Source organism: Microbacterium aurugineum, from assembly GCF_023101205.1.
Classification (GTDB): domain Bacteria; phylum Actinomycetota; class Actinomycetes; order Actinomycetales; family Microbacteriaceae; genus Microbacterium; species Microbacterium aurugineum.
Window position 1 is genome coordinate 3,434,098 of sequence record NZ_CP078078.1, and the last position, 113,827, is coordinate 3,547,924.

Genomic DNA, 113,827 nt, shown 5'->3' on the forward strand with positions numbered 1-113,827 from the left:
CAGCGATCGGACCGGTCGACCTTCTGGTGCGGGATGCCGACGGGGCTGCGATCGCCGTCGAGATCAAGCGACGCGGCGACATCGACGGCGTGGAGCAGCTGACCCGTTACCTCGAGCTGCTGGGCCGCGACCCCCACCTCTCCCCCGTCCAGGGTGTCTTCGCCGCGCAGGAGATCAAACCCCAAGCCCGTGTTCTCGCCGAAGACCGGGGCATCCGCTGCCTGGTGCTCGACTACGACGACATGAAGGGCATCGAGTCGGGCATCCCCCGCCTGTTCTGAGTCGTTCCCTTTCAGCGCGCGGCGATGAGCCGCGGCGTCGGTCCTTCCAGCCGCGCGATGGCGATCTTCACCTCGAAGACCTCCTGCTCGATGCGTGTGAACCGCGCGTCGAACTTCGCCTCTTGCGCGTCGAACCTCGCGTCCACTGCCGCGAACCGCGCGTCCATGCGACTGATCATCCAGCCGAATCCGCTGACGGTGGCCACCAAAGTCGTCGCCCCGGTCGCCAAGATCGTGATGATTTCCATCGACACGTACATGCCCCCCCATTCTCACCCGTGAAACCGCCGTTGTCACGACCTTATATGGAGACATTTCGTGTTCACATGAGGTGTGCATAAGGTCCTTAGGTGCACACCTGTGCAGGAAGCACGGTCATCCTCTCGCGGCACCCTAGGCTGGGAACATGTCCCACTCCCCCTACTCCTGCGTACTGTGGGACGTCGACGGCACCATCGTCGATGCCTCCGTCGGCATCCTCCGTCGGCTGAACACCGCGCTCACGCACTTCGGCCACCCCGCGCCGACACGCGAGGAGCTGGTGCACTGGATCGGGCCTCCGATGTTCCAGTCGTTCCAGGACCAGGCCGGGATGACCCCGGAGCAGTCCGCCGAAGCAGTCGCCTTCTACCGCACACTCGGCAAGGCAGACGGGTACACGACCGACGTCGCGACCTACCCGGGAGTGACCGAGCTCATCAACGAGCTCCATGCCGCGGGTGTCCCCCAGGCGACGGCGAGCTCCAAACCCGAGAACCAGGTGGACGCACTCGTCGACCATTTCGGCCTCCGCCCGGCATTCCTCACCACCGTCGGCGCGACGCCGGATGAGGCGACCCTCGCATCGAAGACCGACATCGTCGCCGAGGCCCTGCGTCGCCTGCGCGACCTGGGCGCGGACACCTCGAATCCGGTGCTCGTCGGCGACCGGCACCACGACGTCGAGGGAGGCGCTGCCAACGGCGTGCCGGTGATCTTCGTCGAGTGGGGCTTCAGCGACCCCCATGAAGGAGACGACGCCGCATTCCGCGTCGGCTCCGTCCCCGAACTGCGCACGCTGCTGATCGGCAGCTGACCGCGAGCCGGCGGTCAGCGGGCACGTCGCTCATCGTGCCCGTGCGACCTCATCGCCCGGCAGAAGCACAGAACTCCCGACGGAGTGCGCTCGTGACGCGCTCCGTTCGGGGAGTTCTGTGTCTCGCCCGTCTCAGACGGGGCGAATGTTCTCTGCCTGCAGGCCCTTGGGGCCCTGCGCCACATCGAACTCGACTCGCTGGTTCTCTTCGAGAGACCGGTAGCCGGATGACTGGATGGCGGAGTAGTGCGCGAAGACGTCAGCGCCTCCGTCGTCGGGGGAGATGAAGCCGAAGCCCTTCTCCGAGTTGAACCACTTGACCGTGCCCTGGGTGCTCATGTACTGCCTGTTCTGCTGGGTAAAAAGCCGACGCAGGGATGCCCCGACACCGCTAACGCTAGTGGAGGAGGCCCGGAGAGGAATAGCCGCGGCAAGAAGGTAATCCAAATGTTGCATGAGCGGCACACGGCCGTGATCCGGCAGGCGGGCGCGTGGGAGGGGGCATGGACGCCGCCCGGAAAATGGTGTGGCCCTCACCGCGGGGGGAGCGATGAGGGCCGAAGACGACCGGAGGGTGCGTCAGAAACAGCCTAGCTCCTTTTCGGAGGCCTTGTCCCCCTTTTGGGGGACAAATCCGAAAATCGGTGAGGACGACGATAGCGGCCCCCTCGAGTAGCCCATTGGGGACTGAACTACTCGAGAGGGCCCAATCGCATGCACGGATCGTCTTGGCCCTGGGGTGGCTCTTCCGTCTCCTGGGGAGAGACGGGGACGATCAATCCCCGTGTGCATGCACCTTCACCATAGGGGAGGAGGCCCGATCCCGCCACGGACGCCACCCCGGTGAGCTCGAACACGGCCGGAGTGCGGATCCCGCGCGGATCCTGGGTTCCGGGCGGAGATGGAGCGAACAGCACGCGAGTAGCCTGAAGCGGTGACGCTGCTCAACAAGGACATGACACTGTGCATCTCGCTGTCGGCGCGGCCGAGCAACAACGGGACACGGTTCCACAACCACCTCTATGAAGCGCTCGGGCTGAACTGGATCTATAAGGCCTTCGCGCCGACCGACCTCGCGCAGGCCATCGCCGGGGTGCGGGGACTCGGCATCCGCGGCTGCGCGATCTCGATGCCCTATAAAGAGGACGTCATCGCGCTGGTCGACCGGATGGACCCCTCCGCCACGGCGATCGACTCCGTCAACACCATCGTCAACGACGAGGGCGTGCTCACGGCGCACAACACCGACTACACGGCGATCGCGCAGTTGATCGCCCGCAACGAGCTCGATCCCGCCGCGTCGGTCCTGCTCCGCGGTTCGGGAGGCATGGCCAAAGCGACCGCGGCGGCTTTCCGCGACGCCGGGTTCGGCGAGGTCACAATCGTCGCCAGGAACGAGACGAACGGACGCGGACTCGCGGCGTCGTACGGCTTCGACTGGCGTGCGGACGTCGCGGACGCGACCGCCGACATCCTGGTCAACGTCACGCCGATCGGGATGACCGGCGGACCGGACGAGCACGCGCCGGCGTTCTCCGACACTGCCGTCTCGACGGCTTCCGTCGTGTTCGACGTCGTCGCACTCCCGGCGGAGACGCCCCTGATCAGGGCGGGACGAGCAGCGGGAGCGACGGTGATCACGGGTGCGGAAGTGGCTACCCTGCAGGCGCTCGAGCAGTTCGTCCTGTACACCGGCATCCGCCCGACCGCGGCGCAGGTGCAGGCCGCGGAGGAGTTCATGCGCGCGGGGACGCCGTGATCGCCGCGACGATACCTGGGTAGCCTAGGCGCATGAGCGCGCCTCGCACCGTACGAAGAGACATCCCCCGACGGACGACCGCCGCCCTGGCCACGGCAGCGGTCATCACCCTGACGCTGGCAGCCTGCACGGGCGGGGAAGCGACGCCGACGCCCGACGGGAGTCAAGGATTCCCCGATGACGGGTGCACGCACATCGCCATCGCGACGTCGTCGGAGAAGGTCAACATGCTCGACGAGCTCGCGACCGCCTTCAAGGACTCACCGGAGCACGAGGCGCTCGACACGTGCGCCACGGTGCGCCCGACGAACGTGTCGTCCGGAAACGCCGCGCGCTACCTCACCTCGGGCGAGGACTGGCCGAGCGACGACCGCGCCCTGTGGCCGACGCTGTGGTCGCCGGCGTCGACCGTCTGGACCGATCGCGTGAGCGCAGCCGCCTCGGCGAACCTCGTCGGCTCGCCGGCATCGTTCACGCGCACGCCGGTCGTGTTCGGGATGCCCGAGCCGATGGCCAAGGCCCTCGGCTGGCCGGACGAGCCGATCAGCATCACCGACCTCGAAGGCCTGTGCCAGGACCCCGACGGGTGGGGGAGCGTCGGAAAGGACATCTGGGGCGCGTTCAAGATCTCGAAGACGAACCCGAACACCTCGACCACCGGACTCTCGACCATCCTGATGCAGTCCTATGAGGCATCGGGCAAGGCGGAGGGACTCACGTCCGCAGACGTCGACGCCGCTGCCGACTTCTCGCGCGTCTTCGAGGAGTGCGTGATCCACTACGGCGACACCACGGGAAACGTGCTCTCGACCCTGTACGACGAAACGCAGAACGGCGCCAACGGCTCCGCGTACGTGTCGGCCGTGGCGCTGGAGGAGACGTCCCTGCTCAACTACAACAAGGGCAACCCCGACTCCCACACCGTCCAGCCGGGCGAGACGCTGACTCCGCCGAAGACGAAGCTCGTCGCCGTCTACCCGTCCGGGGGCTCGATGTGGTCCGACAATCCCGTCACCGTGCTCGGTGCCGACTGGGTGACAGCGGAGCAGCGCACCGCGGGTGAGGCCTTCGCAGCCTTCCTGCAGACCACGGCGGCTCAGGAGATCCTGCCCGAGTACGGCTTCCGCCCGCTCGACGAGTCGGTCCCGCTGGGCGACCTGTTCACCGCCAACTTCGGGGTCGACCCGGCACAGCCCCGCGTGACGCTGCCCAAGCCCGAGGTCGACGTGATCTCGACCGCGATCGACCAGTGGACACAGGTGCGAAAGCCTTCGTCGGTGCTGGAGCTCATCGACATCTCGGGCTCGATGGACGAGCCGATCGGCGACGGACGCTCGCGCCTCGACGGTGCGATCCAGGGCGCGCAGACGACCCTCGACCACTTCCGCTCGACCGATGAGGTCGGGGTCTGGGCCTTCACGACGGATGTCGACTCCCCAGAGGGCGAGGGCATCCAGGTGCTGCGCCGTGTCACGCCGCTGGGCGCCGACGGCGAGAAGCTCGACTCCTCGCTCGATGATCTCCGGTACGCGCAGCGCAACGGCACGCCCCTGTACGACGCGGTCCTCACGGCCTACGAGGCCATGAGCGAGCGGGCAGAGCCCGGACGCATCAATGCGATCGTCGTCCTGTCCGACGGCGAGGACACCGACTCCTCCACGTCACTCGACTCGCTGATCGCGAAGATCGGCAAGAGCACGAAGGAGGGCGGCACCGACGCACCGGTGCGCATCTTCCCGATCGCCTACGGCTCCGGTGCCGACACCTCGGCCCTGCAGCGTATCGCCGACGCCACCGGAGGGCAGATGTTCGACGCCTCCGACGCCGAACGCATCGACCTCGTCTTCGCTTCCGTGATCAACAACTTCTGAGGTGGGCATGATCAGCACCACGACATCCGGTTCCGGCTGGATCGATGACGCGATCGCTGGTCTCGGCGCGGGTGACGTGTACGTGTCGCCCGATGTCTCCGACAGCTCCGGGCTGACCGAAGCGCTGACGGGAGTCGTGCCCTCCGACGGATCGGTCGCGGTCGTGGTGCTGCCGAAAGACGCCGGCATCGACAGCCCGTACAGCACCTACATCCTCGAGAAGCTCGTCGGTGCGACCGATCAGCCGACCGTGGTGCTCGCCATCGGAGACGACCTCCAGGCCGCCTCGACGGCGATCGAGAGCGAGCAGGCCCTGTTCATCGCGAACACGAACGAGACGGCCGCAGACGGCGACACGCAGACCGCGCTGGTCGAGACCGTGCAGCAGATCGTCGACGAGACGCCGTCCGCGCCGGGAGCGGGTGCCGGTGGGGGAGGAGCGGACTGGCTGCTCCCCGTGATCATCGGCGGCGCCGTGCTGGTGGCCGCCGCGGGGACGGCGATCGGCGTGCTCGCCCGGCGACGTCGCAAGCCCGAATCCCCTGCGACGGCGGATCCCGTGCCTCCCGGCATCCGACTTCGGGTGAATCGTCTGCGCGAACTCCGCAGCGACTACGCGAATCTGCCGAACTCCCCGACCTCTGCGGAGACGGCACACGGCATCGATACCCTCGCCTCGCACGTCGAGCAACTCTTCGTCCGCCTCGACGCCAAGGCGGAGGCCGACCAGATCGTGCTCGCGGAAGCCGAGTACTCCGACAAGCTCGCACGCCTCGTCGCGGCGCTGGAGCCCGACTACCTGCTCGATCTGCTGACGCGACCCGACCTGTGGGACGCCCCGGACGAGCGCATCGGCGAAGTGCGCGAGGCATTGACAGGCGTGACGACGCAGATCGTCGACAACATCAAGCAGGTCAACGCCCGCACGGGTCTGCGCTTCCAAGTGTCGTTGGATTCCCTCATCGGCCGCTCGGAGTTGCGCGACTGGGAACGGCGGTTCCGGCAGAGCTCGGGGGAGTGAGGGTGAGATGAAGACCATCGGAGTGCTCGGAGGAATGAGCTGGGAGTCGTCGCTCGAGTGGTATCGGCTCGCGAACGAGCGCGTGCACGGGCGGCTCGGCGGTCACCACTCGGCGCGCATCCTGCTGGACTCGCTCGACTTCGCCGTGATCGAGGAGATGCAGGCGCGGGACGACTGGGACGCGGCGGGTGCTCTGCTCGCCGATCGTGCACGAGCGCTCGAGGGCGCCGGCGCCGAAGTGCTGGTGCTGTGCACGAACACGATGCACCTCGTCGCGGATCGGATTCAGAACGCGGTGACCATCCCCTTCCTCCACATCGCCGATGTCACCGCCGAGGCGATCGCCGCCTCCGGGATGCAGACGGTCGGGCTGCTCGGTACAGCGTTCACGATGGAGCGTCCGTTCTACGCCGAGCGCCTCGCGACCCACGGCATCCGCACCATCGTGCCGGAGGAGGACGACCGGGCGGCCGTGCACTCCGTCATCTATGACGAGCTCGTGCACGGCGTGATCCGCGAAGAATCACGCCGACGCTACGTCGAGGTGATCGAGCGTCTGGTGTCGCGGGGAGCCGAGGGCATCATCCTGGGTTGCACCGAGATCGAACTCCTCATCTCGGCCGCGGACGCCCCTGTTCCGGTGTTCCCGACGACGGCGCTGCACGTCGACGCCGCGGTCGATCTCGCCCTCGGGAACTCGTCCACGCCGTGAGTGCCCGGCGGAGGCGACGCGACTCGGCCCCGTCACCCCCGCCGAACGGGAGTTCACTCAGCCCTTCGCGCCTTTGCGGGGCTTCAGGAACTCGTCTGGTGCATTCTTCTCGCGCTTGGCCGCACGCTTCTCCTTGAGCGTGAGCTGCGGCGCCTTCTTGCTTCCTCGACCCTGGATGGACTTGCCTGACATGGTTGCTCGCTTCCCCTTCTGTGGCTGGCGTAACCTCTGACCATAGCCCGTTGCCTGCGGAAGTCAAATTACTTTCTGACCGGGTTGTTTTTGCTACACTGGACACCGCTGAGCACGACGTGGACACAGCGCTGCGACGGGGACGACCCCGGCCGCGGTCACCAGTCGGGGACGACCCCACCTCGAAGGAGTCCAGCGATGTCACGCACAGCGCTCAGACAGTTGATCAGCGGCACGGACATCGTCCGCATCGTCCTCGGATGGGGTGCCTTCGCGGCTCTCCTCCTGCTGCACCCGGTGTTGGCCGCCCCCGTGGCCGCCCCGGTCCTCGTGATCGCCCTCGGCGCGATCATCGCCGTGATCCTCGTGTGCGCGTTCGGTGTGGTGAAGCAGGCCGAGGCCCTCGCCCATCGACTCGGCGACCCCTACGGCTCGCTCGTCCTGACGCTGTCGATCGTCCTCATCGAAGTCATCCTGATCTCGGCGGTCATGCTCGGCCCGGGAGAGCACGCCACCATCGCGCGCGACTCCGTCATGGCCGTCGCGATGATCATCCTGAACCTCGTGATCGGGCTCGCCCTCCTGCTCGGCGGTCTCCGCCACCGCGGCATGGCGCACAACCGCACCGGCACGTCGGCGTACCTGTCGATGCTCATCGTCCTCCTCGCGCTGGCCTTCGGCCTCCCGGCCCTCATCGGCACGGACGGGTCGTTCACGACCGCGCAGGAGATCCCGATCATCATCCTCACCGTCCTGCTGTACGCGTTCTTCCTGTACCGGCAGATGGGTGCGCAGGCGAGCGACTTCACCGAGGTCGACCCACGCCTGCTGCAGAGCCCGCAGCACCAGGAAGAGTCCGAAGCCGGCAGAGGCATCCGTCAGGTCGTGGCCGAGCACCGCACCGAGGTCCTCGTCCGCCTCGCGCTGCTGGTGGTCACCGTCATCCCGATCGTGCTGCTGTCGCACGACATGGCGGCACTCCTCGATGACGGTCTGGGTCGCCTGGGCGCCCCGGTCGCCCTCGCCGGAGTGCTCATCGCGGGCATCGTCTTCCTCCCCGAGTCCATCACCGCCGTGCGAGCGGCCCTCGGCGGCGAAGCCCAGCGGGTGAACAACCTCTGCCACGGCGCCCTGGTGTCCACGGTGGGACTCACCATCCCCGCGGTGCTGATCATCGGCATGTTCACCGGCCAGACCGTGGTCCTCGCTGAGTCGCCGGCGAACCTGCTGATGCTCGCCGTCACGCTGCTGCTCTCGGTGACGACCTTCGCTGCCCGGCGCGTGACCGCGATGCACGGTGCCGCACACGTGGTGACGTTCGCCGTCTACCTCGTCGTGCTGTTCAGCTGAGGCGTCGACCACCGATCGAACGGAACGTCCACCTAGACTGGCCGCTGTGAGGGCGACCCAACGACCATCGGCGTCTGCCACGAACGACGCCGTGACGTGGGGACGCCTCTACTTCGCCGTCCAAGCCGCCGCCGGCACCGCCTGGTGGGTCGCGGTGTTCGCCCTTCCGGCCGTCCGCACCGCGACGCTGGGCGCGCTCGACTTCCGGATCGTCGCCGCACTGGACATCCCGTTCTTCGTGATCGCGTCGGCCCTGGTCGCGTGCGGTGTGCGGAAGGCCGTCTGGATCGCGGCACCGTGGACCGTGCTGGTCGCGATCGGAATGGTCGTGTATGCCACGGTGACGGCGACCGCGGGCTGGGGTGCCCTCCTGATGGTGGCGGCCGCGGCGGGATCGTCAGCGGCCGCGGTCATCCTCCTCCTGGGGCGCGTGCCCTCGGAATGGCTGCTCATCGGGCCGTTCCGGTTCCGTCCGGCGGCGGAGGCCAGTGCCAGGACGCTCGTGTCGAAGACCACGCTCCAGACCCTGGTCTTCTCGGGGACGTTCCTCGTGGCTCTGCCCGCGATCATCGCCGGTTTGGAGTGGCGCTGGGGACTGCATCTCGCCTTCCCCCCTGCCGCCCGCGTCGGCGGAGCCGTCCTGTTCGTCGCGGCGTTCGCGCTCTCGACCTGGTCCTCCACTGCGATGGCCGTGCAAGGGGCCGGCACGCCGTTGCCGTCGTCGACGCCGCGCCGGCTCGTGATCACGGGCCCCTACCGCTTCGTCCGCAATCCGATGGCGATCGGCGGGATCGCACAGGGCGTGGCCATCGGTCTGATGGTCGGCTCCTGGCTGGTGATCGTCTATGCGCTCAGCGGCTCCCTCGTGTGGAACGCGCTGGTCCGCCCGCTCGAGGAGGCCGACCTCGAGGAACGTTTCGGATCGGCGTTCCGCACCTACCGCGACCGGGTCTCCTGTTGGATCCCGCGACGACCGCTCATCGCGTCCGCGGGCTGAGCGGTACCGAAGCGCCGCCGACCGATCAGAAGTCCGCCCGCGAGGAGGAGCAACAGCCCGATCCCGGCGAACAGAGACGCGGAAGGCCCATCGAGACCCGTCGACGGCAAGCCACCGCCACCTCCCTGATCCGGATCCGGATCCGGAGGCAGGACCGGATACACGTTCGTGATCGCGGCGATCTGCGAGAACGGCGGTTCCGCTCCCTCCGTGGCGGGCGTGGTGATCGTCACGGTCTGTCCGTCGTTGATCCGGGAATCCTCTCCGAACGCGCCGACAGCTCCGGTCTCGGAGACCTGACACACCGACCCGAGAGGAAGTCCGTCCAGACGCGTGCGCAGGTCGCTCGCGCTCGAGACGCTGAGGATGCCGTCGTCCGGCAGCACCAGCGGGACCCCGGCGACCGTGCACTCGACCAGGAACTCGAAGACATCCGGCGCGCGGTCGGCGTCACCGGCCACGACCTTCTGCACCGCGAGGTCGCCGTCCAACAGCGTCACCCCGGCCTGCACAGGGGCCACGGAGTACTCCCGCCCGCCCGCATCCGTCCCCACGGCGCCCATCTGGTTCCACGCGAAGCCGCCGGCGTCGGGAACGGTGATCGGAGCGAGGTCCGGGTACGCGGTCGACTCCGGGACGTTCTGCGTCTCGTAGTGCAGCGCGAGCACCTGACCCGGCGCGAACGCCCCCTGGGCGGTGCCCGTGAAGTCGATCGTGACCCGGATACCGGTGACTTCCTCCCACGCTCCCGTGTACGAGAGCACCGGCACCCAGGTGGCGGTGGTCTCACAGAGCAGATCACCGAACCACGCAGAGTTCGAGCCGGTCCCCACGCACGGCGACGCGGACGTCGTGACATCCAGCGTCAGGGTCGCTCCGCTGGGGAGGACGTTCGCGGCGAGCGACTCCGGAAGGAGCACCGGGTCGAACGTGCTGTTGCGTGCGCCACCCGTCGCGAGCAACCGGTCGCCGATGCGCGGCAGGGGATCCACGATCGACACGGTCTCGAAGCCGACGGTCCCGCTGTTTACGACGGACAGCCGCCAGTCGTCGGTCGCGCCGACCGCCGTGTAGGCAGCGCACGGCGTGCGGGTGTATCCGTCGGGGTCCAGCGGGCAGGCCGCGTCGGGGTTGTTCAGGTTGACCTGACCGTCGACCAGATCACCGTAGATCTCACCCTTGACGTACTTGTACGCGGCGAGGGATCCGCCCGGCGACGGCTGCACGTAGTTGGTCGTGCCGCACTGATCGGGGTCCAGGTCGGGCACCGTGCCCTCGCCGTTCCCGGACGTGTTGGTGCACGCGGTGAGCTCTTCCTCGGTGGTGACGACGAACGTGTTGGTCGTGAAACCGTCGAGAGCGAGTCCCGGAGCGAGCACGAGGTTCACGGTTATCGTGAAGACCTCACCGGGCGACATCCGGTTCCCGCCGTCCGGCCAGGTGAACGTCACGTTCTTCCCGGTGTCGTCGATCAACGCGGACACGTCGGTCGACAGCGTTCCACCTGCCGAGGTCTGGTAGATCGGAGGGGAGAAGTCCCAATCGAGGTACTCGGGGAGCGTGTCCTCGAGCTGGTCGATCGTGAGGAACCCGGTCCCGGTGTTCGTGAACTGCAGCGTCCACGGGAGGCTCGCGCCGATGGAGACGACGTGACTCGATCCGGGCTGCGACTTGACGACGTCGATCTGGTGCGTCCCGGGGTCGATCGCCAGTTCGGCGTCGGCGTCGGCATCTGCGTCGGCGAACAGCCCATCGAGCCTCTCGCTCACGACCGTCGCCGCGTTCGGCAATGCGGACGGAAGAACGAGCGCGGATCCGTCGCGCTGGGTCGCCAGCACGACGACGTCGAAGGCGAGCTGCGCGGTCCAGTCCTCCGGAGGGGCCGTTCGTGAGAAGACCTCGCCGGCGGCGTTGCGGAACACCGCCCGGAGACCGAGGATCTGCGCCGGGTCCGTGCCCGCGGGGAGTGCCGCGGTCGCCGCGAACGCCCCTTCCACCCAGGTGGCGCCCACGAGTGCATCGACCCGCACCTGATCGGCGCCGGCGGGCAGCACGGTGCTCAGCGCCGGGTCGGGCGCGAGCTGCACGCCGTTCCAGAAGTCCGCGTCGGCGTCCGTGATGGTCACCTGCTGGGTGGCCGCGGTCGACGCGCCATCCGTCGCCTCCAGCGTCACGGTGACGGGGTCGTCGAGCTCGGTCTCGAGGATCGCATCCGGATCGATGCTCTTCGCGAGGGTCGCGTCGAGCAGAGCGCTGACGAGGACCACCGTGTCGTTCGCTGTGTCGCTCGGAGTCGAGGCGTTGCCGGAAGGCGTCAGCACGGGGTCGTAGGACTGGGCGATGACGTCGTTGGCGACGGTGCCGGGCTCGACGAGCTGATCCGCATCCGAGCGCTCGAACTGTCGCACCTTGGTGACGATCTCGATACCCAGATCCTCGCCGGCACGGATGCTGCCGCCCTCGGTCGCCGGATCGATGCCGTGGAAGACGACGCTGACCCCGACCACCGTCGCGAGCGCATCCGTGGCGAGCGCTCCCGCGTCGGTGAGGGAGAGCGTGCGGGTGCTGAGCGTCCCGTCCGCCGCGCGGTCCCACAGGGTGACGGTCGAGGCGTCCGGGTCGACCTGGTCCGCCGGGTAGGTGAAGGAGAGCGACTGCACGTCGACCCGCTCGTACGGGTTGGTGTCCGGGTCGTAGTCCGCACCGTCGAACGGATCGTCCGCCCAGGCATCCGGTGCGCTCACACACTGGTCCGCCGCACCGGCGACACAGGGGATCGGGTCGGTCACCCGCACGTAGGAGGCGCGCGCCGTGCTGTCGTTCCTCGCCTCGATGTCGAAGGTCACGTTCGGATAGTTCGCGGGATCCACGTCGGCGGACTCCGGAATCGTCACCGTCGCGGGGGTGACCGTCTTGTCCACCGAGACGAGGGGAGGCTGGTCGATGAGGGTGATGTTGTCCTGCTCGATGTCGCTCCCGTTCCCCGCCGCCGACGTCCAGTCGCCGCGCAGGCTGTTCCAGACGATGCCGGGGTCGGGGTCGTTGAACGTCTCATCGGCGCTGACCCACCGGTCCGCTGTCGCGGTCTCGTCGCGGACGACGTTGCGCAGCTCCCAGGTGAGGAAGGTCGGCCGGTACTGCCCGACCGCCGACGTCGCCAGTCCGGAGCCGGGTTCGGGTCTCGTCGGATCCGTGCTCGCGGTCCGTGCGGCATCGTCCGGCTCATAGATCATCAGGACACCCGTGGTGCCGGCGGTCTGTTCCGGCGTGAGGGTGTAGCCGACGAAACCGTCCGCCCCCATCCAGGAGCCCCCGGGGGCGGCGATCGGGGTCCATGCACCGTCCACGAACAGCCAGACCTCGGTGATGTCATCCCACGCGAGCAGCGGGTCGTCCTCGAGGGTGACCGGATCGACGCTCAGCAGATCGAAGGCCTGGAAGACGGTGCTCGCCGGCCCGGGCGGATCCGAGTCCGGGGTGGTGGCGGGATCGGTGAGCACGAGGGTGTCGATGCCCCTGGTCCCGGTCCGCCACTCGTTGCGCGTCGAGACGATCGCGCCGGACTGCGCATCGAGGAAGTCGACATCCGTGGTCTTGTCGCTCGTCTGGACCCACCGCTTGTTCGCGTCGATGCCCACGCCCTCGTCCGTGGCGGGGGTCTGGACGCCGATCGTGTCCTGATCGGTGACGACATCGCTGTCGATCCCGTCCGGAAGACCGTCGACCTCACCGTGGCTCTGCGCGCTGGCCTCGTTCTCGTAGACGGTGGGCACCTGTGCCGACTGTTCGTCCTCCGGGTCGTCCCGGGGGTCGGTGGGGCCGGATCCGTCGCGCAGATCGGTCCGCGCATCGAACACCAGGTTCGGCACGACGCTGAACCCCTGCGCGAACCCGTCGGGGTTGTCGAACGTGAAGCGGATGCCCGTGACATCCGAGGGCACGTCGGGTGGGGTGAGTGCGGCGGCGAACTCCGCGCGGCTCATCTGGAACGTCTCCGCAGTCGCGCCCGTGCTGACCGTGGCGAGAGTGACCCAGGAACCGTCCGGACGCTGGTACTCGACGGTGGCCGTGGTGTTCGGCGGAACCTGGGTCGGCGCGATCGCCACGATGTCGAAGGCGTTCCAGAAGTCGTCGGTCTGGTCGTCGCGCCAGGAGTCCTCGACGACGATCTGGGTCGAATCGACCTGTGCGACGCCGGTCTGGGTGGTCGCGGTCAAGCTGGCGACGACGCTGTTGCCCGGCTCGACCGCGCCTCCCGGTGTGATCTGCTTGTCGAGCGCGACGCCGATCTGCGGGTAGTAGACCCCGATGTCATCGGACGCCTCGCTGTCGGCGGTTCCCACGTCGTTCGTCGCCGTGACGTCGATCGTGTTCGTGCGCTGATGCGTCGGTGCCGCCTCACTGACGAGTGACAGCCCGGGCTCGATGGCGACATCGACGGTCGCGACGGTGGTCGCCGGGATCTGCCCCGTGAACTCGATCACGAAGCCGGTGACCGTGCCCGCGGGCGGTACCGGGGAGGAGCCGTCCGCGAAGGCGACCGGCGACTGCGGAACTCCGTCGATGTACCAGGTGATCGTGCCTCCGGTGGCGCCTGCCGGGTAATCGATCCCGGACGGGAATCCACCGAAGACCATGTCGGCGTCGAAGAAGCCCACGTCGGAGATCGTCAGGCTCTGCACGGGGCCGTTCGACGTGTTCGTCGCCGTCAGCTCGGCCGAGGCCTCTCCGCCCGCAGCGAGTTCGGCGGGGGTGATCGTCTTGCCCGCGAGAACATCGACGGTCAGCGGTCCGATCTCGTAGGGAGCCGTTGCGACATCGCTCTCCGTCGCGCCGCCGGGAGCGTTCACGGTGGAGGTGATGCTGTTGGTGACCGTGTCGCCGCCCGCCAGCGAACTGTCGTCGTTGCGATCCGTCTCGCGCTGTTCCACGACGAAGGCCGTCGAGGCGGCGGCGTCGGACTCGACCGTTCCCCCGGCGTACGTCAGCCGGATACCACCGACATCCGCCGGATCCGTCCCTGCCGGAAGAGCCGGGGTGGCGGCGGGCGTGCCCGGCTGCCAGCTCCAGGTCCCCGCGACCTCGTCGTACGTGTAGACGTCGACCTGCACCGTGGTGGCCGCAGGAGGCAGACTCGTCGCGCCGAATCCCTGGAAGTCGACGATGCGGAAGGGGTTGTCCGCGCCGAGCGTCGTCGCCCCGTCCACCGCGCTCGTGGGCTCCTGGATCACGAGCGAATCGGCCCCGACGTTCGACTGGTTCTGCGCACCCATCGTGATGGTCGAGGTCACGCCCGGGTCGAACTGCTGGGATTCGGGCAACCAGCTCTTGCTGGCTTCGACGCCGATGACCGTCTCGACCGTGACGACGGCGTCCGCACTGTCCTGGATGGTCGCCGGAACGTCTCCGGGACCGTTGTCCCAGTCCGCGGTCGCGGTATTGGTGACGGTGTCGCCGTTGTACGCCCAGTCGGCCGGAAGATCCAGGGGCGCGCGCAGCACGACGCTCAGCTTCAACGTCCCGCCTGCTTCGAGTCCGATCCCGCCGTCCACCGGCTGCTGGAAGACGACCTGGACCGTGCAGTCGTCGCTGACCTCGACCGGCACGCCGCCTTCTTCGACGCACCCGGTCGTCGTCGCGGTCAACGGGAGCGTGGAGGGCGTGTACGAGGAGCCGACGAACTGGAAGCCCGCGAACTCGGCGGGCAGCGTGTCCGTGAGAACGACGTTGAGGCAGTCCACGTCGTCACAGACCAGGTCGACCGTGTAGGTGAACTCGTCGCCGGGTTGGAGACTGTCCTGCGTTTCCAGATCGTCGACGCGCTTGTCGATCCGCAGCGACGACTCCACGGCCTGCGCGGCGAGGGGAACGGCGAACCCGGCCCCGACGAGTCCGAAGATCGCGACGAGAGCGAGCAGGAGGCGGCGCAGTCGGTGTTCAACGGGTCGAGACGTCGTGGACATGGTGCTCGTTTCGTGGGGAAGCCGCAGGGCAACGAAGGCGTGCGTGTCGTCTGGAGTTTAGGAGCCGAGATGGTTCTCTACCAGGGGTTGTGGACGCTCTCTCACCCGCGCGGGGTGAGGACGACCACGACCTCTGGGATAGTGGCCTCACACGTGACGTTCCGCACTCCAGGAGGACCCATGACCCGCACATACGTCATCACCGGCGCGGCATCCGGCATCGGCGCCGCGACCGCAGAGTTGCTCCGCGCACAGGGACACACCGTGATCGGCGTCGATCTCGCGGGCGTCGAGGTGTCCGGCGACCTGTCGACCGCCGAGGGTCGCGCCACCGCGGCGGAGCATGTGATCTCTCTTGCAGGCGGCAGCATCGACGCGGTCATCGCCTGCGCCGGCATCTCCGCACCGATCGCGAAGACGGTGGCGATCAACTACTTCGGCGTCACCGAGTTCCTCACCGCACTCCTGCCGAAGCTGAGCCTCGCGGATCAGCCGCGCGCCGCGGTGGTGTCATCGATGGCATCGCTGCACCCGGTGTCGGCCGAACTCGTCGATGCGGCTCTGGCCGGCGACGAGTCCCTGACGCTGACGATCGGCGACCGACTCGCAGCCACCCCCGAGACCGGCTACCTCAACTACTCCTCGAGCAAGCGCGCCCTCTCACGCTGGGTGCGCCGCGAATCCGTCTCGGCGGCCTGGGCCGGAGCCGGCATCCCGCTCAACGCCGTCGCGCCCGGCACGGTCACGACGCCCATGACCTCAGGCCTGCTCGCGAGCCCCGAGGGTCTCGCCCAGGTCGACGCCGCGGTGCCGATGCCGCTCAACTACCACCAGCCGGCGTCGTCGATCGCCGAGCTCCTGGTGTGGCTGACGAGCCCGGTCAACACGCACATGGCCGGACAGACGATCTACTGCGACGGCGGGGCTGATGCCGTCCTGCGTGGAGACGACATCTGGTCCTGGAACGACGCCCCGCGCGGGTGATGCGGCGGGCCGAGGCCGGCGAGCCCGGGACGGTCAGCGCCCGAGGTGAGTCCAGACGGTGCGGGTCTCCAGGTAGGACTCGAGATTGGCGTGACCCATGTCGCGGCCGTAGCCGGACATCTTGAATCCTCCGAAGGGCGCGGCAGCATCGGTGGCGCCGTACATGTTGATGTACACCGTGCCCGCCTGAAGGAGACCGGCGAGCCTGTTCGCCTTGGTGATGTCGCGCGTCCAGATACCCGCCGCTAGACCGTAGGGGGAGTCGTTCGCACGACGCGCGATCTCGTCGATGTCATCGAAGGGCTGTGCCACGACGACGGGACCGAAGATCTCTTCGCGCACGGCGGTGAAGGAGTCGTTCACATCGGTCAGCACCGTCGGGCGGATGTAGTACCCGCCGGGGATCGCCGCCTCCGGGAAAGCCGACCCTCCCGCCGCGACAGTCGCACCCTGCTCCAGAGCGCCGTCGATGAACCCGAGCACCCGTTCGTGCTGACGAGTGGAGATGACCGGCCCGATCTGCGCGGACGAGTCGAACCCGTGTCCGACGTTCATCGAGGAGGCGATGTCGGCGAGCCGTCCCACCACCTCGTCATAGGAGCGCTTCTGCACGTAGAGGCGGGAACCCGCGGCACAGGCCTGCCCGGCATTGAAGAAGATGGCGCTGGCCGCGGCCGCTGCCGCCTCGTCGACGGGGCTGTCGTCGAAGACGATGTTCGGACTCTTGCCTCCGAGCTCGAGGGTGACCCGCTTCACCATCGGCGCCGCACGCTGTGCGATGCGGGTGCCGACCGCGGTGGAGCCGGTGAAGGCCACCTTGTCGACATCGGGGTGGTCCACGAGCGCCTCGCCGGCCTCGGCGCCGTATCCGGTGAGGATGTTCAGCACGCCCTTCGGCATGCCTGCTTCGAGGGCGAGCTGGCCGAGCCGGAGAAGAGACAGCGGCGTGTTCTCCGCGGGCTTCATGACGATGGTGCATCCTGCGGCGAGCGCGGGCGCGATCTTCCAGACCCCCATCAGCAACGGGTAGTTCCATGGCACGATCTGCGCGACCACCCCGACCGGGACGCGCTCGGTGCGCACCATCGAATCCGGTACGGACACCGGGATCGTGTTGCCCTCGATCTTCGAGGGCCATCCGCCGAAGTACTCGAAGTGGTTGATCGCGAGCGGCAGGTCGACGGATGCAGCGGCGCTTTTGAGCTTTCCGCCGTCGAGCACCTCGAGCTCGACGAACTCGTCAGCGTGTTCCTCCAGCAACCGGGCGAGACGGAGGATGATCCGCCCGCGGTCGAGCGCGCTCATGCTCCGCCAGGGAGCATCGGGAGCGAACGCGCGGCGAGCGGCGCGGACCGCGCGGTCGGCATCCACCGCATCCGCCGCGGCCGAACGGGCGATGATCGCGCCGGTGCCCGGGTCGACGATGTCGATCGTACGACCGGAATGCGCCTCGACGAGTTCTCCGTCGATGAGCAGTCGTGGCGGCTGCGCCAAGAAGCGCTTGGTCGCCTCGCTGATGTCGGGGTCGATGCTGATGTGCGTGGGGACGGTCGTCATCGCGGTTCCTGTTCAGGCGTGGTGCAGGGCGGCGAGCGCCTCGGCGGGGAAGGCGGTCTTGGTATCGCCGAGGAGGAGGGCTCGGTAGGTCGCGGTGGCTGCCTCCTCGAGGTTGAGCGCGCGGCGGAAGGCCATGCTCACCGAGTCGCCGAGAGCGGAGCACCCGTGATGGCCCATGATGATGCAGTCATGATGGGCGGCCTGCTCCGCCGCCGAGTCGGCGAGCTCATCCGAACCGTTCGGGTAGTACGGCGTGGTTCCCACCGAGCGCACGTAGTACGCGTGGTCGAGGGTGATGAGGCGCACATCGTGCCCGAGAGCATCCAGGAGCACGGCGTGCTGCGGGTGCACATGCACGACGGCGTTGACGTCGGCTCGCGCTGCGTAGCTGCGCTGGTGCAGCTTCCATTCGCTCGACGGGCTCGCGGAGCCGCTGATCACACGACCCGACAGGCTCATGACCGAGAAGTCCTCGGGCGTGAGCCTGTCGAGCCAGGTGCCGGAGCCGGTGACCACGAACGTGTCCTCATCGATACGCGCCGAGATGTTGCCCCCCGAGGCGAGGGCGAGCCCCCGAGCGACGATGTCGACGCCGACGGCCGAGAGTTCTTCGATGAGTGATTCCACACGCGTGGTCATGGGTGACTCCTTGTCAGGGTGGGGGATTCAGGCGGTGACGGCGCTCGGGGCGGGGTTCGCCGCGACGACGTCATCCGCTTCCTTGGGCGCCTTCAGCAGGAACGTCAGACCGAAGCCGACCAGGTAGAGCGCCGCGATGATCCACACCGTGCCCTCGATGCCGATCGGAGCGGCGAGGCCGGCGATGACCGGGCCGATGAACTGGCTGAGGCCAGCGCCCAGGTTCAGGATCGCGACGGCAGCTGCCTTGTTCTTCGGTGCGAGCAGCGGAACGATCGCCGACAGCGGCACGAACATGCCGAGCGCAAGGCCGTAGACGATGGCGATCGCGATCGTGACCCAGAAGTTGGGTCCGATCAGGGTGGGCACGTAGAACAGCGCGAGCACCGTGACGAAACACCCGATGCCGCCGGCCCACGCCACGACGTTGACGCGGCCGATCCAGTCGGCGAGGTATCCGGAAAGCAGGTTCGCGGCGACGTTCGCGGCGAGCATGGTGCCCCAGATCATCTGCCACTGGGCGAGGTCGAACCCGACATCGCGGACCATGTAGGTCGTGAGGAACACGACGAATGCGTAGAACGAGAGCGTATTGATGATGCGGACCACTCCGCCGACACCCACCTTGGGGTTCGTGGCGACGATCGTCAGAGAACTGACGACGCCCTTCACACTGTTCGCGACGGTGACCTTCTTGGTGACGGGGTTGCGCAGCAGCACGAGCACCATCAGGCCGCCGACCGCAACGAACGCGAGTGCCATCCACAGCGTCGCGAGTTCGCCGATGAGCGGGATGACAGCTCCGGCGAAGTACGAGCTCAGTACGCCGAGCCCGAGCGTGGAGAAGAACCAGTACCAGCCGACCGCTCGGCCCATCACGTGCTCATCGGTGTCGATCGTGACCCAGACCAGGAACCCGTAGGCGAACATCGGATAGCCGAGGCCGCGGATTCCGAAGGCCAGCAGCATGATCTCGAAGTTGCCGCCCATCACGCCGAAGACGAGGAAGAGCACCTCGAAGACGACCCAGATGCCGAAACCGAGCATCATGACGCGCTTGGGCCCCCATGCTTCGGCGAGAGCACCGCTGAGCCAGGCCGCCACCGCCACGACGATTCCGTAGACAGACCACAGCAGAGCGATCTGACTGCCGTCGAAGCCGCGCTCGTCGAGGTACGGCGAGAGGAAGCCCGCCTCGATGCCGTCGCCGATCATGAAGATCGTCAGCGCGACGAAGCCCCAGGCGATCGGCCGCGAGATGCCCTGAGAGCTGAGGAGGCGCGCGAAGCGTCCTTCAGCGGGCGAGGTGGAGGTGGTCATGGGTGTCTCCTCGTTGAGCGCGTAGAGATTTCGGGTCATGGGTGTACATTTGTTCATAGTCATGAACGATTGCCCATGGACATCTTGGGCATGAGTCGCAAGATTGTCAAGCAGAGTCGGACGGCCGCCGTCCCGAGCGCCATGGGAGGATGTTCAGCATGCTGATGGGTCGCGTGGCGCGGATGTACTACGAACTGGGGCTCACGCACCAGGAGATCGCCGACGCCCTCGGGCTATCGCGCGTCCGAGTGACGAGGCTGCTCGCCGAAGCCCGCGAGTCGGGCATGGTCGAGATCATCGTCCACGTCGAGGAGTCCCTCTTCGCCGCCGAGGAGCAGGCTCTGCTAAACCGCTTCGGGCTGCGGCAGGCCTGGATCGCCCCGAGTGTGGATGATCCCGCGAAGGCCTCTCGCGCAATGGCGACGGTCGGCGCCGAGGCCCTCGCGAGCGTCATCGAGAAGGACACCACGGTTGCCATGGGACTCTCCACGGCGGTCGCCGCGGTCGTCGATGCCTTCCCCGCCCGCCCGCTCGGAGCGCGCTTCGTGCCACTCACCGGTTCCAGCAGCGGCCTCGCGAACGGCGCCAACCCCCACGAGCTCACTTTGGAGCTGGCACGTCGAACCGACGGCTCCGCCTTCCACCTCCCGGCCCCACTCGTCGCCGCGACACCGCAGGCCGCGGAGAGCGCCTATGCCGACCCCGGAGTGCGTGACGTGCTCGCTCGAGCGGCTAAAGCGAGCACTCTGATCGTGGGCATCGGGAGCACGCAGGACAGCCGCGGCCTGCTCTACGGCTCATTGAGCGATGAAGAGCGCGCCGAACTTCACGTCGCCGGCGCAATCGGCGACATCGGCGGACGCTTCTTCGATGCCACCGGAGCAGCCGTCCGCGGCGAGCTCGACTCGCGCGTCGTCGGACTCGACCTCGATCACCTTCGTGCAATCCCGCACCGACTCGCGATCGCGTCGGGCGCGGCGAAGCTGGATGCCGTCCGGACCGCCCTCGCCAGCGGCATGGTGAACATGCTGGTGACCGACTCGAACACTGTCACGGCGCTCCTGGGCTGAGCGCCGAGGGGCGGACCGTGCATCGCGCTATCCGCCCTACCGCCCGGGCGCCTCAGCCGACGGCGGCGAGCGCTTTCTCGTTCGCCGTACCGGGCACGCGCTGGCCGTTGAGCCAACCCCGCAGAGCTGCCGCAGCGATGCGCGAATGCTCGACGATGACGTCGTCCGAGGCACCCGCGATGTGCGGCGTCATCGTGACGTTGCTCAAGGTGAACAGCTCATGGTCGCGCGGGAGCGGCTCCTGGTAGAAGACGTCGAAGCCGGCACCCGCGATGCGACCCTCACGGAGGACGGTCATCAGCGCCTGCTCGTCGATGATCGCGGCGCGACCGGCGTTGATCAGGTAGGCGTCAGGTCGGAGGAGGGCGAGCTCGCGCTCGCCGAGCAAACCCTCAGTCTCGGGCATCAGCGGCACGTGCACCGTCACGATGTCCGACGTCGAGAGCACTTCATCCAGAGGCACCACACTGGCTTCGTCCCCGAACGCGTCCGGCGCGAGGAAGGGATCGTAGACCTTGACCGTCATGCCGAAGCCGCGAGCGCGGGCGACCATGCGGCGACCGACGGCCCCACCGCCGAGCACGCCCAGAGTGCGCCCATCGAGTCCGATCGAGCGGAAGATCTCGTAAGGTTCGAAGACGTCGGCCTCGGTCCAGTTTCCGGCACGCAACCAGCGCTCCGACTCGCTCACCTTGCGGACGGTGGCGAGCAGCAGCGCGAAACTCAGATCCGCTGTGACGCCGGCGTTGCGCCCGGGGGTGGTGAAGACGGGGATGCCGCGGGCGGTGCACGCGTCGAGGTCGACGTTCGCCGGTTTGGCGCGGCACGAGACCACGGCCTTGAGCTCGGGAGCCTTCACGAGGGCGGCCTCGTCGACGACATCGAGCTCGGCGATCACGACATCCGCCTCGGCGAGTGCGTCATCGACGCCGCGGGCGGCGAGCGATCCACCGTCCATCGTGGGGTCGATCAACGTGACGTCGAAGGCGACAGCGAGGGATTCGGCGACGGCGGCGTCGAACGGAGCGGTGATGAGCACCTTCGGGCGGGGCTGTTCAGTCATGTGTCTTCTTTCAGGGGGTGATCAGTGGATCGGGGATCCCGACGAGGCTGCCGACCCGGCATGTTCGCGCAGTTGACGCAGGCCCGGCCAGTGCGGACGCAGAGCGTCTCGAGTCGTGATGAACAGCGTGTAGGCCTCTTCGTAGAGCGCCACTCGCAAGGGATCGGGCCGGAAGGTCGTGGTCGATGGCCGCAGATGCTGCGCCGCATCGCGAAGGTCATCGGCGAGGGCGACCGCGGCCATCGCGATCATGGCGACCCCACGCGCTCCGACCTCGGGCTCGTCCTGGCGCACGATGTCGCGAGCGGTCACATCCGCGAGGATGGCGCAGAGCAGATCGGATTCGGAGCCTCCGCCGCAGACGAGCAGAGGTCCTTCGATACCCAGGGCTTCCGTGGACTCGCGCAGGCTGAAGGCGAGCCCTTCATACACACTGCGAAGCAGCTGCGCAGCCGTCGTGGTCACGCTCATCCCGAGCCACGACGCGGAGGCGTCGGGGGCGAAGAATGGAGCGCGTTCCCCGCTCGGAGCGCCGTATGGGAGGTAGAGCACGCCACCGCTGCCCGGCGGGACCGCGACAGCCTGCTTCTCCACGACGACCCAGTCCTCGTCGCCGAGGCCGAGTGTCGCGCGCACCCAGTCGAGATTGGGCGTGCCGGTCATCGGCGCCATCGACTCCAGCACCTGGGCTCCGCGACCGGTGGCGAGCACGATGCTCGAATCGCTGCGCACCTCCGCGCGCGAGGCGTGATTGATCCCCACGAGACCTGTCGTGCCGAGGATGGCGTAGCCACGGCCGTCATCGAGCACGCCCAGCCCCACGCCGGCGGCGGCCGTGTCGACCATTCCGACCACGACCGGAAGACCTTCGGGCAATCCAAGCGCAGCGGCGACGCGTGGTTCGACCGTGCCGGCGATGCTCTGAGGGTCGAGCACCTCCGGCAGGTGGTCGCGAATGCACTCGTGCCCCAGGGCGACGAAGAGCTCGTCGGAGTACGCTCCCGTAGCGGTGTCGAGGTAGGTGCGCGATGCCTCGCTGGGATCAGTCGCACGACGCCCGGTGAGCTTGAAGCGCAGCCAATCTTTGCAGTTCAGCTGGGTGGCGATCCGGTCGCGAAGGGCCGGATCGGCGGACAGGAGTTCGTCCAAGAGTATCGGCAGCGCTCCGGCGAAGAGGGGAGATCCGGTCGCGGCGTGCACGGCCGCCGCGCGACCGTCGTCCAGCCAGTCGTCGAGTCGGGCGTGGGCGCGTCCGTCGAGCCAGAGCGCGGCGGGAGCAGCTGGACGCCCATCAGCCTCGACGAGCCAGGCGCCGTCTCCCTGTCCGGTGACGCCGAGCGCGACGATCTCCGCGTCGCCGATCTCATCGACGACCGCGGCGATGGTGCTGGTGGCCGCATTCCAGATCGCGGCCATGTCTGCTTCCGCACTTCCGTCGTCGGCACGGTGGACGTGAACGCTCGAACGCGAGACGCTCGCTATACGGCCGTCGAGATCGAACGCGACGGTCTTCACGGATGTCGTTCCAGCATCGACGCCGAGGATGATGCGAGTGCGGCTCTGCACACTGAGCTCCGAACAATGGTGCGGACAGATGATCGAATGTTCAGTATAGCTCGAGGCCCCTCGAGTGCAATATCGACTTCGGGACTTCCCGATCGACGTGAGGATGAGAGGCTCGAACGGGGCGACCCCGACCAGGAGGATGACCATGACCCGCGAACTCGTCGACACCGGATTCATCACCGCCGACCGCGTCCTCGTCGATCCTGGGTCAGCGACACGAGGTGACTGTGGGTGAAGTGAAGATCGAAGTGGTCGATCCGCAGGACGACGCTCGACTCCTCCGATGGAACGCTGTCCTGCGCGAAAGCTACGCGAGCGGCCGTCGGCACGTGTGGTCCCGCAGCGACGATGCGACGCGACTGCAGTTCCAGAACCCGCATCCGACCCGCCGATCGGTGCTGTTGCTCGCAGACATCGACGGGGTCGCGGTCGGCGCGGCCGAAGCGCACGTGCACCCCGGCGATCCCGCCGAGGTCGAGATCGCTGTCCGCGATGATCACCGGCGGCGCGGGATCGGCGGGGCACTGCTCCGCGCCGTGAGGGAAGCACTGCGACCCTCGGCCACGGTGATCCGCGCCGAGACGTATTCCGATGACGGAGTCTCGTTCGCCTTGTCCGCTGGACTGAGGGTCGGCAGCCGCGAGAGCCGGCAGATCGTCGGCCTTCCGATATCCGAGGGAACACTTGCCGACCAGGACGAACATCCTGACGACATCGACATCCACTCGTGGTCCGGGCCCTGTCCCGATGAGTTGCTCGAAGGGTGGGCGCGACTTCGATCACGCGTGTCGGACGAGGTGCCGATGGGCACTCTCACCCGCGCGACGATGCGCCCTGATGTCCAAGCCGTCCGCCGCAACGAGCAACGTATGTCCGAACAGGGATACATCCTGGTGCGGAGTCTGGCGCGTGCGGGCGAGGAATCCGTCGCGTACACGGAGATCCTGCTCTCCCGCTCTGATACCGAGATCGTGCATCAGGACGACACCTTCGTCGAAGAGCGGGTGCGCGGTCGCGGCGTCGGACGCGCGCTGAAAGTCGCCAACGCCCGTCTGCTCATGGGCCTTCCGGAAAGCGCCGGATCACGGATCCTGCAGACCTACCCCGAGCCGACGAACACACCGATGCTCACGCTCAATCGCTCCTTCGGCTTCGAGGAGGCGGATGTGCTGACCGTGCTCGAGGGCCCGCTCGCCTGAGCGTGATGTCGATTCCGGGACCTCTGCAACCTGCTGACGTTCCGTGGGCTGCGGGGATCTGGAACGCGTACGCCAGACCGCGGTGACCTCTAGCGCCAGAACGAAGCACCGTACCCCGTCAAGGCGACGAGGAAGAGCAATGCCGCCAGCGTGAACAGAACACGGCGAGCAGCTGCGTTCCGGGCCAGAAGCGTCGCGAGCGGCGACAGAACGACGACGGCCGGCAGGAGGAACCCGAGTGTCGTGACGACCGTGAGCAGCCCGGATCCCGACGAATCGTGGATGGCCCCCACCGCCAGCACGACCGCTGCGCCGATGAGGATCGCCCCCACGTCACCGAGCAGAATGACCCCGACGCGACGCGAAAATCGCGTGATCAGCCCACCCAATGCTCGTATGCCTGCTCCGGCAGCGAACGCGGACATAGCCGCAGTCGCTGCCGACGAGTAGGCGGTCAACGGGGCCCCGGCCGCCGCCCAGCTGACGAGGCTGATCACGCCCGCAAAGACGGCGACGGTCGCCCCCGCGGTGAGAACATGCTCCGCATTCGAGAGCTGTGGATGTGGCCGGGGTTCACTCACGCTCATCAAACACGGCCCTCATTCCCCTCTGCCACCATCAACTTGCTCCGGAGCCAGAGACCAAGACTCGCGCCAAGACGATGCACCCGATACTGACCGCGACCGCGACGAGAACGAGCACCATCGTCAGCCGTAGTACGGTCCGACGCGTCCATTCTGCGTTCCGCCACGAGACGAGGCCGACGACGAAAACCATCACGAGCGGAACCACAGCGGCGATGAACGCTGCCAGGAGCCCTGCCACTTGTGCGTCCGTCTCCACCCCGATTCCTGCGAAACCGAAGTACAACCATGCGATGGGCAACGTCAACACGCCCAGCGCACCCGCGCTAACGGTGATAACGGCATGGCTTTTCGACGTGCGAGGCTGCGACGCGCTGAGCAAGGTACCTGCCGCCGCGAGCGCGAACCCGACAATGTATGGCCACGCCGCCAACGGGTTGATCCCGGAAAGCGCAAGAGGAGCTGTTCCGCCGAGCACGAGGTGCACGGAGACAAGGATGCACCCGAGGAGCGCCGCGGTGGGGGCGGCCTCCGAGACCATGGTCCCGCTTCCGCGGAGGTGTTCAGGTGAGGAGTCCATCATCGGCGTCCTCTCTGTCACGGGTCCGCCAATCGTCTCAGCGCATCCGAGAAGCCTACCGGCGGTAGCGCCACAGTGAACTGGTGGGACTTCCCCAACACCCTTCCGCTGCTTTCTCAACTTTCGGCGCAACCATTCCCAGTTGGTGATGCACGGGCAAGTTCTCCTGCCACTCAGAGCCATCGTTCCAGGTACCCAATGCTCCTCCCGCAGGCACTCAACGGGTCGAGATTCATCCGTGGACGGCACTACTGCGCCATAGCGTGTGGCCACCGGGCCACTGCGCCAGCAACGATTGTGCTCGGGGACGTGTGGGGGATCGAGTGGGACATCGCCACGTCTTGCGTCCTCTATGGGATCGTCGTCGCGCTCGCGTACGTCGGCCCCATGCGAGTTCACACGAAAGCGTCTGAGAGGGTTGGGGCATCATGAGTGACGTTCGCGCAATGCTGGCCTGCCTGGCTAACGAGGAAGTTGCCCGCTTGTTCGCCTCGCTCGTGCTCGCCAATGGACCAGAGCAAAGCCTCTCTCCCGCTCGCAAGGAGAAGGCCATGAAATCGCTCGTACAGAGCGGTCTCATCACTACTGATGATTCCGCTGCAGGCCGACTGAACGTCGTCGAGATCCGGGCGGCACTAGCAGCGCTACGAAGCGCAACGTCAGACGGCGCCTCGCCGTGGCTCGATGAGAACGGGCGCATCAAGCGGTTTCCTCGTCGCCCCGCCGAGCGAGCAGAGTTCCTCGAGGAAATCGGAGTACAGGCGGTCCGAGCTCACGAGCGAATCTCGGAATCCGAGCTGAACGACCGGCTTGCCTCGCTCACCGACGACATCCCGACATTGCGGCGATACCTCGTCGTGCACGGTGTTCTGGATCGCAGCGTTGATGGCTCAAGCTATTGGCGGGCAGCCACGGCCGAGCGCGGTGAGTCTGGCTCGTCCGACCGCCGCGGCGTTTGAGGTGGGCGTGGGGGGAGACTTCATCCAACTAACTGTGCCGAGGACGGCAACGAGCTCGCCAGAGGAGCCGAAACGCCCGCTCAACCGGCACAAAACAAAACCGGCCCTGTTCCCTAAATGGAACCGGGCCGGTTTCGCAATCGGATCCGTCTAGTTTCCTAAACACACCCACTGTGCGCGAGGGGGGACTTGAACCCCCACGTCCTTACGGACACTGGCACCTGAAGCCAGCGCGTCTACCATTCCGCCACTCGCGCGAGTGTCTCGTTCCGAAGAACTCAACTTCCCGAGGATATCACGCGATTTCACCCCCTGTTGCACACCCCGGAAGGCGGATCGGCGGCGTTCCCCCAGGACACCTGGCTACGATGTCCCTACCGGTCGGCATGCCAGAGGAGCCCAGTGGGACTACTTGACAGCTTTGAGAAGGGTCTCGAGCGCGCAGTGAACAGCGCGTTCGCGAAGACCTTCCGCAGCGGCATTCAGCCCGTGGAGATCGCTTCTGCGCTGCGGCGCGAAGCCGATACGAAGGCGGCTGTCGTGAGCCGCGATCGCATCATCGCGCCCAACAGCTACGTCGTGCGCCTGAGCGCGGACGATGCGGAGCGGATGCGCGGGCTCGGCGGCGCCCTGACCGATGAGCTGCTCGCGCTGCTGACCAAGCACGCCACCTCGCAGGGATACAGCTTCGCCGGGCCGCTCGCGATCAACCTCGAAGCCGACGAGAAGGTCGCCACCGGCACCGTGCGCGTGAACTCGGGTTCGGTCGAGGGACGCGTCAGCTGGCAGGCCGTGATCGACGTCGATGGTCGCCGCCACGCGATCACCCGCGCCCGGACGGTCATCGGTCGCGGCTCGGATGCCGACATCACCATCGCGGATGCCGGGTCGAGCCGTAAGCACGTCGAGATCCTTTGGGACGGCGAGCGCGCCATGATGCGCGACCTCGGGTCCACCAACGGCACGAAGGTCAACGGCCAGAAGCTGCGCGAGGCCGCCCTCCCCACCGACACCACCATCACGATCGGACGCACCGACCTGGTGTTCCGCATCGTCCCCGTGGCCGCCCCGTCGCGCCCTGCGCCTCGCGGTGACGACGCCACCCGAGCGTTCGGAGCCCTCGGTTGAGTGAACTGATCCTCCTTCTCCTCCGCATCGGGTTCCTGGTCCTGATGTGGTTCTTCGTGTTCGGGGTCGTGTACTCGCTCCGGGCCGACCTGTTCGGGGTGCGCGTGCGCAAGCTCCCGGCCGAGGCGACCACGGGAGCATCCGCCCCCGCACCGACACCGGCGCCCACGTCGAAGCCGGCATCGTCGCGGCCCTCGACCGGTCCGGCCACGGTCGCGACGGCCAAGCGCCTCGTGATCACGTCTGGCCCGAAGGCGGGGCTCGAGCTTCCGCTGAGCGCCGACTCCCTCACGATCGGTCGTTCCAGCGAGTCCGCCCTGGTGATCCGCGACGACTACACGTCCAGCCACCACGCCCGGCTCATGCTCCGCGGCGACGCCTGGGCGATCCAGGACCTCGACTCCACCAACGGCACCTACGTCGCGGGCCAGCGCGTGAGCGGATCGCCCGTCGCCCTCTCGCTCGGCACACCCATCAAGGTGGGCGCCACGACCTTCGAGCTGCGAGCCTGACGCCGGCATGGTCTTCGAAGGCTCGAGCGTCGCGATCTCCCACACCGGGAAGGTCCGCTCCAACAACCAGGACTCCGGATACTCCGGGGCGAACCTGTTCGTCGTCGCCGACGGCATGGGCGGCCACGCGGGCGGAGACGTCGCCTCGAGCATCGCGATCCAACGCCTGGAGCCCCTCGACCAGCCGTACGCGTCGACCGAGGACGCCCAGGCCTCGCTGCAGGCCGCTGCGACCACCGCGGCGGGCGACCTGATCCGCGCCACGAAGGATCGCCCGGAACTGGCCGGCCTCGGCACCACCCTCAGCGCGATCATCATGGTCGACGAGTACGCGGTCATCGGCCACATCGGCGACTCCCGCATCTATCTGTACCGCGACGACGCACTCACGCAGATCACCGCAGACCACACGTTCGTGCAGCGCCTCGTCGACTCGGGCCGTATCACCCCGGAGGAGGCGCGCTACCACCCGCGTCGCTCGGTCCTCATGCGGGTGCTCAGCGACATGGACTCCGATCCCGAGCTCGACATGTTCGTCATGCACACGCAGCCCGGTGACCGCTGGCTGCTCTGCTCCGACGGACTCTCCGGCGTGGTCGACGAACCCCACATCCTCAAGGCGATGCAGCTCGGCCTCGCGCCCGGTCGCACCGCAGACAACCTCCTCAAGCAGGCCCTCGACGGAGGCGCGCCCGACAACGTCACGATCGTGCTGGTCGACGTGGGCGGACAGCATCCGATCCACTCGGGCACGCCCACGATCGTCGGCTCGGCGTCGAACCCCGACGGCGTCTATGTGCCCCCGGTTCGCCCTCCGCGCAGCAACTGGCTGCACCCGGTGCGCCAGGCCGCGAACGAGCCCAGCCACTTCGAACCGGCCCCGGAATACCTCGAGGAACTCATCGAAGAAGACCGTCGGCGCGCGAAACGTCGACGTGTCGGATGGATCGCGGCCGCGCTGCTGGTCGTCGCGATGCTCGCCTTCGCTGCGTTCGCGGCCTACAGCTGGACGCAGACGCGCTACTTCATCGGCGCCGACGAAGACAGCGTCGTGATCTTCCAGGGCGTGCAGCAGAACATCGGCCCGATCACCCTGTCGACACCGATCGAAGACACGGACATCCTCCTCGCCGACCTCCCGCCCTACCAGCGCGCCTCGGTCGAGCGCACCATCACCGCCCGCTCCCTGTCCGACGCCATGGCGATCGTCGACCGCCTCCGCACGGGCGCCGAAGCGAACGTCATCCCGCAGACCCCTCTGCCCACACCGATGCCCACACCGAGCGAGACGCCCGCCGGAGGTGAGGGATGAGCACCGACGTCCAGGCGGACACCACCGTCATCAAGGCCCTCAAGCGCCTCCGCATGCCCCAGACGCAACGCAATCGCGAGTTCTGGCTGCTGCTCTTCGCCTGCGCGATCAGCGGCGGCGCCCTGACGCTCGTGCAACTGGGCGCCCTGGGTGTGATCGACCCGATGATCCTCGCGATCGGCGGTGGCCTCGCCGCCCTCGCCTTCGCGCTCCACATCGTGCTGCGCTTCGTGGCCTCGGACGCCGACCCGTTCGTGGTCCCGATCGCCACGCTCCTCACCGGCCTCGGCATCGCGATGATCTACCGGATCGACATCGCGTTCAAGAACACCGGCTGGGACGCCTACTCCACCAAACAGCTCGCGTGGACGGCGATCTCACTCGCCGGCGCGATCGCGGTCGTGATCCTGCTGCGCAACTACCGGATCCTGTTCCGGTACACGTACATCTTCGGTCTGGCCGGAATCCTCCTCCTGCTGCTGCCGTTCGTCCCGGGGCTGCGGATCGCCGATGCCAACGCGGCCGTGTGGGTCTCGCTCGGCGGCATCTTCGCCTTCCAACCCGGAGAGCTCGCCAAGATCTGCCTGGCGATCTTCTTCGCCGGGTACCTGGTGCGCACTCGCGAGAGTCTGACCTCGGTCGGCAAGCGGGTCCTCGGCATCACCTGGCCCCGCATGCGCGAGCTCGGGCCGGTCCTGGTGGTCTGGCTCATCTCACTCGGCATCATCGTCTTCCAGCGTGACCTCGGCACCGGAACCCTGATCTTCGGGATGTTCGTCGCGATGCTCTACGTCGCGACCGGCAAGACGAGCTGGGTGCTCATCGGCCTCGGCCTGGTGGTCGCGGGCGTCGCACTCGCGACGCAGATCCTCAGCTACGTCCAGGGCCGCTTCACCAACTGGCTGTACCTCTTCGATGCCGGCCGCGTCGACCCGGACGGCGCCGGCTACCAGCCGATGCAGGGCCTGTTCGGGCTCGCGCGCGGTGGACTCATCGGCACCGGATGGGGGCAGGGACGCCCCGAGGTCACCCCGCTCGCCCACAGCGACTACATCATCACCAGCCTGGGTGAAGAGCTCGGCCTGATCGGGCTGTTCGCGATCCTCTGCCTGTACATGGTGTTCGTCAGTCGGGGCATGCGCATCGGCCTCGCCGGCCAGGACGACTTCGGCAAGCTGCTCGCCACCGGGTTGTCGTTCACGATCGCGCTGCAGGTGTTCATCATGGTCGGCGGCGTCACGCGGCTCATCCCGCTGACCGGCCTCACCACGCCGTTCCTCGCCGCGGGCGGATCCTCGCTCGTGGCCAACTGGCTCATCGTCGCGCTGTTGCTGCGCATCTCCGACGGCGTCCGCCGCCAGCCGAGGGTGGTGATCGGATGACCAAGGAATTGCGCCGACTCAGCATCCTGATGCTGTTCATGTTCGTCGCGCTGTTCGCCGCGACGAGTTGGATCCAGGTCGTCGAGGCCGACAGCCTCGCCCAGAACAGCCACAACAAGCGCACCCGGCTCGACAGCTACGAGATCCAGCGGGGCGCGATCATCGTCGACGGCGCCACCATCGCCAACTCTGTGCCCAGCGACGACCAGTACCAATTCCAGCGGGTCTACACGGATGCGCCGATGTGGGAGCCGGTGACCGGCTACTTCAATGCGGCACTCGATTCACGCACGGGCATCGAGCAGGCGATGAACGCCGACCTCTCCGGCACCGGGGCGAACGCATTCCTCGGTGAGGTCGAGCGCATCCTCTCGGGCCAGCCGCAGCGCGGCTACAGCGTGGAACTGTCGCTGAACACGGCGGCGCAGAAGGCCGCTTTCGACGCACTGGGCGATCTCCAGGGTGCCGTCGTCGCGATCGAGCCGAAGACCGGCCGGATCCTCGCGATGGTCTCGAGCCCGGGGTTCGACACCAACCTGATGGCGACCCATGATGCGGACGCGGCGAACGCCACGTACGAGCAGCTCAAGGCGGACCCGTCGAAGCCGTTGTCGAACCGGGCCATCGCGGGCGACCTCAACCCTCCCGGCTCGACGTTCAAGGTCGTCGTCGCCGCGGCGGCCTACGCCAGCGGGGACTGGACCCCGACCTCGACCCTCCCCAACCCCGTGTCCTACACGCTCCCCGGATCCTCGAACCGGGTGTCCAACGCGTGGGGCGGAAAGTGCGGTCCGGGGACGACGGTCACGATCGCAGAGGCGATCCGACTCAGCTGCAACATCCCGATGGCGGAACTCGCGGTCGAGCTCGGCGACGACACGATCCGCGAGATGGCGGAGAAGCTCGGGTTCAACAAGTCCTTCGAGACACCGCTCGAGTCGACGCCGTCGAGCTACCCGCGGGCGCTCGACGACGCGCAGACCGCACTGACCGGATTCGGCCAGGGCCAGGTCACCGCGACGCCGCTCCAGATGGCGATGGTCTCGGCCGGCCTCGCCAACGATGGTGTCGTGATGAACCCGCGGATGGTGGATGCCGTCATCGGCAACGACCTGTCGGTCATCAAGGCTTTCGAGAACAGCGAGTTCGGCCAGGCGATGGATGCCGACGTGGCGAACGACGTCACCGCAGCGATGGTCGCGAGCGTCGCTACGGGCGCGGCCCAGGGTGCAAGAATAGACGGGATCGACGTGGCCGGTAAGACGGGCACCGCAGAGAACGGAAACAGGCCGCACACGTTGTGGTTCACCGGTTTCGCACCGGCGAACGACCCCGCGGTCGCAGTAGCGGTCGTCGTCGAAGACGGCGGCGGACAGGGACAATCAGGAAGTGGCGACACCATCGCCGCTCCGATTGCGAAGAAGGTCATAGAGGCGGTGCTGGGCAGATGAGGCCGACGCAGGGTGTGTCGTTCGGTGGTCGTTACGAGCTGCAGTCGCGTATCGCGATCGGTGGCATGGGCGAGGTGTGGGAAGCGACGGATCACGTCATCGGACGTACCGTCGCCATCAAGATCCTCAAGGACGAGTACATGGGGGACCCCGGGTTCCTCGAGCGCTTCCGCGCTGAGGCCCGGCATGCCGCCCTCGTCAACCACGAGGGCATCGCGAGCGTCTTCGACTACGGCGAGGAGAACGGCAGCGCCTACCTCGTCATGGAGCTCGTGCCCGGCGAGGCGCTCTCGACCGTGCTCGAACGCGACGGCGCGCTGAGCGCCGACAAGACGCTCGACATCGTCGCCCAGACGGCATCCGCTCTGCAGGCGGCCCACGCGGCCGGCCTCGTGCACCGTGACATCAAGCCGGGAAACCTGCTCATCACGCCCGACGGCCGCGTCAAGATCACCGACTTCGGCATCGCGCGCATCGCCGACCAGGTCCCGCTCACCGCGACGGGCCAGGTCATGGGCACCGTGCAGTACCTGTCGCCCGAGCAGGCGTCGGGTCACCCGGCCTCTCCGGCGACCGACACCTATTCACTGGGCATCGTCGCCTACGAGTGCCTGGCGGGCAAGCGTCCGTTCACGGGTGAGTCGCAGGTGGCGATCGCCATGGCGCAGATCAACGAGCAGCCTCCGCCGCTGCCGCCGACCGTTCCGATCCCGGTGCAGAACCTGGTCATGGCGATGATCGCCAAGAAGCCCAGCGACCGTCCGTCCTCTTCCGCGACGGTGGCGCGTGCCGCCCAGGCGCTGCGTCGCGGTGACCTGAACTCCGCCGCGATCGCCGTCCCGGCCATCGCGACCGGTGGCATCGCCGGTGACGATGACGCGACCCGGATGCTGACGGCTTCCGGCGACGACGGCACCACCCGCATCCTTCCCACCACCGCTCAGCTCCCCACCGAGGAAGCCGCGGAGGAGGAGAAGAAGAAGAAGCGCAGCCCCTGGACATGGCCGCTGATCGCGCTGATCGCGTTGCTGGTGATCGTCCTCGGCGGCACGGTGTGGGCGATGCTGGCGAATCAGCAGGGCGAGGCGGATCCCACCGGATCGCCGTCGCAGAGCTCCACCCCGCCGAACACGCCGTCGGAGTCTCCGACGCCTGAGGTGACGCGCGTCAACGTGACCGCACTGAACCTCGTCGGCATGGACTGCGCGACCGCGACGTCCACGCTCACCGACGCCGGTTTCGACAGCGAGATCACCTGCCCGGAAGGCGACGCGGCTCCCACCGACGCCGAGGTCGGCAAGGTCTACGACGTCTCCCCCCGGGGGAACGTCGAGACCACGCAGCCGATCACGCTCACGATCTACGCCGGTCGCGCCGCCCTGCCGACCCCGACCGACGCTCCCACCATCACCGGTGACCCGATCGCCGGCAGCACCGTGACGATCGCCTGGGGCACCGGGTTCACCTGCCCCAGCGGCACGACGCTCTCGGGCTACGTGGTCTCCCTGCAGAACGGCACCTTCGTGTCGGGCGGGCCGAACTTCCAGCCCACGCAGCGCAACACCCAGGTGAAGGTCGCGGACGCCGTGGGCCAGCAGCTCATCGTCACGTACCAGGGGTTGTGCTCCGGCGGCGACCAGCGCACGTCGGCCGCATCGCCCCCGCTCTCGGTCCCGATCGTCGCGGCACCCGATCCGGGCGACGGTGATGAGGGCGGCGATTCCGCCGAGTAACCTGTAGTTCAGCGCAGTAGCAGTCGTTTCCAGGGGGGTAGTACGTGTCCACAGAGCCACGAGTCATCGCGGGACGTTACCGCGTCGACGAGCTCATCGGGCATGGCGGTATGGCCAAGGTCTACCGCGGCTATGACCTCACCCTCGGGCGCGAGGTCGCGATCAAGATCCTCGACGCCGAGCTGGCCCGCGACACCACGTTCCGCACACGGTTCCGCCTGGAAGCGCAGGCGGCATCGCGGATGTCCCACCCCTCCATCGTGCGCGTGTACGACGCCGGGGATCCGTCCGCGACAGACTCCTCCTCCGACGAGCCGCCGTACATCGTGATGGAACTCGTCAAGGGCACCCTCCTCAAGGACATCATCTCCGCAGGCCCCGTGCCGGTGGAGGACGCGGTCCGCTACGTCGACGGCATCCTCGAAGCTCTGGACTATTCGCACCGAGCAGGAGTCGTCCACCGCGACATCAAGCCGGGCAACGTGATGGTGACCGACAAGGGTCAGGTCAAGGTGATGGACTTCGGTATCGCCCGAGCCGTCTCCGACTCGTCGTCCACCGTGGCCGAGACCACCCAGATCATCGGGACCGCCGCCTACTTCTCGCCGGAGCAGGCCAAGGGCGAGCCCGTCGACGCGCGTGCCGACCTCTACTCGACCGGCGTCGTCCTGTACGAGTTGCTCACGGGACGCCAGCCGTTCCGCGGAGAGTCGCCGGTGGCGGTCGCCTACCAGCACGTCAGCGAGACACCGGTCCCGCCGACCGAGGTGAACGAAGACGCCCCCGGCGCCCTCGACCCGATCGTCCTCCGTGCCCTCGCGAAGGATCCTTACCAGCGCTACCCGGATGCCGCGCACTTCCGCGCCGCCCTGGACGCCGCCGTCGCCGGAGACGCACCGACGCGCAAGCAGCTCGGCGCGCTCACCAGCGAGCTCTACGGCCCGAGCCCGCGACAGGCACAGGAGACGGCTCGATCCCTGCGCCAGCTCAGCTCCGACACCACGATGACCCGTACCCAGTCCGGCCCGCCGGTGGCGTGGATCTGGGCGGGGGTCGCCCTCCTCGCGGTGCTGCTGGCGTCCGTGCTGTTCTGGGTCGTCACGATCAGCATGCGACCGCCCGAGGTGCCCAGCACTTCGCGCATCATCCCGAACCTCGAGAACGTCTCCGCGGAGCGCGCACAGGATGAGCTGGCGAAACTCGATCTGACCTCGAAGATCGTGATCGAGTCGAGTCCCGAGATCAGCGAAGGCAACGTCATCCGCACCGATCCTGAAGCCGGCGTCTCGGTCGAGGAGGGCACCACCGTGACCCTCCACGTGTCCTCCGGCGTCGAGACGGTCACCGTCCCGAAGATCGAGGGCATGGGATTGGACGACGCCACGAAGGCGTTGACGGCGGCGGGCCTCGAACTCGGTACCGTGGTCCAGCGCAACGACAAGGCCTTGGCCGAGGGCACCGTCATCTCCGCCAGTGAGAAGGCCGAGACCGAAGTCTCTCCGGGAACAGTGGTGAACCTGGTCGTGGCGAGCGGGAAGGTCACGCTGACCGATGTCGTCGGCTGGACCGTCGACGCCGCCACGACGAACCTCACCGACCTCGGTCTCAACCCGGTGGCGGTGGAAGACGCGGAGTGTCCCGCCACCGACCCGACGACCGTGAACTCGATGTCGGCGGCTCCGGGCGATGTCCCGGTCGGCTCCACCGTCGAACTGCGGTACTGCAGCGGCAGCTGATCGGGTTCCGAGGCGTCGGCGCGCCGGCCTCAGCGTGAGAGCGGGTGCAGGCGCTCCGATCGGGCGACGGCGCTCGTCGCACCGCACAGCTCCAGCCAGTTCGCCAGAAGCCGGTAGCCGCCTTCGGTCAGCACGCTCTCGGGGTGGAACTGCACGCCGTACAGCGGCAGCTCGCGGTGAGCGAGCCCCATCACGGTGCCGTCCTCGGTCCATGCGGTGACCGTGACGTCCGGAGGAAGGTCGGCCTCCGCGAGCGTCAACGAGTGATAGCGGCCGGCGGAGAACGGTGAGGGGATGCCGGCGAACAAGGCGGATCCGTCGTGCCTGACGGCCGAGACCATCCCGTGCATGAGCTCCGGCGCCTCGCTGACCGTCGTGCCGAGGGCTTCGCCGATCGTCTGGTGCCCCAGACACACGCCGAGCGTCGGTACTCCGAGCCGAGCGGCGATGCGGACCGCGGCGATCGATGCCCCGGCATCGGCCGGCGCTCCGGGTCCGGGCGAGAGCAGCAGGGCGTCGTGCGCGAGGAGCATCGACTCGAGAGCCTCGGCGTCCAGGGAATCGGACTCGACCATCAGGGTCTCCGCCCCCAGTTCGTGCAGATAGCCGACGAGGGTGTGCACGAAGCTGTCGTGGTTGTCGACCACGAGCACTCGGGTCATTCGACGTCGACCTCGCCGGGGGCGACGATCGGGCTCACCCACGGGAAGACGTACCAGAACAGGCCGTACAGGACGGCGGCGATGACGACGAGCAGGATGAGCACGCGCAGCCACCACGGGCCGGGCAGCAGGCGCCAGAGTGCGGCGTACATCAGTCTTCTCCCTCGTGGATGTCCATGATCACACCGACGGTGCGGCCGGCGGAGGCGGCGGGTCGGTCAGAGCCTGGGGAGGCCCCTCGGCACGAGGCTGGAAGCTCTCGAACACCCCGTAGGCGACGATGCGCTCGGCGAGCGAGTACAGCGGGGAACAGGCGGTGAGCGTGATGTACTGCTCTCCGGTCTGCTGCTCGGGCATCTGCGGCACGTCGGCGAGCACGTCGGTCTGCGTCGGCTTGACGTACTCCAGGGTGCGGAAGCGGTAGGTGTACCAGCCGTCGGGCGTCTCGACGACGATCGCATCGTTCAGCTGCAGCTTGTCGAGCTGATTGAAGGGCTTGCCCCATGTCGTGCGGTGCCCGGCCATCGAGAAGTTGCCGACCTCGCCCGGCATCTTGGAGTCGGTGTAGACGCCGATCCCCTTCTGGTCGAGGGTGCGTGCACGGGACGTGCCCCCGTAGATTCCGAAGTTGTAGTCGGCGCCGAATCGCGGGATGTGCATCTGCCCGAACCACTCCGCGTCGGCGGGCGCGGTCGGCACCGGCGGAACGTAGGTCGTGGTGCCGTCCTCCGCCTCGACGACTGGAGGCAGCGCGGGGGCTTCGGCCTGCGCGAGCTCTCTCGAGATCTCCGCGCCCTCTTCGTTCTTCTGCGCACTGATGATGATGTCGCCGATCCACATCTGCCAGGCCACGAACAACAGGACGATGACTCCGGCGGTCAGCAGCAGCTCGCCGAGCACACTCGCGAACGTCGCGCGAGAACGTGATCTCGCGCGACGCGGGCGTCGCCCCCCAGGCACGACGGAAGCAGTCATGGCGCGATCATATCCGGGATCGCTGAACGCATGCCGGTGATCGAGCGATGTGGGCTCGGCAGCTCATGGGTGTGCCGGGTACAATGACGGCATGGCACGTGACCGCAAGACCGAAGAACCCGCCGTCGAGCGCGCCGAAGGCGAAGCCGCTCCCAACGCCGTCTGGTTCAAGCCGGTGATGATCGGCTTCATGCTGCTCGGTCTCGCCTGGATCCTGGTCTTCTACATCTCGGGTATGCAGTTCCCGATCCCGGGACTGGACAACTGGAACCTGGCGATCGGTCTCGGCATCGCGCTGATCGGCTTCCTGATGACCACGCGCTGGCGCTGACGCCCCCGACTTTCGACGAAGGCCCCCTCGCATCGCGAGGGGGCCTTCGTCATGTCCGGAGCGAAAGGCGACCTGTGCCGCGAGGGGCGGAGTTGTTCCCGGAGCAAGCATCGGGAGGGACCCGCGAAGCGGGAGGGCACCCGCTCTGCGAGCGAAGGGCGAGCTGTGCCGCGAGGGGCGGAGTTGTTCCCGGAGCGAGCATCGGGAGGGGCCCGCGAAGCGGGAGGGCACCCGCTCTGCGAGCGAAGGGAACAACCCCGCCCCGACCCCACAAGAGTCACCGAGAGCGAAAGTTATCCACAGCCCCCTCCACAGCCTGGGGAGAATTACACCGGTGTTATTCACAGGGGTTAACAACCCTGTTAACAACTTCGGATCAGGACAAAAGGATCAGCGGCGGCACGAAAGCCACGACCACGATCAACAGCACGACCAGCGCGGACAGCAGGATGATCTGCAGGGTCCGCTGCTCTCGACGCTTCGTCTTGACGTAGATCAGAGCGACCAGCGCTCCGACGACGGCACCGCCGAGGTGCGCCTGCCAGGAGATTCCCCCGACGAAGAGACCGAACGCGAAGTTGATTCCGAGGATGACGAGGATTCCCGTCACGTTGGCGCCTATGTGGCGACCGATGATCAGCAGCGACGCCAGGAGCCCGAAGATCGCCCCGGATGCTCCGACCGTCCACGAACCGGGCGCGAGGATGGCGACCATCACCGATCCCCCGAGGCCGCTGATCAGATACAGGGCAAGGTAGCGGGTGCGGCCGAGCATGGGCTCGAGGCTCTGCCCCAGCATCCACAGCGCGAGCATGTTGAGTGCCAGGTGGATGAAGCTCCCGTGCACGAGCAGCACGGTGAGAAGACGCCAGGGCTCGAAGGGCACGGCGAAGAGATTCGGGTACAGGAAGGGGGCGAAGAACCCCAGAGCCTGGATGAGCGGGTCTTTGAACCCGGGGATCAGCTGCACCAGCCCGATGAAAGACGTGATGGCGAGCAGCGCGTAGGTGACGACGGGTCGCCCGCCGCGGGTCACGGCCAGGGCACCGCCCCGACCACCGCGCCAACGACGTTCGGCCTTCTTCTGCGCGGGCGTCCTGTTCTTCCGCTCGGCATTCATGCACTCCGGGCAGATGACGCCGACGGGTGCCTGGGTCTGGCACTCGGGACAGATGGTGCGCATGCACCGCTGGCAGAGCACGAAGCTCTGCCGATCCGGATGGCGATAGCAGAAGTTGTCGCGATTGCTCGTGAACTCAGGCGTGGTCATCCGGATCGGCCGCAGCTGTCGTCAGGCCGCGACGATGTCGATCGACTGCAGCACGACCGGCTCGACCGGGCGGTCGCCGGGGCCCGTCTGCACGGCGCCGATCGCGTCGACGACAGCCTTGGAGGCGTCATCGGCGACCTCGCCGAAGATCGTGTGCTTGCCCTGCAGCCACGGCGTCGGGTCGGTGGTGATGAAGAACTGCGAGCCGTTGGTGCCCTCGGGCTTGCCGGTGATGGCGTTGCGGCGGAGGCCGGCATTGGCCATCGCGAGGATGTAGGGCTCGTTGAAGTTGAGCTCCATGTTGATCTCGTCGTCGAAGTTGTAGCCGGGGCCTCCGACGCCCTGTCCGAGCGGGTCGCCGCCCTGGATCATGAAGTTCGGGATGATGCGGTGGAAGATGACGTCCTTGTAGAGAGGACCCTCGCCGGGCTTGCCGGTGGCGGGATCGGTCCACTCCTGAGTGCCGTCGGCGAGGCCGACGAAGTTCTTGACCGTCTTGGGGGCGTGGTCGCCGAAGAGGTTGATGACGATGTCACCGTGGTTGGTGTGCAGGGTTGCGACGTGGGAAGCGTGAGCCATGTCCTCATTCTCGCAGAGCTTCCGGTGAGTTCGCCCGGTGTACCGCGGATCCGATGATGGCGCAAGGGTCCGGTGATTCCCGCCCGGCATCCAGGCTCTCGTGGCAAGATGGGGAACCCGTACTCCAATGGACAGGAGAGCATCGTGAGCCTCAGCCGCAAGCGGAAGAAGGAACTGCGTCGTCTTCAGAAAGACGCGAACCAGCTCTGGGAGAACCAGCAGGTGCTCGTCGGCCACGCCGCCGAGGTCGCACGCGAAGCCGGCCGTCAGCTCGGCAGCATCAATCGCGAGCAGGTCGTGCCTGTCATCCAGGACACGTACAACCGTCGTGTCGCACCGGTCGTCGACCGTGGCGTCAAGATGGGTCGGCACGTCGTCGACGACAAGGTCGTCCCGATCGTGGGTGGAGTCGTCGGATCCGCGCTGACCGCCTGGGACGTCGCGAACGCCAAGCGCTACGGCGTCACGCCTCCCGCTCCGCGCGGCGCCTTCGGCAAGAAGCAGAAGTCGGGCCCCGGCCTCGGATCGGTCATCGCGATCGTCCTCGGTGCCGCTGCCGCCATCGGTGTCCTCTACGCCGCCTGGCAGACGCTGCGTGCCGATGACGAGCTCTGGGTCGCGGACGACCCGCTCGCAGCCCCCGACGCGTGAACACTTCGGCTCCCGCCTCCGTCGCCTCCGGTGGCGGAGGCGGTCCGCATGCGCGGGTGCGTGAGGCCGCGCAGGCCCGCGGTCTCGACATCGAGATCCGCGAGCGTCCGGCCGCCGGCAGCCTCTTCGAGGCGGCGGAGCTGCTCGGCATCCCCGCGTCCGGCATCGTGAAGACGCTCGTGGTGAAGCGCTCGGACGACACCTTCCTGTTCGCCCTCGTGCCGGGCGGACGTTCGATCTCGTGGCCGAAGCTGCGTGCGCTGGTCGGAGTCAACAAGCTGCGGCTCCCGGAACCAGAACTCGCCCTCGCGGCGACCGGCTACGAACGAGGCACCATCGTGCCGATCGGCAGCACCACCGACTGGCCCGTCTACGCCGACGAGTCCATCGTCGGACAGCGCATCGCGATGGGTGCGGGAACGCACGGATTCAGCCTGTTCGTCGAAGCCGACGACCTCATCGCCGCATACGGGGCGACCGTCGCCGACATCTCCGTACCCGAAGAGCGCTGACGCCGCACGCTGACGCTCGGCCTCGGCTCAGAGGAGGCCGGCCATGCGCATCGCGATGTCGACCAGCTTGACGCGCTGCAGCTCGGCGACGGAGGTCAGCGGGAACCACTCCGCCATGTCGGTCGAACCATCGGTCTCGAAGCGGAGCTTGCCGCCGGTGACCGCGCCGCGATAGACGATGCGCAGGGTGTGCAGCGGCTCGGCGGCCTTGTGCACACGCCGGCCGGCCGGGATCACACGGGAGTGGATCCCCAGGAGTTCGCCGACTTTGATGCTGTAGCCCGTCTCCTCACGGAGTTCGCGCCGCACCGCGTCTTCCGGCGACTCCCCGGGCTCGAGCCCGCCACCGGGCATGGTCCACGCCACCCGCCGTCCTTCGGTCCAGCGCGCCAGGAGCAGGCGGCCGTCGTCATCGGTGACGACCGCATACGCCGCGACACGCAGGTCCATGCGTCACACACTATCCGCCGACGAGGGCGGTCGATGACCGCGTGTCAGACGACGCGCACACCCGCCAAGTAGGTGGACGTCACCTGCGTCTCGGCGAGGTCTTCAGCGGAAACCGTGACCGGGTCGCGATCCACGACGATGAAGTCCGCGAAGAGTCCGGGGGCGAGGACGCCCACCTCCCGCTCGCTGAAGAGCTGCCAGGCGGCGTTCGCCGTGTGCGCGAGGAGCGCCTGATCCCTGGTGACCGGTGTGCCGCCGGGCATCCGATACCCGTTGCGGGTGGTGCGGGTCTCGGCGACCGCCATGTTGCGGAAAGGCTCGTTCGGGGTGACCCACCCGTCGTTGTGGAACGTCACGCGATGTCCGGCTGCGAACGCGGCGCCGGCATCCGCCCAGGCACCCCCGTGCTCCGGACCGAAGAGATCATCGACGAGCACTTCGCCCCAGTACGTGATGTGGTCGACGAACAGACTCACCGTGACCCCCAGCGATGCGGCGCGCTCGAACTGCACCGGCGTCATCGCGCCGCAGTGCTCCAGCCGGAATCGGTGATCGGTGAGCCCGTGCCGCGCGATGATCTGCGCGAAGACATCGAGGGTCGCGTCGATCGCCAGGTCGCCGTGCGCATGACACGCCAGCTGCCACCCCGCACCGGCATAGGGCTCGGCGATGGCCGACAGCTCGTCCGAGGTGTAGTTCGCCCGGCCGATGTGGTGCGGCTCGAGTCCGAGCGCGCGGGTCGCCGGGGTGTCGAGGTACGGGAAGGAAGTGGCGATGTTGCCGACCCAGGGAGAGCCGTCCGACCACGTCTTCACTCCCGTCTGCCGGAAGAACGGGTCGTCGCCGCCTCGTGCGGAGGGGATCCCGCCCGGACGGGACATCTCATACCATCGCAGGCGCACCGGCATCTCACCCTTCGCACGCAGGGCGTCGATGAGCGGACCGAGTCCGGGGTTCCACGACAGGTCGGCCACGGTGGTGATGCCCCGCGAAGCCAGGTCGCGCAGGTGTGCAGGAAGGATGCGGGGGAGATGCTCCTGTGCCTTCGCGAGAATCGGAGCGACGACCATCTCGACCGCGGCAGCCTCGAGTGCGACACCGGTGAGCTCCCCGTCGGCGTCCCGTCCGAACGAGGCACCGGCGGGGTCTGGGGTGGTCCGGTCGAGGCCTGCGGCGAGCGCGGCAGCGGTGTTGAAGTAGACGGAGTGGCCGGAGTTGTGGATCACGACGAGAGGAACGCCGCCGGCCAGCTCGTCGAGGAAGTGGATGTCGGGATCGGGGAGTCCGCGCTGCAGCAGCGAGTCCCAGCCGTTCGCGAAGACGGCTTCCCCACCGGCCTCCGCGACCGCCGTGCGCAGAGCTGCCAGCACGCCCTCGGCCTGGGGAACGACCACGGGCCGGAGGTCGACGACCAGGTCGGACAGCAGGATCGCCGCGAATCCGGGATGCCCGTGCGGCTCGATCAGCCCGGGCATGACCCAACCGTCCAGCGCGACCACGTCGGCGTCGGGGTGGTCGCGGCGAATCTCTTCCGCCGAGCCGATGGCCACGATGGTGGCGTCGTCGACGGCCATGGCTTCGACCTGGATGTCGGTGCTCGGCGCGAAAGGACGTATGCGGCCGGTGAAGACTGTCGTCATGGCGTCAGTCTGTCAGGCGTCGGCGCCACGGCGGGGATCGATCAGGAATCGAGAAGCACGCCCGCGTCTCTCCTCCGTAGTGTGAGGTCCATACCGGCAGCACACCGAGAGGACCGAAGATGGCCGAGAAAGAGAAGAACTTCAGCGCCGAAGAACGCGAGGCGATGCAGGCCGCCGCGAAGGAGGCCCGCACCCGGCGTTCCCGCGCGAAGAAGTCACCGGAAGAGCTGCGGGCAGCAGGGGAGGCCGACATCACGGAGGCCATCGAGAAGCTCACCGCCGAGGACCAGGCTCTGGCGAAGAAGCTGCATGCCCTCGTGTCGGAGGTCGCCCCGGAGCTGGTGCCGCGCACGTACTACGGGATGCCGGCGTGGGGTCGTGACGGGAAGGTGCTCTGCTTCTTCCAGCCCGCGAGCAAGTTCAAGGTGCGCTACGGCACCTTCGGCTTCGAACCGATCTCGAACCTCGACGACGGCACGGTCTGGCCGACCGCGTACGCCGTGACCGCACTCACCGACGCCGATCTGGAGTTCCTCGCGGAACGCATCCGCGTCGCGATCAGCTGACCGTCGACCCGGCGGCGACCGCGCAGTAGCGTGGATGTCGTGAGCACACTCCCGTTCCCCGCCTCCGTCTACTCCGCCCGGCTCAGCCGCGCCGCTTCCCTCGCCGCCGACGCGGGACTCGACGCCATCGTGGTCGGTCCCGGGCCGGATCTGCAGTATCTGGTGGGAGTGGAGGGCGACACGATCGAACGACTGACGGCCCTCGTGATCGGCCCCGGCGCGACCCCGACGGTCGTGGTGCCGCGCATGGAACTCGCAAAGGTGCGCAGCACGGCTGTCGGCGAGCTGGGTCTCGCGGTCGCCGACTGGGTCGATGGAGAAGACCCGTATGCGCTGGTGACCTCGGCGGTGGGCGATGCCGCCCGTGTGGGTGTCTCCGATGCCCTCCCCGCGCTGCACGTCATCCCGATCGGGGATCGTCTCGGGGTGCGCCTCGAGCTCGCGACTCCGGTGCTGCGCGAAGGGCGGATGATCAAGGACGCCGAGGAGATCGCCGAACTGCGCCGGGCCGGAGAAGCCATCGACGCTGTGCATCGACGGGTGCACGAGTGGCTTCGGGCAGGACGCACCGAGCGCGAAGTGGCAGCCGACATCGCCGAGGCCATCGTCACGGAGGGCCATCGCACGGTCGAGTTCGTGATCGTCGGGTCGGGTCCGAACGGCGCCGACCCGCACCACGAGGTGTCGGATCGGGTGATCGAGGAGGGCGACGTCGTCGTGGTCGACATCGGCGGTGCGGTCCCGAGCGGATACAACTCGGACAGCACGCGGACCTACGTGGTGGGGACTCCCGCCCCCGCAGCCGCCGAACGGATCGCGGTGCTCGTGCGGGCGCAGCAGGCAGCGGTCGAAGCCGTGCGTCCCGGTGCCACCGCGGCCGAGGTGGATGCCGCCGCCCGGAGCGTGCTCACCGACGCGGGTCTGGGGGAGGCGTTCCTGCATCGCACCGGCCACGGCATCGGCGTCTCGGTGCACGAGGAGCCGTACATCGCTCCGGGCAACGACCTGGTCCTCCGCGAAGGCATGGCGTTCAGTATCGAGCCCGGCATCTACTTCGCCGGCGAGTGGGGTGCCCGCATCGAGGACATCGTCGTCGTCACGGCGGACGGTGGGGAGCGGCTCAACGTCGCGCCGCACGGCCTCACCGCGGTCGGCCTTCGCTGACCCCGCGCGCTGACCGAGCGCGAGCACTTCCCGCGATACGATCAGCGCATGCGTCGCCGCCGCAAGGTCTCTTCCGCCACTGCATCACCGGCGACCCGAGCACGGTACGCGAAACGACGCCAGAATCGACTCGCCCGCGTGGACAACGACCTCACCGACGAGCAGTGGTACGACCTCATGGAAGCCTGGGACGGATGCGCCTACTGCGGCGGTGACGGCGCAGCTCTACAGCGCGACTGCATCCAGCCCGTGTCGCGCGGCGGTCGCTACACCCTCGAGAACGTGGTCCCGGCGTGCGCGTCCTGCAATGCCAGCAAGCACAATGACGAGGTGACCGGGTGGCTGCGACGGAAGAAGCTCGATGAGCGGACGTTCCTCGTCCGTCATGCCACCATCCTGCGCGCCTTGCGGCCCTCCCCGGACGGCACCGCCCTCCCCTAGTCACTAGTCTCGATTCATGACGACGATCGCGCCCCTCACCGCCGCGGACCAGCCCGAGTGGCTCGCCCTCTGGCGGGGGTACCTCGCTTTCTATGAGACCGACCTCGACGAGACGATCACCGCTTCCACCTTCGAGCGACTGGTCGACCCTGATGGCGGTATCCAGGGGGCCATCGCCCGCGACGAGACGGGTACGGCCGTGGGCATCGTGCACTGGTTGACGCATGCCGCGACGTGGACGACCACGGACTACTGCTACCTCGAAGACCTGTTCGTGGCACCCGGCGTCCGCGGTGGCGGTGTCGGGCGGGCACTGATCGCGCACGTGCGAGCGTGGGCTGAGCAGCACGGATCCGCGAAGGTCTACTGGCTCACCGCCGAGTCGAACACCACCGCACGTGGCCTCTACGATCGTGTCGCCTCCCGGTCGGGGATGATCCATTACCAGATCGATCTCGCCTGACGCGGGGATGATGGGGGCATGCGCGTCGAAAGAGTGGTCCCTGATCTCACCGTGACCGATCTCCGTTCCGCGGTCGCCGAGCATTCGGCGGTGCTCGGGCTGCGGGTGCTGATGGACCACGGCTGGATCGTGACGCTCGGCGACGAGGAGGGGCACCAGCTCAGCCTGATCACCCGCGACGCCTCGGCACCGGTGAATCCCGATGTCTCCGTCTTCGTCGACGACGTCACGGCGGCCTTCGCCCGCGCGGAAGCGGCGGGCCTGGAGATCGTGCATCCACTCACCGACGAGCCCTGGGGTGTCACGCGTTTCTTCTACCGCGACTCCGATGGTCGCGTCATCAACGTCGGGATGCACACCGATCGCGAGTGACCGCGAAAAGAGAGAAGCCCCCGGTACGCACCGAGGGCTTCATCTTCCGGTGGAGCCTAGGAGATTCGAACTCCTGACATCCTGCTTGCAAAGCAGGCGCTCTACCAACTGAGCTAAGGCCCCGTGAGGGATTTCTTGAGTTGAGGAGTGGGGCTACCAGGACTTGAACCTGGGACCTCTTCATTATCAGTGAAGCGCTCTAACCGCCTGAGCTATAGCCCCGTCAACCTCCAAGACTTTACCGGAGAAAGACGGAATTTCCGAATCGAGGGCGACGACCCGGGAGTGTCCTCGCCCTCGACCCGGTTCAGCGACCCGGGCGGATCGTCGCCGTGCCCGCGGAGAGCGATACCTCGATGGTCCGCCGCGCACTCGACGCCTCCTGCACCTTCGAGTTGAGGGTGCCGGCACTGATGTCCTGGCTCACGGCGTACTCGACATCGGGCAGGGTCAGATCGAGCGATCCGGCACTGACATCGATCGTGGTCTGCGACGGCGGTGTACCGGTCAGCTCGACCGTGAGGTCACCCGCGGACACACCCAGATCGGCCACGGTCACGCCATCGAGGAGGATGTCGGCGCGACCGGCGCTCATCTGCACGTCGAGTTCTGTGGCGGACCCGGTGACGTCGAGCGCGCCGGCGCTCACGGTGGCGTCGAGCACCCCGAAGTCGCCGTCCACGTCGAGGCTGCCGGCATCCAGTGTGAGGTCGGCATCGAGCTCCGCGTCCCGCAAGCTCTCCGGCAGCGTGAGCACGGCGATCTGCTCGTCCCCGAACCAACTGCCGAACCACCACCCGAACACGTTGTCCGGACTCCGGACGATCAGTTCGTCGCCGTCACGTTCGAACGTCCACGCGGGTCCTCGCCCGTTGGTGATCGCCAGCTCCGCCTGATCCACGTCGCCGAACTCGACGCGCATGCTGCTGGCATCCGCATCCAGGTCGATGCCCTCGATGCCTTGTGCGTTCGCGGTCTGCACGGAATCCGGCCGGCTCGCCGAGATGACGGAACCCGCCGCAGCGGCAACCGCTGTGCCGCCGGTTCCGAGAAGGGCGATCCCGCCCACCACCGCTGTCACGACCAGGACGGCCGTGGCTCCGGACGAACGCCCTCCCGTCGGGCTGGGCGGCGGAGGTGTCGGTGCACCCGGCGCCGCCGATGGCGGCGCCGGAGAGGCGGGCGGGGAAGCGGGCGGCGGGGTGAGCGGGGTGTGCTCGCCCGGGAAGCCGTTGTTGTCGGTGGTCATCGTGCCACTCCTGTCTGGCCGGTCGGCGGCGTCGGGCCGCCCGTGTTCTCGATGTGGGCAAGCGCGGCGAGCACGCGGCGATTGCCGGACTCGTCCGGGTCGAAGCCCAGTTTCTGGAAGATGGAGGTGATGTGCTTCTCGACGCTGGCCTCCGAGAGGAACAGCAGACCGGCGATCGCCTGGTTCGACTTCCCCTCGGCGATCAGCGCGAGCACGGTGCGTTCCCGCTCGGTGAGTCGCATCATCTTGTCGTCGCGATTGCGGCGCGTGAGGAGCTGAGCGACGACCTCGGGGTCGAGAACGGTCGCGCCCTCCGAGATGCGCTGCACCGAACCGAGGAACTCCTCGACATCGGCGACCCTGTCCTTGAGCAGGTATCCGAGCGGACCGCCCTGCGCCGCGATCAGATCCGAGGCGTATCGCTCCTCGACGTACTGCGAGAGGACGAGGATTGCGAGGGACGGACGCGAGGCCCGCAGACCGAGCGCGGCGCGGATGCCCTCGTCGGTGAAGGTCGGAGGCAACCGCACGTCGAGGATGCAGAGATCCGGTGCACTATCGGCCACCGTCTGCTCGAGCTCCACCGTGTCGGCGAGAGCGGCGACCACCTCGTGCCCTGCGTCCTCCAACAGGCGAACGAGGCCTTCTCTCAGCAGGACCGAATCCTCGCAGATCAGGATGCGCACGGTACGTTCACCTCCAGGCTGGTCGGTCCGCCCTGCGGACTGTCGAGGCGGAAGGTCCCTCCCGCGGCGAGGATGCGGTTGGCGATGCCGTCCAGACCCCCACCGGGCTGCACCTGAGCGCCTCCGATGCCGTTGTCCTCCACGCGGGCCCAGAGGGTGTTGCCCTCACGCACGCGCACGGTCACCCGGGCTTCACTGGCCCGCGAGTGCTTGGCAGCGTTGGTCAGGGACTCCGCGATCGAGAAGTACACGGCGGCCTCGGCCTCGCGGCTGCACCGGCCGCCCATCCGGACATCGAGGTGCACGGGAATGTGCGATCTCCCGGCCAGAGCGGAAAGGGCGGCGTCGAGACCACGGTCATCGAGCACCGAGGCGTGAATGCCGCGAGCGAGTTGGCGGAGTTCGGTGATCGCTGCCTTGGTCGAGGTGTGAGCCTCGTTGATCAGCTCCTTGGCGGCCTCCGGATCGTTGTCGATCTTCTGCTGCGCGAGTCCGAGCGTCATCCCGACCGAGACCAGCCGCGGCTGTACCCCGTCGTGCAGATCGCGCTCGATCCGGGTGCGCTCCACATCGGCGGCGCGCACCGCACCCTCACGCTGGGCGGTCGACGTGCGGACACGCTCGGTGAGCTCGGTCTCCTTGCTGCGGATCACGATCGCGAGGGAGAGGGTTCGGTGCAGCAGTGCCAGCCCGATCATCCCGACGACGCAGGCGGCGAGGCCGAGGACGCCGATCAGCGGAGCCCAGGCCACGGGGATCCCCCCGCCACCGAACGGTCCGATCACGGAGTCCGCGGCCGTGAGCGGGGCGAACGAGATGATGATCGACCACACCAGTCCCCAGAACAGTCGGAGGACGACGAAACCGAGCACGGCGGAGATGGCGAAGTTCGCCACTGCCCGCCACATCCGGCCGTCGATGGCCTGCCGTCCGAGGGACCGCAACCACCCGCCGAATCCGGGACGATCACGCGGCTGTACGCGCAGCGGCGCGATCGGCGTGCGGTAGAGCGCGCCGACACGAGCGACTTCGAACCAGCCGAGTCCGTAAAGGGCGTAGACGAGTCCGACCAGGAGGACGACGCCGATGCCGGCCGCGAAGAGGAGGCCGATGCCGGTGCCGAGAAGGCCGCCGAGCATGCCGAAGATGACGCCGCCGAGGACGCCGACGCCTGCCAGATGCAGGATCGTGAGGAAGATGCGCAACGGCGGCTTCACCGCGGTTGCGGGAGTCGGGGTCGCAGTCTGAGTGGTCATGCTTCCACGGTACGGCGGGGCCGTTGCGCGCGGCACCGAGTCACCCGGACACTCTGTTTCGGGTTTTCCGTAACGCGTGCTCCGGATCTCCTGTGTCCCGAGCCTCCTTCCTGCTTCACTGGAGGCATGACGATGCACGAAGCAGAACCGCACGGCGCCGGTCTCGGCCAGCGACTGAACTGGCTGCGCGCGGGGGTGCTGGGCGCCAACGACGGCATCGTCTCCGTCGCCTCCCTGGTCGTCGGAGTGGCCGGCGCCACGACCGACAACGCCGCGCTCCTCACCGCGGGCATCGCCGGCCTCGTCGGCGGAGCGATCTCCATGGCCCTCGGGGAGTACGTGTCGGTGAGCAGCCAGCGCGACAGTGAGCGCGCGCTGATCGCGAAGGAGAGCGAAGAGCTGCGCACGATGCCTGCGGTGGAGCTCGACGAACTCACCCAGCTCTACCGCGACCGCGGGCTCTCCGACGAGACGGCACGTCAGGTGGCGGTAGAGCTCACCGCGCACGACGCCCTCGCCGCTCACTTGGAGGTCGAGCTCGGCATCGACCAGGACGACCTCGTGAATCCGTGGCATGCGGCGATGTCCTCGGCGATCGCCTTCACTCTCGGTGCACTCCTGCCCTTGCTGGCCATCCTCCTCCCGCCCCCGGAATGGCGGGTGCCGGTGACCTTCATCGCGGTCCTCCTTGCTCTGGCCGTGACTGGAACCGTCTCAGCCAGGATCGGAGGATCCGCGCCGGTGCGCGCATCGATCCGGCTGGTGCTCGGCGGAGCACTCGCCCTCGCCGCCACATGGCTCATCGGCACACTACTCGGCACCACCGGCGTCGTGTAGCAACCGCTCGCGGGGACGACGAAGGGCGGATGCCGCAGCATCCGCCCTTCGTGTGTCCGTGTGAGGGATCAGTTCGACATGAACCCGACGAGCAATCCGCCCGTCACCTTCACGGCGAGGTTGTAGATGCCGGCGACCACGGCGCCGAGCACCGTGAAGACGATGAGGTTAAGGATGGCGACGACCGCTGCAAAGGCCATGACCTGCGGCAGTCCGACGACCTCGGACAGCACGAAAGCGTTGTCGGTGATGCCGACCAGGAAGCTCTCGGCCGTCGTCATGACGTTCGTCGCCTGGAGCACCAGGAAGATGAGGAAGAACGACACCATCGTGACGACCGCGAGGGCCACGGCTCCGAGGAACGACAGCTTCACCGCCGACCAGAAGTCGACGTAGACCAGACGAAGCCGGACCTGCTTGCCGCCTGTCTTGCGTGTCGACTTCTTCGCCAGCTTGTCGGCCACTGTACTCATGCGTCTGTATCCTCGGGGGTTTCTGTCGTCTCAGGTGCCTGGATCTCGGCATCCTCCGCTTCGGCCTCTTCTTCGGCGAGGCCACGCTCACCGTTACGGGCGATGGCGAGGATGCGATCGGCCTCCGTCGTCCGGGCGAACACCACTCCCATGGTGTCGCGACCCTTGGCGGGGACCTCGGCCACGGCAGAGCGTACCACCTTGCCGCTGGACAGAACCACCAAGACCTCGTCGTCCTCTGCGACGATCAGACCGCCCGCGAGAGTGCCCCGATCGTCGTTCAACTTGGCGACCTTGATGCCTGTCCCGCCGCGTCCCTGGACCCGGTATTCCTCGATCGCGGTGCGCTTCGCGTAGCCGCCGTCGGTGACGACGAAGACGAACTTCCCCGGGGCGGCGACGGAGGCCGAGAGCAGGGAGTCGTCGTCGATCTTGAACTTCATGCCGCGAACACCGGCCGTCGCGCGACCCATCGGACGCAGCGCCTCATCGGTGGCCTCGAAGCGCACCGACATCCCGTGCCGGCTGATGAGGAGGATGTCGTCTTCCGCGTTCACGAGGAGCGCGCTGACCAGCTCGTCCTCCTCGTTCAGACGGATCGCGATGACGCCGCCCTGGCGGTTGGTGTCGTACGTGTCGAGCCGGGTCTTCTTGACGAGGCCCTCCCGTGTGGCGAGCACGAGGTAGTCCGCCACCCCGTAGTCACGGATGTCGAGCACCTGGGCGATGCTCTCATCGGGCTGCAGTGCGAGGAGGTTCGCGACGTGCATGCCCTTGGCGTCACGTCCGGCCTCCGGCACCTCGTAGGTCTTCGCGCGGTAGACCCGGCCCTTGTCGGTGAAGAACAGCAGCCAGTGGTGCGTGGTCGTCACGAAGAAGTGCTCGACGATGTCGTTCGCCCGCAACTGAGCGCCCTTGACGCCCTTGCCGCCACGGTGCTGGGAGCGGTAGTTGTCACTGCGCGTGCGCTTGATGTAGCCCTCGCGCGTGACGGTCACCACCATCTCTTCTTCGGCGATGAGGTCTTCCATCGACACATCGCCGTCGAAGCCGTGCAGGATGTGCGTGCGACGCTCGTCACCGAAGCGGTCGACGATGCCGGTCAGCTCTTCGCGGATGATCACACGCTGACGACCCTCGTCGGCGAGGATCGCCTTGTAGTCCGCGATCTGGGCCTCGAGCTCGTTCGCCTGATCGATGATCCGCTGACGCTCGAGAGCTGCGAGGCGACGCAGCTGCATCTGCAGGATCGCATCGGCCTGGATCTCATCGATGTCGAGGAGCTTCTGGAGACCCTCGTTCGCATCCGCCGTGGTCTGCGACCGTCGGATGAGCGCGATGACCTCGTCGAGCGCGTCGAGCGCCTTCAGATATCCGCGCAGGATGTGCATCCGCTTCTCGGCCTCGCGCAGCCGGAACTCGGTGCGTCGCACGATCACATCGATCTGGTGGGAGATCCAGTGCGTGATGAACCCGTCGATCGCGAGCGTGCGCGGGACACCGTCCACGATCGCGAGCATGTTCGCGCCGAAGTTCTCCTGCAACTGCGTGTGCTTGTACAGGTTGTTGAGCACGACCTTCGCGACGGCGTCGCGCTTGAGCACGACGACCAGACGCTGACCCGTGCGGTCCGAGGACTCGTCACGGATGTCGGCGATGCCGGTGATCTTGCCGTCACGGGCCAGGTCGCCGATCTTGACCGCGACGTTGTCGGGGTTGACCTGATAAGGCAGCTCGGTGATGACGAGGCAGGTACGACCCTGGATCTCCTCGACGTTGACGACCGCGCGCATCGTGATCGAGCCGCGACCGGTCCGATACGCCTCGTGGATGCCCTTCGTCCCGAGGATCTGCGCGCCGGTCGGGAAGTCGGGGCCGGGAACGCGCTGGATCAGACCGTCGAGCAGCTCCTCGCGGGGGATGCCGGGGTTGTCCAGCGCCCACAGCGCCGCATCCGCCACCTCGCGCAGGTTGTGCGGCGGGATGTTCGTGGCCATGCCGACCGCGATACCGACGGAACCGTTGACGAGCAGGTTCGGGAACCGGGCGGGGAGAACCGTCGGCTCCTGCGTCTGACCGTCGTAGTTGTCGGTGAAGTCGACGGTCTCCTCTTCGATGTCGCGCACCATCTCGAGCGCGAGCGGAGCCATCTTCGTCTCGGTGTATCGCGGAGCCGCGGCGCCCATGTTCCCGGGGGAACCGAAGTTGCCTTGCCCGAGAGCGAGCGGGTAGCGGAGGGACCACGGCTGAACCAGTCGCACGAGGGCGTCGTAGATCGCCGAGTCGCCATGCGGGTGGTACTGGCCCATGACCTCGCCGACCACACGTGCGCACTTGGAGAACGACTTGTCCGGGCGGAACCCTCCGTCGTACATGCCGTAGATCACACGGCGGTGCACCGGCTTGAGTCCGTCGCGCACATCGGGGAGGGCGCGCCCCACGATGACGGCCATGGCGTAGTCGAGGTAGCTGCGCTGCATCTCCGACTGCAGGTCGACCTGGTCGATCTTGCCGTGATCGTGTTCCGGTTCGGTGCGTTCTTCGTCAGTCATGAATCAATCTCTCTGTCACACATCTGGTCTGAGCCCGCGGGCATCAGATGTCGAGGAAGCGGACGTCCTTGGCGTTGCGCTGGATGAAGCTGCGTCGGGACTCGACGTCTTCGCCCATCAGCACACTGAAGATCTCGTCGGCCGCGGCCGCGTCCTCGATGGTGATCTGCTGCAGGGTGCGCGTGGTGTGGTCCATCGTCGTCTCCCACAGCTCCTTCGGGTTCATCTCACCGAGACCCTTGTAGCGCTGGATGCCGGCATCCTTCGGGATCCGCTTGCCGTTCTCGAGGCCGTGCGCGAGCAGGGCGTCGCGCTCGGCGTCGCTGAACACATACTCGTGTGCGGAGTTCGACCACTTCAGGCGGTACAGCGGCGGCATCGCGAGGTACACGAAGCCGGCCTCGATGAGTCCGCGCATGTAGCGGAACAGCAGGGTGAGCAGCAGAGTCGTGATGTGCTGGCCGTCGACATCGGCATCCGCCATCAGGACGATCTTGTGATAGCGAGCCTTCTCGATGTCGAACTCTTCGCCGATCCCCGTGCCGAAGGCCTGGATCATCGCCTGGACTTCCTTGTTGCCCAGCGCCTTGTCGAGACGTGCACGCTCGACGTTGAGGATCTTCCCCCGGAGCGCCAGGATCGCCTGCGTGTGCGGGTCGCGACCCTGCACCGCGGAACCACCGGCCGAGTCACCCTCGACGAGGAAGATCTCGCTGATGGAGGGATCCTTGCTGGTGCAGTCCTTGAGCTTGTCCGGCATGGCCGCAGACTCGAACACGCTCTTGCGGCGAGCGGTCTCGCGGGCCTTGCGAGCGGCGAGACGAGCGGTCGCGGCATCGATCGCCTTGCGGACGACGTTCTTCGCCTGGTTCGGGTTGCGCTCGAGCCAGTCGCCGAGCTGATCGCCGACGACCTTCTGCACGAATGCCTTCGCCTCGGTGTTGCCGAGCTTGGTCTTGGTCTGACCTTCGAACTGCGGCTCGCCGAGCTTGATCGAGATGACCGCGGTCAGTCCCTCACGCACGTCGTCACCGGAGAGGTTGTCGTCCTTCTCCTTGAGGAGGTTGTTCGCCCGGGCGTACTTGTTGACCAGCGTGGTCAGAGCTGCCCGGAAGCCCTCCTCGTGCGTCCCACCTTCGTGGGTGTTGATCGTGTTCGCATAGGTGAAGACGTTCTCGGTGTAGGACGTCGTCCACTGCATCGCGACTTCGAGCGAGATCTTGCGCTCGGTGTCCTCCGACTCGAACGCGATGATCTCGTCGTTCACGACTTCGGCGTGACGCACCTTGTTGAGGTACTCGACGTAGTCGACCAGTCCGCGCTCGTAGTAGAACACGTCGCCGGGCTGCTTGGTGACGGTCGCGCCGTCTTCCTCGACCTCGTACGCAGACGACTCCCGCTCGTCACGCAGCTCGATGCGCAGTCCCTTGTTGAGGAACGCCATCTGCTGGAATCGTGTGCGCAGCGTGTCGTAGTCGAACTCGATCGTCTCGGTGAAGATCGAGGCGTCCGGCCAGAACGTGATGCTGGTTCCGGTCTCCTCGGTCGCCTCGCCCTTCTCGAGCTTCTGCTGCGGGATGCCGCCGTCGGCGAAGCTGTGCCGCCAGACGAAGCCCTTCTGCTTGACCTCGACGTCGAACCGCGTCGAGAGCGCGTTCACGACCGAAGATCCGACACCGTGCAGACCACCGGAGACGGCGTAGGCGCCCCCTCCGAACTTTCCGCCGGCGTGCAGGATCGTGAGCACGACCTCGACCGTCGACTTGTTCGGGTCGGAAGAGTGCGGGTCCACCGGGATGCCTCGACCGTTGTCGACCACACGCACGCCACCGTCGGCGAGCATCGTCACGAAGATCGTGTCGGCGTATCCGGCGAGGGCCTCATCGACCGAGTTGTCGACGATCTCGTAGACGAGGTGGTGCAGACCGCGCGGTCCCGTGGAACCGATATACATACCGGGACGCTTGCGGACGGCTTCGAGGCCTTCGAGGATCTGGATCGAGTCGGCGCCGTACTCCCCGGGCTGCTTCGCCTTGGGTGCAATGGTGCCCTGGTCCTCGGGGGTTCCCCCGATGTTCGATTCCGTCTCGTCAGCGGGGGATTCAGGCGTCATCAGAGGGCATTCTCCACATCGATATCACGAACTGCCATTCTAGCGGAGTTTCGTGGGGAAACACCGCTCTACGGCCGTGTGTGGCCCTCTGAGCGTTTCTGACCCCTTGCGTGGTGTCCTACCCGTAGGTATCGCGCGGGCCCCGCCCTGGAACGGCTCTGGGACCCCATTTCCACGAGGGGACGTCCGGTCCGATGAAGCGCAGGTTCTCCACGCCGGCCTCCGGATAGCGGCGACCGATCTCGGTGAGAATCGTCGCGCGCATGAACTGCAGGTTCTTCGCCCACGCCGTCGAGTCGCACTTCACGGTGAGCAATCCTCGCTCCAGGGAGACGGGTTCGGAGTGCTTCGCCGTGTCGGCGCCCGCGAGATCCGCCCACTGACGGACGAGGTCTTCCCTGGCCAGAGTGATCTGCCACCCCGAGTCGCGGCTCAGCTTGTCCAGGACCGCGCCGAGGGTCCCGGGGTCCCGCCCGGGCGTGAACGGCGCGTTGTCGTCATCGGTCGTGATGCGACGCTTGCGCTTCCAGCTCTTCGAGCTCGGCTGCAGACCGCGCAGACGCAGGTAGGTGCCGACCGTCTCGGGAACATCGGCAGCGGGAGTCGGTGCGGCGTCAGTCATCGGCTGCCTCCCGTTCATCACTGATCGTCCCGGCGCTGATGCGCACCACATGCGCGTGCAGCACCTCAGGGATATCTTCCTCCACCGCCGCGGTCACCACGACCTGTTCGTACCCTGCGGTGAGGGCTGCGAGTCGACGACGCCGGTCCGCATCGAGCTCGGCGAACACGTCGTCGAGGATCAGGACCGGATCGCCGGCGGGGGATTCACTGCGCAACAGCTCCGCCGACGCCAGCCGGAGCGCGAGCGCGACCGACCAGGACTCCCCGTGCGAGGCGTACCCCTTCACCGGAAGGTCGCGGACACGGAGCACGAGATCGTCCCGATGCGGTCCGGTGAGTGTGAGGCCGCGGTCGAGTTCGTTGGAACGCTTCGCCGCGAGAGAGGCACGGAAGAGGTCCGCGATGCGGTTCGGATCGCTGAGCCTGTCGGCGGGGGAGACCTCTTCGGGTCCGCCCTCATCCTCTTCGGGGTCGCCGCCACCGACCGAGAGCGCCCACTCCAACTGCGGACGATGATCTGCACCGGCGATCGCTTCATATGCATCGGCGACGGGTTGTTGGAGATCGACGGCCAACCGCTGTCGAGCCGTGATGATCTCGGACCCCAGGGAGACCAGCTTGTCGTCCCACACATCGAGGGTGCTCAGACCTTCGCCCCGGATGCCGCGGGCACGCGCCGACTTCAGCAGGGCATTGCGCTGCTTGAGCACACGGTCGTAGTCGGCGAGCACGCCCGCCATCCGTGGAGTGCGCTGGATGAGGAGCTGGTCGCTGAACCGGCGGCGGGCGGACGGGTCGCCCCGGACGATCTGCAGGTCCTCCGGCGCGAAGAGGACGACGTGCGCGTAGCGGGGCAGCTCGTTCGGCTTGGACGGAGAGCCGTTGATGCGTGCCTTGTTCGACCCCTGCCTGTTCACCTGCACTTCGACGAGCACTCGACGCTCGCCGTGCGAGAGCCGTGCCCGGATGACCGCGAACTCCTGCCCGTCGCGCACCATGGGGGCATCGGACGACACGCGATGCGAGCCGAGAGTGGCCAGGAACACGACCGCTTCCGCCAGGTTCGTCTTTCCCTGCCCGTTGCGTCCGACGAGCACGTTCGGGCCCCGGTGGAGAGTGAGTTCCGCGGTCGCGTAGTTGCGGAAATCGACCAGGCTCAGGTGCTCCACAATCACGGAGTCAGCCTACCTTCGAGGTCTGACAACGGACGCGGGACGAGGCGCGGGATCAGCGAAGGAGGAGGTTCGGCTGCAGCAGGTACTTGAAGGAGTCGAGGCCCGCCTGGTCGACCGACGTCTGGCTCGTGATCAGCACGGGGCTGAGCTTGTTGGCGTTGTCGCTCGAGGTGAACGTCACGCGGACGAACTCGCTCTTGACCGCTCCGAGAGCCTCGATCAGGTACTGGGGGTTGAGGCCGAGCGTGACCTCGTCGCCGCCGGAAAGGATCGCGTCGACCGACTCGGATGCGCGCGCGTGGTCTCCACCGGAGGCATCCATGGTCACGCTGTCGCTCGAGAACGTGAATCGCAGCGGCGCCGCACGATCGAGGACGAGCGAGACACGGCGGACGGCTTCGACGAGGTCGGCCGTGTTGACGACCGCGTAGTGGTCGGTCTGCTCGGGGAAAAGGCGTCGGACCGGGGGGAAGTTGCCCTTGATGAGCAGCGAGGTCACGGTCTTGTTGCCGGCGGTGAAGGCGATGATCTCGCGATCGCCCGCGCCGGAGAAGGCCACCTGGATGTTGCCGGCGTGACCGAAGGTCTTCCCGACCTCGAGCAGGGTGCGTGCCGGCACCAGCGCTGTCGCCTCGACGGACTCGCCGTCCCACGGCACATCGCGGAGCGATACCCGATAGCGGTCCGTGGCGACCAGGCTCAGAGTGTGTCCGGAGACTTCGAGCTGCACACCGGTGAGGACGGGAGTGACGTCGTCGCGTGATGCGGCGAAGCCGACCTGTGCGATCGCCGTGCCGAATTCCTCAGCCGGAACGACACCGGAGGATCCGTTCACCTCGGGGATGGACGGATATTCCTCGACCGGCATGGCGGCGAGTGTGAATCGGGCCGAACCGCAGGTGACGGCGATCCCACCGTCTTCCTCGACGGCGATCTCGATCGGAGCGTTCGGGAGGCGGCTGGCGATGTCGGAGAGAAGACGGCCGTGGACGAGGATCGTGCCGGGGGTCTCGACCGTGGCTTCGATGGTCGTCCGAGCGGAGGCCTCGTAGTCGAAGGCGGAGAGCGTGAGGCTGGATCCGTCTGCTTCGATCAACACTCCGGCGAGGATGGGCTGTGGATTGCGCTGCGGCAGAAGCTTGACGACGAACGAGACAGCCTCGCTGAAGACATCGCGGTTGACCTGAAACCTCACGGGTGCTCCCTTGTCGTCGAACTGTGACGCGTCGTCGTCGGCCCTGCCGGTGCAGGGCTTCCCATGCTAGCCCCACAGTCCTGCGTATCCCTACGCCGAGGTTTCCTGTCATCCGTTCGTCGGTTCTCCCCACCGTCTGGTGATCGGATCGCGCCCTGAATGACTTAACTCCTTAACGGTGTTAACAGCTGTGGATACTGTGGATAAGTCGGTGGATATCAGGAGCGAGTAGGGAACTACACGCTTGTCAGTTGTGGAAACCCTGAGGAATCCGCGGGATCCCGGTCCTGGGGACAACGGAGGTGTTGTCCGAGTTATCCACAGGTTTGGGTGTTCAGCTCACATTCGTCCCGATGGAATCCACGATCATCCACAAGTTATCCACATGTGCATAGAGGCATCTATCGAGAGATCAGAATCCCTGTCGGGCACACAAAAAAGTGGAGGACCGCATCCATTCGGGTGCGGTCCTCCACTTTTTCGGAGGTGCGGCGTGTCAGCGCCGGCCGAGCTGCGTCGTGATCTCGGTGACCTGGTTGTAGATGGAGCGACGCTCCTTCATGAGCTCACTGATCTTCTTGTAGGCGTACATGACCGTGGTGTGGTCGCGGTTGCCGAACAGCTGACCGATCTTCGGAAGGGACAGGCTCGTGCGCTCCCTGCACAGATACATGGCGATCTGTCGTGACGTGGCGATCTGCTGCGATCGGCTCGAACCGTAGAGATCGTCCACGGTGAGCTTGAAGTACTGCGCCGTGGCCGTGATGATGTCGGTCGGCGAGATGATGTTGTCCTCCGCCGTGTCGATGATGTCGCGGAGCACGGTCTGCGCGAGGGAGATGTCGAGGGCAGAGCGGTTCAGGCTCGCGAACGCGGAGACGCGGATGAGTGCACCCTCGAGCTCGCGGATGTTCGAGGAGACGACGGTCGCGATGTACTCGAGCACCTCGTCGGGGATGTGGAGGGCCTCGCTCTGCGCCTTCTTACGGAGGATCGCGATGCGGGTTTCGAGGTCCGGTGCCTGCACATCGGTGATGAGGCCCCACTCGAAGCGGCTCCGCATCCGATCCTCGAAGCCCGTCAAGTGCTTCGGCGCGACATCACTGGTGATGACGACCTGCTTGTTGTGATCGTGCAGCGTGTTGAACGTGTGGAAGAACGCTTCCTGGGTCTCGGCGCGACCCTGCAGGAACTGGATGTCGTCGATGAGGAGGATGTCGACGTCGCGGTACCTGGCCTGGAACGCGGCACCGCGGTTGTTCGCGATCGAGTTGATGAAGTCGTTCGTGAACTCCTCGCTCGAGACATAGCGGACCTTGACTCCGGCGTAGAGCGACTGCGCGTAGTCACCGATCGCGTGGAGGAGGTGCGTCTTGCCGAGTCCGGAGTCGCCGTAGATGAACAACGGGTTGTACGCCTTGGCCGGCGCCTCGGCCACGGCGACCGCCGCAGCGTGTGCGAATCGGTTGGACTGGCCGATGACGAAGTTGTCGAAGGTGTACTTCGGGTTCAGCCGGGATTCGTGACGCAGCTGTGTGGGCTGCTCCATCGGAGACTCGACGCGGCTCTGCTCCGTGCGTCCGAAGTCTCCGACGGCGATGGGGGCCGTCTGCTGCTCCGCCAGTTCGTGGTTCACGACGACGCGGTAGGACGTGACCTCTTCGCCGATGTGCGAAAGGGCCTCCATGATCGGGAGTCGGAGACGCTTGTTGATCTGCGCTGCGGTCAGATCGTTGGGGACTTCGAGGTACAGCGTCGCGGACATGACGCCGGCCGGGACGGCGAGGCTGAGGAAGCCCTGCAGCTGGGGGGTGACGCGATCGTCGTCGGCCAGCAGCTCCTGCACCGTGGTCCAGATCGGGACGTCGGGCTGGGCAGGTGATGTCATGACGCTCCGGACGAGGAATCGAGGCGGGGTCGACGTGCCGTGCCCCCTGTGGATAACTTAGGATGCCACGGTAGTCATCCCGGCTGTGAACGGCAACCTGCCCTTGAAAACACGCGCGCGTGTTGTGCCTGCCGGGCGCGCCACGGTTGTGGATAATGGCTGTGCGGTGCCCGCCGGGCCGCCCTCGCGGAAGCGCGCAGATTTGCTCTGCGCGCCGGTAGGACGTACCCTAAGTCGGTTGACTTATGCCATTTTTGGCAGTTCCCCATGTCTCCGGTCGAAGTGAATCCGGTGGCAGCATTCCCGGAGTGATTCCATGAGCAAGCGCACTTTCCAGCCCAACAACCGTCGTCGCGCCAAGAAGCACGGCTTCCGTGCCCGCATGCGTACGCGTGCCGGCCGCGGCATCCTCGCTGCACGCCGCGCGAAGGGCCGCACCGAGCTCTCTGCGTAGTCCGCTGTGCTCGCCCGCCCGTATCGACTGACCCGCGGGAGCGACTACCGTCTGGTCGTTCGACGTGGATCCCGTTGTGGTGGGGCGCGCGTCATCACCTCGGTGCTGGCGACGGGCGAGAACAGGGCCGCGAGGTTCGGATTCATCATCAGCAAGCAGGTGGGCACCGCTGTGGTGCGCAACACCGTGCGTCGGCGACTCAAAGCCGTGTGCGCGGAGGCGCTCCCGCGCGTCCCTGAGGGCACGGATGTCGTCATCCGTGCCCTTCCTGCGTCCTCCAGCGCGACTTTCGCGGATCTTCGCGCCGACGTCGATCGCTGCCTGAGCAGACTCGCGCCCGCCACGGTGTCGGCATGACCGCGCTACCGGCGTCTTCTGTGGGAACGGCGCGATGGCATGCGCGTGACCTGGTGCGAACCATCCCGGTGATCCCCCGGAACCTCGTGCTGGGGTTCCTCACGGCGTACCGCAAGGTGATCTCCCCGATGTATGGAGATGTCTGTGCGTACTACCCCAGCTGTTCGGCTTACGCTGTAGGTGCGGTGCAGCAGCATGGTGCAGTGAAGGGAGCGGCGCTCTCGGCGTGGCGCATCCTCCGCTGCAATCCCTGGACCAGCGGCGGCGTCGATGACGTCCGGCCGCACGACCACTTCCGTTACGACTTGACCACACACGGTTTCGTCGTCCCTTCCCGAAAGGACTGATCGGTGGGTCTTGACCTTCTGCTCGCCAGCGCGACTCCCAGCCCCGAACCTGCGGCGGGGGGATTCGACCTGCTCGGCACCATCCTCTGGCCGCTGAAGTGGGTCGTCGAGCTGATCCTCGTCGCCTGGCATTGGCTTCTGACCACCGTCGGTCTTCCGTCCGCATCGGGTCTGACCTGGGTACTGTCCATCGTCGGCCTCGTCGTCGTCGTCCGTGCTGCGCTGATCCCGCTCTTCGTGAAGCAGATCAAGAGCCAGCGAAAGATGATGGAAATCGCTCCTGAACTGCGGAAAGTTCAGGAGAAGTACAAGGGCAAGAAGGACCAGCTCTCTCGTGAGGCCATGAGCCGCGAGACGATGGCGCTCTACAAGAAGCACGGCACGACGCCGATGTCGAGCTGTCTGCCCCTTCTCGTGCAGATGCCGATCTTCTTCTCGCTGTACAGCGTGCTGAGCGATGTCAAGAAGCATGCGGAGCAAAGCCTCGGCGGTGTGGGATTGCTCAACCCCGAGCTCACCAAGGAGTTCTACGACGCCAAGCTCTTCGGGGTCGCGTCCCTGCACGAGACCCTCGGCGACGCGGTCGACGCCAACAACACCACGGCGATCATCATCCTGGTCACGCTCGTCGTGCTCATGATCGCCTCGCAGTTCTTCACGCAGCTGCAGATCATCTCGAAGAACCTGTCGCCGGAGGCCAAGACCGGCCAGGCGTACCAGATGCAGAAGATCATGCTCTACGTGCTGCCGCTGGGATTCATCTTCTCCGGTGTGTTCTTCCCGCTCGGCGTGGTCGTGTACTGGTTCATCTCCAACCTCTGGACCATGGGACAGCAGTTCCTCGTCATCCGAGAGATGCCGACTCCCGGCTCGGAAGCCGCCAAGGCCCGTGAGGAGCGACTCGCTCGCAAGGGCAAGGCGATCGATTCCTCCGGCAAGGTCGTCCCGATGGCTGCGTACGAGGCCGAGCAGCAGCGTCTGCTCGAGGAGGCGGAGAAGGCGAAGGCTCAGGCGCCCAAGCGTCAGCAGCCCGTGGGCAAGAAGCGTGCGAAGAAGAAGGGGAACGGTTCATGAGTGAAACCATGACCGAGAGCTCCGAGCCCACCGTGGCTCAGCTCGAGAACGAAGGCGACGTCGCCGCGGACTACCTCGAGGAACTCCTCGACATCGCGGATATCGACGGTGACCTGAACCTCGACGTGCGTCAGGGGCGCGCGTATGTATCGGTGGAGGCGGAGGGCGATGGCCTCGCTCTTCTCTCCGCCCCGGACACGGTGCAGGCGCTTCAGGAGCTCACCCGCCTCGCGGTGCAGAGCAAGACGGGGTCATTCTCCCGCTTGATCCTCGACATCGCCGGCTCGCGTGACACGCGCCGTCGGCAGCTCGAGACACTGGTCGATGCAGCGTCCGCGAAGCTCGATGAAGGCTCCTCGCAGGCTTCGCTGCCGTCGATGTCGAGCTATGAGCGCAAACTGGTGCACGATATCGCGGCCGAGCGTGGCCTGGTGTCGGAGTCGTACGGTGAGGGCGCTGACCGCCACACGGTTCTTCGTCGGCGTTGATGTTTCACGTGAAACATCGTCCGGGAACTGCAGATGACTGAGATCGAAGGCGAGCCTGCGGTCGCCGCGGAACTCTTCGGGGACCGCATCGATCTCGCTCGAGCGTTCACGGCTTCGCTCGCACGTGAGGGTGAGGAGCGGGGTCTGATCGGACCGCTCGAGCTTCCGCGTCTGTGGACGCGGCACATCCTCAACAGTGTGATCGCTGCTCCGCTCTTCCACGGTTCGGTCGCTGACATCGGATCCGGGGCGGGCCTCCCGGGCATTGTGCTCGCGATCGCGCGTCCTGATGTGAAGTGGACTCTCATCGAACCGATGGAGCGTCGGGTCACGTGGCTCACCGAGCAGGTGGAGGCGCTGGGACTGACCAATGTCGTGGTGCAGCGTGCGCGTGCCGAGGATGTTCATCCTGCCGAGGGTTTCGATGTCGTCACGGCGAGGGCCGTCAGTGCCTTGCGTACGCTCATCCCTCTCACTGCCCCACTCGTGCGCGACGGTGGGGAGCTTGCGTTGCTCAAGGGAATGAACGCCGCGAACGAGATCGACGCTGCCCAGAAGCCGATCAAGAAGTTCCGTCTGTCGGACGTGCGAGTGGAAGTGCTGGGGGAGGGTGTTCTCACCGAGACGACCCGCGTGGTTCGCGCCCGCGTTCGGTAGTTCCTCCTGACATCAAGGCGGGGTGTTTCACGTGAAACACCCCGCCTTTGTCTGCGGTGGAGTTCGCCGTCACGAGGCCTTGGGCCTTCTGGTGCCGGTGGAGGGTCTCTCGGATAGAGCACCGATCGGCGCTTGAGGGATCTGCGTCGACGTGGCGTCGCGGAGGACGATGTGGGTATCGCGTTCGGCTGTCGGTGCGGACCACGCGAGCCGCTTCACGCAGTGCATCGTCGTGGATGCTCCGGTGTCGTTGCGTTTCGAGCCGCTGAGGCAACACCGACGGAGTGCTTGCTTTCCAATGATGTTTCACGTGAAACGGAGACGCCCGTGCCTCGGACCGAGGTGCTGTGGTGCCGGCGCCCGTCTGGGGGAGGGGATGAGAACGGAACGTGACGTAAGCCCACGAGCGTCGTCTAGACCAGGCAACTGAAGACTGCGGTGATTCTTGCGAGGAGTCGTCAATGTTCAGCTCACAGAGCGGTGCTGGCCGTTGATGTTTCACGTGAAACGGTGCCTGGCAGAGCGGCCGCACATTCTCGGTATCGCCGCACAGTAGGAGATCGTGGCGGCACGCACCGTTTCGATACGTCCCTCCCTGTGGTCGGGGACGCCTGATCCGGTTTGCGTGGTTCCTCGGGAAGTTCATGCGGGGCTTCACGTATTGCTCTCTGCTGCATGACGCCCCCTCGCCTTCTTGTGGGCTTCCGTCGTCCCCATGTGCGGTATCCCCGGCTGGGCGGAAGGATGTTTCACGTGAAACTGCGCCTGACGAGTTTGCCGCTGGTCGGATGTAGGCGTATCCCGCCCGCTCCATCGTTGGGACTGCGCTTCCGTGCAGCTTGGGAAGGCCGTCCGGGGCATCTGTGTTCGTCGTGTGCCATCCCTGGGGCGCATCGGTGCGCTCGTGGTCGCGTGCACGCTGACCTCTCACTCCTCGCAGGCGTCGGGGTGCTCGCCCGTAGGTGGCCCTCTATCTCCGGTTCAGAACAACGTTTCACGTGAAACACCCACTGATTGCGATTGTCCGAATGCTGATGCTGCCGGCGCGCTCGGGCGAGAGGGGGCGAGAAGACGGAGTTCTATCGGACATAGACGGGAACGGGGCGGGTGACGGTCAGTGCGCGTAAACCGGGTGAAGCTGAGGGTCATCGAGGAGATTGCCCTTGGGGAGGGCCGCTCGTATAGATGTGTCGACGCGCGATGATTCACGTGAAACGACCGTCGGGACCTTCTCCGAAGAACCGTGACGAGCGCGGGAGAGCCTGGTCGTCATCCAACGTCGCCCCGTGCGATTAGAGTGGAACGCGGCCCCGAAAGGAGTGGATGTTTCACGTGAAACAGTCCGAGAAGACATCGGCGAACGAATCGTTCGGGATGGACACACCGCTCGCGCGGGAACTCGCCGACCTCTCTGCCCGGAGGCGCGCGCTTGAGGCAGCGAAGGTGAAGTTCACGGGGGACACCCGAGTCCTGACCGTCTCCAACCAGAAGGGCGGCGTCGGCAAGACCACATCGGCTGTCAACATCGCCTCGGCGCTTGCTGGCCTGGGGGCGAAGGTGCTGGTCATCGACCTCGACCCACAGGGAAACGCCTCCACTGCCCTGGGAGTTCCCCATAGCGCGGACACCCCTAGTGTCTATGACGTCCTGATCGACGAGTTCCCTCTCGCGGAGATCGTGCAGCCGAGCCCGGAAGACCCCAACCTCTTCTGCGCCCCCAGCACCATCCACCTGGCGGGCGCAGAGATCGAGTTGGTCGCCCAGGTGGCGAGGGAGCACCGCCTCCGTCGAGCACTGCAGGACTACCTCGTCGACAACGCGATGGATTTCGTCATCATCGACTGCCCTCCTTCGCTCGGACTGCTCACCATCAATGCGTTCACGGCCGCATCCGAGGTCTTCATCCCGATCCAATGCGAGTACTACGCGCTGGAGGGTCTGAGCCAGCTTCTCGGGAGCATCCAGATGATCCAGAAGCACCTGAACCCGGCTCTTCACCTCTCGACGATCCTGCTGACCATGTTCGACGGACGCACGCGCCTCGCGCAGCAGGTCGCGGAAGAAGTGCGTACACACTTCCCGGATCAGGTGCTGGAGACGGTGATCCCTCGGTCCGTCCGAGTGTCGGAGGCCCCGAGTTTCGGCCAGACGGTGATCGCCTACGATGGGCAGTCCGCCGGCGCGATCGCGTACCGCGAAGCTGCCGTCGAGATCGCGTCGCGCATCGCGACGCAGAGCAAGGAGAAATGATGGCGAAGCGCACAGGGCTCGGTCGGGGAATCGGGGCGCTGATCCCCACCGCAGATCAGGCGGAGCGTCCCGTCGACGTCTTCTTCCCCGGATCCAGTCTGCGACCGGCGGAGACGGAGGCGACGATCGGTCCGGATTCCGAGACTCCCGAGCTCGAAGAGGTGCCCGGGATTCACCTGATCCAGGTGGATCCGAACTCGATCGTCGCGAACCCCCGACAGCCGCGTACGCATTTCGATGCGGATGACCTCGCGGAACTCGTGCACAGCGTCCGCGAGTTCGGTGTGCTGCAGCCCGTGGTCGTCCGCAAGAACGCGACAGGCGATTACGAGCTCATCATGGGGGAGCGGCGTACCCGTGCCGCACGTGAGGCCGGTCTCGACGTCATCCCCGCGATCGTCCGCGATACCGCCGATGAAGACCTTCTGCGCGACGCCCTCCTGGAGAACCTGCACCGCTCCGAGCTGAATCCGCTGGAAGAAGCGTCGGCATACCAGCAACTGCTCGATGACTTCGGCATCACCCAGGAAGAGCTCGCCACACGGATCGGTCGCTCGCGTCCGCAGATCAGCAACACCATCCGTCTGCTCAAGCTGCCGGTCCCCGTGCAGCAGCGGGTCGCAGCCGGAGTGCTCACGGCTGGACACGCCCGCGCGATCCTCAGCCTCGAGACTCCGGAGTCGATGCAGCGCCTCGCCGATAAGGTCGTGAACGAAGATCTTTCGGTGCGCGCGACGGAGGAGGCGGCGAAGGCGCAGCCGGCCGCCGGCAAGTCGGCGAAGGCGACCCCGGGGGCGCGCCGCGCGTATCTCGACGAGGTGGCCGGCAAACTCGGCGACCGACTGAACACACGGGTCAAGATCGCCCTCGGCGCTCGTAAAGGCCAGGTCACAATTGATTTCGCTTCCATCCAGGACCTCAATCGGATCCTCGAGGAGCTCGGCGAAAGCGGCTACGGCTCGGCGCGATGACATCCCCGGGGCCGTTTCGGTCCCTTAGACTCGCGTCATCTCGACGACGAGGGGGGAATGTCATGTCCGTAGCAGAGGGTCCCGCAACCGTCCAACGCCGCGTGATCGCGGTCAGTATCGCCGCGGCGTTGGGCGGATTCCTGTTCGGTTTCGATACCGCGGTGATCAACGGCGCCGTCGACGCGCTCGCGGGCGACGTCTCGGGATTCGATCTCGGAACGGCTCTCAAGGGCTTCGCGGTGTCGTCGGCGTTGATCGGCTGTGCGGTCGGTGCATGGTTCGCCGGACCGGTGTCCAACAAGTACGGACGCATCCCGGTGATGGTGGGCGCTGCGACGCTGTTCTTCGTCTCCGCGATCGGTTCCGGGCTCGCGTTCAGTGTCGTCGACCTGATCGTCTGGCGTGTGATCGGCGGACTCGGGGTGGGTGCGGCGTCCGTCATCGCCCCGGCCTACATCGCCGAGGTATCGCCGGCCGCGATACGTGGTCGTCTGGGTTCACTGCAGCAACTCGCGATCGTGACCGGTATCTTCGCCGCGCTGCTCTCCGATGCTCTGCTCGCGGGCCTCGCCGGTGCCGCCGATCAGCCGCTGTGGGGACTCACCGCGTGGCGCTGGATGTTCATCGTCGAGGCTATCCCCGCGCTGGTCTACGGCATCATGTCGCTGCGTCTGCCGGAATCGCCGCGCTACCTGGTGCGCAAGGGCGAGTTGAAGCGTGCCGCAGAGGTGCTGGAGACCGTCACGGGGACGATCGACGTCGATGCGAAGATCACGGAGATCACCGGCACGATCGACACCGAACGCTCGGAGTCGCTGCGCGACCTGCGCGGAAGCCGACTCGGCCTCAAGCCGATCGTCTGGGTGGGGATCCTGCTCTCGGTGTTCCAGCAGTTCGTAGGCATCAACGTGATCTTCTACTACTCGACCACCCTGTGGCAGTCGGTCGGGTTCGACGAATCCAGCGCATTGCTCACGTCGGTGATCACGTCGGTGACGAACATCGTGGTGACCATCGTCGCCATCCTGCTCGTCGACAGGGTCGGCCGGCGCATCATGCTGCTCGTCGGCTCGGTCGGTATGACGGTGACGCTGGGACTCATGGCGCTCGCGTTCTCGTTCGGCACACTCGATGCGCAGGGGACGGCGACCCTTCCTGACCCCTGGGCGACCATCGCCTTGATCTGCGCGAACGGCTTCGTGGTCTTCTTCGGCGCGAGCTGGGGGCCGTTGGTGTGGGTCCTCCTCGGCGAGATCTTCCCCAATTCGATCCGCGCGGGAGCTCTCGCCGTCGCCGCCGCGGCCCAGTGGGTGGCCAACTTCTTCATCTCGACGACGTTCCCCGCGTTTGCGGAGATCGGCCTCACGTTCGCCTACGGGTTCTATGCGTTCTTCGCTCTCCTCTCGTTCTTCTTCGTGTTCTTCAAGGTGCCGGAGACGAAGGGCAAGGAGCTCGAGGAGATGAGCGATGAACTGGCCGTACGGCGCCGGAAGGTCGTACGGGAGACGTAGGCTTGACGCATGTCCGAGTCCGTACAGCGCCGCGCCAGCCTGGAAGTGCTGCGCGCCGAAGCGGCTGACGAACTCGCGGTGCTCATCCAGGAACGTCTTCTCGGTGGCGAAGACCCCTGGGAGTTCATGGAAGACCTGCCGAGCATCGACGAGCTCGTCGTGTACCTCCTCCGGGCCGACAACATCAACGCGAACGACGGCGTGCGACCCAATGCCGCCCGGCACTATCGGGTGCTGCGACAGATCGCCCTGGAGTACCCCGAACTGACCTCTGCAGTGTGGGGCCTACTGGACGAGACCCAGCGCCACCGTCGCTGGGACCCCACCGTCGCCGACGCTTCCTGAGCACGGCAACCTGGTAAGCGGGTTTCGCGCACCCGTTTTGTGAACATGATTTTCATAAATCATGGAACACTGGTAAAAAGGTGACAGCAATGCGGCTGACCCACAATCCGACCCAGGTTCTTCCGCGTTCATGAGACAAGGGAGTTCGTCATGGCGTCACGCACACGCACCGGCGCGGAACGCGCGGCTGCAGATCCGCAACTTCTCATCGGTGCACGCGTCGGTCTGCTCACGAACTTCACCGGCACGATGCCCGACCTGTCCAGGAACATCGATGCACTCGTGGCCGCCGGCGCCCGATTGCATCATCTGTTCGGTCCTGAACACGGCTTGGACGGCTCCGTCCAAGCGGGGGAGAGCACATCCATCGAGCGAGACGCACGCTCAGGGCTTCCCTTCAGCGACACCTATCTGGCCGAGGGAGACCGTCTCGACGAGATGATCCTCGAGTCCGGCGTCGATGCGCTCGTCTTCGACATGCAGGACATCGGGGTGCGCTTCTACACCTACATCTGGACCATGTACGACGCCATGCGCAGTGCGGCGCGCCTCGGGCTCCCCTTCACCGTCCTCGACCGCCCCAATCCCCTCGGCGGTGCGGTGCTCAGCGGCCCCGGTGTGAGCGAATCCCGCTTCACGAGCTTCGTCGGACGCAGCGACATCCACCAGCGACACGGCCTGACAGCAGGCGAGCTTGCACGTCTGTTCGCGCTCCGAGACCTCGCGGAGGAGGGGTTGAGCATCGACCTGCGCGTGATCACTCTGGAGAACTGGAACCCCGCCGCCGACTGGACGGAGACGGGTTTGGCCTGGGTACCGCCGTCGCCGAACATCCCCACGCTCGATTCCGTCTATGCCTTCGCCGGCACGGGACTGGTGGAGGGGACGACCCTGAGCGAAGGACGCGGAACGACGCGCCCCTTCGAGACGATCGGGGCGCCCTTCCTCCCCGCCGAGTTCGCAGCAGCGCTTCGCTCTAGAGATCTTCCTGGTGTCCTGATCCGAGGAATCGCGTTCGTACCGACGTTTCACAAGTACGGCGGCGCGACCGCTCACGGCATTCAGCTGCACATCACCGACCATCGAGACTTCGACCCGGTGGGGACGGCATTGGCGATCCTGGAGGAAGCGCGAGCGGCGTCTCCGGGAGAGGTTCGCAGTCTGAACGCCGGCGAACGACTGGATCCTGGGGATACCGGGTACGCCCTGGACCGGTTGTGGGGGTCGACATCTCTTCGTGAAGCGATCAACGGTGAGGGCGGGTTCTCCGCACTGCACCGGGCCTCGGGACGCGTGGTGGACACCTATGGGGACGATGTCCTCCTCTATCCGCGCTGAAAACTATTTCCATTTTGTTAAACGCGTTTAAAACTTATTGACAGTCCGGCGCTCGTGAATGTAGCTTCGATCCATCGCGCCGGACGCTCACCACACCACCACAGGAGAGACTCATGCAGAGCAGCATCAGGACGTTCCAGACCGGAGACGGGCCAGAGATCGCGCGAGCGTGGACGGAGTCGGCCCCCGGCGACGGCATCAGCTATGAGCGGTTCCGCGACCTGATCCTCCTGGATCGTAACTTCGATGCTGAGGGGCTCTTCCTCGCTGAGGATCAGGGCAGGATCGTCGGAGCCGTGTATGCCGTGCGGCGCCAGATCGCCGTCGACGCCGACGATCTGGAACCCACCTCGGGCTGGATCCCGTTCTTCTTCGTGGTTCCTTCGGCACGCCGCGCCGGCATCGCCACCGCGCTCATGACGGAAGCGAGAAGCTGGCTTCGCGGTCACGGCGTGGAGAAGATGTACTTCTCGTCCTATACCCCGAACTACTTCCTGCCCGGCCTGGACGCGGAGCGGTACCCCGAAGCCGACATGTTCCTGCGCTCGATGGGCTTCGAGACGCAGTACACCTCGGTGGCGATGGACCGCACACTGAACGACTACCGGATGCCTGACGACATCCGTGCCCGCATCGAGCAACTGCGTGCTGAGGGATGGACCTTCTTCTCCCCGAGCGGTGACGATCTCGTCGATCTCATCGAGATCGCGAAGACCTTCAACCCAGACTGGTCCCGTGGCATCCGTGAGGGAGTCCTCGGCGGACAGTCGTTGGAGCGGATCATGGCGTGCCGCAACCCCGACGGCGTGATGCTGGGTTGGGCGATGCACGGCACCTACGAGAACGTGCTGGAGCGCTTCGGTCCGTTCGGTGTCCTGCCCGAGAGTCGCGGAACTGGACTCGGCAAGATCCTCCTGCACCTCACCCTCGAGCGCATGCGCGCGCTCGGCGCTCACAGCGCATGGTTCCTGTGGACCGAGGAGACCTCGGCCGCCGGCCATCTGTACCTGAACACCGGGTTCGAGATCACACGGACCTTCACGATCATGCACGCCCCCACAGCCGCCTAGCGCGGACCCACCCGAGAGGAATCACATGAAGACTGCAAACCAGCGTCATAGCCGACGAGTGGTGACCGCGATCGCGCTCGGCAGTGCTGCCGCACTCGCCCTGTCCGCGTGCACGACAGGAGCCGAGGGCGGAGGAGATGACGGAGTCGTCGAGCTCACGTTCCTCAGCCACTACGGAAGCGACCCCTTCAAGTCGGGGATCGGCGCTCTCATCGACCAGTGGAACGAAGAGAACCCCGACATCCAGGTCACATCCCAGGCTGTCAACTTCGACGAGCTGCTCACGACCCTCAACGTCCGTCAGACCGGCGGCCGTGGTGCCGACATCGTCAGCTCGTACTCACTCTGGGGCGGGCAGCTTCAGGCGAACGGCGTGCTCTCCGCACCGCCCGCGGACGTCGCAGAGGACATCACGGCGAACTACAGCCAGGCCGCGCTCGATTCGGTGACCACAGGTGACGGAGACCTGCTGGGCTACCCGACCGAGTTCAACACCTACGCGCTGTTCTACAACAAGCAGCTCCTCGCCGAAGCCGGCTACGACGGACCGCCGAAGAGTTGGGACGAGCTGACCGAGATCGCCAATGCGACCACGGAGAAGGACGGCTCAGGTAACACGATCGTCCAGGGCATCTCTCTCATTCAGGACGGTGACAACCACACGGTGCACCCGTTCCTGTCGCTACTCGACTCAGCTGGTGGCGAGTTCCTCGCCCCCGATGGCAAGTCCGCGATGGACGACACTGCCGAAGACGTCATGCAGCTCGAGGCCGATCTCGCCGAGACGGGTGCCACTTCGACCTCGATCATGCCGACCAAGGCTTTCCCCACCGGGGGCGTCGCCATGGCCGTGCAGGCCGGATGGTGGATCGGCAGTCTCAAGGCCTCTATGGGGGATGACTACGCGAACGTCGGTGTCGCACCCGTCCCAGGGCCCAAGGACGGAGACGTGGGCTCGCTCGCCTACACGTTCTTCACGGGTGTGAACTCGGGCAGCCAGCACCAGGAGGAGGCGTGGAAGTTCCTCAGTTGGCTCAACTCCCACGAGAACGAGGACGGCGTGACTGCGCTCGGTGAGTTCCTCGCTGAGCAGGGCCTGATTCCGCCGAGGACCGCGGATGCCGAGATCCTCGGCCCGAAGTATCTCGCACAGGAGCCGAACCTCGAGCCGATCTACGCCGCCGCTGAGTACGCGATGGCCGAGTCGAATGCGTCCAACGCCTACGAGGCGAAGACATCCACCAACACCGCTCTCAACGACATCATCGTCAACGGGGCAGACGTGAAGAAGACCTTCTCGAAGTTGGTCAAGGAGATCGACGCACAGTAGCCCCATCAGGAGGCGGGGATGGAGCATCCCCGCCTCCTGTCCGAGACCACCCACGGAGGGCCGATGGCCAATCCCACACTCATGACGGCGGCGCAGGAAGCCGCCGAGGACACGATCGCGGTCACGGTCGGAACGACGAAGACCAAGCCGCGAGCACGGCGCTTCCGCCGCGAAGCCCGGGCCGGCTACCTCTTCCTCGCGCCCTCCCTGCTCTTCTTCACGGTCTTTCTCATTCTTCCGACGTTCTTTGCGATCTTCCTGTCGCTGTCGACGTGGGGAGGATTCGACCTCACGAAGATCGAGTTCACCGGGTTCCAGAACTACGCGGAGATCCTGCAGCTGGACAGTAAATTCGTCCAGCCGATCCTCGTGAACACCTTCCTCTTCGCAATCATCGCGGTGATCCTGGCTGTCGGGGGATCCGTCGTCGTCGCCCAGCTGATCGAGCGGCTGAAATTCCAGGGGTTCTGGCGGTTCCTGTACTTCCTTCCCGTTGTGGCGACGGTGGTCGCCATCGGCAACGTCTGGAAGATGCTCTACCAGCCTGCTGGGCTCATCAACGCGGTGCTCAACGCGGTGGGCGTCAACTCGATCGGATTCCTCTCAGACCCCAGCCTCGCTCTGCCGTCTGTCGCGGTGGTGCAGGCGTGGGCATCGATCGGTGCCGCCGTGCTCATCTTGACCGCGGGAATCAAGGGCATCGACAAGACGATGTACGAGGCCGCAGAGATCGACGGCGCCGGTCCGTGGCGCACCTTCTGGAGTATCACCCTTCCGCTGCTGCGTCCCTCCCTCGTGTTCGTCTTCATCACGCAGTGCATCGCGGGACTCCAATCCTTCGCTCTCATCATCGTGATGACCAAGGACGGCGGTCCCGCAAACGCCACGAACGTCGCGGCCTTCGAGATGTACCAGCAGGCGTTCAAGTTCGGCGCTTGGGGCACCGCGAGCGCCATGGCGATGGTGTTGTTCCTCATCATCTTCATCATCACGCTGCTCCAGCTCTGGATCAGCCGTCGCACCGGAGGAGACGACTGATGGGCGTTCGTCAGCGCAAGCGTCACCCGTTCCCATGGATCTCATATCTCGTCGTCGCGATCGGCGGGGTCATGATGATCGTGCCGTTCTTCGACACGGTGTTCAGTTCGCTCAAGGGCCCGGGCGAGTATGGGATCTTCCCCTACCGCTTCTTCCCCGAGACGTGGACCTGGGACAACTACACGGCGGCGTTCGAGCAACTTCAGCTCGACAGGCTCTTCTTCAACAGTGTCGTGGTGACACTGGTCGTGACGGCGTCCGTCCTGATCACTTCGGCGATGGCGGGCTACGCGCTGGCGAAGCTGCGGTTCCGTGGACGTGACGTCATCTTCCGCTTCGTGCTCGCCACGATGATGCTCCCCCCGTTCCTCCTGCTGATCCCGGACTTCCTCATCATGTTGAACTGGCCTCTCGTCGGGGGTAACAACATCCTCGGTCAGGGTGGGTTCGGCGGCATGACCAACAACATCGTGTCGCTCATGCTGCCGTTCCTCGTGAGCGGATTCGGCATCTTCCTGATGCGCCAGTTCATGGTGGGTGTGCCAGACGAGATGCTCGAGGCGGCGCGCATCGACGGAGCGGGCGAATGGCGCCTGTTCTTCAACATCGTGCTGCCGCAGGCCACTCCCGTCGCCATCACACTCGGTGTCATCACCTTCGTCGGGCAGTGGAACGAGTACATCTGGTCCTCGCTCATCGCCTCGGCGAACCCCGATCTGATGACGCTTCCCGTCGGTATCCAGATGCTGCAGAGCTTCATCGATCCGAACCGCACGATGCCGATCGTCATGGCCGGAATCGTGATCAGCACTCTGCCGGTCCTCATCATCTTCCTCTTCCTGCAGAAGTACTACGTCCGCGGCGTCATGCTCAGCGGGATGAAGTAAACCCCCACCCACAGCCCCACTCAAGGAGTCAGCACACATGGGCAGGACAGTCCTCGCCATCGGCGGTCATATCGGCGACATGGACCTCACCGCGGGTCCGACCCTCGCGAAGATGGTGCAGGAGGGCGATCGCGCGATCATCCTCGCCTGCACGTACGGCGAGCGCGGTCACCCCACCATCAGTCCGGAGGAGTACCGCGAGCAGAAGGTCGCGGAGGGCGAGGCCTTCGCCGCGGCGATCGGCGCGGAGTTCCGCGTTCTCGACTACTCGGACGGCTTCCTTCCCGACGACGATTCGGCCGCAGAGCAGATCGCCGACATCATCCGCCAGGAGAAGCCTGAAATCCTCATCACCCACTGGACCAAGAGCATTCATCGGGATCACGAGCGGGCAGCCCTGCTGGCAGAACGCGCTCGATTCCTCGCCTCGCTCCCGGTCGGAAGTCCGTTCGGCCGGCACGGCATATCGCAGTTCCTCCACGCCGACAACTGGGAGGATGCCGAGGGCTTCACTCCGGACATGTACGTCGAGATCCCGGACGCCGCCTACGAAACATGGCGCGCGGCGATCCAGGGGCAGGCCTTTGCTCGCGGAGAGACGTACGGCTTCCGCTACATCGACTACTACAGCGCGAACATGCTGGCGAAGGGCTGCCTGGCGAACACAACCCGTGCGTGCGGCTTCGTCCGCGCCGATAAGGGTGCCAAGCTCGCGGGACCGTGACCTCGACATCGACGGGATCGGGTGAGGGCCCGAAGGAGCGACCGCTCCTCCGGCCCTTCCGGCACGGCGATGAGGACGAGCTCGCCGATATCTGCCTGCGCACAGGAGACAGCGGTGCCGACGCGACCAGTCTCTACCGTTCGTCTGGATTGCTGGCCGACATCTTCGTGCTGCCGTACGTCGCGCGACATCCCGAGAGCGCCTTCGTGATCGAAGGCCCCGAACGCGTTGTCGGTTATGTCGTGTGCGCGCCGAATACGGTGGCGTTCGACCACTGGTTCCGGGATGAGTGGTGGCCGGGCAGGTCCAAGCGGCATCGAGCCTCCGCGGCGGAGAGCCGGAAGGATGCAGCGTTGCTGCGCTACGCCGACGCTGTCGGTAAACGGCCCGGCTCTTTCCTGGAGGAGTACCCGGCGCATCTGCACATCGATCTTCTGCCAGCGGCGCAGGGGAAGGGCGCCGGAAGAAAGCTGATCAACGTGCTCGTGACGCATCTTCGTGATCACGGTGTCCCTGGAGTGCAACTGACGACTGGCGCACGCAACGCTGGGGCGATCGCCTTCTACACCCGAATGGGTTTTGATCGACTTCACGAGCCCGAGGGCGCGGTCACATTCGGGAAGAGATTGTCGGTTCCCTCCATCGACTGACACGGCCTGAGCCCGCAGAAAACGAGAAAGGGCCGCACCTCCCCGGGAGGTGCGGCCCTTTCGGCTCAGAACGTCAGCCGATGAACGCGGCGAGGTCCTTCTCGAGCGCGGGCTTCGGCTTGGCGCCGATGATGGTCGTCTTGACCTCTCCGCCCTGGAAGACCTTCATCGCCGGGATCGACGTGATCTGGTACTTCATGGCCAGCTGGGGGTTCTCGTCGACGTTGAGCTTGAGGATGGTGATCTTGTCGGGGTTGTCCGCCTGGATCGCGTCCAGGACCGGCGCGACCATACGACACGGTCCGCACCACTCGGCCCAGAAGTCCACCAGCACGGGACCGTCGGCCTGCAGAACGTCCTGCTCCCAGGTCGCCTGGCTCGTAGCCTTTGCACTCATCAGAGATCTCCTTGATTCGAGGTTCGTCTGCTACAACAGCCGACGAGGGGAAAGTGTTCCCGGACTATGCCGAGGCGGTGAGGATCTCGGCGGCCTCCGCAGCCGGGACCTCGACGGATGCGTCCTCGAGGTCCGCGAGGAAGTGCTCCGCGTCGAGGGCCGCGACCGTGCCCGTGCCGGCAGCGGTGATGGCCTGACGGTACGTGGGGTCGATGACGTCACCCGCGGCGAACACACCGGGCACGGAGGTCTTCGACGAGCGGCCGTCGACCCAGATCGTGCCCTCGGGCGTCAACTCGAGCTTGTCGTGCACGAGGTGGGTGCGCGGGTCGTTACCGATCGCGATGAACAGACCATCGATCGGCAGGTCGCGCAGGGTGCCGTCGACCGTCGAGCGCAGCTGCACGCCGCTGACGGAGTCGCCACCGAGGATTTCGGCGACCTCGCTGTTCCACACGAACTCGATCTTCTCGTTCGCGAACGCGCGCTCCTGCATGATCTTCGAGGCACGCAGCGTGTCCTTGCGGTGGATGACGTAGACCTTCTCCGCGAAACGCGTGAGGAAGGTCGCCTCCTCCATCGCCGAGTCGCCGCCGCCGACGACCGCGATCGTCTTCTCGCGGAAGAAGAACCCGTCGCACGTGGCGCACCAGGAGACGCCGTAACCGGACAGGCGCTCTTCGCCCTCGATGCCGAGCTTGCGGTACGCCGAGCCCGTCGCATAGATCACGGACTGAGCCTCGTGCTCGACACCGCTGCCGAGGATGACCTTCTTGACGGGTCCGTCGAGCTGCAGTTCGGTGACGTCGTCGTAGACGACCTCGGTGCCGAACTTCTCCGCCTGCTCCTGGAACTTCGCCATCAGCTCCGGGCCCTGGATGCCCTCGGGGAACCCGGGATAGTTCTCGACTTCGGTGGTGTTCATCAGCTCGCCGCCGACTTCGACCGAGCTCGCGATGAGCAGCGGCTTGAGGTTCGCTCGGGCCGCGTAGATGGCAGCCGTGAATCCGGCGGGGCCGGAGCCGATGATGATGACCTGACGCATGTGCTCTCCGTCTTAGAAACTGCAGTCGAATGACCTTCGAGTGCTTCAACCCATGGTAACCGCGAGGCATTCCCCCGCCAGTGCGGGAGGTTCAGCGTCCGGGGAGGAACCTGCGCACCAGACCACCGGCCGCCTTGAGCTCCGGGGCCCGCATCGCGGCGAGGATGGCGACGTAGACCACGACCACGGCGAGGCCGATGATCGCGGTGCCGACGGCTCCGAAGATCTTGTTGTCCGTGGTCCAGCCGCTCGGGCCGCCGAGAAGGAGGAACACCCCCCAGCCCGCGAACCCGGCGGGGATGGCCGCGACCGCGAACCGCAGGATGGCTGTCACCCAGGTTCCGATTCGCAGTCCACCGATCTTCCGGTGCAGGAGCCAGCTGGCGACGATTGTCTGGATCGTGCTCGCGAGAGACTGACCGAGCGCGATGGCGGCCGCCAACGCCGTGACCGGGATGATGTCGGCGACGTAGAGCCCTTGGGCGACGAGAGCCGTGATGACGATGAGAACGCTCTGAAACAGGGTGAACCAGAACGGCGTGCGTGTGTCGCCGTATGCGTAGAAGGTTCGTTGCACGATGAAGAGGACGGTGAGCGGAAGCAGACTCACCAGATAGCAGAGGAGGACGAGCGCGGCGGCTTCGGCATCGGCGGCGTTCTCGGTGAAGACGCGAGAAGCGGGAATGATGGCCGCGATGAGCGCGGCCATGGCGACAGCGATGAAGAGGAAGAGCGTCCGGATGCTGCGCGTGATGTCCGCGCGGACTTCATCATCTCGACCCGCTGCGGCGTGCTCGCTGATCTGTGTGAAATACGGCGTACCGATCGAGAGCACGATGATGGAGTACGGCAGCATGAAGATGAGCCAGGCATACTGCATCGTGGCCACCGACGCCCCGTCGCCGGCAGCGGCGAAGGCGATGCGTCCCTGGATGGTTCCCGCGGTGAGGCTCGCGATTGCCATGAGGAGAGTCCAACCCGCGAGGCGGCCGGTGGCGCCGAGACCTACACCGCGCCAGCGGAAGTCGGGCTTCAAGGAGAGTCCCGTCCGCCGCCAGAACAGGAGAAGGACTCCGGCCTGAACCACGATCCCCAGTGTCGCCGTCCCGCCCAGGGCGGCGATCATCTCCGGCGTCCAGTCAGGAACGTCCGTCAGCGGCCCCCCGAAGAAAGCGGCGATCAGGAGGAATCCGATGATGGAGATCACGTTGTTGACCACGGGTGCCCACGTGAACGGCCCGAAGATGCGGCGGGCGTTCAGCGCCTCACCGAGCAAAGCGTAGAGACCGTAGAAGAGGATCTGGGGCATGCACCAGTAGGCGAACGCGGTCGCCAGGGCCAGCTGTGCGGGATCTCCGTCCGCAGAGAGCCAGACGAGCCAGGGTGAGGCGACGGTCGCCGCACCCGCGATCACCACGAGGACGACCGTCCCGAGGGTGAACAGCTTCGAGATGTACGCGTTTCCGCCGTCGGCGTCAGCCGAAGCCTTGACGATCTGCGGCACGATCACGGCGGTGAGGATCCCCACGGAGATCAGTGAGAAGACACTGTTGGGAAGCTGATTGGCGACCGCGAAGGCGTCAGCCGCTTCGGAGTTGACCGAGCCGATCACGCCGACCAGCACGATGCTGCGCAGCAGCCCCGTGACGCGGGAGACCATGGTGCCGGCTCCGATGATGGCGCTCGCGCGTCCGAGACTAGTCACGCTTCTCCTCGGGCTCCGTGGCCACGGCTTCCTCGTCTTCCTCCGCTGTCTCACGGCGCTTGCGGCGGATGGTGCGGATCACGCCGAGGGCGATCAGGAGGACCGCGAGACCTCCGAAGATCACGAGGCCGATCGTCTCCCACTCGGCACGGACCGCGACCCGGACGGTCTGATCCCCTTGGATCTGCACACCCGTGGGGCTGTAGAGACTGAGGCGCAGATCGACCTCGCCGCTGCCCACCCGTGCCGACACCGGAACCTTCACCCGCGTCGACGAGTTGGGCTGCACGACCGTCTCGGTCATGGGTTTGACGTCGAGACGGGGGTCAGTGGGCGAGACGAAGAGCTGCACGGTCACCGGCCACGGCAGGTCGTTACGGACCGCGATCGGGAGGTCGGCGTTGGCCGCGAGCAGCTGGATGGTGCTGGACGGCGGGATGTTCACGGCGTTCAGCGTCGCCCGTGTCTGTGCCTGATGATCGGCGAGGTCCTCCGTGAACGCGTTCGCCGAGGTCCCGACGGCGAGTGTGCGGAGGATCCTGATGCGCTCGGGACTCAGCAGCACCTGCGGGTCCTCGAGGATGGACGAGAAGGCGGTGAGCTTGCCCTCGTCGGCCAGGAGCGTCGTCACGGCGGCCGAGCGAGCGGTGTCGGGTTCTGCGGTCAGAGTCGCCGCGACGGGTGTCGTCGCCCGGAGCGCGGAGAACTCGAATCCGATCGAGTCCGCCGCGGAGATCGCGTCGCGGAGAGCGTCCGCGCGGCGATTCTCATCGCGGTCCAAGCCGATGAGCAGGGGAGCGCCGGCGGAACGGGCTTGAGCGAACTGGAGCCGCGCCGTCGCTTCGGCGAGCAGACGCTGGCGGTCGACACTGTCACCCTCGGCGGCCACTTCTGACAGCACCTCGGAGGTGGTGGCATCGGTGACGAGGAGATCATGGCCCGACGCGGTCGCGTGGGCAGCGCTCTGTCCACCGACCGCCGACGAGGGAACGATCGTGGTCGTCCCCTCTCCGAGGTACCCGGTGAACGCGGCCAGGTCGGTCTCGGTCAGCGCATCGTGCGGCCAGAGGATTCGCGGCAGCGCACCCTCGACCGCGGTGAGCTCCTCATCCGTCGGGAGCGCGGTGGAGTCCGTGGGACGGGGAGTCGGGCCGGGTGTTGCGCCCGTGCTGTCCGTGGGGGCGACCGTCTCCGGCGTCTGCGGGAAGTCCGCGGCGTTCAAGAAGGGGGCGAACGTCGTCGGCTGGAGCAGTTCGGGCAACCCCGCCTGTGCCTGCGCCGTGGCATCCGCATCCCCGAACTGCACGGCGAACCGTGCGTTCGGAAGCCCGTCGAGCCGCGTGAGCCACTCCCGTGCGCTGTCAGGAGCGGCCGTGCCGAGCACCCGGATCGCCGTGAGGATCGACGGGTCGATCGCGATCACGGCCGTCGTCCCCGCGATCCCGTCGAGCTGGGCGGTCAGCGCGCCGTCGGCGGCGGTGAGCTCTGCGAGCTCTTCGGCGGTAAGCAGCGCACCGCCTTCCGGCGTCGCCGTGAGGGGAACGATCACGCCGATCTGCGTGGTCTGCGAGTCCGCCACGATCAGGACGGTCGTCGCGGACGTGTCCGCTTCGGCCGCCGCGTCGTCGCCGGTCTTCGCTCCGGTGAGCTCCGCGCGCAGCGGGTACACGCCGGGGGCGAGGTCGCCGAGGGTGTCTTCGGGCACGAAGATCGTGGTCGTCGCGGAGGCGCCCGCATCGATCGGCTCGGTGTCGTCGGCCCCGATCGCAGCGAACTCGCCGGGAGCCTCACCGTCGTCGAGCCAGCTCGTCACCGCCGCATCGTCAGGCAGGGGAGTGCGGTTGAGCTCGACCTCGACCTGTCCACTGCTGAGCCTCGTGTCCGTCCCGTTGTCGAGAGTGAGCGTCGCCGAGGTCGACGACCCCGGAGCGATGAGTCCGCGCATGCCGGCGGAGACGTGCAGCTCGACGGTCTGATCGTCGTCCTTCGGGGCCTGGTCCGCGGCGAAAGCGGCGCCCGGCGCACCCAGGGCACAGGTGCCCGCTGCGATCGCGAAAACCGCGGCCCTGCCTGCGAGCCGATGCAGGCGCGCACGGAGGCCGGTTTCGGGGGTGATCGCGGTCATGGAGGTCTTCCTCGGGCGCCGGAGAGAGCTGCCCGTGAGTACTGACCTCCTGATTCTAGGAGGCCATATGAAGGAGAAGCCTGAAGACGCGTAGAGTGACGGCCGTGTCCGACACCCTCGCGCCCGTTCCCGACCCGCTCCACAGCGCCGCTCTCGCAGCGGATCTCGATGCTGCGGACCTCCGTTCCGAGCCGCTTCGGCGACTCTGGGGAGAAGAGGCGGACGATGCCCTGGCGCGAGGGATGCGGGAGCCGATCCTGCGCGCGATCGCCGACGACACCGGTGCGCTCGCCACTCTCGGACGCCTCTTCGTGCTCGGGATGACCCAGCCGCGGGAGCCTGTGGCCGCCGCGCTCCCGCGCCTCGGGGTGGATGGGCTCGTCGCCCTCCGCCTCGCGACCGTCGATGCCGACACCGTGACGCCCACGGCACTGCTGCGACCGCAGTCGTTCGTCGATGCGGATGGTGTGGGGGAGTGGTGGATCGCGAGCGACCTCGACGAGGTGGCGCTCGACGGAGCGCTGCCCGACGATCACGTCCTCGGTGTCGGCGGCGCGTCGCGCACCCTCGCCGAGACCATCGTCCCGATCGAGGTGGATCGCGCGCTCGACCTCGGGACCGGGTGCGGTATTCAGGCGCTCCTGGTCGCGCGTCGGGCGGGGAGGGTCATCGCGACCGACATCTCCGCGCGTGCTCTCGCCTTCGCCGAGCTCAACGCGCACCTCAACGGAGTCGCCAACATCGAGTTCCGCCAGGGGAGCATGTTCGAGCCGGTCGCGGGGGAGGCGTTCGACCTGATCGTCTCGAATCCGCCGTTCGTGATCACCCCGCGCGTCGACGGGGTTCCCGCGTACGAATACCGCGACGGCGGACTGGTCGGAGACGCGCTGGTCGAGCAGTTCGTGCGCACGGCCCCGACATTCCTCACGGAGAACGGCATCGTCCAGCTGCTGGGGAACTGGGAGTCCAAGGCGGGAGTCGGGGGCCTCGCCCGCCTGGAGGCATGGGTACCGGCCGAGCTCGACCTGTGGGTGATCGAACGCGAAGAGCTCTCGCCCCTCGGGTACGCCGAGCTGTGGATCCGTGACGGTGGCACCACCCCGCGCGATTCCGGGTTCACCCCGCTGCTCACCGCCTGGCTCGATGACTTCGCCGCCCGCGGGGTGACCTCCATCGGTTTCGGCTACGTCCTGATGCGCCGGGGGTCATCGGGCGATCCGCTGCGACGGACCGAGAAGATCGGCCAGCATGTCTCGAACGTCGGAGCGGCACTGGCCACGGGGCTCGCCGCCTACGACGTGCTCACCCAGGGGATGCCGGCGACTCTGACGGTCGCCGCCGACGTCACCGAGGCGCGGCACCTGCTGCCTGGCAACGACGACCCGAGCGTGATCGAGCTGCGTCAGGGCGGAGGATTCAGCCGCACCATCGCGGTCGACCCCGCGCTCGCCGGACTCGTCGGAGCCTGTGACGGTGAACTCACCGTGGGACAGATCGTGGCGGCGCTGGCGGACCTGTTCGACGTCCCGTTGGCCGAGCTGTGGGCGGACCTCGAACCCCGCATCCGTGCCCTGATCCTCGACGGCATCCTGCTGCCGGGGGAATAGACCCCGAATACATGCGTTGGAATAGATCATGAAGGCTTTCGGATTCCTCTCTTTCGGTCACTACGCCGATGTCCCCGGATCGGCGACCCGCACAGCGGGCGACATGCTCAAGCAGACGATCGAGATCGCCGAAGGCGCCGACGAGATCGGGGTGAACGGCGCCTCGGTGCGCGTGCACCACTGGGCGCGCCAGGCCGCATCCCCCATGCCGCTGCTCTCCGCGATGGCGGCGCGCACGAAGCGCATCGAGGTCGGCACCGGTGTGATCGACATGCGCTACGAGAACCCGTTCCAGTTCGCCGAGGAAGCGGCAGCGCTCGACCTGATCGCCGATGGACGGATCGCGCTCGGAGTGAGCCGAGGTTCACCCGAGACCGCGCTTCGCGGCTACGAGACGTTCGGCTACGTCGACGAGGAGGACACGGAGCGCGGCAGCGTGCTGGCGCGGGAGAAGTTCGACCTCTTCCTGCGGGCGATCGACGGCGAGGGTCTCGCCCCCGGTGACCCGAGGATGGTGGGAGCGGGTCGGTATCTGCAGATCGAACCGCAGTCGCCGACGCTCCGTGACCACATCTGGTGGGGATCGGGCTCTCGTTCGACCGCCGTGGAGACGGGTCGCAAGGGGCTCAACATGATGAGTTCGACCCTCGTGACCGAAGCGACGGGCCAACCCTTCCACGAACTGCAGCGCGAACAGATCGAGCTGTTCCGTTCGGCCTACAAGGAAGCCGGTCACACCGGGCGACCGCGGGTCTCCGTGAGCCGCAGCGTGTTCCCGCTCGTGTCCGACATGGATCGGGCCTACTTCGGGCTGCGCAGCGAGGAGAACGCTGACCAGATCGGTGTGATCGACGGATTCCGCTCGACCTTCGGGAAGACGTATGCCGCCGAGCCGGACGTGCTGATCGCCCAGCTGAAGCAGGACGAGGCCGTGATGGCCGCCGACACCCTGCTGCTCACGATCCCCAACCAGCTCGGCCCGGAGTACAACCTGCATGTGCTGGAAGCCTTCGCGACGCACGTGGCGCCGGCACTCGGCTGGAGGCCGAACACCGACGGGCCGGTGCAGGGCGACCCGGTCTGACAGTCGGCTTCGCGGCGGATGTCCGTCGTGCGAGGGATGCGGATGAGAGCTTGCGGGGGCAAGCTCTCATCCATGAGCGAATCCATTTTCTCAGCGGGAACCGATGTGACCTTCGGCCGCGAACGGGGCACCGTCATCGACGTCCGGGCAACTCCCTCCGGCAAGTGGGTGTTCGGGGTCGAGACCGCCGAGGGCGAGGTGAGGTACTTCACCGAGAAGGCGCTACGGCTCCCCGCGCGCTAGTGTCGTGATCATCTCGCCCCCTGATGGTCGACTACTTGTTGTCTCGTGGAGCCGGCCAGCGGCGAGTGGTATTCGCTCCGATCAGGAAGGCCAGGAGGCCGACCACGAGGCAAGCGGCGAGGGGTTGCACCATGGAATCGAGGTCGCCCGACACGGAGAACCATGCCAGGGCAAGAAGCCATGACAGCACAAGGACCGCGGCGAGGACAGTACCTGCTTTAGCGCTGAGCTTCCCAGCGATACCGCCCAATGCAAGCAGGGCAATTCCCACGATTGCATAGATCATTGCTCTCCTAACACTTGTGAATCCACGGCCACCATACGCCGGCCGGCCCGCCGATGCCGACGATGTAGTGCGCTTCACACTTCATGCCAGCGCCTGGCGGGCGACGGCATCGGGGTCGGGGCGTCCGGCGACGAGCTTGACGATCGGGCCCAGCACGGCTCGCACGCTCAGGCGCCGGAGCGTGGTCTCACGCAGCCACGCGAGCACACGCCCGCGGCGGAACATGAGCCGCGCGAGCATCTGTGAGTTCGACTGCGCTGCCTCGACGCGAGGGCGCTCGACCCGCTCCCATGCCTCAAGCAACACCGGCAGTGTTTGCCGGTCGGCGTGCGCGAGCATGCGGCCCAGCATCCAGGCCGACTCGATCGCCATTCCCGCCCCGATCCCTGCGGTCGGCAGGAAGCCCGCGGCGGCGTCCCCGAGCAGAACGCCGGCGGGTAGCACCCATCGCGGAGCACGGGCGTCGTCGAGTCGCCACAGGTACGGATCCGGTGCGGTCTCGATCGCGCGCAGCGATGCCTCCAGGCGAGGGCCGAGGGAATCGACCCGCTCGCGGACGGATGCGGCGAACGCGACGGGACCGTCCGCAAGGTCGGCGTCCGGACCGCCGAGGAACACACCCAGCCGGTTCTTCACGGGGTAGGCCCCGAGGAAGAACCCATTGCCCCAGATCTCCTCGCCGAGCGTCGGATCGCTGAGATCATCCGCCCACCCCACCCAGCCCGACCACCCCGTCTCGATGACCTGCGGTGCGGCCGAACCCAGCACGGAGCGCATGCGTGAGTTCATGCCGTGGGCACCGACGATCAGATCGAACCGACCTTCGCCGGCGGGCGTCCCGTCACGGTCGACGAACAGCGCGGTGCGATCGGTCACCTGTTGCACGGTGGTGCCGAACGTCACCGGGCACCCGCTCTCGGTGAGCACCTCGATCAGAGCGCCACGCGAGATGCCGTTGTAGTCGCCGTAGACGCGCAGCAGATCGCTCATCGACTCGGAGCGCAGCATCTTGCCGCGGTGGGATCGGAACGCATAGCGCTGCATGGGTGTGCCCGCGGCGAGGTAGTCCTCGTGCACGCCGAGATCGACCAGAGCTTGGTCGACGGTCGGCATGAGCGCGAGCATGTAGCCCGGGTGGTCCATCTCGGGCATCCGATCGACGAGAACCGGGTGCAGTCCGTCGCGACGCAGCAGTTGCGTGAGAGTGATGCCGGCGATGCCGGCACCGACGATGAGCACTCTCAGGCGATCGTCGTGTTGTGCGGCGATCTGGGAGTCGAGTGGTGTGTCGGTGAGCATGTTCCTCCTCTGGACCACCTAGTACAATGCCCACACTACGCCTACTGGACCGACTGGTCCAGTAGGGTGGACGCATGGCAGCGCTCACGGGGAATCACCGCGACCGACTCATCGAGGCGACGGTGGCGGAGTTCGCCTCGGTCGGATATGAGCGCGCGTCGTTGAACCGCATCATCCAGGCGGCCGGCATCAGCAAGAGCTCCTTCTATCACGCGGTCGGTTCCAAGTCGGAGCTGCTGGACGCGGTGGTCGAGACCCTGATCGCCGACGTGCGCGCGCACTGGGTCGCCCCGGAACCCGCACAGTTCGCCGGTGATGACTTCTGGCCGCGCCTCGACGGAGTGCTCACGGATCTCGGCCGACTGGCCGCGGTCGATCCCGCTCTCGGTCTGCTCGGGCGCATCTTCTACCTGCCGGCAGCGGGAGGCGTCGACGCGAGGAGCACTCTGCTCGATGCCGTGCACGCGTGGGTCGCCGAGGTGCTGCAGGTGGGTGTGCGCACCGGAGCCGTGCGCGATGACGTGCCCGTGGAGGCGCTCGCCGCGGCGACGTTCGGCATGCTCCGCGGCTTGGACGAGTGGGCTCTCGACGCGACAGCCGCGGAGGCGTCGCGACGTGCTCGGGATCAGGCCGCGGTTCCGGGGATGCTCCTGCGCGGCCTGCTGGGGCGTCCCTCCTCCGCGGCGTGACAACACCGCCACCCGCCACGGGATCGTCGCAAGGTCGGCGTCCGGACCGACGAGGAACACGCAGAGCCGGTTCTTCACGGGGTAGCCCCCGAGGAAGACCCGTTGACACAGATCTCCTCGCCGAGCGCCGGATCGCGGAGATCATCCGCCCAATTTCACCTACCACGCACACGGGCTCACGCGAGCGACGGCCATTTGGGGGACAGACAGGTGGCTCGCGGGACCTCTACGGTGAACATGCCTGGTCGAGAACGGCGGCCGACGCTGATGATGACGTGAGTGAGGTTGTAGCGGTGTTCCAGGCGCAGGCGCCGAATGAGATCGCATCGGCCGTAGTTATGGATTCCGAGGTCACCGTAAGCGACAACGCGACAGCACGCGTTGACAGCGAGAGTGCTCACGTTTCGACCCCTGAAGGCACCGTGTCCCTCGGCGTGACCGCGTCGACGGACTCTGTGCTTTCTGAACCGATTCTCATGGAAGACGGCAGCGCGCTTGTCGCGATCGTCATCAACGAGCCGGTCGCTGACACGGCGTTCCGGATGCCCCTTGAGCTGCCGGACGCCGCGGCCGCGACGCTGGAGGACGACGGATCGGTCCTGATTATGAACCCCGAGGGCGAGTTCATCGCGGGCATCGCGCGACCGTGGGCGCGCGATGTGAACGGATCGGATGTTCCCACCTCGTTCGAGCTCGATGGTGACACGCTCATCCAGCATGTCGACCTGACCAGTGTCCCGGTGGACGCTTACCCCGTCGTCGCGGACCCGTGGGCTGGCCATGACCTTGTGGCGGCAGCGTGGGTGACCAGCCAGGGCGGTTCGAAGTACGTGATCAACGCGGTGCCCACCTCTTGGGGCGAGTTCTACCGTGGCATCGCGACGCTTGAGTCGCATCTCGCTGATCTCAAGGCAGATCTGGGAACCAACAAGTCGAAGGTCACATCCACGATCATCAACCAGTTCTATTGCCACGTTGCGTACGGCTGGCTCGGAGGCGGCGCCACCTACAACATGGAATCCTGGCGAAAGGACGTCCTCTGGTCCGTACAGGGAAACCCGATCACGAAGTGCAATCCGTGATGGAGCTCACGATGAATGAACCACGCAACCTCCCGACGTCGAAGCGAAACCGCACTGTTTGGGCAATCGCCGCGCTGGCAGCGATCGTCGGCATTGCCGCCGGCTACCTCGGCGGCACCGTGGACGGTGATATCCCCTGGCCTGCCACGGTGCAGGAGACGGCCACCTACAACACGTCCACGGCCCTCACCGCGATCGCAGGGGTGCTCGTGCTCGCTGCGCTGATCATCTGGGGCGTGAGGACACGTCCCAAGGCTGGGAAGGCCGTCCTGGTGATCACGGGGGCGCTCGTAGCCACCGCCGTTGTGTTCGGTGCCAGCTTCGCGGTGGGTGCCCTGTGAGCGCGCGGACCGGCATGCTCGGAGTGATCAGCGCGCTTCTGCTTCGTGACGTGCCTCATGTTGACAGGAGCACCCGCCGTGGCCGCGGAGATATCCCCCGCACCCGACTCCCTCACGTCAACGGTGGTCGGGGATCTGGACCAACTGACGCAGGATGAGATCGAAGCGCTGCGCTCCGGCTCCCCCAAGATCGTCACCGTCGACCCGTACTCGGGCGACGTCACAGACGTCGAGGTCATAACCGAGGCAGAGCTCGAAGCGACGCTCGAGGCACTGAGCCCTTCTGGACCCTCCGCACGTTCCTGGTCTACCGGGTGCGCATCCGGCAAGCCGTGCTGGCACGACAACCCGCCCGGGAACGTGCACTACCAATTCACCTTGGGCGTTACCAACGGGACATGGGACACTGTGCGCGACTTCTATACAGGCGACTACTACGCCAAGCTGTGCTGGATCCCGTGGAACTCGACTACCAAGTTCTGCATGCCTGAGCGCAACGGAACGAAGGCGCTCATCCAGATCGGGATGCAGGTCACCGGCAAGCGGGTCGACCTGAGCAAGACCCGCGTCTAGTACCTGTCGCGTTCGAAGATCGGCCCCACGGTGGAGCTTCCGGCGTGGGGCCGATCTTCGCTCTGGGACCTCTCGGCGACTTCGCCAGAGCCCGGTGCGCGCGTCGCGCGTCCCGCGAACCGACTCTCAGCTGACTCTTCATTCATCCGTACCGCCTCGAACCGGGCGCAGCCTCCGTCAGCCGCCCCGGGGTGGACCGAACAACTCCTCACCGTGCTCGTGGAGCAGCCTGTACGCATCCGCGAACGTCTCCGGCTCGGGCTCTCCCGGCTGGCCGTAGCGCGCGATCAGCAGCCCGAGAAGCCCGCGGGCGGGCGGGGTCAACGGCCTCAGCTGATCCTTCCCACCGGGCCGCGGCGCCGACTCCTCGGGGTTCGGAGGCGTGTACGCGGGGGTCGTCACCGGCCAGTCGGCGGGGTGGCGGGGCTTGTCGAGGTTGACGACGTTCATCAGGGTGTTGGCGAACTGGTCGCGATCGTTGAGCGGCTTCAAACCGTGCAGACGGGAGAGCGTGGCGATGACCGAGCCGTGGTGCATCTCGTCGTGGATGATCGAGCCGCGCTTCGTGTACGCCGAGACCGCGATCGCCGGGACGCGGCATCCGAGCCGGTCGAACGTGAAGCCCATCTCGCCGGCCTCGGTGTCGGGCGTCGGCGTGGTGGCGGCGGGCGGGGGCACGTGGTCGTAGCAGCCGCCGTGCTCGTCGAAGGTGATGAGCAGCAGGGTGTTGACCGCGTTCGAACCCGTCGCGGACGCACTCGTGCGCACGGCCTCGTAGATGTCATGGATGAGTCGGTCTCCGGCGCGCACGTCCGAGATCGCGCTGTCGAAGACGGCTTCACCCTCGACCTCGCCCTCGCGGGGGCGGCCGAACGGCGGATGGAAGTCATTGTGGTCGTAGACCATGCGGGGCTCGATGAACGCGTAGGCGGGGAGCTTCCCGTCCTTCGCCTCGGCGTAGAAGTCCTCCATGGTGCCGAAGTGCTCGGTGCGCCAGTACTTCTCGAGCACCTGGGCATGCAGCATCCCGGTGAACGACACGAGCTGGAGCTTGTCGATGTAGATCTTCCAGCTCACCTTCTCGTCTTCGAGCCGATTGAACACCGTCGGGGCTGCCGGAGCATCGAGCCACTTCTTGTATCCGCCGCCGGCCTGGTTGGTCACGAAGCCGTGTGACGTCGAGGCGTGGAAGAAGGAACGGTTGCAGAAGGTCTGCGACGGGACCCCGGCGTACCAGTGGTCGAACACGGCGAACTCGGAGGCGAGCGTCGACAGCACCGGGAGCATCTCCGGAGAGAAGGAACCCATGATGTGCCTGGCCTCGTCGGGCTTCGGGTCGACCCCCTTGCGCAATCGCCGGAAGTTGATGATGTAGTCCTCCAGGAACCCTGACATCGTGGGCTTCTCGCCGTGCGTCGGGGCGTTGAAGGGCGCGGTCATCTCGTCGACGAAGAGTCTCGCGTTGCTCGCGGGATCCACGGTGCCGAAGATCTGCGTGTTGACGTGCGGGTACTCCTCGCCGGGGTCCGGGTCGGGAAGGCTCATGATCCGGTCGGTGTCGCCCTCGTACACGTGCGCGTCGACGACCGTGCCGTCGGAGGAGGTGTTGCTGTACGAGCCGAAGTCCAGGCCCTCGAACGTCTCGCCTGCCGGCAGATTCTCCCGGGAGTACAGGTATCCGAGCAGGTTGTCGAAGGAGCGGTTCTCACCCATCACGACGACGAGGTGATCGAACCCCGGCTCACTGCGCGGAGTGAGGGCCGCGAACGGATCCGGGTCGTCTGCGAAGCCGTCGCGAGGGTTGCCGGCCATCGACGCGCCGATCGCCGCGCCGCCCGCACCCCCGACCGCCGCGCCCGCGAGCGCGGCGCCCCCGATCTTGAAGAAACCGCGGCGCGAGGTGGCACGGGCGGAGGAGTCGTCTGTCACGCCCCGATCCTATGACCGTGCCCGTGTCGAGCGCAGGGGCGAAAACAGAGACGGAATGCGCGCGACCCGGCGTGTCGGGGTGGGACACGCCGGGCGTGCGAGGGGTCGTCTGGGTTTCAGCCCCGGGGCGAGGGAGGGGCGAGGGAGGGGGAGGTCAGGCGGCGGCGATCCAGAGCACCGCGCCGTCGCGCCAGCCGAGGCCGGCTGCGCCTTCCGGGATGGGCGCTTCGTGCCGCGGGCGCACGACGCGCATCCGCTTCCCCGCGAGCTCGACGATGTACACGATGTCGGCCCCGCGGTAGACGTGGGCGACGACGTCGACGTTCACCGGAGTGTCCGCGCCGACCGTCGGCGAGAGCCGCAGGTCCTCCTGGCGGAGCACGACCTCACCGGTGCCATCGGGGCCCGCCCCCGTCAGCGGCACCTGGATCGCGGTGCCGTCGAGCGTCGCGACCGCTCCGGAACGTGTGGCCGGGAGCAGGTTGGCCGCGCCGATGAAGTCTGCCGCGAACGGGGTGCGCGGTGCGCCGTAGAGTTCGGCCGGCGCACCTTCCTGTTCGATCACTCCCGCATTCATCAGGACGATGCGGTCGGAGAGGCTCATCGCCTCCTCCTGGTCGTGCGTGACGAACACGGTGGTGAGCCCGAGGGTGCGGTGCAACTCCTTGAGTTCGACCTGCATGTCCTCCCGCAGCCGGGCATCGAGGTTCGACAGCGGCTCGTCCAGCAGGAGCACACGCGGCTCGAACGCGATCGCGCGGGCCAGGGCGACACGCTGCTGCTGGCCGCCCGACAGCTGCGCCGGCATCCGGTCGGCGAGGTGACCCATCTGCACGCGTTCCAGAGCCCGCACGGCGAGTTCCTTCTGCTCGGTCTTGGACTTCTCGCCCGACATCCGCAGCCCGAAGCGCACGTTCTCGACCACGCTCATGTGCGGGAAGAGGGCATAGCTCTGGAACATCATGCCGAGGTGACGCTTCTCGGGCGGGAGCTTCGTCACATCCTGGCCGGCGATCTCGATGGTGCCGCTGCTCGGCGACTCGAGCCCCGCGATGCAGCGCAGGAGCGTCGTCTTGCCGCACCCCGACGGGCCGAGCAGGGAGACGAACTCCCCGGACCGCATCGAGAGATCGATGCCCTTGAGCACCGATGTCCCCTTGAAGTCCTTGGTGAGAGCAGTGATGGTGAGTGTTGTCATCAGACGAACAACCTTCCCAGGCCGATGATGCGTTCGAGCACGATCATGAGGACGACGGTGAGCAGGACCATGAGAGTCGATACCGCCGCCACGGTGGGCGAGGTGCTGAACTCCAGCTGGCCGTAGATGGCGATGGGGAGCGTCTCGAGCTGCGGTGTGCGCAGGAAGAGGGCGATCACCGCATCGTCGAAGGAGATGTTGAAGGCGAAGAACGCACCCGCCGCGATGCCGGGGCGGGCGATGGGCAGCACGACGAGGCGGTAGCGGTTCCAGGCGCTCGCGCCGAGGGTGCGCGCGGCTTCTTCCGTGAAGTGGTCTGCCCGCGCCATCACGCCGGTGACGGTGCGCATCACGTACGGGATCGCGATCACGACGTGCACGGCGATCAGGACACCGACGTTCGGTGCGCCGATCGTGAGCGACGAGATCGACAGGGCACCGATCGCCAGGATGATCGTCGGGATCGTCAGCGGCGACATCAGCAGGGCTTGGATGGCGGCGCCGCCGGGGATGGTGAAGCGGGTCAGCGCGAGGGCGGCAGCGGTGCCGATCGACGCGGCCACGACGGCCACGGTGACGCCGACCACGAGGCTCAGACGGAACGGTTCGAGGTAGGTGTCCGAGGTGAGCGCCTCGACGTACCAGTCGAGGGTGAACCCCTGACCGGGGAACGTGAGGAAGCGGTTCTCGCCGACGGACGCACCGGCGACGACCAGGAGCGGGACGAGCATGTAGAGCGTCACGATGACGCCGAGGACGATGGCGAGGACCCTGCCGAGGATCGGAACGGAACGGACCATGGTCACACCTTCTGCTTCCCGAGTCGGGACGTCGCTGCGAGCACGAGCATGACCCCGGCGAAGAGCAGCACCGCCTGCGCGGCCGCGAACGACCAGTCGAGGTTGGTGGTCGCATCGACGTAGATGGTCTGCGCGAACACAGGGATCTGCGCCCCGCCGATGAAGCGCGGCGTGATGAACGAGCTCACCGAGAGGACGAAGACGAGCGAGGCACCGGCGACGATGCCGGGGATCGCGAGCGGGAGGACGACGTGCCACAGCGTGCGCCAGAATCCGGCGCCGAGCGTGCGCGACGCCTCTTCGAGCTGAGGCTTGATGCCGGAGATCACACCCAGGATGCTGAGCACCGCGAACGGCAGGAGCACCTGCACCATCGCGATCACGACCCCGGTCTCGGTGCCGAGGAAGCCCTGCGTGCCGCCGACGAGGAACTCCACGCCGGGAATCTGCATCATCAGCCCGGCCGGTCCCATCAGGACGACCCAGCCGAAGGTGCGGACCACGACGCTCGTCATGAGGGGGAGGATCACCACGATGAGCAGGAAGGAGCGCACCAGGGAGCCGGCGCGAGCCATCACGTACGACAGCGGGATCGCGATGACGAGCGTGATGATCGTCTGGATCACCCCCAGGCGGAGCGAACGCAGCGCCGCCTGGAGGTGATATTCACTCGTGAACAACCGGGTGAAGTTGTCGAGGGTGAACCCGCCTGCCGACGATTGCACGCTCATGAGGAGCATGCCAGCCACCGGGGTGATGAAGGCGAGCGCGAGCAGCACGATCGCCGGCAGGAGCAGGAGCCAGGGCTCCCTACGGGTTCGGACACTCATTTGGTGATCAGCGCATTCCACTCATCGGTCCAGGACTGCCGCGAAGCTGCGACATCGCCCGGAGCGTAGACGACGACCGTCTCCAGCTCGTCGCCGGTGAGCACGGCTTCCGCGGCGTCGCCGGAGAGTTCGGTCTGGGTGTTGACCGGCGAGTACCGCATGTTCTCCGCGAAGACGGCCTGCGCTTCGGGGCGCAGTTCGAAATCGATGAAGAGCTTCGCGAGGTCGGGGTTGTCCCGGCCCTCGACCACGTTCGCCGTGATGAGGGAGGCGGTGACGCCCTCCTTCGGGACGATGAACTCTACCGGAAGGCCCGCGTCCTGCAGCGTGCCGGCGTAGTCCATCGCGTACGGGGCGAGCCAGGTGTCGCGCTGTGCGAAGGCGGTCTGCAGGTCGGGCGAGGTGGGTACGACGATCGCGTCGCCCGACGAAGCCAGCTCCCCGAGGTCGGTGATCGCCTGCGAGGGGTCCTCGATACCGCCGCCGAGCGCATCGGAGACACGGAGCATCGAGAGCACGCCGTACGTGTTCGAGAAGTCCGTGAGGGCGATGTGGCCGGCGTAGGCCTCGTCGAACAGGTCGAGCCACGAGGTCGGTGCCGGAGCATCGGCCTCGGTGTTGTAGACGAGTCCGATCGGTGCGAGCTGGATCACAGGGCCCTCCCCGCGCTCGAGGCCGGCCGTGGCGAGGTCGATCAGGTCACCGGATTCGGACAGCTCGTCGGCGGCGATCGGTGCGATGAGACCGTCCGCGGCGGCGGTGAGCTCCTGCCCGCCGGAGAAGTGCACGACATCGATCTGCGGGCTGGCCTTCTGGGCGGTGACCTGCGCGAGGGCATCGGCGCTGTACAGCGTGATCAGTTCGACCTTGGCGCCGGTCTCCTCCTCGAAGGGATCGACGACGGCCTCGATGAAGGCCTTCTCCCAGTCGCCGCCGAACGACGTGACGACGAGGGTCTCGCCGGCGAACTCCTTGTCGCCGGACGATGCGGTGTCATCGCCGGCCGCACAGCCGGCGAGGACGAGGGCGCCGGTGGCGACGAGCGCTCCGGTGGTGAGGATTCTTCGGGTATTCATGCACTGCTCCTTCGGGATGGGTCCAGCACTGAGTAGACGCCTTAGACCAGGCGTCCGATGGTGAGCTGCTTCGCTCCGTCGATGCGGATCGCCGCGCTTTCCTTGGCGAACTCCGCGAGTCCTTCGGTGATGCCGCCCCAGATGTTGACGGGTGTCCATCCGAGCGGGCCGAGAGTACGGGCACCACGATCGTAGAAGACGCCGATCTCGTACCACTCGAACGGCAGGCCGCCCATCTGCATGGGACGCTGCCAGTACCACTGCAGGTCACCCGGTGCGGGTACGACCTGCTGGTTCTCGAACGGCACCTTCTCCGGGTCGAAGTTCTGCGCCTCTTCGGGGAGGCCGACCATGACCTCGGGGCCGGCGTACATCGCGTGCATCGCCTGCATGGTGACCGGCTTCTCCAGTGCACCCCACATGGCCTCGCAGGTGCGAGGGGCGAGGTCCTCGAACAGGGTGGCGACGGCGCGGACGCCGTTCTCGTACTCGAGGAAGACCTGCTTGGTCATCGTGTTCCTTTCTCCGCAGCGGGTTGTTCCGCTGCTCGTTCGCGGGCGGCCGAGACGAACGCCGCGAACAGCGGCATCTCCTCCGCGGCCTCATCGGGGTCGATCATCTTCTCGGGGTGCCACTGCACCGCCCAGAAGGGCCAGTCGCCGTCTGCTTCGACGGCTTCGACGATCCCGTCCGAGGCCCACGCGACCGGGTGCAGGTCGGGGGCGGGGACGGCGATGGACTGGTGGTGGATGGTGTTCACGATCCGGTGCCGCGTGCCGTACAGGTCGGCGAGACGGCTGCCGTCGGCGAGTCTGATCGGATGCCGGGCCGCGAGCTGCTGGTCTGCTCCGCGCACGGGCTGGTGATCCTCGGTGTGCGGGATGTCGACGAGGAGGGTGCCGCCGAAGGCGACGTTGGACACCTGCAGCCCGCGACAGACGGCGAGGACCGGGATGCCACGTCGGCGGGCGCCCCGCGCGAGGGCGATCTCGAACCCGTCGCGCGACGGATCGTAGGACTTGCCCTCCTGCGGTTCCGCGCCGTAGCGGGACGGGTGCACGTCTTCTCCACCCGAGAGGAGCAGTCCGTCGAGGCGGTCGAGAACGTCGTCGACGCCCGCCGTCGGGGGCAGCAGGACGACGGCGCCACCGGCGGCTTCGACGGGTGCGGCGTACTCGGCACCCAGGGTGTGTGCGGGGCGGCCCGCCCCGAGATCGGTGTCGATGAAGCGACGCCAGGTCGTGATGCCGATGAGCGGACGGGTCATGACAGCTCGATCCAGGTGGTCTTGAGATCGGTGAACTTGTCGATCGCATGCAGGCTCTTGTCGCGGCCGAAGCCCGACCCCTTGACCCCGCCGAAGGGGATCGTCATGTCGCCCTCCTCGAAGCAGTTCACCCAGACGACGCCGGCACGCAGACGTCGCGACAGGGTGTGCACCGCGTTGAGGTCGGTGCTCCACAGCGCGGCCGCGAGTCCGTACTCGGTGCCGTTGGCGATCTCGAGGGCGTCCTCCACGTCGTCATAGGCGATGACCGAGAGGACGGGGCCGAAGACCTCGCGCTGGGCGACTTCGTGCTGCGGTGTGACTCCGAGCACCACGGGGGCGAAGTAACTGCCGCCGTCGACGGCCTCGAAACGCTCCGGGGTTCCGGCCGCGAGCTCTCCGCCTTCCGCCTGGGCGCGCTCCACGAAACCGGCGATGCCGGCGAGCTGCTTCTCGCTGACGATCGCTCCCATCGAGGTGGTGACATCGAACGGGTCGGCGGGCAGACTCGTCCGCGCGACTTCGGCGGCGATCTCCAGCGCACGATCATGCTGCGCGCGGGGCACGAGCAGGCGGGACGACGCCGTGCACATCTGTCCCTGGTTGTAGAAGCATCCGTCGGCCGTGGCACGCACCGCGCGCTCCAGGTCGGCGTCGGGCAGCACCAGGCTCGCGGTCTTCCCGCCGAGCTCGGGCCAGACCCGCTTGCCGTTGGATACCGCCGAGTAGCCCAGGAAGCGCCGTCCGACCTCCGGGGATCCCGTGAAGGTGACGATGTCGACGTCGGGGTGCTCGCCGAGGGCGCGACCGGCGACGTGTCCGGCGCCGGGGAGGACGTTGAGCACGCCGGAGGGGATGCCGGCCTCGTGCGCGAGCTCGGCCAGTCGCAGCGCCGAGTAGGTCGTGTGCTCGGCGGGCTTGAGCACCACGCTGTTGCCGACCGCGAGGGCCGGGGCGAGCTTCCAGGCGGTCATGGTCAGCGGGAAGTTCCACGGCACCACGGCCGCGACGACGCCTGCGGGCTCCCGGGTGACGAGCGCGAGACTGTTCGGCGTGGTGACGGGGGCCTCGTCGAGGATCTTGTCGGCGGCCTCGCCGTACCAGCGGAAGCAGGTGACGACGGCGTGAAGCTCGGTCTGCAGAGCCTCACGGACGGGCTTTCCCATCTCGAGCGAGATCGTGAGGGCGAGCTCTTCGGCGTTGTCGTGGATCTTCTGCGCGAAGGCGATCAGCCGCTGTCCGCGCTCACGAGGGGCGATCCGCGACCAGACCCCGGAATCGAAGGCGGTGCGCGCGGAGCGGACGGCCCGGTCCACATCGGCCGGCGAGGCGGCGCTGATCTGCGGAAGTGCGCGACCGTCGCGGGGGCTCACGGGAGACAGGGGCTCGGCCGAGCCCTCCTCCCACGCGCCGTCGATGAACATGCGCGTGTGCAGGGGCAGCGTCGCCGCGCGATCCGCCCAGTCGTCTCCAGTAGCCGTGAACACGGTCGTCCTCTCCAGGGGTGATGGCCCTGGAGAGGATACTCGCCCTATTTCGCCACTAGGTCAAGCGATAGAGACCGATCTCGCCATTTCGTTACATGCAGGTAACAGAATCGGCCTAGAGGCGAATAGCGCCCGTGGGCATGTCATTGGCCAGCGCGGCGGGTGCCTCGTCGACGATCAGGGACCCGCGCAGCACCGGAGTGATCACCACCAGCGACTCGACGACCTCGAGTCCGTCGTGCCCCGCCACGGCGGGACCGGTGAGGAACTCGTAGAACGCATCCGCATCCTTGACGAGCACATTGGCCAGCAGCTGCGAGGTCCCCGTGGTGGCGGCGATGAACTTCACCTCCGGTGCGGCGGCGAGAGCCGCTCCCACCTTCTCGAGGCGCGCCATCGGGACGCGGAGCCACACCAGAGCCTCCAAACCGAGGCCGAACAGGCTCGGCACCACCTCGGTGCGGGGATGCATGAGGCCGCGACGGCTCAGGGACTCCATCCGTCTCCGGGTGGTGGTGACGTTCAGTCCCAGTGACCGGGCGAGCTGCGCGACCGGCATCCGACCGTCTTTCAGCAGCAGGCGGATCAGTGCTTCCTCGTCCGCGCTGAGGGAATCGGCGGGGTCGACCTCGGAGCCGGACGACTCGTCGAGCATGCGGGCCTGTTCGTCGGTGAGCACTCCCGCGCGCCAATCGTGCCCCGAGCGGAAGAACTTCAGCACCGTCGTCACGTTGATCGAGTCGATGCCCTCGAGCTCGGGGAAGTCGGTGAAGAGCAGCTCACGGATGGAGGCGTCGTCGCGGGGGAGCAGCATTCCGGCGATGTCGCTGCTGCCTTCGAGCACCGAGACGGAGGAGGCGTCCGACCGTCGTGCCAGCGTGCGTGCCACATGCCAGAGCGCGTGCGGTTCGGTCGTGATGCGGAACAGCACCGCGCGGGCGTGGAGCACTCTGGCGGGGTCGACATAGGTAGAGACCCGCACCAGTCCGCGGTCGAGCAGTCGCTGTCCACGGCGGGCGACGGTGCGTTCCGGCAGATCGACCACGCGGCCGATCTCCCCCCACGACGCACGGCCGTTCACCTGCAGGGCCGCGGCGACGATCCGATCGGTTTCGTCGGCCATCACATCGTTCGTGGGCACGGGCTCTCCTTCACCGGGGACGGACTCGGGTGAAGGTTATCCCAGTGCGCCGAGCCGCCGGGACCAAAACGGAGACCGGACGCGGTCGTCGCGGCGTGTCTCGAGCCGACCTGCCGCCGGAGCGCGAGACGGTCCCGGTTTCGGCATCCGCGCGCGGGAGCAGCGCCACGAACGAGGACGCCGTCCAGGCCGAAGCCCGGACGGCGTCCTGTGATGACGATCGCGGATCAGTCCGCTTCGGTCGTCTCCGCCGTGGTGTGCTGCCGACGACGGCGCATCGCGAACAGACCGAGGCCCGCTGCCAGGAGCACCACGGCTGCGACGATGTACGGCGTGCTGTCGGCACCGGTCGCGGCCAGGTCGTCCGCGGTCGAGCTCCCCGCGCCCGGGGTCACTGCCCCTCCGCCGGAGACCGCAGCGACGGTGAGTGCCGCGGTGACCTCCGTGCCATCGGGCAGGATGACGGCGAGGGTGTGTGCGCCCGCCGGAGTGTTCGCGGGGATCGTGACCGTCCGCTGGAACGAGCCGTTCGCACCGGCGGTCGCGGTGCCCAGCTGCACCGGGTCGGAGCGGAGCTCGAGGCGAAGCTCGGCGCCCTCCGCGAAGCCGCTGCCCGAGACCGTGACGGTGCCACCGGCCTTCACCGCGGCCGCGCCGAGCTCGATCTTGGCCGGAACCTCGGGCTCCGGCGTGACCGGGGGTGTGACGCCCTCCTCGGTGACCCACTTCTCGCCGGCGTCCGACTTCGTCACGGTGAACGTGTCGTAGACGGCGCCGACGGGGAGGTCGGTCGTGGCTCCCGGCTGCTTCTCCGCGAGGTAGGAGCGGTAGACGAGCTGGTTCTTCGAGACGTCGATCACCTGGTACGTCGTCACGTCCTGACCGCGCAGCACCTGCGTGGCGCCGTTGTTGGTCCAGACGTTCTTCTCGGCGGATTCCAGGTCGTAGTGCTTCGCGCCCGAGTTCGACACGACGTAGACGGGACCCGTGGTGAGGCCGGGGGTCTCGGTCGCGTCCGTGTTCACATAGCCGCGGGCGTAGGTGTGGTCGTGGCCCATGAGTACCAGGTCGATGTCGTTGCGCTGGAAGACCGGCAGCCACTCCGCGCGCAGCACCGGCTCGTCACGGCCTGCCGATGCGGAGAACACCGGCTGGTGGAAGGTGACGACGTTCCACTTCGACGGGCTGTTCTGCAGCAGCAGGTCGAGCCATGCGCCCTGGAAGCGGGTCCAGAGCACGCCGATCTGCGTGGATGGGCACTCCGCGCCGCTGCAGGAGGGGAGTCCGGCCGGCGTGAGGAAAGTGGTGTCGCGTGTCGCGTTCAGCGTGATGAAGCGCACGCCCTGGTAGTCGGTGTAGTACGCGGTCTCGGCAGCGAACGAGCTCCAGTGGTCGAAGAACGCGCGGTACTGCTGCGCGACCTCCGAGTCGCCCTTCGCGAGGTCTGCCAGCTCACCGATCGAGCTGGTCGACGGGTTGTTGTGCGGGTACTCGAAGGCTGCCTTCCAGGCGGTGAGCAGCTTGTCGCCGGAGTACTCGTGGTTGCCGGGGGCTGCCATCACGTTGGTGCGGACCGCCGAGTCCTTCATGCCCTTGAACCAGTTGACCCACTCGTTCTCGTTGCTCGAGGTGTTGATCAGGTCGCCTGCGTGCACCGAGCCGATCGACCGGGGAGCGTTGGCCTCGGCCTGCTTCACGACACTCGGCCACGTGGTGTCGAGGCCGATCTGCGCGTCGCCGTAGTAGAGGAACTGGAAGTCGGTCGCGGAAGGATCCGCGGTGCGGAAGGTGAACCACTCGCTCCAGCTGCCGGGAAGACCGACGCGGTAGCGGTACTCGGTGGCGGCGGTGAGGCCGGTCACCGTCGCCGAGAAATGCTTGTTCGGGTTGCCGTTCACGACGCCGGCATCGTACGCGTCGACGGTGCGTGTCTCACCGCCGCCGGCCGGGGCGATTTCGACCTGTCCGACCGTGTGGGAGGCGTCGCCGGCCAGCCACGAGAAGGCCTGGGAGACCTCGGGCTGCTCGGTCGGCGTGAGGATGACGCGGGTCGGCGGGGCGAGCACGGGCGTGCCGGGGTCGGACGCCTCCACGAGGGTCAACGAAGACATGTCGAAGTAGATGTCGGAGCTGGTCTCGCGATCCTGGAAGAGGGAGACGGCGATGGTGTTGGTGCCGTCGTGGAGCAGGTCGCCTTCGGCGCTGAACGTGCTCGTCAGCGGGTCGCCGTTGCTGTCGCCGGCATACTCGACGTTGGTCGTGTCGGTGATGCGGCCGTCGACGTAGCGGGCGACCTCCTCGCCGTTGATCCAGACGATGATCGCATCGTCGTAGGTGATCGTGCTCTGCAGGACGGCGACCTTCTCCGCCACGCCCGCCTCGAGCTCGAAGGTCGTGCGGAAGAAGTACGTCGGCACGGTCGGAGCCTGGGTGCCGTCGAGGTAGTGGTTCAGGAGTGTTCGGGGCGTCTGCGGGCCGACCGGGGCGAGCTCTCCGCGTTTTGCGCCGAAGGAGCCGGGGGCCGTCTTCCACGCGCTGTCGTCATAGGCGGGCAGCGTCCAGTCGCGGAGCGCCGCGGGAGCGGGCGAGGGATCGGAGCCGTCGTCGAGATAGTGCCAGGCGGTGTCGCCGGTGATCAGCGAGCCGGTCGGAACCTCGGGGTCGGGTGCGGCGAGGGCCGCGGGGGCGACGACGGCGCCGCCGAGCAGGGCGAGGAGCGCGACGGAGGTGAGTCCGTGACGTCGCCACCGCACCGCAGGGGTGGGGGAGGTCATGTCAGTCCTTCGTGGATGGGGGTTCCGTGCTCAGCCGCACGGGGCCCATCCACTCCACCGAAGACGGATGGCCGGAGCCTGACCCCGCGGAGACCGGAAGGTGAACGGCTGTCGCGACACGCGCCGCACCCTCGTTCGGCCGCGGTTGCGCGCACCCCGGCGGCTGATTCGAAGCCGATATCTTGGCGCCGCGGAGCCGAGCGCCTGGGATCGATCGGTGCGGGCCTTCGATATGGTTCGCGGAGCGGGCAACCAGGGAGGGGTGTGTCATGGCGGACCGGGATGACAGGAGCGGGTTCGGAGGGGTGCTGCATCGTCTCTTCGCATCGACAGTCGAAGCACCGGCGGAGGTGAGGAGCGACCCCGTCCGTGGCGAGGCCGTGGTCGCGGCGGAGACGAAGTACGCTCGCTCCCTTCGGCGGGCTGTCGGCGTGGCAGCGCTCGTCGGCTCCCTCCTGGTGGGCGTGCAGGTGCTCTTGGCGCGGTTGACGAGGACGGCTGCCGAAGCCCAGCAGACGGCCGTCTCGGTGGTCTCCCCGGCGACGCTCGACGGGCAGCAGGGAGGTGCCGCACTGCTGCTTCTGCTCCCCTCGTCGATCGCCCTCCAGGTTCTCCTCCGGATGCCCCGGGACCACGAGAACGTCGAGCCGGAGGATGCCGTCGCGCATCGGCAGTTCTGGGGACGAATGGCGGCGGTTGTGGCGATGGCCTCCGCATTCGTCGCCCTCTCGACCTTCGTGAACGCGGCCGTCGCCAACGTCACCGTGAACTCTCTCGATGTGGTGGAGATGTTCGGCGTCCCCGCCGGCGCAGTGCTGGCGCTGCTGATCGCTGCGGATGCGGCGACGCAGGCGGACCTCGAAGCCGTGAGGCTGAGCCTCGCCTCGACGCGGACCGCAGAGGCGATCGAACGGACGCGCGCGGCGGTGTCGCGCATACCGGGCCGGGCAGACCAATCCCCGAAGCGGTCCCTCGTCATCCAGGGGGTCGTTGCCGGCGTCGTGGTGATCGGCGCCGGGTCGGCTCTCGTCCACGGGATGATCGGGCACGCGGGGTTGACGGCCGCGTATGCGTTCTTCGCCACGGCGCTGTCGGTGTTCGCGGTGGGCACCGCCGCCCAGATGATCCCCTCCGTGCTCCAGGCGAAGATCCTGGACACGGTGATCGTGCTGGTGCCGCCGGCGCTGGTCACGGTCGTCGTCGTGCTCGAGGGCGCCACCACGGCGATGCGGTTCGCCACCGGCGAGGATCAGAGCCGGTACCTCACCGGGCTGACGTATGGGCTGCTGATCGCGCTTCCGCCGGTCGTGATCGTCGCGGCGCTCGTGTTGCCTCGCGGCCGAGGACGAGTCTCGTCCCCGCTGTTCGCCGTCGCACGATCGAGCCTCCTGGCTCAGATAGCGCGGTTGGAGAAGGTCGAAATGCGAGGGGAATCGGATCCGTGGCGGGTGTTCGCGGCGCTGGCGATCCTCGCGAGCCCGTTGCCGCCCGTGGCGCTGGTGCTCGTGGTCATCGCGACCTGGCAGCGGCGCCAGAGCGCGGATCGGCGACGCCCGCTCATCATCGGGGCGTGGGTCGTGGTGGGGACGGTGGCGGTGATCGAGCTCGTCGCGGTCGTGACGCTTCCGATCTACGGACAGGCGCTGGGGTGGTTCGCGGCGCAGTAGCGCGGGGCGACCGCACCGGAACCACCCGGATGCGCCCACCCACCCCGGTACGCTGGAACCCATGCTCAACATGGCTGACGGCCTCGCTCGTCTCGGTGCGCTCGCCGAGAATCCGGTCGTCGGCACCCTCGCGAGGGCGTTCGAGAGCGCTGGCTACGAATTGGCCGTGGTCGGTGGTCCGGTGCGCGATGCGCTGCTCGGTCGGGAGACGCACGATCTCGACTTCACCACGAACGCGTCGCCCGACGACATCCTGGCGATCGTCACACCGATCTCGACCGCCCGCTGGGACATCGGCCGCGAGTTCGGCACGATCGGTGCGCGCGTGCAGGGCGAGCAGGTCGAGATCACGACGTATCGCGCCGACAGCTACGACGGCGTGACCCGCAAGCCCACGGTCGAGTTCGGCGACACGATCGACGGCGACCTCGTGCGCCGCGACTTCACAGTCAACTCGATGGCGCTCCAGGTGCCGTCTGTGAAGCTCGTCGACCCGACCGGCGGAGTGGAAGACCTCATCGCCGGTGTTCTGCGCACCCCCGCCGACCCGAAGATCTCGTTCGGCGACGACCCGTTGCGGATGCTGCGGGCGGCTCGTTTCAGCGCCCAGCTCGGCTTCCGCGTCGACGAGGCCACCACCGAGGCGATCGCCGCGCTGCGCGAGACCCTGACGATCGTGAGCCCCGAGCGCATCCAGTCCGAGCTCGTGCGCCTCATGCAGACGGACGATCCGGTGCGCGGCATCCGCGTACTGGTCGACACCGCCCTGATCGACGAGTTCCTCCCCGAGGTCACCGCGCTGCGCCTCGAGGTCGATGAGCACCATCATCACAAGGACGTCTACGAGCACTCGCTCACCGTGCTCCGTCAGGCGATCGAGCTCGAGCACTCCCGGCACCCCGGTGCCGCTCCCGATGTGCCGCTGCGCATCGCCGCCCTGCTGCACGACATCGGCAAGCCTCGCACCCGCAAGCTCGAGGCCGGGGGAGTGGTGACCTTCCATCACCACGACGTGGTCGGTGCGCGCATGGCCCGCAAGCGACTGCAGGCCCTGCGTTTCGACACCGCCACGACCGACGCCGTCGCCACCCTCATCGAGCTGCACCTGCGCTTCTTCGGCTATGCCGAGGGGACCTGGACGGATGCCGCGGTGCGACGCTACGTGCGCGACGCGGGCGATCTGCTCGAGCGGTTGCACATCCTGACCCGGGCCGATGTGACCACGCGCAACAAGCGCAAGGCCGGTCGCTTGGCGGCTGCGTACGACGACATCGAATCGCGCATCGTCGCCCTCCGTGAGCAGGAGGAGCTCGACTCGATCCGTCCGGAACTCGACGGAAACCGCATCCAGGAGGTGCTCGGCATCTCACCGGGGCGTGAGGTGGGCGAGGCGTACCGGTTCCTGCTCGACCTGCGCCTGGACGAGGGTGTGCTCGGTCCCGACGTCGCGGAGCAGCGCCTCCGCGAGTGGTGGGCCTCGCGCGGCTGACTCCGGCCCGCCTATTCCGCGCGTGGCCCCACGCTCGTACACTGAATCCACGAAGCCTCTTCGATGATCGGAGATCGCTGTGTCTGCGCCGTGGCAGGTATCCCGCGAGTCCCTTCCGGCGACATCGCGCCTTCTCGTCGAGCGCGCGCACGAGGAACTGCTCGCCGGCAATCTCGACGACCGGCGGCTGCAGGGGGTGCGTCCGCTCGTCCGCGAGTCGTGGGAACGCTCGTGGCGCCGCCGTGTCGCCCCCGAAGACACACCGCCGCTGGAGTTGATCAGCGACGAACTGGAGGAGTATCGGCTCGCCCACCCGCTCGCCTCCGCGATGGACATGATCCGCGCCCTGCTGTTGCCGGGCTCGAGCGAGGACACCGGGGTGATCATCGCCGTCGGTGACCAGGCGGGTCGGTTGCTGTGGATCGAAGGCGACGAACAGCTGCGCTCGCTCACGGACGACATGGGCTTCGTCGCCGGTGCGAACTGGTCGGAGGATGCGGTCGGGACGAGTGCGCCCGGCACGGCCCTCGCCTTGGAACAGTCGGTGCAGATCCGCGGTGCCGAGCACTACAACAGGCTCGTGCATCCGTGGTCGTGCACGGCCGCACCTGTGCGCGACCCGGAGACGAAGCGTGTGCTCGGGGTGATCGACATCACCGGCGGACCCGAGGTCGTGTCCCCGCAGGCACGGTTGCTGGTCGATGCGACGGCTCGGGCCGTGGAGTCCGAGCTGATGGTCGCGCGCCTCCGGGCGAGGAGCGAGACGCCGCGTTCGCGGTCGACCCCCTCGAAGGCGCGTATCCCGGCGACCGCCCGGGCGACGCTGCACGTTCTCGGACGCGACCGTGCGCGCTTGGAGACCGAGTCGGCGCACGGCGAGGCCATGATCGACCTGAGCGCGCGACATGCCGCCATCCTCCTGATGCTCGCGGTCCACCGTCAGGGACTCTCCGCAGAGCGCCTGTGCGAGCTGGTCTACGGCGAAGGGGTCTCGCCCGACACGCTGCGCCCGGAGATGGTGCGTCTGCGCAAGGTGCTCGAGCGCACGGCCCCCGACCTCGTGCCGGAGTCCCGTCCCTATCGGCTGCCCGTCGCCCTCGACACCGACGCGCATGACGTGCTCTCGCTGCTCGACCGCGGTGCTCACCGTGTCGCACTGACGGCGTACCGCGGGCCCGTGCTGCCCGAGTCGGCCTCGCCCGGGGTGGAGGAGTTCCGCGAGACGGTGCGCGGGGCGTTGCGTGAGGTGATGCTCTCGGAGGCCAGCCTCGACGTTCTGCTCTCCTACGCCGAGATCCCCGAGGGGCAGGGCGACGCCGAGGTGCTGCGCCTGGCCCTGGAGATGCTCCCCGCACGGTCGCCGAAGCGCGCGGCACTGGTCACCCGGATCGAGCGCCTCGGCAGCTGATCCCCCCGTTTGCGGGATCGAAAACGCCCCTCCCGGGCCCCTCTCCGGTGCGTTTCTGATCCCGCACGGGGGTCGATCCCGCGACTGCAACCCGCTGCAACGTTGCGCATCGGGGTGCAACCTCCCGCGACCTACCTTCGGAACACAGCCGCGCACGAAGCGCGGCCCGTCGAAGGAGACTCCATGAGCATCGTCGAAGAAGACGTGTCCCTCGCCTACGCGGCCCCGGGCCGGCCGGGCGCCCTCGCGAACTATCGTCCCCGATACGGCCACTACATCGGGGGAGAGTTCGTCGAACCCGTGAAGGGCCAGTACTTCGAGAACATCAGCCCCGTCAACGGCAAGCCCTTCACGGAGGTCGGCCGCGGCACGAGCGAAGACATCGACCGCGCCGTGGACGTGGCCTGGAAGGCGTTCACCGGATGGGGGAAGACGAGTCCGGCTGAGCGCTCGGTCATCCTGAATCGCATCGCGGATCGCATCGAGCAGCACCTCGAGGAGATCGCGGTCGCGGAGACGTGGGAGAACGGCAAGCCCGTGCGCGAGACCCTCGCCGCCGACATCCCTCTCGCCGTCGACCACTTCCGCTACTTCGCCGGTGTGCTGCGGGCACAGGAGGGCGGGATCAGCCAACTCGACGAGAACACCGTCGCGTACCACTTCCATGAGCCGCTCGGCGTGGTCGGGCAGATCATCCCCTGGAACTTCCCGATCCTGATGGCCGTGTGGAAGCTCGCGCCCGCGCTCGCCGCAGGCAACTGCGTCGTGATCAAGCCGGCCGAGCAGACGCCGGCATCCCTGCTGTTCCTGTTCGACATCATCGGTGACCTGCTCCCGGCGGGTGTCGTGAACATCGTCAACGGGTTCGGCATCGAGGCGGGCGCTCCGCTCGCGCAGCACAAGCGCATCCGCAAGGTCGCCTTCACGGGAGAGACCACGACCGGTCGTCTGATCATGCAGTACGCCTCGCAGAACCTGATCCCGGTCACGCTGGAGCTGGGAGGCAAGAGCCCGAACGTGTTCTTCGACGACGTCGCGCGCTCGACCAGTGACCCGTTCTACGACAAGGCACTCGAGGGCTTCACGATGTTCGCGCTGAACCAGGGCGAGGTCTGCACCTGCCCCTCGCGTGCACTCATCCAGCGGTCGATCTACGACGGATTCCTCGCCGACGGACTCCAGCGCGTCGGCAAGGTCGTGCAGGGAAACCCGCTCGACCCCGCCACGATGATCGGTGCGCAGGCATCGAACGACCAGCTGGAGAAGATCCTCAGCTACATCGACATCGGCACGCAGGGCGGTGCGCGACTGCTGGCCGGAGGGGAGAGGGTCGACCTCGGCGGTGATCTCAGCGAGGGGTTCTACGTCGCCCCGACCGTGTTCGAGGGCACGAACGACATGCGCATCTTCCAGGAGGAGATCTTCGGTCCGGTGCTCTCGGTCACGTCGTTCGATGGCTTCGACGACGCGATCTCCATCGCGAACGACACGCTCTACGGACTGGGTGCGGGTGTGTGGAGCCGCAGTGGGGACACGGCCTATCGCGCGGGCCGGGCGATCGAGGCCGGACGCGTATGGACGAACACCTACCACCAGTACCCGGCCCACGCCGCGTTCGGCGGGTACAAGCAGTCGGGTGTGGGACGCGAGAACCACAAGATGATGCTCGATCACTACCAGCAGACGAAGAACCTCCTCGTCTCGTACGCGGAAGGGCCCATGGGCTTCTTCTGAGCTCGACCCCGGGCGGGCGCTGCTCCCTCAGCGCCTGCCCGGACCATCTCTGGAAGGGGGAACCGTGGCCATCAGCGGCACACAGCAGCGGGTCGATGTGACGGAGGCCGCGGCCTCTCTCGTGCGCGAGCTCACCGTGCAGCACGGTCCGCTCATGTTCCATCAGTCGGGCGGATGCTGCGACGGCTCCGCGCCCATGTGCTTCCCCGTCGGTATGTTCCTCATCGGCGAGGGCGACGTGCTGCTCGGCAATCTCGACGTCGGACTCGCAGACTCCGTCGAGGTCTACATGTCGCAGTCGCAGTTCGAGTACTGGAAGTACACGCACCTGACCATCGACGTGGTGCCCGGCCGCGGTGCCGGGTTCAGCGTCGAGGGGCCGACGGGTATGCGATTCCTCATCCGCTCCCGGATGCTGGACGACGCGGAGCTTGCGTACTTCGGACTGGCGACGCCGGCAAGCTGACGTCCCGCCTCAGCGCGGCAGCCGCGGAACCGCGTCGACGAGCGCTCGCGTGTACGGGTCCTGCGGGTCGTGCAGCACGGCCGAAGTGGCACCCTGCTCGACGACGCGACCGTTCTGCAGCACGAGCGTGCGGTCGCACGCCGAGGCGATCGCGGTGAGGTCGTGCGACACCATCACGAGCGACAGGCCGTTCTCGCGACGCAAGCGATCGAGCAGCTCGAGCACCTGCACGCGCGTCGTCACGTCGAGCGCGCTGACCGGCTCATCGGCGAGAAGCACGCGCGGGCGGGAGACCACGGCGCGGGCGATCGCGATGCGCTGACGCTGCCCGCCGGAGAACTCGTGCGGATAGCGGCGGGCGGTGTCAGCGGGAAGCCCGACGGAGTCCAGGGCCTCGGCGATGCGGCGTTGCGCGTCGGCGGCGGATGCCAGGCCGAGCGAGCGGAGTGGTTCGCCGACGATCCGGTCGATGCGCTGGCGAGGGTCGAGCGACGAGTACGGGTCTTGGAACACCGGCTGCACGCTCGCGCGGAACCGTCGCATCTGTGCGCGGTCGCGCAGGGCGAGCGGGGCGCCCTCGAACAGCACCCGTCCGTCGCGAGGAGCATCGAGCCCGAGCATCAGCCGCAGGATCGTGGACTTGCCCGCCCCCGATTCTCCGACGAGGCCCAACGAGTCGCCCTCGTCGATGCGCAGTGACACGTCGTGGAGAACGCGGCGCGATCCATAGGCGAAGCCGGCTCCGCGCACTTCGAGCAGCGTCATCGTCCGACCTCCCCGGCATCGAGGAAGGCATCGAGCGCGCGGGCGCTGTCGACCAGCATCCGCGTGTACGGCTCGGCCGGCTCCTGCAGCACCTGCGCCACCGCGCCCGCTTCCACGACGAGTCCGTCGCGCAACACGACGATGCGATCCACCATGCGCGAGACCACGGCCAGGTCATGGCTGATGAACAGCAGCGCCATGCCCCGCTCGTCGACCAGGCGTTCGAGCAACGTGAGCACGCCGTCCTGCACGGTCACGTCGAGTGCGGTGGTCGGCTCGTCGGCGATGAGCAGTTGCGGGCGGGCCGCGAGGGCGATGGCGATGGCGACACGCTGGCGCTGACCACCCGAGAGCTCATGCGGGTAGGCGCGCGCGATGCGGGCGTCGGAGAGGGAGACCTCGTCGAGGGCCGTGGCGACGGCGCTCTTCAGCTCCGCCCCGCGCAGACCGAGGTGGCGCCGCAGCGGTTCGGCGATCTGTCGTCCCACCCGCATCAGGGGGTCGAGCGCGGTGAGCGGTTCCTGGAACACGATCTGCGCGACGGGTCCGCGCAGCGGGCGGAGGTCGGCGTCGCGAGCGTCGATCACCTGGTGGCCGTCGAGCAGCACCGAGCCCGACGCGCGGAGGGCATCCGGCAGCAGCCCGGTCACGGCCATCGAGGTCAGCGACTTGCCCGAGCCGGACTCGCCGATCAGCCCCAGGCGCTCCCCCGCCCCGAGGGAGAACGAGACATCGCGCACGAGCGCGCCGGCGCCGGAGCGGACCGTGAGTCCGGAGACGTCGAGGAGGCTCATCGGCTCCTCCTTCGGGTCGGGTCGGCGAGGTCGCGCAGACCATCGGCGAGGAAGTTCACACCGAGCACGAGCGCGATGATCGCGACTCCGGGAGCGATGGCACCGACGGGTGCGGTGAGCACGGTGCCCTGCGCCTCCTGCAGCATCCGTCCCCACGAGGCGTTGGGCGGCGGTGCCCCGAGCCCGAGGTACGACAGGCTCGCCTCGGCCAGCACGGCGGCGCCGAACTGCAGCGCCAGGCTCACGGCGAGGGTGGGTGCGATGTTCGGCAGCACGTGTTGGAACACGATCCCGAGCACGCCGGTGCCGCTCGTGCGCGCGGCGGTGATGTACTGCTCCTGCAGCACGCGGCGCGCGAGGATACGCGTGAGTCGCGCCACGACCGCCGACATCGCCAGGCCGATCGCGAGCACCGCAGACCACAGCGACGCTCCCTGCACCGCGACGACCAGCATCGCCAGCAGCAGCACGGGGAACGCGATCACCACGTCGAGACCAGCCGAGAGGGTGTCGTCGACCCAGGGGCGGGCGAACGCGGCGAGAAGCCCGATGATCGTCCCGAGGACCGCGGCGATCGCGACCGCGCCCGTGCCGACGATGAGCGCGATCCGTGCGCCCCACATCAGTTGCGAGAACAGGTCGCGGCCGAGTCGATCGGTGCCGAGGAGGTGCTGTGCGCTCGGGCCTTCGAGCCGGCCTCCACTGGTGTCGGCGAGCGGATAGGGCAGCCAGAACAGGGAGACCAGCGCGATCAGCACGATGACGCCGGTGAGGACGATCCCGATCACCAGGGTCGCCTTCGGCCGTCGGCGCACGGGTACGGAGGCGGTGATCAGCTGTTCGGCGACGCGGCTCATCGGTTCCCCGAAACGCTCGTGCGCAGGCGCGGATCGATCAGACGCTGCACGATGTCGGCGGCGAACCCGACCAGCAGCACGAAGAGCGTGCTGACGACGAGGACGCCCTGGATCACCTGGAAATCGTGCTGCTCGATGGCCGAGAGCAGCAGGCTGCCGAGCCCGGGAAGTGTGAAGACGCTCTCGACGACCACCGCCCCGAGGAGCGTCGTCGACAGCTCGATGCCGAGGACCGCGACCACGGGCACCGCCCCATTGCGCACGCCGTGCCGGAGCAGCGCTTCCCCCATGCCGGAACCTCCGGCGCGCGCGGTGCGCAGGTAGTCGCTTCCGAGCACGTCGAGTGTCGCCGAGCGGACGTAGCGGCTGAGAGAGGCGCTCATGACGATCACGATGGTGAGAATGGGCAGCGCGAGCGAACGGAGCGCATCCGCCGGATCCTCCCAGTCCTTCCGGGGGAACCCGCCGGAGGGCAGCACGCCGAGACCGAGCGCGAACACCCAGACGAGCACGACGCCGACCCAGAACACGGGGACGGCGACGCCGAGCTGCGCGAACCCCGACAGCGCGATCCCGTACCAGCGGTCGGACTTGACGGCCGCGGTGATACCGATCACGAGCGAGACGAGGAGCGCGAGGGTGAAGGCGATGAGCGTGAGCGGGAGCGTCACGGCGAGGCGATCGGCGATGTCAGGTCCGACCGGACGGGAGCTCAGGAACGATTCACCGAGATCGAAGCGGAGCAGCTGACCCGCCCAGGTGGTGAACTGCTGCAGCAGGGGCTGGTCCGAGCCGACCTGGGCGCGCGCGGCGGCGATCTGCTCGGGGGTGGCGTTCACCGAGAGCAGCGCGTTGGCCGGGTCGCCGGGGAGAAGGCGCAGCAGCACGAAGATCGCGACCATCGCGACGACGAGCGACACCGCGAGGAACGCGAGGCGGCGCAGGAGGTAGGCGAGCATGGCTTCTCAGGATGACGTGGGGGATGCCGACGCGCGGCATCCCCCACGCACGTCAGGACTTGACGATGTCGTAGGCGAAGAACTGCGAGTTCAGGCCGTTGACCGGGTACCCGCTGAGGTCGCTCGAGGCGACCACGATCTGCGGGTACAGGTACAACCATACGCTCGCGGCATCGGCGGCGATCTTCTCGTTGACCTTCTTGAGAAGAGCGGTCTGTTCGTCGGTCGTCGCGGCCTGCTCGGCGTCGGCGACCCACTGCTGCACGTCGGCGTCGTCGTAGCCCCAGTAGAAGTCGGGGTTGCCGTACCAGACCACGTCGCGGTCGTTCACGTGCTCCTGCAGCGTGGCCTCGAAGTCCTGCTCCTTGAAGACCTTCGTGTACCACTCGTCGGCGCTGATCGTGTTGATCTCGACCGTGATGCCGACCTCGGCGAGCTGCGACTGCAGGAACTCCGCCACCGCGGGGTGAGGGTCGTAGCTCGGGGTGTCGAGCGTGAACGTGAAGCCGTCGGCGTAGCCCGCCTCCGCGAGCAGCTTCTTCGAGAGGTCGACGTCGTAGGGGTTGACCTGCGTGAGGTCCTCGTACCAGGGATCGGTGGGCGGCACCATCGAGCCGATCAGCGTGCCGTAGTCACCCCAGATCGATTCGAGCAGCTTCTTCGTGTCGATCGCGGAGTAGACCGCCTTGCGCACGCGTGTGTCGTCGAAGGGCGCGACGCGGTCGTTGAAGGCGAGCAGCTCCTTCGTGGTGGAGGTGCCCTCGCTCACGACATAGTCGTCGGAGTCGAACTGCGTCAGCGAGTCCGGGTTCTGCACGCTGGTGATGACGTCGATCTCACCCGTGAGGAGCGCGTTGTTCTCGGCCGTCGCGTCGGTGAAGTACGTGTAGACGACCTCGCCGTTCTTGGCGGGCTCGCCCCAGTAGTCGTCCCAGCGCTGGAGGGCGAGGGTCGAACCCTTCTTCCACTCGTCGAGCGTGTAGGGGCCGGTGCCGTCCTCCGTGCTCGTGATGTCGCCGGCCTCGTCGTTCACGATCCAGACGTAGCTGAGGTTGTAGAGGAACGAGATCGACCGCTGCGACAGCGTGAACACGACGGTGCTGTCGTCGGGGGTGGCGATGTCGGCGATCGTCGTGAAGCTCGACTTGCGGGCCGACACGGAATCTTCGGCGGTGACGGCCTCGATGCTCGACTTCACGTCGGCGGAGGTGAGCGGGTCGCCCGAGTGGAAGGTCACGTCGTCGCGGAGCGTGATCGTGTAGGTCAGGCCGTCGTCGGACACCTGGGCGTCCTCGGCGAGAAGAGGTTCGACCTCACCGTCATCCGTCAGCCGGTACAGCCCTTCGTACACGTTGCCGGTCAGCGCCTCGGTCACGCCTTGCCCGCCGCCCTGCGTGTTGCTCAGGTTGGTCGGCTCGTACAGCGACCCGATGAAGATCGTGGCGTCTTCGCTCGCGGTGGCGTCGTCGCTCGTGCCCGACGCGCAGCCGGCCACGAGCGCGAGCGTGGCGACGGCGCCGAGCGTGCCGAGGATGCGGGTTCTTCTCATGAGTGCTCCAGGGTGAGAGTGTGCGGCGTCACGCCGCGTAGATGTCGAAGCCGTCGCGGAACACGACGTTCTTCTCGCCTGCTCGGATGGGCAGGGGGAAGCGGTTGGATGCCGGCGGCAGCGGGCAGTTGTACTGGGCGCTGAAACCGCACGGCGGCACGAACGCGCGGTTGAAGTCGAGGACCACCGCGCCCTCGTCATCCCGCAGCTGCACGAACAGGAAGCGTCCGGATCCGTAGGTCTCCGCGCCGTTCGTCTCGTCGCCGAAGACGAGCAGCAGCGTGCCGCCGTCGTCGAACGCGGCCAGGGTGTACTCCTGGCCCGCGAGCTCGAGGCGGATGTCGCCCGGCACGACCAGGTCGCGGGTGCCACCGTTGTCGCGGATGTGCTCGAACGACACGCGGCGGTCGCCGGCGACCGGGGTGAAGTGCCCTTCGAGCACCCAGGCCGGGTCGTACTCGTAGGTGTCGATGCGGTCGAAGGCGCGGATGGCGGGGGCATCCGCGTCCCAGACCCGCAGCCCATGCTCGGCCTCACCGGTCTCGATGTTCGTGCGCTCGATCGGTGTCACCGTGACCGTGTCGGCCGCGGCGCGCTGTTCGGCCTCGAGGTCGGGGCGCTCGCCGGTCCAACGGGTCTCGATCAGGGCGAGGTTGCCGGTCGCCGAGGTGACGGCGGCGCGGCGCTCGGCCTGCCAGTGGGTGTGTTCTTCGCGTTCAGGCATCACTTTCAATTCTCTTGCATGGAGAAGGCGGCGGGGTCGGCCTCGTCACCCGGGGTAACGCTGGGGGACGCACTCTCCATTCCGAGGACCCCTGTACGGGTATCTGCCGTACACTCTCCTCATGAGTACTTCCACCACGCCGCTGAAGAGCGCCCGCCTGGAATTCCGAGTCACGGCCGACCAGAAGGAGACGATCGAAGAGGCAGCCGCTATCGAGGGCCGCACCGTGACGGACTTCTCGGCATCGGTGCTGGTGGAGCGGGCGCAGGAGGTCATCGAACGCGAACGTCGATTGCGCGTCGATGCTGTCCGGTTCGATGCCTTCATCGAGGTCATGGAACGCCCGCCTCGCACGGTCGAGGGTCTGCGAGAGCTGCTGAGACGGGAATCCGTCTTCGTTGACTGAGTTCCGCACACCCCGGCCTCTCGCGGCCGGCGACAAGCTGTCCGATTTCCGCTGTGGGGAGGAGAGTCTCGACAGCTGGTTGCGAGGACGGGCCCGCTCGAACGAGAAGAGCGGTGCTTCCCGCACGATGGTCTCGGTGACGCGGGAGGGGAGGGTCGCGGGGTACTACTGCCTCTCGTCGAGTGCGCTGGACCGTGGCGACGGACCTCCGCCCCTCGCGGTCGGAATGCCCGTCTCCGTTCCCATCGTGCTGCTCGGTCGCCTCGCCGTCGACCGCGAGTACGCAGGACGCGGCCTCGGCGTCTCCCTCCTGCAGCACGCGACCATGCGTGCGCTCGAAGCCGCAGACGCCATCGGCGTGCGTGCCATCCTGGTGCACGCGATCAACGATGAGGTCGTGCCGTTCTACGAGCGCTTCGG

At 67.1% G+C, this 113,827-nt stretch carries 108 protein-coding genes, 3 tRNA genes and 1 pseudogene (2 of these 112 running past the window's edge); 59 read left to right on the forward strand and 53 right to left on the reverse strand.

What is annotated here, in order from left to right; all coding sequences use genetic code 11:
• Positions 1-281, forward strand: the end of a protein-coding gene (gene nucS, locus KV397_RS16470; RefSeq protein WP_047522024.1) for an endonuclease NucS. Its footprint begins 415 nt before the window's first position; only the last 281 of its 696 coding nucleotides appear in the window; the start codon falls outside the window, past its left edge; it ends in the stop codon at positions 279-281.
• Positions 282-292: 11 nt separating this feature from the next.
• Here nucS and KV397_RS16475 read toward each other — a convergent pair whose 3' ends face one another.
• Positions 293-541, reverse strand: a complete 249-nt coding sequence (locus tag KV397_RS16475; RefSeq protein WP_261811772.1) for a response regulator — start codon at positions 539-541, stop codon at positions 293-295.
• Positions 542-687: 146 nt separating this feature from the next.
• Here KV397_RS16475 and KV397_RS16480 point away from each other — a divergent pair, with 146 nt between their 5' ends.
• Positions 688-1,356, forward strand: a complete 669-nt coding sequence (locus tag KV397_RS16480; protein ID WP_134352609.1) for an HAD hydrolase-like protein — start codon at positions 688-690, stop codon at positions 1,354-1,356.
• A gap of 132 nt (positions 1,357-1,488) precedes the next feature.
• Here the strand turns inward: KV397_RS16480 and KV397_RS16485 are convergent, their stop codons facing one another.
• Positions 1,489-1,695 (reverse strand): cold-shock protein, encoded by a 207-nt coding sequence (locus KV397_RS16485; RefSeq protein ID WP_017203899.1) that lies wholly within the window; start codon positions 1,693-1,695, stop codon positions 1,489-1,491.
• Positions 1,696-2,290: 595 nt separating this feature from the next.
• On the opposite strand from KV397_RS16485, the gene KV397_RS16490 reads away from it, so the two are divergent.
• From KV397_RS16490 to KV397_RS16505, 4 genes are read left to right on the forward strand one after another with little or no spacing between them, the layout of a single operon-like run.
• Positions 2,291-3,115, forward strand: coding sequence for a shikimate 5-dehydrogenase (locus tag KV397_RS16490; RefSeq protein WP_261811773.1), 825 nt, complete (start codon positions 2,291-2,293; stop codon positions 3,113-3,115).
• Between the two features lie 32 nt (positions 3,116-3,147).
• Positions 3,148-4,986, forward strand: coding sequence for a substrate-binding and vWA domain-containing protein (locus KV397_RS16495; protein ID WP_131491613.1), 1,839 nt, complete (start codon positions 3,148-3,150; stop codon positions 4,984-4,986).
• 7 nt (positions 4,987-4,993) lie between these two features.
• A complete protein-coding gene (locus KV397_RS16500) occupies positions 4,994-6,007 on the forward strand; it encodes a hypothetical protein (RefSeq protein ID WP_261811774.1) in 1,014 nt (337 codons plus the stop codon).
• Between the two features lie 7 nt (positions 6,008-6,014).
• Positions 6,015-6,719, forward strand: a complete 705-nt coding sequence (locus KV397_RS16505) for an aspartate/glutamate racemase family protein (RefSeq protein ID WP_047522038.1) — start codon at positions 6,015-6,017, stop codon at positions 6,717-6,719.
• Positions 6,720-6,776: 57 nt separating this feature from the next.
• On the opposite strand, the gene KV397_RS16510 is transcribed toward KV397_RS16505, so the two are convergent.
• Complete coding sequence (locus tag KV397_RS16510; RefSeq protein ID WP_256535463.1) at positions 6,777-6,911, reverse strand: hypothetical protein; 135 nt, start codon at positions 6,909-6,911, stop codon at positions 6,777-6,779.
• A 198-nt stretch (positions 6,912-7,109) separates the two neighbouring features.
• On the opposite strand from KV397_RS16510, the gene KV397_RS16515 reads away from it, so the two are divergent.
• Positions 7,110-8,261, forward strand: a complete 1,152-nt coding sequence (locus KV397_RS16515) for a calcium:proton antiporter (protein ID WP_261811775.1) — start codon at positions 7,110-7,112, stop codon at positions 8,259-8,261.
• A gap of 46 nt (positions 8,262-8,307) precedes the next feature.
• Positions 8,308-9,258, forward strand: coding sequence for a methyltransferase family protein (locus tag KV397_RS16520; protein ID WP_261811776.1), 951 nt, complete (start codon positions 8,308-8,310; stop codon positions 9,256-9,258).
• On the opposite strand, the gene KV397_RS16525 is transcribed toward KV397_RS16520, so the two are convergent.
• Positions 9,198-15,221: a DUF5979 domain-containing protein gene (locus tag KV397_RS16525; protein ID WP_261811777.1), complete on the reverse strand. Its 6,024-nt coding sequence runs from the start codon at positions 15,219-15,221 to the stop codon at positions 9,198-9,200. The two genes, KV397_RS16520 and KV397_RS16525, sit on opposite strands and share 61 nt — an antisense overlap.
• A 180-nt stretch (positions 15,222-15,401) precedes the next feature.
• Between KV397_RS16525 and KV397_RS16530 the strand changes: the two genes are divergently transcribed.
• Positions 15,402-16,205 carry an SDR family oxidoreductase gene (locus KV397_RS16530; RefSeq protein WP_261811778.1) on the forward strand — a complete coding sequence of 268 codons (804 nt, stop codon included), beginning with the start codon at positions 15,402-15,404 and terminating at the stop codon, positions 16,203-16,205.
• A 33-nt stretch (positions 16,206-16,238) separates the two neighbouring features.
• Here the strand turns inward: KV397_RS16530 and KV397_RS16535 are convergent, their stop codons facing one another.
• Genes KV397_RS16535 through KV397_RS16545 form a run of 3 tightly spaced genes read right to left on the reverse strand, consistent with a single transcriptional unit; the run spans position 16,239 to position 19,721 of the window.
• Positions 16,239-17,762, reverse strand: a complete 1,524-nt coding sequence (locus tag KV397_RS16535; protein WP_261811779.1) for an aldehyde dehydrogenase family protein — start codon at positions 17,760-17,762, stop codon at positions 16,239-16,241.
• 12 nt (positions 17,763-17,774) lie between these two features.
• On the reverse strand, positions 17,775-18,401 hold the full coding sequence (locus tag KV397_RS16540; protein ID WP_153243253.1) for a class II aldolase/adducin family protein: 627 nt from the start codon (positions 18,399-18,401) through the stop codon (positions 17,775-17,777).
• A 27-nt stretch (positions 18,402-18,428) separates the two neighbouring features.
• Entirely contained in the window at positions 18,429-19,721 is a 1,293-nt protein-coding gene (locus KV397_RS16545; RefSeq protein WP_153243252.1) for an MFS transporter, read from the reverse strand.
• A 158-nt stretch (positions 19,722-19,879) separates the two neighbouring features.
• Between KV397_RS16545 and KV397_RS16550 the strand changes: the two genes are divergently transcribed.
• Positions 19,880-20,791 (forward strand): sugar-binding transcriptional regulator, encoded by a 912-nt coding sequence (locus KV397_RS16550; protein WP_194239316.1) that lies wholly within the window; start codon positions 19,880-19,882, stop codon positions 20,789-20,791.
• Between the two features lie 52 nt (positions 20,792-20,843).
• Here the strand turns inward: KV397_RS16550 and KV397_RS16555 are convergent, their stop codons facing one another.
• Both KV397_RS16555 and KV397_RS16560 read right to left on the reverse strand, forming a co-directional pair.
• A complete protein-coding gene (locus KV397_RS16555) occupies positions 20,844-21,854 on the reverse strand; it encodes an NAD(P)-dependent oxidoreductase (RefSeq protein ID WP_261811780.1) in 1,011 nt (336 codons plus the stop codon).
• Between the two features lie 21 nt (positions 21,855-21,875).
• Complete coding sequence (locus tag KV397_RS16560) at positions 21,876-23,420, reverse strand: FGGY family carbohydrate kinase (protein ID WP_261811781.1); 1,545 nt, start codon at positions 23,418-23,420, stop codon at positions 21,876-21,878.
• Between the two features lie 236 nt (positions 23,421-23,656).
• Between KV397_RS16560 and KV397_RS16565 the strand changes: the two genes are divergently transcribed.
• Positions 23,657-24,619 carry a GNAT family N-acetyltransferase gene (locus KV397_RS16565; RefSeq protein ID WP_261811782.1) on the forward strand — a complete coding sequence of 321 codons (963 nt, stop codon included), beginning with the start codon at positions 23,657-23,659 and terminating at the stop codon, positions 24,617-24,619.
• 89 nt (positions 24,620-24,708) lie between these two features.
• Here KV397_RS16565 and KV397_RS16570 read toward each other — a convergent pair whose 3' ends face one another.
• Positions 24,709-25,200 (reverse strand): hypothetical protein, encoded by a 492-nt coding sequence (locus tag KV397_RS16570; RefSeq protein ID WP_134352601.1) that lies wholly within the window; start codon positions 25,198-25,200, stop codon positions 24,709-24,711.
• Between the two features lie 37 nt (positions 25,201-25,237).
• Positions 25,238-25,786 (reverse strand): hypothetical protein, encoded by a 549-nt coding sequence (locus KV397_RS16575; protein WP_261811783.1) that lies wholly within the window; start codon positions 25,784-25,786, stop codon positions 25,238-25,240.
• A 425-nt stretch (positions 25,787-26,211) separates the two neighbouring features.
• On the opposite strand from KV397_RS16575, the gene KV397_RS16580 reads away from it, so the two are divergent.
• Positions 26,212-26,742, forward strand: a complete 531-nt coding sequence (locus tag KV397_RS16580; protein ID WP_153243245.1) for a DUF2087 domain-containing protein — start codon at positions 26,212-26,214, stop codon at positions 26,740-26,742.
• A 174-nt stretch (positions 26,743-26,916) separates the two neighbouring features.
• Here KV397_RS16580 and KV397_RS16585 read toward each other — a convergent pair.
• Positions 26,917-26,999, reverse strand: a tRNA-Leu gene (locus tag KV397_RS16585).
• A gap of 145 nt (positions 27,000-27,144) precedes the next feature.
• Here KV397_RS16585 and KV397_RS16590 point away from each other — a divergent pair.
• The 7 genes from KV397_RS16590 to pknB are packed head-to-tail and all read left to right on the forward strand — an operon-like array spanning position 27,145 to position 35,996.
• Entirely contained in the window at positions 27,145-27,870 is a 726-nt protein-coding gene (locus tag KV397_RS16590; protein WP_232763028.1) for an FhaA domain-containing protein, read from the forward strand.
• Positions 27,867-28,382 carry an FHA domain-containing protein FhaB/FipA gene (locus KV397_RS16595; RefSeq protein ID WP_261811784.1) on the forward strand — a complete coding sequence of 172 codons (516 nt, stop codon included), beginning with the start codon at positions 27,867-27,869 and terminating at the stop codon, positions 28,380-28,382. Before KV397_RS16590 ends, KV397_RS16595 begins: the two co-directional genes overlap by 4 nt.
• A gap of 7 nt (positions 28,383-28,389) precedes the next feature.
• Entirely contained in the window at positions 28,390-29,694 is a 1,305-nt protein-coding gene (locus tag KV397_RS16600; protein WP_261811785.1) for a PP2C family protein-serine/threonine phosphatase, read from the forward strand.
• Positions 29,691-31,076: an FtsW/RodA/SpoVE family cell cycle protein gene (locus KV397_RS16605; protein WP_261811786.1), complete on the forward strand. Its 1,386-nt coding sequence runs from the start codon at positions 29,691-29,693 to the stop codon at positions 31,074-31,076. Before KV397_RS16600 ends, KV397_RS16605 begins: the two co-directional genes overlap by 4 nt.
• A complete protein-coding gene (locus tag KV397_RS16610; protein WP_248569947.1) occupies positions 31,073-32,527 on the forward strand; it encodes a penicillin-binding transpeptidase domain-containing protein in 1,455 nt (484 codons plus the stop codon). Before KV397_RS16605 ends, KV397_RS16610 begins: the two co-directional genes overlap by 4 nt.
• Positions 32,524-34,260 carry a protein kinase domain-containing protein gene (locus KV397_RS16615; RefSeq protein ID WP_131491632.1) on the forward strand — a complete coding sequence of 579 codons (1,737 nt, stop codon included), beginning with the start codon at positions 32,524-32,526 and terminating at the stop codon, positions 34,258-34,260. Before KV397_RS16610 ends, KV397_RS16615 begins: the two co-directional genes overlap by 4 nt.
• Before the next feature lie 44 nt (positions 34,261-34,304).
• Positions 34,305-35,996, forward strand: coding sequence for a Stk1 family PASTA domain-containing Ser/Thr kinase (gene pknB / locus KV397_RS16620; protein ID WP_131491633.1), 1,692 nt, complete (start codon positions 34,305-34,307; stop codon positions 35,994-35,996).
• A gap of 29 nt (positions 35,997-36,025) precedes the next feature.
• Here the strand turns inward: pknB and KV397_RS16625 are convergent, their stop codons facing one another.
• Genes KV397_RS16625 through KV397_RS16635 form a run of 3 tightly spaced genes read right to left on the reverse strand, consistent with a single transcriptional unit; the run spans position 36,026 to position 37,633 of the window.
• Positions 36,026-36,658: an anthranilate synthase component II gene (locus KV397_RS16625; RefSeq protein WP_248569948.1), complete on the reverse strand. Its 633-nt coding sequence runs from the start codon at positions 36,656-36,658 to the stop codon at positions 36,026-36,028.
• A complete protein-coding gene (locus KV397_RS16630; protein WP_165875400.1) occupies positions 36,655-36,810 on the reverse strand; it encodes a hypothetical protein in 156 nt (51 codons plus the stop codon). The genes KV397_RS16625 and KV397_RS16630 overlap by 4 nt, the downstream gene beginning before the upstream one ends.
• A gap of 28 nt (positions 36,811-36,838) precedes the next feature.
• On the reverse strand, positions 36,839-37,633 hold the full coding sequence (locus KV397_RS16635; RefSeq protein WP_261811787.1) for a class E sortase: 795 nt from the start codon (positions 37,631-37,633) through the stop codon (positions 36,839-36,841).
• 91 nt (positions 37,634-37,724) lie between these two features.
• On the opposite strand from KV397_RS16635, the gene KV397_RS16640 reads away from it, so the two are divergent.
• Positions 37,725-37,964, forward strand: a complete 240-nt coding sequence (locus tag KV397_RS16640; RefSeq protein WP_047522075.1) for a cell division protein CrgA — start codon at positions 37,725-37,727, stop codon at positions 37,962-37,964.
• A gap of 376 nt (positions 37,965-38,340) precedes the next feature.
• Here KV397_RS16640 and KV397_RS16645 read toward each other — a convergent pair whose 3' ends face one another.
• Positions 38,341-39,234, reverse strand: a complete 894-nt coding sequence (locus KV397_RS16645; protein ID WP_131491636.1) for a rhomboid family intramembrane serine protease — start codon at positions 39,232-39,234, stop codon at positions 38,341-38,343.
• Positions 39,235-39,255: 21 nt separating this feature from the next.
• Positions 39,256-39,813, reverse strand: coding sequence for a peptidylprolyl isomerase (locus tag KV397_RS16650; RefSeq protein WP_047519733.1), 558 nt, complete (start codon positions 39,811-39,813; stop codon positions 39,256-39,258).
• A gap of 144 nt (positions 39,814-39,957) precedes the next feature.
• On the opposite strand from KV397_RS16650, the gene KV397_RS16655 reads away from it, so the two are divergent.
• Both KV397_RS16655 and KV397_RS16660 read left to right on the forward strand, forming a co-directional pair.
• Complete coding sequence (locus tag KV397_RS16655; protein ID WP_047519770.1) at positions 39,958-40,464, forward strand: hypothetical protein; 507 nt, start codon at positions 39,958-39,960, stop codon at positions 40,462-40,464.
• Between the two features lie 56 nt (positions 40,465-40,520).
• The gene (locus KV397_RS16660) at positions 40,521-40,976 is read left to right on the forward strand and encodes an aminoacyl-tRNA deacylase (RefSeq protein ID WP_194239360.1); all 456 of its coding nucleotides are present in this window, start codon (positions 40,521-40,523) and stop codon (positions 40,974-40,976) included.
• 27 nt (positions 40,977-41,003) lie between these two features.
• Here the strand turns inward: KV397_RS16660 and KV397_RS16665 are convergent, their stop codons facing one another.
• Together KV397_RS16665 and KV397_RS16670 are read right to left on the reverse strand one after the other, a co-directional pair.
• A complete protein-coding gene (locus KV397_RS16665; RefSeq protein WP_047519735.1) occupies positions 41,004-41,426 on the reverse strand; it encodes an NUDIX hydrolase in 423 nt (140 codons plus the stop codon).
• Between the two features lie 44 nt (positions 41,427-41,470).
• Positions 41,471-43,066, reverse strand: coding sequence for an amidohydrolase (locus tag KV397_RS16670; RefSeq protein ID WP_261811788.1), 1,596 nt, complete (start codon positions 43,064-43,066; stop codon positions 41,471-41,473).
• Positions 43,067-43,185: 119 nt separating this feature from the next.
• Here KV397_RS16670 and KV397_RS16675 point away from each other — a divergent pair, with 119 nt between their 5' ends.
• The 5 genes from KV397_RS16675 (at position 43,186) to KV397_RS16695 (ending at position 46,072) form a co-directional block, all read left to right on the forward strand.
• On the forward strand, positions 43,186-43,632 hold the full coding sequence (locus KV397_RS16675) for an iron chaperone (protein ID WP_047519736.1): 447 nt from the start codon (positions 43,186-43,188) through the stop codon (positions 43,630-43,632).
• 39 nt (positions 43,633-43,671) lie between these two features.
• Entirely contained in the window at positions 43,672-44,796 is a 1,125-nt protein-coding gene (locus tag KV397_RS16680) for a M24 family metallopeptidase (RefSeq protein ID WP_261811789.1), read from the forward strand.
• Positions 44,797-44,934: 138 nt separating this feature from the next.
• Positions 44,935-45,237 carry an HNH endonuclease gene (locus KV397_RS16685; protein ID WP_315972131.1) on the forward strand — a complete coding sequence of 101 codons (303 nt, stop codon included), beginning with the start codon at positions 44,935-44,937 and terminating at the stop codon, positions 45,235-45,237.
• Positions 45,238-45,253: 16 nt separating this feature from the next.
• Positions 45,254-45,700 carry a GNAT family N-acetyltransferase gene (locus KV397_RS16690; RefSeq protein ID WP_261811791.1) on the forward strand — a complete coding sequence of 149 codons (447 nt, stop codon included), beginning with the start codon at positions 45,254-45,256 and terminating at the stop codon, positions 45,698-45,700.
• Between the two features lie 18 nt (positions 45,701-45,718).
• Positions 45,719-46,072, forward strand: a complete 354-nt coding sequence (locus KV397_RS16695; RefSeq protein WP_131491642.1) for a VOC family protein — start codon at positions 45,719-45,721, stop codon at positions 46,070-46,072.
• A gap of 50 nt (positions 46,073-46,122) precedes the next feature.
• Here KV397_RS16695 and KV397_RS16700 read toward each other — a convergent pair.
• The 5 genes from KV397_RS16700 to KV397_RS16720 all read right to left on the reverse strand — a co-directional run bounded on the left by KV397_RS16700 (position 46,123) and on the right by KV397_RS16720 (position 49,263).
• Positions 46,123-46,195, reverse strand: a tRNA-Ala gene (locus tag KV397_RS16700).
• A 25-nt stretch (positions 46,196-46,220) separates the two neighbouring features.
• Positions 46,221-46,294, reverse strand: a tRNA-Ile gene (locus KV397_RS16705).
• 85 nt (positions 46,295-46,379) lie between these two features.
• A complete protein-coding gene (locus KV397_RS16710; RefSeq protein WP_131491643.1) occupies positions 46,380-47,321 on the reverse strand; it encodes a DUF4097 family beta strand repeat-containing protein in 942 nt (313 codons plus the stop codon).
• Positions 47,318-48,007, reverse strand: coding sequence for a LuxR C-terminal-related transcriptional regulator (locus tag KV397_RS16715; RefSeq protein WP_131491644.1), 690 nt, complete (start codon positions 48,005-48,007; stop codon positions 47,318-47,320). The genes KV397_RS16710 and KV397_RS16715 overlap by 4 nt, the downstream gene beginning before the upstream one ends.
• The gene (locus tag KV397_RS16720; RefSeq protein ID WP_261811792.1) at positions 47,995-49,263 is read right to left on the reverse strand and encodes a sensor histidine kinase; all 1,269 of its coding nucleotides are present in this window, start codon (positions 49,261-49,263) and stop codon (positions 47,995-47,997) included. The genes KV397_RS16715 and KV397_RS16720 overlap by 13 nt, the downstream gene beginning before the upstream one ends.
• A gap of 126 nt (positions 49,264-49,389) precedes the next feature.
• On the opposite strand from KV397_RS16720, the gene KV397_RS16725 reads away from it, so the two are divergent.
• Positions 49,390-50,100, forward strand: coding sequence for a VIT1/CCC1 transporter family protein (locus tag KV397_RS16725; protein ID WP_261811793.1), 711 nt, complete (start codon positions 49,390-49,392; stop codon positions 50,098-50,100).
• Between the two features lie 68 nt (positions 50,101-50,168).
• Here the strand turns inward: KV397_RS16725 and KV397_RS16730 are convergent, their stop codons facing one another.
• The 7 genes from KV397_RS16730 to dnaA all read right to left on the reverse strand — a co-directional run bounded on the left by KV397_RS16730 (position 50,169) and on the right by dnaA (position 60,120).
• Positions 50,169-50,573: a DUF3566 domain-containing protein gene (locus KV397_RS16730; RefSeq protein ID WP_047519752.1), complete on the reverse strand. Its 405-nt coding sequence runs from the start codon at positions 50,571-50,573 to the stop codon at positions 50,169-50,171.
• Positions 50,570-53,125: a DNA gyrase subunit A gene (gene gyrA / locus KV397_RS16735; protein ID WP_131491647.1), complete on the reverse strand. Its 2,556-nt coding sequence runs from the start codon at positions 53,123-53,125 to the stop codon at positions 50,570-50,572. The genes KV397_RS16730 and gyrA overlap by 4 nt, the downstream gene beginning before the upstream one ends.
• 43 nt (positions 53,126-53,168) lie before the next feature.
• Positions 53,169-55,238 carry a DNA topoisomerase (ATP-hydrolyzing) subunit B gene (gene gyrB / locus KV397_RS16740; protein ID WP_052193261.1) on the reverse strand — a complete coding sequence of 690 codons (2,070 nt, stop codon included), beginning with the start codon at positions 55,236-55,238 and terminating at the stop codon, positions 53,169-53,171.
• 118 nt (positions 55,239-55,356) lie between these two features.
• Positions 55,357-55,860: a DUF721 domain-containing protein gene (locus KV397_RS16745; RefSeq protein WP_131491648.1), complete on the reverse strand. Its 504-nt coding sequence runs from the start codon at positions 55,858-55,860 to the stop codon at positions 55,357-55,359.
• Complete coding sequence (recF, locus tag KV397_RS16750) at positions 55,853-57,037, reverse strand: DNA replication/repair protein RecF (protein ID WP_261811794.1); 1,185 nt, start codon at positions 57,035-57,037, stop codon at positions 55,853-55,855. Before recF ends, KV397_RS16745 begins: the two co-directional genes overlap by 8 nt.
• A gap of 52 nt (positions 57,038-57,089) precedes the next feature.
• Complete coding sequence (dnaN, locus tag KV397_RS16755; RefSeq protein ID WP_047519758.1) at positions 57,090-58,232, reverse strand: DNA polymerase III subunit beta; 1,143 nt, start codon at positions 58,230-58,232, stop codon at positions 57,090-57,092.
• Positions 58,233-58,728: 496 nt separating this feature from the next.
• Complete coding sequence (gene dnaA / locus KV397_RS16760; protein ID WP_131491650.1) at positions 58,729-60,120, reverse strand: chromosomal replication initiator protein DnaA; 1,392 nt, start codon at positions 60,118-60,120, stop codon at positions 58,729-58,731.
• Positions 60,121-60,436: 316 nt separating this feature from the next.
• Here dnaA and rpmH point away from each other — a divergent pair, with 316 nt between their 5' ends.
• From rpmH to KV397_RS16845, 17 genes and pseudogenes are all read left to right on the forward strand, one after another.
• Complete coding sequence (gene rpmH, locus KV397_RS16765; protein ID WP_013584598.1) at positions 60,437-60,574, forward strand: 50S ribosomal protein L34; 138 nt, start codon at positions 60,437-60,439, stop codon at positions 60,572-60,574.
• A gap of 6 nt (positions 60,575-60,580) precedes the next feature.
• Positions 60,581-60,931 carry a ribonuclease P protein component gene (gene rnpA, locus KV397_RS16770; RefSeq protein WP_131491651.1) on the forward strand — a complete coding sequence of 117 codons (351 nt, stop codon included), beginning with the start codon at positions 60,581-60,583 and terminating at the stop codon, positions 60,929-60,931.
• The gene (gene yidD / locus KV397_RS16775) at positions 60,928-61,278 is read left to right on the forward strand and encodes a membrane protein insertion efficiency factor YidD (RefSeq protein WP_081996891.1); all 351 of its coding nucleotides are present in this window, start codon (positions 60,928-60,930) and stop codon (positions 61,276-61,278) included. The genes rnpA and yidD overlap by 4 nt, the downstream gene beginning before the upstream one ends.
• Positions 61,279-61,281: 3 nt before the next feature.
• Positions 61,282-62,352, forward strand: coding sequence for a membrane protein insertase YidC (gene yidC, locus KV397_RS16780; RefSeq protein ID WP_047519766.1), 1,071 nt, complete (start codon positions 61,282-61,284; stop codon positions 62,350-62,352).
• Positions 62,349-62,840: a Jag family protein gene (locus KV397_RS16785; protein ID WP_261811795.1), complete on the forward strand. Its 492-nt coding sequence runs from the start codon at positions 62,349-62,351 to the stop codon at positions 62,838-62,840. The genes yidC and KV397_RS16785 overlap by 4 nt, the downstream gene beginning before the upstream one ends.
• A pseudogene (gene rsmG / locus KV397_RS16790) lies at positions 62,800-63,497 on the forward strand (16S rRNA (guanine(527)-N(7))-methyltransferase RsmG). Before KV397_RS16785 ends, rsmG begins: the two are co-directional and overlap by 41 nt.
• A gap of 1,374 nt (positions 63,498-64,871) precedes the next feature.
• Complete coding sequence (locus tag KV397_RS16795; protein ID WP_261811796.1) at positions 64,872-65,747, forward strand: ParA family protein; 876 nt, start codon at positions 64,872-64,874, stop codon at positions 65,745-65,747.
• A complete protein-coding gene (locus KV397_RS16800) occupies positions 65,747-66,718 on the forward strand; it encodes a ParB/RepB/Spo0J family partition protein (protein ID WP_131491655.1) in 972 nt (323 codons plus the stop codon). Before KV397_RS16795 ends, KV397_RS16800 begins: the two co-directional genes overlap by 1 nt.
• 62 nt (positions 66,719-66,780) lie before the next feature.
• Positions 66,781-68,229: a sugar porter family MFS transporter gene (locus KV397_RS16805; protein WP_205802309.1), complete on the forward strand. Its 1,449-nt coding sequence runs from the start codon at positions 66,781-66,783 to the stop codon at positions 68,227-68,229.
• Between the two features lie 9 nt (positions 68,230-68,238).
• Complete coding sequence (locus KV397_RS16810; RefSeq protein ID WP_131491656.1) at positions 68,239-68,574, forward strand: tryptophan synthase subunit alpha; 336 nt, start codon at positions 68,239-68,241, stop codon at positions 68,572-68,574.
• Positions 68,575-68,724: 150 nt separating this feature from the next.
• Positions 68,725-69,912 carry an exo-beta-N-acetylmuramidase NamZ family protein gene (locus KV397_RS16815; protein WP_261811797.1) on the forward strand — a complete coding sequence of 396 codons (1,188 nt, stop codon included), beginning with the start codon at positions 68,725-68,727 and terminating at the stop codon, positions 69,910-69,912.
• 113 nt (positions 69,913-70,025) lie between these two features.
• On the forward strand, positions 70,026-70,982 hold the full coding sequence (locus tag KV397_RS16820) for a GNAT family N-acetyltransferase (protein WP_248539247.1): 957 nt from the start codon (positions 70,026-70,028) through the stop codon (positions 70,980-70,982).
• Between the two features lie 25 nt (positions 70,983-71,007).
• Positions 71,008-72,312, forward strand: coding sequence for an extracellular solute-binding protein (locus KV397_RS16825; RefSeq protein WP_261811798.1), 1,305 nt, complete (start codon positions 71,008-71,010; stop codon positions 72,310-72,312).
• Positions 72,313-72,330: 18 nt separating this feature from the next.
• Positions 72,331-73,350 (forward strand): carbohydrate ABC transporter permease, encoded by a 1,020-nt coding sequence (locus tag KV397_RS16830; protein ID WP_256535432.1) that lies wholly within the window; start codon positions 72,331-72,333, stop codon positions 73,348-73,350.
• Positions 73,350-74,237, forward strand: coding sequence for a carbohydrate ABC transporter permease (locus KV397_RS16835; protein WP_248539244.1), 888 nt, complete (start codon positions 73,350-73,352; stop codon positions 74,235-74,237). Before KV397_RS16830 ends, KV397_RS16835 begins: the two co-directional genes overlap by 1 nt.
• A 37-nt stretch (positions 74,238-74,274) precedes the next feature.
• The gene (locus KV397_RS16840) at positions 74,275-74,961 is read left to right on the forward strand and encodes a PIG-L deacetylase family protein (RefSeq protein WP_248539243.1); all 687 of its coding nucleotides are present in this window, start codon (positions 74,275-74,277) and stop codon (positions 74,959-74,961) included.
• Complete coding sequence (locus KV397_RS16845; RefSeq protein WP_261811799.1) at positions 74,958-75,611, forward strand: GNAT family N-acetyltransferase; 654 nt, start codon at positions 74,958-74,960, stop codon at positions 75,609-75,611. Before KV397_RS16840 ends, KV397_RS16845 begins: the two co-directional genes overlap by 4 nt.
• Before the next feature lie 73 nt (positions 75,612-75,684).
• Here the strand turns inward: KV397_RS16845 and trxA are convergent, their stop codons facing one another.
• The 4 genes from trxA to KV397_RS16865 all read right to left on the reverse strand — a co-directional run bounded on the left by trxA (position 75,685) and on the right by KV397_RS16865 (position 80,883).
• The gene (gene trxA / locus KV397_RS16850) at positions 75,685-76,008 is read right to left on the reverse strand and encodes a thioredoxin (protein ID WP_047522319.1); all 324 of its coding nucleotides are present in this window, start codon (positions 76,006-76,008) and stop codon (positions 75,685-75,687) included.
• A 64-nt stretch (positions 76,009-76,072) separates the two neighbouring features.
• Entirely contained in the window at positions 76,073-77,053 is a 981-nt protein-coding gene (gene trxB / locus KV397_RS16855; RefSeq protein WP_131491660.1) for a thioredoxin-disulfide reductase, read from the reverse strand.
• A gap of 91 nt (positions 77,054-77,144) precedes the next feature.
• Entirely contained in the window at positions 77,145-78,758 is a 1,614-nt protein-coding gene (gene murJ, locus KV397_RS16860; protein ID WP_047522315.1) for a murein biosynthesis integral membrane protein MurJ, read from the reverse strand.
• A complete protein-coding gene (locus tag KV397_RS16865; RefSeq protein ID WP_261811800.1) occupies positions 78,751-80,883 on the reverse strand; it encodes a DUF6049 family protein in 2,133 nt (710 codons plus the stop codon). Before KV397_RS16865 ends, murJ begins: the two co-directional genes overlap by 8 nt.
• A gap of 95 nt (positions 80,884-80,978) precedes the next feature.
• Between KV397_RS16865 and KV397_RS16870 the strand changes: the two genes are divergently transcribed.
• The 3 genes from KV397_RS16870 to KV397_RS16880 all read left to right on the forward strand — a co-directional run bounded on the left by KV397_RS16870 (position 80,979) and on the right by KV397_RS16880 (position 83,817).
• A complete protein-coding gene (locus tag KV397_RS16870; protein WP_261811801.1) occupies positions 80,979-82,490 on the forward strand; it encodes a DUF7059 domain-containing protein in 1,512 nt (503 codons plus the stop codon).
• Positions 82,491-82,518: 28 nt separating this feature from the next.
• Positions 82,519-83,574: an LLM class flavin-dependent oxidoreductase gene (locus KV397_RS16875; protein ID WP_131491663.1), complete on the forward strand. Its 1,056-nt coding sequence runs from the start codon at positions 82,519-82,521 to the stop codon at positions 83,572-83,574.
• A 72-nt stretch (positions 83,575-83,646) separates the two neighbouring features.
• The gene (locus tag KV397_RS16880) at positions 83,647-83,817 is read left to right on the forward strand and encodes a hypothetical protein (protein ID WP_261811802.1); all 171 of its coding nucleotides are present in this window, start codon (positions 83,647-83,649) and stop codon (positions 83,815-83,817) included.
• Positions 83,818-83,848: 31 nt separating this feature from the next.
• On the opposite strand, the gene KV397_RS16885 is transcribed toward KV397_RS16880, so the two are convergent.
• Both KV397_RS16885 and KV397_RS16890 read right to left on the reverse strand, forming a co-directional pair.
• The gene (locus KV397_RS16885) at positions 83,849-84,103 is read right to left on the reverse strand and encodes a hypothetical protein (protein WP_047522311.1); all 255 of its coding nucleotides are present in this window, start codon (positions 84,101-84,103) and stop codon (positions 83,849-83,851) included.
• 81 nt (positions 84,104-84,184) lie between these two features.
• Positions 84,185-85,402: an FAD-dependent oxidoreductase gene (locus KV397_RS16890; protein ID WP_261811803.1), complete on the reverse strand. Its 1,218-nt coding sequence runs from the start codon at positions 85,400-85,402 to the stop codon at positions 84,185-84,187.
• A 74-nt stretch (positions 85,403-85,476) separates the two neighbouring features.
• Between KV397_RS16890 and KV397_RS16895 the strand changes: the two genes are divergently transcribed.
• From KV397_RS16895 to KV397_RS16910, 4 genes are all read left to right on the forward strand, one after another.
• Entirely contained in the window at positions 85,477-86,091 is a 615-nt protein-coding gene (locus KV397_RS16895) for a TetR/AcrR family transcriptional regulator (RefSeq protein ID WP_261811804.1), read from the forward strand.
• Positions 86,092-86,384: 293 nt separating this feature from the next.
• Positions 86,385-87,173 (forward strand): DUF2599 domain-containing protein, encoded by a 789-nt coding sequence (locus KV397_RS16900; protein ID WP_153243207.1) that lies wholly within the window; start codon positions 86,385-86,387, stop codon positions 87,171-87,173.
• Positions 87,174-87,184: 11 nt separating this feature from the next.
• Positions 87,185-87,514: a hypothetical protein gene (locus KV397_RS16905; protein ID WP_131491668.1), complete on the forward strand. Its 330-nt coding sequence runs from the start codon at positions 87,185-87,187 to the stop codon at positions 87,512-87,514.
• Between the two features lie 78 nt (positions 87,515-87,592).
• Complete coding sequence (locus tag KV397_RS16910) at positions 87,593-88,087, forward strand: hypothetical protein (protein ID WP_261811805.1); 495 nt, start codon at positions 87,593-87,595, stop codon at positions 88,085-88,087.
• A gap of 177 nt (positions 88,088-88,264) precedes the next feature.
• Here KV397_RS16910 and KV397_RS16915 read toward each other — a convergent pair whose 3' ends face one another.
• The 10 genes from KV397_RS16915 to KV397_RS16960 all read right to left on the reverse strand — a co-directional run bounded on the left by KV397_RS16915 (position 88,265) and on the right by KV397_RS16960 (position 100,589).
• Positions 88,265-90,016, reverse strand: a complete 1,752-nt coding sequence (locus KV397_RS16915) for an alkaline phosphatase family protein (protein WP_261811806.1) — start codon at positions 90,014-90,016, stop codon at positions 88,265-88,267.
• 154 nt (positions 90,017-90,170) lie between these two features.
• Positions 90,171-91,214 (reverse strand): ABC transporter ATP-binding protein, encoded by a 1,044-nt coding sequence (locus tag KV397_RS16920; RefSeq protein ID WP_153243204.1) that lies wholly within the window; start codon positions 91,212-91,214, stop codon positions 90,171-90,173.
• Positions 91,214-92,014 (reverse strand): ABC transporter permease, encoded by an 801-nt coding sequence (locus tag KV397_RS16925; protein WP_240740466.1) that lies wholly within the window; start codon positions 92,012-92,014, stop codon positions 91,214-91,216. The genes KV397_RS16920 and KV397_RS16925 overlap by 1 nt, the downstream gene beginning before the upstream one ends.
• Positions 92,015-92,016: 2 nt before the next feature.
• Positions 92,017-92,844 (reverse strand): ABC transporter permease, encoded by an 828-nt coding sequence (locus tag KV397_RS16930; RefSeq protein WP_047521401.1) that lies wholly within the window; start codon positions 92,842-92,844, stop codon positions 92,017-92,019.
• Positions 92,841-93,920, reverse strand: a complete 1,080-nt coding sequence (locus KV397_RS16935; protein WP_261811807.1) for an ABC transporter substrate-binding protein — start codon at positions 93,918-93,920, stop codon at positions 92,841-92,843. The genes KV397_RS16930 and KV397_RS16935 overlap by 4 nt, the downstream gene beginning before the upstream one ends.
• 41 nt (positions 93,921-93,961) lie before the next feature.
• The gene (locus tag KV397_RS16940; RefSeq protein WP_017829890.1) at positions 93,962-94,432 is read right to left on the reverse strand and encodes a DUF3830 family protein; all 471 of its coding nucleotides are present in this window, start codon (positions 94,430-94,432) and stop codon (positions 93,962-93,964) included.
• Positions 94,429-95,187: a gamma-glutamyl-gamma-aminobutyrate hydrolase family protein gene (locus KV397_RS16945; RefSeq protein ID WP_261811808.1), complete on the reverse strand. Its 759-nt coding sequence runs from the start codon at positions 95,185-95,187 to the stop codon at positions 94,429-94,431. The genes KV397_RS16940 and KV397_RS16945 overlap by 4 nt, the downstream gene beginning before the upstream one ends.
• Entirely contained in the window at positions 95,184-96,674 is a 1,491-nt protein-coding gene (locus KV397_RS16950) for an aldehyde dehydrogenase family protein (protein ID WP_261811809.1), read from the reverse strand. The genes KV397_RS16945 and KV397_RS16950 overlap by 4 nt, the downstream gene beginning before the upstream one ends.
• A gap of 115 nt (positions 96,675-96,789) precedes the next feature.
• Positions 96,790-97,815 (reverse strand): Lrp/AsnC family transcriptional regulator, encoded by a 1,026-nt coding sequence (locus KV397_RS16955; RefSeq protein ID WP_261811810.1) that lies wholly within the window; start codon positions 97,813-97,815, stop codon positions 96,790-96,792.
• 227 nt (positions 97,816-98,042) lie between these two features.
• Positions 98,043-100,589: a fibronectin type III domain-containing protein gene (locus KV397_RS16960; protein ID WP_261811811.1), complete on the reverse strand. Its 2,547-nt coding sequence runs from the start codon at positions 100,587-100,589 to the stop codon at positions 98,043-98,045.
• 269 nt (positions 100,590-100,858) lie between these two features.
• Between KV397_RS16960 and KV397_RS16965 the strand changes: the two genes are divergently transcribed.
• From KV397_RS16965 to KV397_RS16985, 5 genes are all read left to right on the forward strand, one after another.
• Entirely contained in the window at positions 100,859-102,256 is a 1,398-nt protein-coding gene (locus KV397_RS16965) for a hypothetical protein (RefSeq protein ID WP_261811812.1), read from the forward strand.
• A 61-nt stretch (positions 102,257-102,317) separates the two neighbouring features.
• Positions 102,318-103,745 (forward strand): CCA tRNA nucleotidyltransferase, encoded by a 1,428-nt coding sequence (locus KV397_RS16970; RefSeq protein WP_261811813.1) that lies wholly within the window; start codon positions 102,318-102,320, stop codon positions 103,743-103,745.
• Between the two features lie 79 nt (positions 103,746-103,824).
• On the forward strand, positions 103,825-105,153 hold the full coding sequence (locus tag KV397_RS16975; protein ID WP_261811814.1) for a GAF domain-containing protein: 1,329 nt from the start codon (positions 103,825-103,827) through the stop codon (positions 105,151-105,153).
• Positions 105,154-105,336: 183 nt separating this feature from the next.
• Entirely contained in the window at positions 105,337-106,887 is a 1,551-nt protein-coding gene (exaC, locus tag KV397_RS16980) for an acetaldehyde dehydrogenase ExaC (protein WP_261811815.1), read from the forward strand.
• Positions 106,888-106,957: 70 nt separating this feature from the next.
• On the forward strand, positions 106,958-107,353 hold the full coding sequence (locus KV397_RS16985; protein WP_407665305.1) for a DUF779 domain-containing protein: 396 nt from the start codon (positions 106,958-106,960) through the stop codon (positions 107,351-107,353).
• Positions 107,354-107,362: 9 nt separating this feature from the next.
• Here KV397_RS16985 and KV397_RS16990 read toward each other — a convergent pair whose 3' ends face one another.
• The 6 genes from KV397_RS16990 to KV397_RS17015 are packed head-to-tail and all read right to left on the reverse strand — an operon-like array spanning position 107,363 to position 113,001.
• Positions 107,363-108,118: an ABC transporter ATP-binding protein gene (locus KV397_RS16990; protein WP_261811817.1), complete on the reverse strand. Its 756-nt coding sequence runs from the start codon at positions 108,116-108,118 to the stop codon at positions 107,363-107,365.
• The gene (locus tag KV397_RS16995) at positions 108,115-108,912 is read right to left on the reverse strand and encodes an ABC transporter ATP-binding protein (protein ID WP_134352566.1); all 798 of its coding nucleotides are present in this window, start codon (positions 108,910-108,912) and stop codon (positions 108,115-108,117) included. The genes KV397_RS16990 and KV397_RS16995 overlap by 4 nt, the downstream gene beginning before the upstream one ends.
• Positions 108,909-109,769 carry an ABC transporter permease gene (locus KV397_RS17000; protein WP_047521436.1) on the reverse strand — a complete coding sequence of 287 codons (861 nt, stop codon included), beginning with the start codon at positions 109,767-109,769 and terminating at the stop codon, positions 108,909-108,911. The genes KV397_RS16995 and KV397_RS17000 overlap by 4 nt, the downstream gene beginning before the upstream one ends.
• Positions 109,766-110,728 carry an ABC transporter permease gene (locus KV397_RS17005; RefSeq protein ID WP_047521443.1) on the reverse strand — a complete coding sequence of 321 codons (963 nt, stop codon included), beginning with the start codon at positions 110,726-110,728 and terminating at the stop codon, positions 109,766-109,768. Before KV397_RS17005 ends, KV397_RS17000 begins: the two co-directional genes overlap by 4 nt.
• 52 nt (positions 110,729-110,780) lie before the next feature.
• Positions 110,781-112,277: an ABC transporter substrate-binding protein gene (locus KV397_RS17010; protein ID WP_261811818.1), complete on the reverse strand. Its 1,497-nt coding sequence runs from the start codon at positions 112,275-112,277 to the stop codon at positions 110,781-110,783.
• Between the two features lie 28 nt (positions 112,278-112,305).
• On the reverse strand, positions 112,306-113,001 hold the full coding sequence (locus KV397_RS17015) for a DUF1684 domain-containing protein (RefSeq protein ID WP_261811819.1): 696 nt from the start codon (positions 112,999-113,001) through the stop codon (positions 112,306-112,308).
• 121 nt (positions 113,002-113,122) lie between these two features.
• Between KV397_RS17015 and KV397_RS17020 the strand changes: the two genes are divergently transcribed.
• Both KV397_RS17020 and KV397_RS17025 read left to right on the forward strand, forming a co-directional pair.
• On the forward strand, positions 113,123-113,407 hold the full coding sequence (locus KV397_RS17020) for a type II toxin-antitoxin system TacA family antitoxin (RefSeq protein ID WP_047521454.1): 285 nt from the start codon (positions 113,123-113,125) through the stop codon (positions 113,405-113,407).
• Positions 113,400-113,827, forward strand: partial view of a GNAT family N-acetyltransferase gene (locus tag KV397_RS17025; RefSeq protein ID WP_131491688.1) — the 5' portion only. It continues 76 nt past the right edge of the window; the window shows 428 of its 504 coding nt (coding positions 1-428); its start codon is at positions 113,400-113,402; its stop codon lies beyond the right edge, outside the window. Before KV397_RS17020 ends, KV397_RS17025 begins: the two co-directional genes overlap by 8 nt.

Bases quoted from the DNA above. Each gene is read 5' to 3' on its own strand.
- KV397_RS16600 (WP_261811785.1), top strand. From the start codon at position 28,390: ATGGTCTTCGAAGGCTCGAGCGTCGCGATCTCCCACACCGGGAAGGTC.
- KV397_RS16690 (WP_261811791.1), top strand. From the start codon at position 45,254: ATGACGACGATCGCGCCCCTCACCGCCGCGGACCAGCCCGAGTGGCTC.
- yidD (WP_081996891.1), top strand. From the start codon at position 60,928: ATGACCGCGCTACCGGCGTCTTCTGTGGGAACGGCGCGATGGCATGCG.
- KV397_RS16895 (WP_261811804.1), top strand. From the start codon at position 85,477: ATGGCAGCGCTCACGGGGAATCACCGCGACCGACTCATCGAGGCGACG.
- gyrA (WP_131491647.1), bottom strand. From the start codon at position 53,125: ATGACTGACGAAGAACGCACCGAACCGGAACACGATCACGGCAAGATC.
- KV397_RS16475 (WP_261811772.1), bottom strand. From the start codon at position 541: ATGTACGTGTCGATGGAAATCATCACGATCTTGGCGACCGGGGCGACG.
- KV397_RS16730 (WP_047519752.1), bottom strand. From the start codon at position 50,573: ATGAGTACAGTGGCCGACAAGCTGGCGAAGAAGTCGACACGCAAGACA.
- KV397_RS16610 (WP_248569947.1), top strand. From the start codon at position 31,073: ATGACCAAGGAATTGCGCCGACTCAGCATCCTGATGCTGTTCATGTTC.
- KV397_RS16540 (WP_153243253.1), bottom strand. From the start codon at position 18,401: ATGACCACGCGTGTGGAATCACTCATCGAAGAACTCTCGGCCGTCGGC.
- KV397_RS16865 (WP_261811800.1), bottom strand. From the start codon at position 80,883: ATGACCGCGATCACCCCCGAAACCGGCCTCCGTGCGCGCCTGCATCGG.
- gyrB (WP_052193261.1), bottom strand. From the start codon at position 55,238: ATGACGCCTGAATCCCCCGCTGACGAGACGGAATCGAACATCGGGGGA.
- KV397_RS16745 (WP_131491648.1), bottom strand. From the start codon at position 55,860: ATGACTGACGCCGCACCGACTCCCGCTGCCGATGTTCCCGAGACGGTC.
- KV397_RS16800 (WP_131491655.1), top strand. From the start codon at position 65,747: ATGGCGAAGCGCACAGGGCTCGGTCGGGGAATCGGGGCGCTGATCCCC.
- KV397_RS16720 (WP_261811792.1), bottom strand. From the start codon at position 49,263: ATGACCACTCAGACTGCGACCCCGACTCCCGCAACCGCGGTGAAGCCG.
- trxB (WP_131491660.1), bottom strand. From the start codon at position 77,053: ATGCGTCAGGTCATCATCATCGGCTCCGGCCCCGCCGGATTCACGGCT.
- KV397_RS16530 (WP_261811778.1), top strand. From the start codon at position 15,402: ATGACCCGCACATACGTCATCACCGGCGCGGCATCCGGCATCGGCGCC.
- KV397_RS16905 (WP_131491668.1), top strand. From the start codon at position 87,185: ATGAATGAACCACGCAACCTCCCGACGTCGAAGCGAAACCGCACTGTT.
- KV397_RS16695 (WP_131491642.1), top strand. From the start codon at position 45,719: ATGCGCGTCGAAAGAGTGGTCCCTGATCTCACCGTGACCGATCTCCGT.
- KV397_RS16710 (WP_131491643.1), bottom strand. From the start codon at position 47,321: ATGACCACCGACAACAACGGCTTCCCGGGCGAGCACACCCCGCTCACC.
- KV397_RS16625 (WP_248569948.1), bottom strand. From the start codon at position 36,658: ATGACCCGAGTGCTCGTGGTCGACAACCACGACAGCTTCGTGCACACC.
- KV397_RS16840 (WP_248539243.1), top strand. From the start codon at position 74,275: ATGGGCAGGACAGTCCTCGCCATCGGCGGTCATATCGGCGACATGGAC.
- KV397_RS16970 (WP_261811813.1), top strand. From the start codon at position 102,318: ATGCTCAACATGGCTGACGGCCTCGCTCGTCTCGGTGCGCTCGCCGAG.
- KV397_RS16505 (WP_047522038.1), top strand. From the start codon at position 6,015: ATGAAGACCATCGGAGTGCTCGGAGGAATGAGCTGGGAGTCGTCGCTC.
- KV397_RS16995 (WP_134352566.1), bottom strand. From the start codon at position 108,912: ATGAGCCTCCTCGACGTCTCCGGACTCACGGTCCGCTCCGGCGCCGGC.
- rpmH (WP_013584598.1), top strand. From the start codon at position 60,437: ATGAGCAAGCGCACTTTCCAGCCCAACAACCGTCGTCGCGCCAAGAAG.
- KV397_RS16575 (WP_261811783.1), bottom strand. From the start codon at position 25,786: ATGATGGACTCCTCACCTGAACACCTCCGCGGAAGCGGGACCATGGTC.
- KV397_RS16605 (WP_261811786.1), top strand. From the start codon at position 29,691: ATGAGCACCGACGTCCAGGCGGACACCACCGTCATCAAGGCCCTCAAG.
- KV397_RS16940 (WP_017829890.1), bottom strand. From the start codon at position 94,432: ATGACCAAGCAGGTCTTCCTCGAGTACGAGAACGGCGTCCGCGCCGTC.
- dnaA (WP_131491650.1), bottom strand. From the start codon at position 60,120: ATGACATCACCTGCCCAGCCCGACGTCCCGATCTGGACCACGGTGCAG.
- KV397_RS16645 (WP_131491636.1), bottom strand. From the start codon at position 39,234: ATGACCACGCCTGAGTTCACGAGCAATCGCGACAACTTCTGCTATCGC.
- exaC (WP_261811815.1), top strand. From the start codon at position 105,337: ATGAGCATCGTCGAAGAAGACGTGTCCCTCGCCTACGCGGCCCCGGGC.
- KV397_RS16515 (WP_261811775.1), top strand. From the start codon at position 7,110: ATGTCACGCACAGCGCTCAGACAGTTGATCAGCGGCACGGACATCGTC.
- KV397_RS16725 (WP_261811793.1), top strand. From the start codon at position 49,390: ATGACGATGCACGAAGCAGAACCGCACGGCGCCGGTCTCGGCCAGCGA.
- KV397_RS16510 (WP_256535463.1), bottom strand. From the start codon at position 6,911: ATGTCAGGCAAGTCCATCCAGGGTCGAGGAAGCAAGAAGGCGCCGCAG.
- KV397_RS16525 (WP_261811777.1), bottom strand. From the start codon at position 15,221: ATGTCCACGACGTCTCGACCCGTTGAACACCGACTGCGCCGCCTCCTG.
- KV397_RS16545 (WP_153243252.1), bottom strand. From the start codon at position 19,721: ATGACCACCTCCACCTCGCCCGCTGAAGGACGCTTCGCGCGCCTCCTC.
- KV397_RS16820 (WP_248539247.1), top strand. From the start codon at position 70,026: ATGCAGAGCAGCATCAGGACGTTCCAGACCGGAGACGGGCCAGAGATC.
- KV397_RS17010 (WP_261811818.1), bottom strand. From the start codon at position 112,277: ATGAGAAGAACCCGCATCCTCGGCACGCTCGGCGCCGTCGCCACGCTC.
- KV397_RS16500 (WP_261811774.1), top strand. From the start codon at position 4,994: ATGATCAGCACCACGACATCCGGTTCCGGCTGGATCGATGACGCGATC.
- KV397_RS16805 (WP_205802309.1), top strand. From the start codon at position 66,781: ATGTCCGTAGCAGAGGGTCCCGCAACCGTCCAACGCCGCGTGATCGCG.
- KV397_RS16990 (WP_261811817.1), bottom strand. From the start codon at position 108,118: ATGACGCTGCTCGAAGTGCGCGGAGCCGGCTTCGCCTATGGATCGCGC.
- KV397_RS16885 (WP_047522311.1), bottom strand. From the start codon at position 84,103: ATGATCTATGCAATCGTGGGAATTGCCCTGCTTGCATTGGGCGGTATC.
- KV397_RS16965 (WP_261811812.1), top strand. From the start codon at position 100,859: ATGGCGGACCGGGATGACAGGAGCGGGTTCGGAGGGGTGCTGCATCGT.
- KV397_RS16535 (WP_261811779.1), bottom strand. From the start codon at position 17,762: ATGACGACCGTCCCCACGCACATCAGCATCGACCCCGACATCAGCGAG.
- KV397_RS16945 (WP_261811808.1), bottom strand. From the start codon at position 95,187: ATGACCCGTCCGCTCATCGGCATCACGACCTGGCGTCGCTTCATCGAC.
- KV397_RS16630 (WP_165875400.1), bottom strand. From the start codon at position 36,810: ATGTACGCCGCACTCTGGCGCCTGCTGCCCGGCCCGTGGTGGCTGCGC.
- KV397_RS16920 (WP_153243204.1), bottom strand. From the start codon at position 91,214: ATGACAACACTCACCATCACTGCTCTCACCAAGGACTTCAAGGGGACA.
- KV397_RS16485 (WP_017203899.1), bottom strand. From the start codon at position 1,695: ATGAGCACCCAGGGCACGGTCAAGTGGTTCAACTCGGAGAAGGGCTTC.
- KV397_RS17000 (WP_047521436.1), bottom strand. From the start codon at position 109,769: ATGAGCCGCGTCGCCGAACAGCTGATCACCGCCTCCGTACCCGTGCGC.
- KV397_RS16935 (WP_261811807.1), bottom strand. From the start codon at position 93,920: ATGAATACCCGAAGAATCCTCACCACCGGAGCGCTCGTCGCCACCGGC.
- KV397_RS17020 (WP_047521454.1), top strand. From the start codon at position 113,123: ATGAGTACTTCCACCACGCCGCTGAAGAGCGCCCGCCTGGAATTCCGA.
- KV397_RS16960 (WP_261811811.1), bottom strand. From the start codon at position 100,589: ATGACCTCCCCCACCCCTGCGGTGCGGTGGCGACGTCACGGACTCACC.
- KV397_RS16615 (WP_131491632.1), top strand. From the start codon at position 32,524: ATGAGGCCGACGCAGGGTGTGTCGTTCGGTGGTCGTTACGAGCTGCAG.
- KV397_RS16830 (WP_256535432.1), top strand. From the start codon at position 72,331: ATGGAGCATCCCCGCCTCCTGTCCGAGACCACCCACGGAGGGCCGATG.
- KV397_RS16890 (WP_261811803.1), bottom strand. From the start codon at position 85,402: ATGCTCACCGACACACCACTCGACTCCCAGATCGCCGCACAACACGAC.
- KV397_RS16835 (WP_248539244.1), top strand. From the start codon at position 73,350: ATGGGCGTTCGTCAGCGCAAGCGTCACCCGTTCCCATGGATCTCATAT.
- KV397_RS17015 (WP_261811819.1), bottom strand. From the start codon at position 113,001: ATGCCTGAACGCGAAGAACACACCCACTGGCAGGCCGAGCGCCGCGCC.
- KV397_RS16925 (WP_240740466.1), bottom strand. From the start codon at position 92,014: ATGGTCCGTTCCGTTCCGATCCTCGGCAGGGTCCTCGCCATCGTCCTC.
- KV397_RS16555 (WP_261811780.1), bottom strand. From the start codon at position 21,854: ATGACTGAACAGCCCCGCCCGAAGGTGCTCATCACCGCTCCGTTCGAC.
- KV397_RS16635 (WP_261811787.1), bottom strand. From the start codon at position 37,633: ATGACTGCTTCCGTCGTGCCTGGGGGGCGACGCCCGCGTCGCGCGAGA.
- KV397_RS16930 (WP_047521401.1), bottom strand. From the start codon at position 92,844: ATGAGTGTCCGAACCCGTAGGGAGCCCTGGCTCCTGCTCCTGCCGGCG.
- KV397_RS16670 (WP_261811788.1), bottom strand. From the start codon at position 43,066: ATGACGACAGTCTTCACCGGCCGCATACGTCCTTTCGCGCCGAGCACC.
- KV397_RS16880 (WP_261811802.1), top strand. From the start codon at position 83,647: ATGAGCGAATCCATTTTCTCAGCGGGAACCGATGTGACCTTCGGCCGC.
- trxA (WP_047522319.1), bottom strand. From the start codon at position 76,008: ATGAGTGCAAAGGCTACGAGCCAGGCGACCTGGGAGCAGGACGTTCTG.
- KV397_RS16640 (WP_047522075.1), top strand. From the start codon at position 37,725: ATGGCACGTGACCGCAAGACCGAAGAACCCGCCGTCGAGCGCGCCGAA.
- KV397_RS16785 (WP_261811795.1), top strand. From the start codon at position 62,349: ATGAGTGAAACCATGACCGAGAGCTCCGAGCCCACCGTGGCTCAGCTC.
- KV397_RS16815 (WP_261811797.1), top strand. From the start codon at position 68,725: ATGGCGTCACGCACACGCACCGGCGCGGAACGCGCGGCTGCAGATCCG.
- KV397_RS16795 (WP_261811796.1), top strand. From the start codon at position 64,872: ATGGACACACCGCTCGCGCGGGAACTCGCCGACCTCTCTGCCCGGAGG.
- KV397_RS17005 (WP_047521443.1), bottom strand. From the start codon at position 110,728: ATGCTCGCCTACCTCCTGCGCCGCCTCGCGTTCCTCGCGGTGTCGCTC.
- KV397_RS16550 (WP_194239316.1), top strand. From the start codon at position 19,880: ATGCTGATGGGTCGCGTGGCGCGGATGTACTACGAACTGGGGCTCACG.
- KV397_RS16810 (WP_131491656.1), top strand. From the start codon at position 68,239: ATGTCCGAGTCCGTACAGCGCCGCGCCAGCCTGGAAGTGCTGCGCGCC.
- KV397_RS16495 (WP_131491613.1), top strand. From the start codon at position 3,148: ATGAGCGCGCCTCGCACCGTACGAAGAGACATCCCCCGACGGACGACC.
- KV397_RS16480 (WP_134352609.1), top strand. From the start codon at position 688: ATGTCCCACTCCCCCTACTCCTGCGTACTGTGGGACGTCGACGGCACC.
- KV397_RS16825 (WP_261811798.1), top strand. From the start codon at position 71,008: ATGAAGACTGCAAACCAGCGTCATAGCCGACGAGTGGTGACCGCGATC.
- KV397_RS16665 (WP_047519735.1), bottom strand. From the start codon at position 41,426: ATGGACCTGCGTGTCGCGGCGTATGCGGTCGTCACCGATGACGACGGC.
- KV397_RS16580 (WP_153243245.1), top strand. From the start codon at position 26,212: ATGAGTGACGTTCGCGCAATGCTGGCCTGCCTGGCTAACGAGGAAGTT.
- KV397_RS16650 (WP_047519733.1), bottom strand. From the start codon at position 39,813: ATGGCTCACGCTTCCCACGTCGCAACCCTGCACACCAACCACGGTGAC.
- KV397_RS16875 (WP_131491663.1), top strand. From the start codon at position 82,519: ATGAAGGCTTTCGGATTCCTCTCTTTCGGTCACTACGCCGATGTCCCC.
- KV397_RS16675 (WP_047519736.1), top strand. From the start codon at position 43,186: ATGGCCGAGAAAGAGAAGAACTTCAGCGCCGAAGAACGCGAGGCGATG.